The following is a 115,343-nucleotide window of genomic DNA, read 5'->3' as shown; positions in this document are numbered from 1 at the left end:
ATCGCCTGATAAATTAGCTGATTTGATTTTTTATAAAACGCATCGGAGTGTAAAATATCAATAATATCATCTACTCCTTTCTTATCAATCAGCATAGCCCCTAAAACAGCCTCCTCTAAATCAATAGCTTGCGGTGGAATTTTACCTTTTTCCAAGTTAATTACAGAAGTTCTTTTGGTGCTAATGGATTGTACGGATTGTAAATTTTTCACTCGATGATATTTTTTTTTTAATATTTTTTAAAGGATTTTCAACTAAAGCAAATGTAAATTTTAATAGCCAATATGAGCTATTTTTTCGATTTTATTTTTCACAATTGTTGTTAATAAGTGGCTAAAATGTTAACAACTAATTTTTTAAATTTTCAAACGAATAAAATTGTTAAATTTGATTTATGAAGCATCAAAAAATCTTTAAAATTTTGACCTTAATTTTGATTATGCAATGGGCATTTATCAAATTAATTTCTCAATTTCCTACTATTATTGAAAATTATTATTCAAATGGTATTTATCCAATCATCGCTTTTTTATTTAGATTCCTTTTTGGATGGATTCCCTTTTCAATAGGTGATTTGTTTTATGTTGGAATGGTTATTGTTTTAGGATATTGGCTATTTCAATATGTTAAACAAGAGGGTGTTACCTTAAAAAATACCCTTTACAAATTTGGAGCATTTGCATCTGTATTGTTTTTCCTATTTCATTTAAATTGGGGTTTAAATTATCAGCGATTAAGACTTTTTGATACCCTTCAATTAGAAAATAACACCTACACACAAGATGATTTATTACTTTTTACAAATGAACTTATTGTAAAAACGAATGAGCTTCATTTAAAAATAACCAAGGCTGATGATGTTGTTGAAAATCAATTATCCAAACAACAAATTAGAGAAAAAGCACAAAATAGTTATATCTCATTAGCTCAAAAATTTCCTCAATTTACATTTAAAACAGCTTCGGTAAAAAATTCCATTTTTAGCTTGCCACTCACGTACATGGGATTTGCAGGTTATTTAAACCCGTTTACCAATGAAGCTCAAGTTAATGGATTAATTCCTAAAAATAATTATCCTGCTACACTTTGCCATGAGCTTGCACATCAAGCTGGTATTGCATCTGAAAGCGAAGCTAGTTTTGTAGGTTATTTGGCTGCAACTAATTATAATGATCTTTATTATAATTATTCTGGCTACATAATGGCCTTAAATTATTGCTTATCTGAAATATTCAAAAATGATGAAGAAATTTTTAAACATACCATTACTAAACTTAATAGTGGTATTTTAAAAGATATGCAAAACAGTAGTGACTTTTGGCAATCTTACCAGAATTGGTCAGAAAAATATTTCAAAACTTTTTACGATTATTTTTTAAAATTTAATAAGCAAAAAGATGGAATGAAAGAATACAATAAAGTAGTTGCATTACTCATTAATTATCATAAAAAAGAAAAACTCAACTAAACTTCATTCGTTTTCAGGCAATAACTTCTTCATTTTTTATTATCTTAAATTTTTGTTAAAATTTCTCTAAATTTTATATAAGAAGTTTAGAAATTTAACTTTACCTAACTAACATAAACTTAACATCATGAAAAAAACTTTTAGTGTGGTTTTGTTGCTTTTATCCTGTATTACTTATGGTCAGGAATATTTTCCAGCAAATACAGAGGTTAAAGTATCTTCAAATAATATTGTTGCCTTTAAAAACGCCAAAATTTATATTACACCTACAACGGTGGTTAACAATGGTATTTTACTCATTGAAAATGGAAAAATTATTGCTTCTGGCACAATGGTAACTATTCCAAAAAATGCCGAAGTAATTGATGTCTCAGGTAAATCCATTTACCCATCTTTTATAGATATTTATTCAAACTTTGGAATGGAAAAACCTAAGAGAGAACCGCAAAATTTTAATAATGCACAATACGATGCAACAAGGTCTGGTTATTACTGGAACGATCATATACGTCCAGAAACCAAAGGATTAGACCATTTTAAATTTGATGATAAATTAGTTTCAGACTATTTAAAGGAAGGTTTTGGAACTGTAAATACACATTTTCAAGATGGGATAATTAGAGGGAATGGAGTTTTAATAGCTCTAAATCCTAATTCAAATGATTCTTATAGAATTATCGATACTAACTCTGCTCAATATTTATCCTTTCAAAAAAGTTCGCAATCTCGTCAAATGTATCCTAATTCATTAATGGGCGCTATGGCTCTAATAAGACAAACTTATTTAGATGCCGATTGGTACGCAAAAGGAATGACGAAAAACAAAGACTTAAGTTTAGAAGCACTCAATAAAAACAAAAATCTTCCTCAAATTTTTGAAGCTGGTTCTAAATTAAATGCATTAAGAGCTGATAAAGTTGGTGATGAATTTGCAGTGCAATATGTGATTGTTGGGGGTGGTGATGAATATGAAAATATTCGAGAAATTAAAAACACAAACGCAACTTTTATTTTACCTTTAAACTTCAGAAAGGCATATGACGTTAGTGATCCATTTTTAGCAGCTGATGTTGATTTGAGTGATTTAAAAAAATGGAATCAAGAGCCTTACAATCCTAAGGTTTTAAATGAAAATGGCGTCCCGTTTGTTTTTACAATGCACAGTTTAAAATCGGTTTCAGAATTTTCTAAAAATTTACAAAAAGCAATTGAAGTTGGTTTAAACAAAACTGCTGCTTTAGAAGCTTTAACAACTGTACCAGCAGCTATTTTAGGGAAATCTCACCTTATTGGCAGTTTAAAAAATGGATCTTATGCCAATTTTTTAATTACTTCTGGAGACTTGTTCGATAAAAATACAATTATTTATGAAAACTGGGTTCAAGGTAAAAAAAATAGCATAAACTCAATGGATATTAAGGATTTAACAGGTTCTTATGATTTAAAATTTAACAATTCTCAATTAAATTTAACCATAACAGGTAAAGCTGATAAACAAACTGCAACCTTGAAAAAGGGAGAAGCAAAAGTAGCATCTAAATTTTCTTTTAAAGACAATTGGATTTATTTACAAGTAAAAAGTGAAATTGATTCTACTAAATATGTACAACTTTCGTCAAGGGTCCAAGCCAATTCATCGGATTTATCGGGTAATGGAATTGATGAAAAAGGAAATACTTTTAACTGGGAAGCTAAAAAATCTGAAAATGATAAAGAAAAAATAACAAAAGAAAAACCAGACAAAAGCCAAGTTGTAGAATCATTTATTCCAGTAACTTTTCCAAATGTAGCTTTCGGTTTTAATGAAAAACCAAAACAAACTGAACTTTTAATAAAAAATGCTACAGTTTGGACAGGTGAAAATCAGGGAATCTTAAAAAATACCGACATTTTAATAAAAAGTGGAAAAATTGTTCAAATCGGGTCAAATATAAACGGTGGTAAAGCAACAATTATAGACGGTACTGGCAAGCATTTAACCGCAGGAATTATTGATGAACATACCCATATTGGAACAGATGCCGTTAACGAAGCAGGACATAATTCTACCGCTGAAGTGAGTATTGAAGATGTTATAAATCCTGACGATATTAAAATTTATAGAAATTTGGCTGGAGGTGTAACATCTGCACAAATTTTACATGGATCAGCCAATCCAATTGGAGGTCGTTCAGCAATTATTAAAATGAAATGGGGTGAAAATGCAACAAACCTTATATATACCAATACTCCTAAGTTTATAAAATTTGCCTTGGGAGAAAATGTAAAACAATCGAGAAGCACCAATGGCACTCGTTTTCCACAAACTAGAATGGGTGTTGAACAACTTTTTATTGATTATTTCCAAAGAGCAAAAGAATACGATGTTTTAAAGAAAAGTGGAAAACCATTTAGAAAAGATATTGAATTAGATATTTTGGCCGAAATTATTAATGGTGAACGTTATATTTCTTGTCATTCTTATGTTCAAAGTGAAATCAATATGTTAATGAAAGTTGCTGAACAATTCAATTTTAAGATCAACACTTTTACACATATTTTAGAAGGCTACAAGGTTGCCGATAAAATGAAAGAACATGGAGTGGGAGCATCTACATTTGCAGATTGGTGGGCGTACAAATTTGAAGTAGTTGATGCTATTCCTCAAAATCCTTCTATATTACACAATGTAGGTGTAACAGTTGCAATTAATTCAGACGATGCAGAAATGGGAAGAAGATTAAACCAAGAAGCCGCAAAATCAATTAAATATGGAAATGTAAGCGAAATTGATGCTTTAAATTTTGTAACCATAAATCCTGCTAAATTACTTCATATAGATCATAGGGTTGGAAGTATCAAAGTTGGAAAAGATGCTGACGTTGTTCTTTGGAGCGACCATCCATTATCTGTTTATGCAAAAGCTGAAAAAACAATTATTGAAGGCGTAATCTATTTTGATATGGAAAAAGATTTAGAACTCAGAACCCAAGTTAAAGAAGAACGCAACAATTTAATTAATTTAATGTTGAATGAAAAAAGTAACGGAGGTGAAACACAGTCGGTTAGAAAAAAACCAGAACAAGATTTCCATTGTGATACCGTATTGCATTACTAAAATTTTAAAAATACAGAAATGAAAAATAAATTTATATTCAAAATAGTTTGTTTCCTATTTATTGGAAACACCATTCTAGCTCAACAAACACCAGCACCTAAGCAATCAACAGATTATAGTATTGAAGGTGCCACCGCTCATATTGGAAATGGTACCATTATAGAAAATTCCTTAATTATGTTTTCAAATGGAAAAATTCAATTTGTTGGAAAAGCTGAAATGAAAATAGCCAGAATAGGAACTGTGATTGATGGTAAAAATCTTCATGTTTATCCAGGTTTTATTGTTGCAAATTCAACATTAGGATTAGGAGAAATAGATGCTGTAAAAGCAACAATAGATGATGAAGAAACTGGAACTATGTTGCCTCATATAAGAAGTTTAATTGCCTATAATGCAGAATCTAAAGTGGTTGAGAGTATGCGACCAAATGGGGTTTTAATGGGGCAAATCACACCTCAAGGTGGTGTAATTTCTGGTACTTCATCTATTGTCCAATTTGATGCGTGGAATTGGGAAGATGCTGCAATAAAAGCAGATGCTGGAATTCATTTAAATTGGCCAAAAAGTTTAACCAGAGGTAGATGGTGGATGGGCGAAGATGCCGGAGCTAAGCCTAATAAAGAATATTCAAATGAAGTTGAAAAATTGAAAACTTATTTATTAGATGGACAACGATATTTAGCAAGTTCAAAAAATCCAAAAAACCTACCTTTCGAGGCTTTAAATGGATTATTTAATGGCTCTAAAAAATTATTTATTGCCGCTGAAAAAGCTAAAGAAATTACAGATGCCATTGCTTTTTGTAATGAATTAGGAATAAAAAATATAGTTTTAGTTTTTAGCAATGAAGCTTATAAAGTAGCAAATTTGATTAAAGAAAATAATATTGCTGTTATAGTTGATAAATCACATAGAACACCCGACCATAACGACGATGATTTTGATTTACCCTATAGAAATGCCCAATTACTAGTTGAAAAAGGAATTACAGTTTGTATTGGAGATACAGGAAGAATGAGTGCGAGAAATTTACCTTTTTATGCAGGTACTTATGCTGCGTATGGTTTAGGTAAAAATGAAGCACTTAAATTAATTACCTTAAATGCAGCCAAAATTTTGGGTATTGATGATATTGTTGGTTCATTAGAGGTCGGTAAACTTGCTACATTATTTATATCTGAAGGTGATGCCCTAGATATGAGAACAAATAAATTAACTCATGCTTTTATTGAAGGTAGAAAAATTAGTCTTGAAACCCACCAAACCGAATTATCAGACAGATATTCGAAAAAATATGGTATTAAATAATTAAAAAACTCCGAAAATTAATTCGGAGTTTTTTTTGTTCAATACTTTCAAATTAAAAAGTTACATCCTAATTATTAGTATCTTCGCACCATATTGTAGCATGTATGTATAAAAAAATTGAAAGCACACATAATTCACTTATCAAAGAGCTATTTCAGCTTAAAGAGAAGTCCAGAAATCGAAAAAAAACGAATACTTTTATGATAGAAGGTGTTCGTGAAATAACTTTGGCAATTCAAGGTAATTATATATTTCAAACACTATTAGTTGATTTTTCATTAGCTGATAAACAGATTTTTGAACAACTATTAAGTGCTATTTCAGTTGAAATTGAAATTATTGAAATTTCAAATACAGTTTATCAAAAATTAGCTCATCGGGATACAACAGAAGGTGTTTTAGTAATAGCTAATTCAAAAAAATTAGAACTCGAAGCTATTTCTTTTGAAACTAAAACACCGCTAATTTTAGTGGCAGAAGCACCTGAAAAACCAGGAAATATTGGAGCATTATTAAGAACAGCGGATGCCGCAGGGGTGGATGCAGTGCTAATTGCAAATCCAAAAACAGATATGTATAATCCCAATATTATTCGTTCAAGTATTGGATGTATTTTTACAAACCAAATAGCTACTGGAAGCACTGATGAAATAATTTCATTCTTAAAAAAAAATACCATTGAAATATACGGCGCTGCTTTAACAGCTTCAAATGTTTACAGCACTATTGATTTTAATAAAGCAAGTGCCATTGTAGTTGGAACTGAAGATGTTGGACTGTCAACTACTTGGTTAGAAAATTCAACTACAAATATTATTATTCCAATGCATGGTAAAATTGATTCGATGAATGTTTCAGTTAGCGCAGCAATTATTCTCTTTGAAGCGGTTAGGCAACGTTCCATTTAATTAAATTCAAATTAATAGTATGACTTCAACCCTACTTTTTTATATCCTTATTTTTATATTAATTGCAAATTTTTTATGGGATTCTTTTGTAAATGCACTTAATGCAAAACATTTTAATGACATAATTCCTTCTGAATTAAATGGAATTTATAATGATGAAGAATATTCAAAATCTCAAAAGTATAAACTTGTTAATTATAAATTTTCATTAATTACAAGCTTATTTTCAATAACAATTACATTACTGTTTTTTTTGTTTGATGGCTTTGCATTTGTCGATGAAATTGCCAAAAATAGTACTTCAAATACTATTTTAGTTACTTTAATATTTTTTGGAATTATTTTATTTGGAAGTAATTTACTATCACTGCCATTTTCTTATTATAAAACTTTTGTAATTGAAGAACAATTTGGCTTTAATAAAACAACCCTTAAAACCTTTATTTTCGATAAATTGAAAGGATGGATAATAATGATCGTAGTTGGAGGTGGGCTTTTAGCTTTAATTACCGTTTTTTATGAAAAAACAGCTCATTTATTTTGGCTTTATGCATGGGCTTTAATCACAATTATAAGTTTATTTATTACTTTTTTTTATTCGAGATTTATCGTTCCAATATTTAATAAACAAACTGTTTTAGAAGAAGGTGAATTAAAAGTTGCCATTGAATCTTTTGCTGTTAAAACTGGTTTCAAACTAAACAATGTGTATGTTATTGACGGCTCTAAACGATCGACAAAGGCAAATGCCTACTTTTCTGGTTTTGGATCTCAAAAACGAATTACCTTATATGATACGCTTATAAAAGATTTAGAAACAGATGAAGTTGTTGCTGTTTTGGCACATGAAATTGGTCATTATAAAGAAAAACATGTTATTTATAATCTAGTATTATCTACCATTTCAATGGGTTTTACATTATTTATATTATCCCTATTGGTTGGAAGTTCAATGCTTTCAGAAGCACTCGGAGTTGCTTCAACAAGTTTTCATATTGGTTTAATTGCATTTTCAATATTATACAGTCCTATTTCTGAAATAACAGGTTTATTTATGAATTCGTTATCTCGAAAATTTGAATATGAAGCAGATAATTTTGCTAAAAACAATTTTGGAGCAGAACCACTAATTACATCTTTAAAAAAATTATCAAAAAATAGTTTGAGTAATTTAACACCACATCCGTTTTATGTGAAAATGAATTATTCGCACCCTACTCTTTTTCAACGTATAAAAAATTTAAAAAAATAGGTTACAAATAGTGCTAAATTCAATTAAAATATTATTTTTAGGACATGGCATATAATTTAACAATAGAAGAAGAAAGTAAAGAAATTGCAAGGCAATACAAGGCCTTGCTTAAAGGTGCCTATCAAACATTTACAACTGAAAACAAAAAAGAAATTCGTAAAGCTTTTGAACTTGCCGTTGAAGCTCACCAAAAACAACGCAGGAAAACTGGCGAACCTTATATTTACCACCCAATTGCGGTGGCAAAAATTGTTGCTTACGAAATAGGGTTAGATGCCACATCTATTACTGCAGCCTTATTGCATGATGTTGTTGAAGATTCGGACTATACGTTAGATGACATTGAAAAAATGTTTGGAAAAAATGTAATGACCATTGTAAACGGCTTAACTAAAATTTCTCATTTAAAAAAAGAACCAACCGCTTCGGTTCAAGCGGAAAATTTTAGAAAAATGCTACTCACATTAAATGATGATGTGCGCGTTATTCTAATTAAAATTGCAGACAGGCTGCATAATATGCAAACAATGGACGCCATGCCATTGGATAAGCAACTTAAAATTGCCTCTGAAACATTATATATTTATGCACCATTAGCACATAGATTGGGCTTATATAACATAAAAACTGAATTAGAAAATTTAGGCTTAAAATATACAGAACCAGAGACTTATAAAGAAATTTTTGATCAAATTACCCAAAGTAAAGAGGAACAAAATAAATATATTGAGGCGTTTTCCAATACTATTAAAGAATCTTTAGACCGAGAAGGGTTTGAATATATTATTAAAGGAAGAAGAAAATCTATTTATTCTATTAGAAAAAAAATGTTATCCCAAGGGGTTTCTTATGAAGAAATCTACGATAAATTCGCCATAAGAATAATCTACAATTCCGATTTAAAGAATGAAAAATTTGATGCTTGGAAAATATACTCTATTGTAACAGATCATTTTATTCCTAACCCAATTAGGCTAAGAGATTGGATAAGCCAACCGAAATCTACTGGATATGAATCTCTACATATTACAGTAATGGGACCTTTAGGAAAATGGGTAGAAGTGCAAATACGATCTGAACGAATGAACGAAATCGCCGAGAAAGGATATGCCGCACACTACAAATATAAAAATCACCTTGAGAAAGAAAATGGTTTAGACGATTGGTTGAACAAAATAAAAGAGACCTTAGAAGCCTCCGATAGTAGTGCTGTTGACTTTGTAGAAAACTTTAAATTAAATTTATATGCTAAAGAAATTTATGTTTTCACTCCAAACGGTGACCTAAAAGCCCTACCCAAAAATGCTACAGCCTTAGATTTTGCGTTTGCTATTCACACAGAAGTTGGAATGAATTGCAGAGGAGCTAAAATTAATGGAAAATTAAAACCAATTAGCCAAGAATTATTTAGTGGTGACCAAGTAGAAATTATTACTTCCAAAAGCCAAAAGCCAAATATTGGTTGGTTAGATTTCGTAGTTACTGCTAGAGCAAGAACTAGAATAAAAAACGTTCTGAAAGAAGATCAAAAAAGAATTGCAGAAGAGGGAAAAGAAATTCTTATTAGGAAATTACGGCATTTAAAAATTAATTTAGATGAAAAGGTTGTAAATGAATTAGTAGTGTTTTTTAAACTTAAAACTAGTTTAGACTTATTTTATAGGTTTGGGGTAGGCTCAATTGAAAATGCTCAGTTAAAAAGTTATGTATCATCTAGGTCTAACGCTTTTATGAACTTTTTTAAAAGTAGGATAAAAAGAAGCAACACATCACAAAGCAATGTAGACAAAGATGAAGTACATGATAATTATGATTCACTCGTTTTTGGAAAGGATGAAGAGCAATTAGACTATAAAATGTCGCCATGTTGTAATCCTATTCCTGGCGATAAAGTTTTTGGTTTTGTGACTATAAATGAGGGAATAAAGATTCATAAAAAAGATTGTCCGAATGCTATTAGTCTGCAAGCTAATTATGCTTATAGAATTATGACTGCTAAATGGATAGACTCTACAAAACAGGAATTTAATGCAATTTTGAAATTATATGGTTCAGACCATGTTGGTATGGTTAATGAAATTACCCAAATAATTTCAAAAAATATGGGTGTAAATATTTTAAGCTTAAATATTTCAGGGCAAGATGGCATTTTTGAGGGAAAAATAATGGTGAGCGTTAAAAATAAATCGCAACTTCAAAAATTAAGTGAAAGCATTAAAAAAATTGAAGGAATTGAAACTGTAGAGCGAATTTATAAGCATTAATTATCCACATTTAAAGTTGATAAGTATAATAAACTTAGGGTTCATATTAAAAAATTAGAATTAACTTTGTGAATTAGTTTTACACTCAAATAGGTATTGATATGAGTAATGAAAATCAAAAAATTGTAAAAACAGTTTTTGTTAATTTCCTAGAATCAAACAATCATAGAAAAACGCCGGAGCGATTTGCAATCTTACAGGAAATCTATGATATGGAAGTTCATTTTGACATTGAATCTTTATACATTCAAATGAAAAACAAGAATTATCGTGTATCTAGAGCTACTTTATACAATACTATTGAATTACTTTTAGAATCTGGTTTAGTAAGAAAACACCAATTTGGTCAAAATCAAGCACATTACGAAAAATCGTTTTTTGACAAACAGCACGATCATATTATTTTGACCGATACAGGAGAAGTAATTGAGTTTTGCGATCCTAGAATTCAAATTATTAAAAAAACAATTGAAGATACGTTTCAAATAGAAATTCAGCATCATTCACTGTATTTTTATGGAACAAAAAAAATAAAAAATAATTAAATATAGTTCAAAACAAATGGCTGTAAATTTATTACTTGGATTACAATGGGGAGATGAAGGTAAAGGGAAAATAGTTGATGTGTTAACTGCAAATTACGATATAATTGCTCGATTTCAAGGAGGACCTAATGCTGGACATACTCTAATTTTTGATGGGAGAAAACATGTTTTACATACCATTCCTTCTGGAATTTTTCATGAAAATGCCATAAATATTGTTGGAAATGGGGTTGTAATTGATCCAGTTATCTTCAGAAAAGAATTGGAAAACTTAAAAGAATATAACCTAGATTTTAAATCTAAATTATTAATTTCCAGAAAGGCACATCTTATATTACCTACTCATAGATTGCTTGATGCTGCCAGTGAAACTGCAAAAGGAAAAGCAAAAATTGGTTCAACATTAAAAGGAATTGGACCAACCTACATGGACAAAACAGGTAGAAATGGAATGAGGGTTGGTGATTTAGAAATGAGCGATTGGAAAGAAAAATATCAAGCATTGACTGAAAAACATTTAAAAATGCTCGCTTTCTTTGAAGTTGATATTCAGTTTAATTTAAAAGAATTGGAACTAGAATTTTGTGCAGCGGTTGATGTATTAAAATCACTCACATTTATTGATAGTGAAGAATATTTAAATACGGCTATAAAAAATAATAAAACCATTTTAGCAGAAGGTGCTCAAGGCTCGTTGTTAGACATAGATTTTGGAACATATCCATTTGTAACTTCTTCAAATACAACTGCAGCAGGTGCTTGTACTGGATTAGGAATTGCACCAAATAAAATTGGTGAGGTATTTGGTATTTTTAAGGCATATACTACTAGAGTTGGTTCTGGCCCCTTCCCTACTGAACTTTTTGATGAAAATGGGGAAACTATGTCAAGAGTTGGTCACGAATTTGGTGCAACAACAGGAAGACCTAGACGTTGTGGATGGCTAGATCTAGTTGCCTTAAAATATGCTGTTCAGGTTAATGGAGTAACACAATTAATGATGATGAAAGGTGATGTTCTTTCAGGATTTAAAACACTAAAAGCATGTACATCGTACAACTATAAAGGTAAAGAAATTACGCACTTTCCTTTTAATATTGAAGAGCACAATGTTCAACCAAATTATACTGAATTTAAAGGATGGGCGAGCGATTTAACAACTATGACAGATGTGAAAAAATTACCAATTGAACTTTTAGAATATGTAAAGTTCATTGAAAATTATGTTGAAGTTCCAGTAAAAATAATTTCCGTTGGTCCAGATAGAAAACAAACCATTTTAGTATAATTCAAAGTAATAAATTCTTTTTATTTAAACCAGATTACCATGGTTATTTAATGATGCAACAAACTTTTAAAAAAATATTATTCATTACAATTGTGTTAACTTGTTTCAACGGGATAGCTCAAACAAAAAAAATTAATATTCTTCAAGCCGATAATACATATGTTGATCCTAAATTTCCAGGAGCTACTATTTCCATCGGTAATGTTTTTGTAGAACATGATGGTGCAACTTTACGCTGTGATAAGGCATATATTTATCAAGAGTTGAAATTAGTAAAGGCTTTAGGAAATGTTATTTTAAATCAAGGAGATACAGTAATTCAATATAGTAAATATTCAGATTATAATGGATTTACTAAAATTGCTACTTCTTGGGGAAATGTAGTGTTAAAAGACGAGATAATGGAATTAAAAACCGATACTCTTCGTTTTGACAGAGAAAATCAACATTTATTTTATAAAAGTGGAGGAACTATTAAAGATACCACGAATGTTCTAAAAAGTAAAATTGGAAATTATTATTTAAGAGAAGATAAATTTCAAGCTTTTACAAATGTTGACGTTTCCAATAAATCAAGTAAATTAATTTCCAATCATTTAGATTATTATACCAATACAGGAATTGCAGAATTATTTGGACCTTCAACTATTACAAACGCTAAAAATTCTATCTATACAGAAAAAGGAAAGCATAATACAAAAACCAACATTTCTCATTTTCTAAAAAATTCAAAAATTTATTATGATGACAGAACTATTTCTGGTGATAGTTTGTTTTACAACAGAAATAAGGATTTTGCCACTGCAACAGGCAATATCAAAGTAATTGATACTGTTAATAAAACCACTATAAAAGGGGGCTATGCCGAATATTACAAATTAAAGGATTCTATTTTTATAATAAATAGAGCCGTTGCTATTTCTCAAGTTGAAAATGATTCAATATACATTCATGGCGATAAATTACTGATTACAGGAAAAGTTGAAGACCGAACATTTAAAGCATTCAAAAATGTAAAATATTTTAAATCAGATTTACAAGGAAAATGCGATTCATTAGTTTCATTTGAAAAAATTGGGTTGACTAAGTTCATTAAAGATCCTATTATGTGGGCACAAGGAAATCAGATTACTGGAGATGTTATTCATTTAATTTCTAATACTCAAAAAGAAACACTCGATTCTTTAAAAATATTGAATAATGCTTTCATGATTCAAAAAGATTCCGCTGGTTTTAGTCAGTTAAAGGGTAAAAATATGTTTGGAAAATTCGAGGATAATAAGCTTATTTCTTTACATGTAGTATCCAACAGTGAGGTGCTCTTTTATATCCGAGATGAAGTTCAAAATCTAATTGGAATTTCTCAAATGAGAAGCAGTAATAACATTTTTATTCGCTTCGAAAATAATGAAATTAGTACCATTGATTATAATAAAAAACCTGAAGGAAAAACCTATCCTCCGTCTAAAATAAAAGAAAATGACAAACTCCTGAAAGGTTTTATTTGGAGAGAAAGTGAACGCCCTATAAATAAAGATGCTATTTTTATCCATGATAAAGTTGTAATTGATCCAAAAGAAAAAACACCTGTTAACATTAAAAATTGAAAATAGATTTTTTAAAATACCAAGCTCAAACATCACCACATCCTTTAGCAATTGAAATTTCACACGCAAATGGATGTTATATATTTGATATAAAAGGAAAAAAATATTTAGATTTTGTTGCCGGAGTTTCTGCCAACACCTTAGGTCATAACAACATAGCTGTAAATAATGCTATTAAAAATCAAATTGATAGGTATACCCATGTAATGGTTTATGGTGAATTTATCCAAGAACCTCAATTGAAATTAACCAAATTATTGGCTCAATTTTATCCCGATAAATTAAACTGTACATACCTTACAAATTCTGGTACTGAAGCTACTGAAGGTGCATTAAAACTTGCAAAACGATTTACTGGAAAACCCAATATTATAGCTGCAAAAAATGCTTATCATGGCAATACACAAGGTTCAATGAGTGTTTGTGGAGCAGAAAAACAAAATAGTGCATTTAGACCATTAATTCCTGGAATTAAATTTATTGAGTTTAACAATACCGATGATTTAGTATATATAACTACTGAAACTGCTGGGGTTATTTTAGAAACTATTCAAGGTGGTGCAGGTTTTATTGAACCTCAAAATAACTATCTTAAAAAAGTTAAAAATCGTTGCGATGAAGTTGGTGCGTTATTAATTTTAGACGAAATACAAACTGGAGTTGGAAGAACTGGTACTTTTTTTGGATTTGAAAATTACAATGTTGTACCAGATATTGTTGTTTCTGGAAAAGGATTAGGGGGTGGAATGCCAATTGGAGCATTTATTTCTTCTACAGAAATTATGAGTTGCTTAAAAGAAAATCCAAAATTGGGCCATATCACAACTTTTGGTGGTCACCCAGTAATTGCTGCAGCAGGAGTAGCTACAATTCAGACCTTACTTAACTTAAATTTAATGGCAACCATCCCATTAAAAGAAAAACTAATTAGAGATTCATTACAGCATTCTTTAATTAAAGAAATTCGAGGCAAAGGTTTAATGCTTGCTATAATAGTAGATTCAGGTGAATTGGCATCCAATATTATTCTAAGATGTTTGGAAAAAGGCCTACTATTATATTGGTTGTTATTCGAAGAAAAAGCGGTAAGAATTTCTCCACCACTAACCATAACAAAAGATGAAATTTTAGAAGGTTGTAATATTATTATTGAATCTTTAAATGAAATACTTCCAGAAATTCAATTAAATTCTTAACTAAGTAATAAGATTAATTCTTGAGCTTTTAAAACGTTCATTGTTATAAATGAACAGAATAATATTAGACTTATTGCTGTTTTCATTTTCTCTGTTTTTAATTTATAAATTTAACCAATATGTGAGTTTTAAGTTAATTGACCTAAATCTTGGTTCAAAAGTTTCCGTAAAATAATTGTCATTATAAACCAAAAATAAATCAGATAAAGGCGCAAAACGCCATTGTAATCTTGAATTAATTCCAAGGTTATCCCTTTGGTTACTATATTGTACAATTGTTGTCCAAAATAATTTTTTATTGAATGTAATATCAATTCTTGGTGTTACTAACCATAAATCTGTGCTTGGGTGTGGTGCAGGCAATCGAATACCATCATAATTAACATTGAGACTAAATTGTGCCCAAGGTTGAACTCTATAAGCCAATGTACCTCCAACTGAATATATATTACCATTAAAAAATTCGCCTAATGTTGTACCAAAAGAATAGGTGAACAAACCTGTATTATTTGATGTATAGACAGTATTGATTTGATTAAAAGTATAACCCTCATCACCTGAAAGTGGAATACCTCCTTCTGTTTGAGTCGGGTCAAAATTATTTGTAAGATATATGTTTTGATTGCTTAAGTGCGTAGTTAAGTTGGCTTGGTTTTTAAAGTCTATCACCCAGCTCGCACGAAATAAATGATCTGTTAGCTTATGCTTTAATGTAGGTCGCCAATAATTAATTAACAGTAATTGCGCACTATATCTGTTAATAAAATTTCTGTTTTTAGGAAAGAAAAATCGCTGAATAGAATTGCCTACCTTAAAAATATCGCTTCGAGGCACAAAGCCTAAATCGGCTTCAAAATCATTATCTACATACACCCAATCTGATATTAACAACCACTTATTTTTATTATATTGTCCAACGGCTTGTGCCGAAAAGTTACCTTTTGTATCATCTGGTTGCAGTGATTTATGAGTATAAAACCTACCTGTCCATACATTATCTGATGAAGCTAAATTATAGTCTATACCAATCACTCGATTATATTTTTCATTGTCATCAACAAAATCATAATCACCAACGGTTTGTCTGTTTACAATAAATGCACCAATGTTAGAACGACTAGCAACTTTCCTATGCAAAGCAAACATCATATTGTTATTAGATGGAATTTCATTGGCTTCATCTGCTGCTGTTTGAATATTTAAAAATCCTAATCGCCAATTTTGATTGAGTTTACCGCTTAATCTCGCACCTCCAATAATATCGTTTTGTATTAAATTACCAGTCTTATCTCTAGCTAATCCAATTCTTCGGGAAAAAAAAGGACGTGCTTCACTAAATAAGTTTCCAAAAGAATCGAATAAATCACTATTATCTATGAAGAACTGACGTTTTTCTGGTAATCGCAGTTCAAAACGAGTGAGGTTTGTAAAAATATCATCAACTTCAACATTACTGAAATCTGGATTGACTGTGAGGTCGAGGGTCATACCATTTCCAATAGCTACTTTAACATCTCCACCAAATTTTAAATCATTATCGGAGTTATCAGTAACAAAATCCTTTTTTGAAAGTGCATTGATATAAGGAATTACAGCAATAGGTGTTCTTGATTTGACAAGTGGCTTTTCAAAGACCAATTCTCCCATAAAGGCGAGGCTGGATAATAGTTGCTGTTGAGGAACTTTCACCCAAGTGGATTGTTCATTGGTTTGAATATTCCAACGATAACATCTCATGCGCCATTTAGTAGCGCCTTCCTTAAATTTTAGTGAAGTTAAAGGAATGGCAATTTCAACAATATAAAAATCATCGTATTGAATACTTTCTGCCTGCCATTTAACATCCCAGTTATTGTTAAAATTAGAACCTCCTTCAGAAACTAATCCTTCCCTTTGCACGCCATAAGGTGTGACTCCAAAAAAGAAAGCATTGGTACCATCGTTAAACGTGTCAAAAAGCAAAGAGACATTGTCGTTTGTAAGCGCATTAAAATCTCTCTTTAAAGAAGAAACCACATAATCCTTATTTGGAGCCATTGCTTTAATTCCCACATAAAGAGTTGTTTCGTTATACAAGATTTTAAAACTTGTATCATGTGCAGCTTTTATAGTATCATTAGGGAAATATTGAGCAAAGTTTTCGCCTGTATCAGCGGTTTTCCAAATATCTTCAAATAATCCATCTATTTCAATTGTTGAATTAATATATTTTGCTGTAATATTTTTTGATATATTTTGTGCCAAAACACAATTATACAAGAAAAGTAGAATTACTATTAACCCCATTTTTCTTATTCCTATTCTGCACTTAATTCTGAATTGATTCAATACCATATTTCAAAATTACAAAATCAATATCATCTGTGTTATACCAAGATTACAGAATTGCATACCATTTTTACTGATTTAAGCTATGTTATTTGATTAATAGTATAACAATACCTTATCTTTAATAAAAATTAAGTTGGATTATGGATAATTTTTTGAACATCAATTCAGTTGCAGATTATTGTAGTATTAGAAATCAAGAGGTACTGCATCCCTTGGTTAGTTTAATCGATTTTGAAAACGTTAATGAAGAAGGATATGTAAACAAAAAACATGATGGTTTTCACTTTAAGTGTTATGCTATCTTTTTAAAAGATGCCAAAGGATGTAAAATAAAGTATGGAGGTAAACCATATGACTATGACGATGGCACGCTTGTTTTTATTAGCCCTAATCAAACTATAGAATATGGCGGTTACAAACCTGACTTCGTGCCAAAAGGATATGCATTATTGTTTCATCCTGACTTGTTATTGGGGACTGATTTGGCAAGAAAAATGAATCAGTATTGTTTTTTCTCTTATTCCACAAATGAAGCTTTGCACCTTTCAACCAAGGAGCGTAAAGTTATATTGAGTGTTTTTGATAAAATTCAATTCGAATTGGAGCAAAATTTAGATAAGCATAGTAAAAAGTTGATTGTGGCCAACATAGAACTGTTTTTGGATTATTGTTTGCGTTTCTATGACAGACAGTTTCTCACACGTGAGTTTGTGAATCAAAGTTCTTTGGAAAAATTCGACATGCTTTTAAGCGATTATTTTGCTTCAGACAAGCCACAAAAACATGGATTGCCAACTGTTGGCTATTTTGCTGACCATTTGCATTTATCTTCTAATTATTTTGGAGATTTAGTAAAAAAAGAAACAGGGATTTCTGCTCAAGAGTATATACAAACAAAGCTTGTTCAAGTAGCTAAGGAAAAAGTTTTGAACTTGATAAGTCAGTAAGTGAAATTGCTTATGAACTAGGATTCAAATACCCACAGCATTTTAGTAGATTATTCAAACAAAAAGTTGGTTTTTCACCTAAAGATTTTCGTTCGTCCATTAACTAATATTGAAAGTAATTCATTTCACACCCATTATGCTTCCCTCCTACAGAGTCTCATAAAAAGTGTTTACTCGCTACTCCTTTATTTTTTAAATAAGAGTTCGTGAACCTCATTCCTCGGTTTCATTAACATTGCAAAAGAAACTTTTTAGTATAAAACTTTTCAATAAACTATAGTATTGCCATGCGATAGCTGGCTCAATCGCTAAAAAGGTCTACTAGTCCTTTTCTAGACGCTCTGCCCTTCTTTTAACCAAATGGAGTTTACGGTATTCGCAAACTCCTATTTATAAAATAACAAGGAAGTGAGCAAAGCAAAGTAACCCTTCGGCCAAAAGCTCAGGACGGGCCCCACGCTAACACTATAATACAAATAAATAGTAATTACTGTATAGCTGTTTTTCAGGCTATTTACACATAATTGTAGATATAGTGCCTTTAGGTCTATTTCGTATGTATTTATGTTAATAATTTGCCAGCCTTTTGAGTATCATTTTATACTAAAATAAATATAATTAATTATAAAATAGCTCTTTACATGTGTTATTTTTTTAAAATTCATTATGATATATGGTCTATTTTTTGTACTTTGTAATGGCTCTCTAATAATTTCAAAATATACCAAACAGGTAGTTTTGAGCTTAGTTATTATAAATGGGTTCTCTTTTGTATACTTTTTTAAAACAGATTAACGTAGAACCTATTGCCTTACGTTCAATTAAAATAATTAAAAAATCAAGTTATCATGAATCCTTTGATGTTATTTAGCGCTATTATTGTGCTATTCTTTTTCGCCGGTATTCGAATTATATACGAATATAAAAGAGCTCTTAAATTTAGATTTGGAAAATACATTGAAACCCTTAAACCTGGTTTTAGGTGGATTATTCCAATAATAGATTCTATACAAATTGTTGATATTCGCGTTATCACTATCAATATTGTTTCACAAGAAGTCATGACGGAAGATAATGTGCCTTGTAGCATTGATGGCGTTGTATTCTTTAAAATAAATAACCCTGAAAAAGCTGTTTTAGAAGTTGAAGAATACAAATTTGCAATTACACAATTGGCTCAGGCTGCTTTACGAGATGTTTGTGGAAAAGTAGAATTGGACACCATACTCTCTAAACGTGAAGAAATGGGCAAAAACATAAAAAATATTGTAGAGCAACAAACCCGTGAATGGGGCATTGAAATTAACGATGTAAAAATTAAAGACATTCAACTCCCAGAAAACATGAAACGAATGATGGCAAATCAAGCGGAAGCAGAGCGCTCTAGAAGATCCCGTATTATCTTGGCATTGGCTGAAGAACAGGCAGCTGGAAAACTATTAGAAGCTGGTAAATTAATAGATCAATCCCCCTCTGCTATAAAATTACGCTTATATCAAACCTTATCTAATATTGCGGCTGAAAACAACTCAACTATCATATTCCCGTTCCCTGAAGAAGTCTTGCATCGTAAAACACTATCAGGAGATAACAAAACTAAATTATTCGAATAAACTACAAAGTTGTGTTCTTTTTAGTTAGAAATGAAACTATAGTATTTGCAATTGAATTATTCTTAAGCTAATAAATTTATTTTAAGTAGAAAAAGGAGCATAAAGCTCCTTTTTTTAATTTGTTGAAATAATAGTATTAATTACGTTTTTTTTGATATAACCAATTGATATACACAAGGAATAACTACTAGATTTAAAACAGTTGCCGTTAGCAAGCCGCCTAAAATAACTACGGCCATTGGGCTTTGAATTTCACTACCCGGTTCGTCACCTTTTAAGGCCAACGGAATTAATGCTAAACCTGTTGTAAAAGCTGTCATTAAAATTGGATTTAATCTGTCTAAAGCACCTTTTTTAATGAGCTCATACCCATTAAATCCTTCTTTTCGTAAATCCTCATATCTAGATACTAGTAATATCCCATTTCGTGTTGCAATACCAAATAAGCTAATAAAACCAATTGTTGCAGCAATACTAATAATTCCAGAAGTAAAGTATACAATTAAAATTCCACCAATTAATGCCAATGGTAAATTTATAAGTACTACAAAAGCCAACTTTATATCATTAAACTCGTAATATAGCAAAAGAAATATAATACAAATTGCTACAACAGCGGTTACTAAAAGTAATTGAGATGCTTTTGCTTCGCTTTCAAATTGCCCATCATATTGCACTCTATACCCTTCTGGAAGTTTCACATTAGTAGCTATAACGTCCTTAATTTCTTTAACCGCACCTCGTAAATCTCTACCTTGAACATTAGCTGCAACCACTATTTTTCGTTGAACATCTTCACGATTAATAGAATTTGGACTACTCACCGATTGAATGATTGCCAATTCTCCTAATATGGTTTGCCCGCCATTAGGAAGACTTATTAAGGTATTACCAATGTTTTCAATATTATTTCTAAATGGTTTTTCGTAGCGTACTACCAAATCAAAATATTGTTGACCTTCATAAATTTCACCTGCTTCTTCCCCCGCAAAAGCAATATCAACTTGCTCCATTAAATCGCTAACAGTCATTCCGTAAGCACTTAAAATTTGTCGCTTTGGTTTAATTCGTATTTGAGGAACTTCAATTTGTTGATCCACAGCAACATCTGCCAATCCTTCAATGTTTCTAATGTTATCCTCTACACTTTTCCCAACTTCAAATAGTTCTTGTAAATCTGAACCAAATATTTTAATGGCAATATTTGCTCTTGTTCCAGACAACATATGGTCTATACGGTGTGCAATGGGTTGACCTAAGGTAATATTTACACCTGGTGCAATACTCAATTTAGTACGTACTTCCTCAAAAAATTCTTCTTTGGTTTTATTTGTAAGTACAAAAGGAATATCCATTTCGGATGCATTAACACCTTGTGCATGTTCATCAAGCTCTGCTCTACCTTGTCTTCTTGTAACAACTTCAACTTCTGGTAAGTCTAATAAAATTTGCTCAATCAATTTTCCGGTTTTATTGCTTTCTTCTAACGACATTCCCGGAGGACCAACAACACTAAGTACCAACGAACCTTCATTAAATTCAGGTAAAAAACTTCTTCCTAATTGACTTAAGACCACTATACTAATAATAAAAGCTATGATTGTTGTTCCAATTACGGTTTTCGGTACTTTTAGGGATCGTTGTAAAATAGTACCATATTGTTTTTGCAACCAACGCTCTACACGTGTACCCTCTACCCTTTTGTTTAAACGTTTTTCGTTACCTAATAAATACGAACATAAAATAGGTGTTACGGTAACTGCTACAATTAATGAAGTTAAAACCGATGTTACAAATGCAATTCCTAAAGGCTGTAACAAACGTCCTTCCATTCCACCCAAAAAGAACAAAGGAATAAATGAAACTATAATAATTAACGTTGCAATTATTATAGAACTTCGTATTTCTAAAGAAGCATCTCTAACAACTGTTAAGGTTGTTTGCCTTTCGCTAATTGGTTTTTTAACATTTTCACGAAGTCGCTTATAAACGTTTTCTACATCAATAATAGCATCATCCACTAAAGCCCCAATAGCAATTGCCATACCTCCTAAACTCATTGTATTAATAGTATATCCCAACCATTTTAATATGATGATTGAAACCAATAACGATAAAGGAATTGCCAATAATGAAATAACAGTTGTTCTCCAATTCATTAAGAAAATGAATAAAACAACAAGCACAAAAAAGGCTCCTTCCAACAAGGTTTGATTCAAATTACTTATGGAAGCCTCAATAAAATCAGATTGTCTAAAAATATGGTTTTTAATATTCACCCCTTGAGGCAAGGTTTTTTGTAAATCTGCGATAGCTTCATCCAAACGTTGAGTTAACTCCAACGTATTTACATCGGGTTGTTTTGAGATTGTTAAAATAATCGCGGGGGTTCCATTTAACGATCCATCGCCTATTTTATCAGCGGCTCCTATTTGTACCGTTGCAACATCTTTTATTTTTATGGTTTGTCCGTTTACTTGCTTTAAAACCGCTTCCTGTAAATCTTCCAAAGCATAGGCTCTACCACTTCCTTTTATAATATATTCGTTACCATATTGATTTATAATTCCGCCAGGAACATTGATATTGGCTTCTTTTACGTGTTTAACTAATTCTTGAAGGCTTACATTGTAATGTTTCATCTTTTCAGGATTGGCCAACACTTGATATTGTTTATAATCACCTCCAATAACAACTACGTTTGCAATCCCTCCAATAGCTTTAATTCGAGGTCTAATTGTCCAATCGGATAATGTTCTTAGTTCCATTGCCGATAAACTATCTGAAGTAACACCCAATAACATAATTTCTCCCATTATAGAAGATATAGGCGCCATTGTTGGCGCTGTTATTCCATCTGGTAAGTTTTCACGAACCATTGGAATACGTTCATTTACAATTTGTCGGGCACGGTAAATATCTGTACCCCAATCAAATTCTACCCAAACTATTGAAATTCCTGCAGCTGAAGAAGAACGAATTCTTCTTACATTGGGCGAGCCATTTAATGCAGTTTCTAATTGATAGGTCACTAATTTTTCTACTTCTTCAGATTCCATTCCATGTGCTTCTGTAAGAATGGTTACCGTTGGTGCCGTAAGGTCTGGAAACACATCTACATTCATTGTTCGGGCATAATAAATACCCAGCACACTTAATGCAACAGCAATCAATAAAATGAATAATCTGTTTTGAAGTGAAATTGATAATATTTTGTTTAACATTTTCTTCTTTTTTAATGTGCGTGACCGTGAGCAGGTGTAGTACCAGACATTGAAGCCATTTTAACCTGATAGGCTCCTTTTGTAACTACCACTTCTCCAACTTTTAATCCTGTTTCAATTTCTACATTTTCACCATTACGCTTGCCAATTTTTACAGGTCGTCTTTCAAAACTTTCTCCTGAAAGTTGAACAATAACAGAGTAGCTTCCGTAGTCTTCTAACAAAGCATTAACAGGTATTAATACTTTTTGGTTGGCATTACCCCAAGCAATTTGAACCTGAGTAATACTTCCTTCGGGCAAATCAACCGCTTCATTTACTTGTGCATATAAGGAGATTAATGGTTTATTACTTTTAACTTCCTTACCTATTGAAAGTATGGAACCTCCAGTAGACGCTATATTAACCCACTGATTATCTTTATCTTGAAACCAAATACCGTGTACATTCTCCATTGTTAAACCGTAAGCTGGTGCAACTTGAGATTGTAATACTCTTGATTTTTGGGTTCCTACGGTAACCAAAGTAATACCTTGTTCAACATAATTGCCATTTGCAACATTTATGGAGGTAATAAAACCATTAAAAGGAGCTCTCACTTGCTTGTTTCCTCCTGAAAATCCTTGTGATAACGTTTGATAATTGGACTTTGCAATAGTATAATTCCTTTCTACTTTTTCAAATTCAGATTTCGGAATAATTTTAGATTCGTATAATTCTTTTTTACGATTATATTCGGACTTTGCCTGTTCAAAATTGGTTTTCGCATTAGCAATTTCTGTATTTAGGTTATTTGAAGACAATCCTTTACTGCTTAAATTCATTAATAACTGTCCTTGTTTAACTTCCATACCTTCAGTAAGGTTTGTTATTGCAAAATCTACAACACCATTACCCTGTGCAACCAATGTTTTTACCGACCCTGGTGATGGCATCCAAACGCCCGAAGTAGTAATAACATCATAAATTTTTCCAGAAACTACTGGAGTTGTCTGAAATTCAATTTTCCAAGCTTGTTCTTTTAAAAATGATATACCTCCTTCGTCAGTGGCATCACCTAAAGCACTAATAGCAGCTTCTATGGTTGGATAAACAATAATGTCATGAACAATTATTTTATCACTAAATATTGGGGTAGTAATCTCAAAAACCAATTGATAATTACCTGCTTCTATAGGTTGTATTGTTGGAGAAAATATACCAGGAGAAGAAGGAAATTCTACTGTATTGCGAAGTCCTTTATTGCCTTTAATTAAACTCACAGTTACAGAACCTTCTTTTACAGGTTGATGCCCTTCTAATACTGTAAAATGAGCTGCAAAACGACTTGAATTACCTACAACTAATACTGGAAATTCAACAAACAGTTCTATTTTGTCGGTCCAAAGCGTCATATCTTTTCGCGGAATTAACTCGTTTTGCAGTTCGGTTTTTATATTTTCTTTACCGTTACAAGACAACAGCAACATTGCAAATAATAGATATATATATTTCATAATAATAATTTATTTCTTTAATCCAACAATGTGATACTTACCTTTAGTCGATAAAGTAATTGTAATGTCCTTCTCACTTTCATTCTTCCAATACCAACCATGAGATCCTTTATATGGTATTGTTACTTTACCTTTTGCGAAATCTGAATTTCCAATAGCATAACTTTCAAAATATCCTTCTTGATAGTCTTGTTTAGCTTCTGGATCACCGTGAAAATCATAATGTAAAGGAGCATCAGCCTTCCATTCATAGGTTAGTTTATCATATTGATTAATCTTAAATTTGTACTCAATTGCTTTATTCGCTTTAACGATTATTGTTGCAACATTGCTTTGTTCGTTTGATGCACTATTTTCCTCCTTGTTTTCTGAAGCTCCATTCACATTAAACTCCTCTTGTTCAATAACCTTATCTTGAATGTTATTAGCATCTTTATTTTGTTCAAGTTCGTTTGCCGCTTCTGCCTTTGCTTTTTTATCATCACAAGAGGTAAATGAAACTATTGAACCTATAGCTAGTGCGAATATTATTTTTGAAATTTTACTCATGGTTAAATATTTGTTTTGGTATTCGTGAATCTTCGATTTCATAATTGTATGTTTTAAAATTTATAATTGATGTCTTAGTAATTGTGCTTGAAGCATTTGTAATTCTTTTTCTAGTTGCAACATTTTATCTAATGCATTTCGGTAAAACTGAAGTTCTACATAGTAATCCATAAACGAATACTCGCCTAACATATATGCTTTAAAAAGTAATTTCTCACTTTCTAAATTACGCATCGTTTTTTGATACTCCTTGTATTTAGAGTACATCAATTGATAGCGAATAAATATTTCCTGAAATTGCATGTAAAGCGATGTTGTAAGTACTTGTGTATTAGATTGCTGATATTCATAGTTCGCTTGCGCAGCTTTTACTTTATTTTTACTATTCCATAATGGAATAGTAAGTCCGCCATAAAAACCTGAATAATTGTCTCCATTTACACCCTGATAGTTGTAACCAAGTGCCAGATTTGGAAGTACCTTGTTTTTCTCCAATGTCACTTTTTGCAATGAAGCCCTTTCATTAGCATGTAATTCTAGTAATGTAGGGTCGCTAGTTATTTTTTCTTGCCAAAGAATTTCTATACTTGTTATTTCTATTGAAGTTATAGTTTCTGAAAGTTCATCAAGAGGTTTTCCTCCATTTAAGTTGTTAAGTTTCGAGAGTAGGATTTGGATATCATTTTCAACCTTATCAACAACAAACTGCTCTTGAATCCAAGCAATTTTGGCTTTATTCAAATCTAAAATACCAACTTGTTCTTTATTAAAAAGCTCTTGAATTTGGTCGAAAACCTGCTTACTTAGAATTCTCCTTTCGGTTTCAATAATTTTTTGTTTTTTCAAGAATGAAAGTTCTATAAGAAACACCTTTGCATTCAATAGCACTTCTTGTCTCTTTTTTGCATAGACCGTTTGGATTTCCATCAATTTTAAATCGTTCCATTTACTACGAGCAACATATACCGTAGGAAACTCAAAAGATTGTGATATTTGATATTCTATATAAGCATCTTTTGTATGATCGCCATAGTGCAAATAATACCCAGAAAGTTCTGGATTAGGTAAATTATTTACGCTCTTGTTTTCGAGTTCTTGACTTTCAACAAAGGATTGATACCCTTTCAACTCTGTATTGTTCTGTTCTATTTGATAAAGCAATTCCTCTAGATTTTTAGTTTGAGAGAAACCACTTATAAATGACAGGCATCCGCAAATTGCGAATACTATTAGTTTATTCATTTTTTATGATTTTTAGGTTTAATCTAAATTTATAAAAAGGATTACTGCCGAAGAGGTAAGTATTCCTAAACGATTAACCTAAAGTTGGTGGTCCTCGTGAATCGAGTGATAAAAGATATGGGTTAAAATAATTGTTAGGAGGTTGATAAATTTTGAGATTAACAATATCTCTAAAATAATCATAAATAACAATATTTTTTAAAAAAACAGATTGGAAAACCTTGTTTTCAACAATAGTTTGCTTTAAATTTTCTTTTTGTCTGACAATAATTTCATTAGAAAAAATTGAATGAACATGCACCTCTATAAAGAAATCAAATAAATCGTTTTTAGAGTTTTCTTTATTAGGACTTTCGTGATGATGGGTATCGTGGTTTTGTTTATCAACTTGAAAAGTAGCTTTATGAATGTGCTCAGCTTCGTGATGATGATGCAAATGAGGAACAACTTGATGCAGTAAAAATATACTGAAAATGCTCAAAAAAAACAGTGCTTTTATGTGATTGTGCTTTTGCATTGAGGACAAATATAATATTAATTTTATAAATGGAAGAACTAATTCATTCCACACAAATTTACTAACACACTCTTATTTGTTTTAAAAAATCGCAAGGCTTTGCTTTCACTTCCCTCCTTTCGTCAGTTGTTATAATAAGTGTCTGTTTTTTTTTAAAATTTAACATTTAAAAATTTAAATAGAGTTTAAAATAACTGTAAATTTATTTATGTAATTTATAGAATATAAGATCATTAAATAGCGTTATTTAAACTTAAAAATGCAATACTTTTTAAATTATATTTTTAAAATTGGATAACCATTTTACCAATTCTTTTTCCAAGTTCTTGTAGTTGATGTCCTTTCTTAAGATTCTCAACTGTAAAACCTTTTAGCGTTGTTGTTAGAGTTTATTTTATATTTCCAAAATCTAATAAATAGGCTAATAATTTAATATAGTGTACTGTCTATCCATATGCACCTTCAGAAATAATGAGTAATTTACATCTTTCTATACAAGTATAATAGCAAAAATTTTAAAAGAACTAGAGATATACTAAATTTCATTTGAAGTCTTTTCATGTTTAATGTATATTTGAATTCAACTAAATCAATATTTTTATTAAAATGAAAAAATACGTTCCTTCTGTTATTCTTCTATTAATTGTATTTACAACTTTTTCACAAGAAGCAAATCAGTTTTTTAAACCACTTAAATATCGAAGCATTGGACCATTTAGAGGTGGAAGATCCGTTACCGCAAGTGGTGTTATTGGTGATCCTCTCACCTATTATATGGGAACCACCGGTGGTGGACTATGGAAAACAAATGATGCTGGCCAACGTTGGGAAAACATTTCTGATGGATTCTTTAAAACAGGATCTGTTGGAGCGGTTTCGGTTTCTGAATCAAATCCAAATATCATTTATTGCGGAATGGGTGAACATGCAATACGAGGAGTTATGACATCTTATGGAGATGGAGTGTACAAATCTACAGATGCTGGAAAAACTTGGGTGAATATTGGTTTAGAAAAAACACAACAAATTTCAAGGATTGTAATTCATCCTTCGAATCCTGATATTGTTTTTGTAGCTGCTCAAGGAGCTTATTCAAGTCCAACAAAAGAACGAGGTATTTATAAATCAATTGATGGTGGGAAAAATTGGAAAAATGTACTCTTTGTAAATGATTTAACTGGAGGTGTAGAATTATCAATGGACATGAATTTTCCGGAAATAATTTATGCTGCTATGTGGGAGCATCAGCGCACTCCTTGGAAAATTATTAGCGGTGGTGAAGGTAGCGGACTGTATAAATCTACAAATGGAGGTGATACATGGGAAAAAATTCATGAAGGTCTTCCTAAAGAAAAAGGTAAAATGGCCATTGCCGTTAGTCGTTCAAACTCTAATAAAGTATATGCTTTAATTGAAAGTGATAGTGAAAAAGATTTAGGAGGTTTATTTTTTTCTAATGATAGTGGTAAAAATTGGAATAGAGTAAGTGACGACAATCGTTTAACACAACGAGCATGGTATTACACTGAAGTTTTTGTTGACCCAACAAATGAAAATGTCGTTTATGTTTTAAGCGCACCCGCATTAAGATCAATTGATGGTGGAAAAAATTGGGAACTTATTGAAGGGCAACATGGTGATTATCATGATTTATGGATAAACCCAAATAATGCTAATAATATGATATTAGCTGATGATGGTGGTGCAGTTGTTTCATTTGATTATGCTAAAACTTGGTCTAAACAATCCAACATGCCAACTGCTCAATTTTATCGTGTTATTGCCGATAATCTATTTCCATATAATTTATATGGAGGTCAACAAGATAATTCTTCAGTTAAAATTGCAAGTTTATCAACTGGAAGAAGAAGCATTACTGAGCAAGACTGGACTCCTGCTGCTGGTGGAGAAAGTGCATTTTTAGCTTTTAATCCTGATGATCCAAGATATGTTGTCGGAGGAAGTTATTTAGGAACTATTGAAGTACTTGATATGAAATCTAAAATTGGCACCTCTATAATGGCTGCTCCTATCCAATACTTAGGTAGAGAAGCTCGAAATATGAAATACCTCTTTAACTGGAATGCTCCAATAGTTCGTTCTAAACATGAATCTGAAACCTATTACCATGGTGCCCAATTAGTTTTAAAAACAAAAGATATGGGAATTACTTGGGAAGAAATTTCTCAAGACTTAACTAGAAATATCGATGAAAAACAAGGTGATGGTGGTGGTCCATATACTAATGAGGCTGTTGGTGCAGAAAATTATGGTACCTTAAGTTATATCATAGAATCACCTCAAGAAAAAGGTGTTATATGGACTGGAAGTGATGATGGATTTGTATATCTAACTAAAAATGGAGGTGCAAATTGGATAAATGTTACTCCTAAAGGATTACAAGAATGTCTTATTAATGCGATCGAAGTTTCTCCTCACGATCCTGCAACAGCATATATTGCTACAACTAGATATAAGTTTAATGATAAAACTCCTAGTATCTATAAAACAATAAATTATGGTGAAACTTGGAAAAATATTAGTGTTGGAATACCTTATGGTGCCTATACTAGAGTTGTACGAGAAGATACTAAAAGAAAAAACTTATTGTATGCGGGTACTGAAACTGGAATTTACATTTCTTGGAATGGAGGATCAACTTGGGAATCATTTCAACTGAATTTACCTATTACACCTATTAACGATTTAATGGTTCATAAAGGAAATTTATTAATTGCAACTTCTGGGAGATCGTTTTGGATTTTAGATGACCTAGGTCTCTTAGCGCAATATAAAAAAGAAATCGATAAGGTAAATTTGTATACTCCAGAAAAATCTATTTATGGTAGCTGGAAAAGTCCTCTAAATTCTAATAATCCCAGCTTTAATGGTTCAAATGCTTTTGAAGGTGTCAATCCTGCAAATGGTGTTGTAATTTACTATGAGCTTCCAAAATTATCTGAAACAGATACTATTTCCTTAGAAATAAGAAATAGTGCAGGTAATTTAATTAGATCAATAAGTTCAATTAAAGATCCTAATTACAAAGAATATGATGGTGGCCCATCTCCAGCTCCAACACTTTCAAAAAATGAGGGACTAAATAGATTTGTTTGGGACATGCGTTATCCAATAATGCCTGGAATTCCTTATGCTTATATGGAAGCAAGCTTCAAAGGTCATATGACACCTCCTGGAACCTATACTATTAACTTAAAAGTTGGGAATACTGTTAAAAGTACTAAGGGTATTATTGAAGAAAACCCTAATTATGTAGTAGATTCTATTAACTATACTATTTATGATAATTTCATGAGTTCAATGGAAGAATCTCTAACAGAGATGCATGAAAAAGTGAATAAATTAAAAACAGTTCAAGAGCAACTCAAAAACCTGATTAGTAATCTAAAACTAAAAGATGAAAACCAAAATATAGTAAAACAAGGAAATGAACTTATAACTAAATTAACTGTTTGGGATGAAAAAATGATTCAACGAAAATCTAAAGCATATGACGATGTGGAAAATTTTAAAAATAAATTTACTGCAGAATATATATACTTAATCAATCAAACCGAAAATTTAATTTCAAGAGTGAATCAATCATCTAAAGATCGAAAAATTGAACTGGACAAACAATGGGAAATATTAAAAGGAGAAGCAACTTTTTTTAGCACGATTGCAATTCCTGAATTTAATAAGAAACTTTGGGAAGCTGGTATTGGAGCTATTCAATATAACTAATATGCTAAAACCTTAGAAATAAACGTTCTTGATATTCAAATTATCTTATTTTTTTTTTAGGATTCAAGAACGTTCTATTACTAAATATCCTTATTAAATGGCTGTTTTAATACCGTTTATTCATTGTTTTCTTTGTTAATGCTTTTTTGCATCAAAAAATAATTGCATTATTAGTTTCATCCTTGAATTCCTTAAAAGGATGATTACTCCATATCTTAATACTTTTCATATTAAACCAAAATACTCGCTATTTTGAAAATCAAGTTAATTAGTCAATCCTTAAAAAGCTTTATTTAGCCAAAATATTTTATAAATCATCAATTTAATTAAAGAATAAAGTTTTTGAAAAAATTGGCAATAAGATAATTTCCACTTGTTCATCATCCTTTTGAAGTTATAAGCAGCTGCGGCAAGGATAATATTGATGTTATCACCCACAATTCCTTTGTAGAAGTTTCTTCCTAATCGATGGTCTGTTTTAAGATGTCCGATTACGGGTTCTATTGCGGCTTTTTTTGGAGCTTTTCCAACGAGTCTTTCTGTTTGTTCCAATGCTGGTTCCAAGGTATGGCCATCAAACTCATTTCTAAAACCCATTGCTCCAACAATCACACCTGTATTTTGGGTGTAAACAAAAGATGCTTTATTGCCAAATTCAAATTTTTTGTGTTCTTTCCCTTTAGAGATGCACTGTGTTTCAGGTTCGTACAGTGAATAAATTTTGTTTTTACTTGTTCGTTTTTGAGCTAGAACCCGTTTAAATAATTCAACATCTGCAAGATAAATGGAGTCGGGTTTTAGATTTCTCTCTAATTCGCGAACCAATTTCAAAATCAACAGGCCAACCAGTAAGCGAATTGGCTTTGCGTGACGTTCGTTATTCTCACAATAAAGAGAACTAAATTCTTTTTCAAATAGTTGCCAATCAACCCTATTAGACAAAATATAAAGGGGATGCTTTTGGTTTAAAGTATCTTCTAAAGTGAAAAAAAAACTAAATTGATTCTCTATTTTTGACTTGGCTAACATAAATTTAAATTGCAAGGTTTACGTCATAAAAATACGAAATCTTGCAGTTTTAAATAAAAAAATATTAAATTAAACCCGTTGGGTGCAATTATTAAAAACGTCTGTTCGAGTGTTTTTTGTGCAGTAAAACGAAACAAAAAATGTATCGAGAACCGTTTTTAACAATCCTTTTTCTGTTCTCGATACAATTTTCTATCGAAAATCACTCGAAGTGACGAAAAATCATCGTTAAAAATTAATTGCACCCAGCGGGTTAAATTAATTTATTATATATCAGCTTGTTAAATGGTTTTTATGGGTCGACTAGTTAAAAAATTGTTAATTTAGTATTATGTTATACATAATAGCGTAACAATTTAAAGTTACATCCGTCATTTAGGTAAATAACCAATAATAAAAAAATACTTATCATGAAAACTTTAAATCAAAACTTATCAGAAATACAAAGTAAAAAAATTCACATCATTACCTTTTTAAATACAAAAAGACTACAATGGGACAGATTCAGAAGATATAGATTATTCATATCATAATCCTCATAATTTAGAAGAAACCTCAAATCTCTATTTCAGGTTTTTTTCTTTTAGAAGTTCATCAATAATTGTTCTCACTTTTTTACTACTCCAATCAGCAGAACCTGTTTTTGAAATTATAATTTGTCCATTTTTATCAATTAAATAACTTGCAGGAATACTGTTTGTTTTGGTGAAATTCTCAGGAGGTGTGCTATTTGAATCATACACAGGTAAATCATAACCATTTTCGAAAAAGTACTTTTCAACTGTTGCTTTATTTTCATTTGTTACAAAAATAAAAACTATTTTATTTTTGTAATCATTATACAATTTTTGAATCATTGGCATTTCTGCTCTACAAGGAGGGCACCAAGTAGCCCAAAAATTAACAAATATCACCTTTCCTTTAAAAGTTTCAAAATCAATATCTCCAGTATTTGTCCCTTTTAAATTCCAATTATAACTAGATAATTGTTCTCTATTTTCTTCTTTAGAAACTGATGGTGAAAATGCTATTTGTCGCATTACCCATTCTCTAGAAGTAGGAACTAATAATATTGCTAAGGCAATTACAAATACAATATTTGATACATTTTTTTTTGTGAAATATTTTCTCATAATTCAATAAATGACATTATAAAAAAATGCCTTTGATTCTCAAAGGCATTTCAATTATATAAAAAGTTATTATCCTAAAACTTCAGCAACCTTTGCTCCTATTTTTGCAGGAGAATCAACAACAAAAATTCCGTTTTCTCTTAAAATTTCCATTTTTGCCTGTGCGGTATCATCAGCTCCACCTACAATAGCTCCAGCATGTCCCATAGTTCTTCCTTTCGGTGCAGTTTGACCAGCAATAAAACCAATTACTGGTTTTCTATTCCCTGTTGACTTAATCCATCGAGCTGCTTCAGCTTCTAATTGACCTCCAATTTCCCCAATCATTACTATACAATCAGTTTCATCATCATTCATTAATAATTCAACAGCTTCTTTTGTAGTAGTACCAATTATTGGGTCTCCGCCAATTCCAATAGCAGTAGAAACCCCATATCCTTTTTTAACCACTTGATCTGCAGCTTCATAGGTTAAAGTGCCAGATTTAGATACAATTCCAACACGACCTTTTTTAAAAATGAAACCTGGCATAATACCAACTTTTGCTTCTTCTGGAGTTATAACACCTGGGCAATTTGGACCAACTAATCTACACTCTTTTGTTGCTATGTATGCTTTTACTTTTACCATATCTGCAACTGGAATTCCTTCAGTAATACAAATAATTACTTTTATTCCTGCGTCAGCAGCTTCCATAATGGCGTCAGCAGCAAAAGCTGGAGGAACAAAAATAATAGACGTATCGGCACCAACGGTATCCACAGAATCTTTCACTGTATTAAAAACAGGCTTATTCAAATGAAATTGTCCCCCTTTACCGGGTGTAACACCTCCAACTACATTGGTTCCGTATTCTATCATTTGGGTTGCATGAAAAGTTCCCTCACTTCCGGTAAAACCCTGTACTATTATTTTTGAATTTTTGTTTACTAAAACACTCATTTATATAAATTTTAATGATGATTATGACTACAATTTTATTTTATCCAATCTCATGAAAAGAAAAAATTATTCTTTTTTATCCTTAATTAATCGCTTTATTTCTGCTATTTCTTTCAATTTTTTTCTTGATTCTTCTATGGGTGTTCCAAAATAGGTTTTATTACCAGCAATTGATTTTGTAACACCTGTTTGTCCAAGTATAATTGCTCCTTTACCAATTGTAATACCGCTATTTGTACCAACTTGTCCCCATATAGTTACTTCATCTTCAATTATTACACATCCAGCTACACCGGTTTGCGCTGCAATTAAACATCTTTCCCCTATTACTGTATCATGGCCAATTTGAACCTGATTATCTATTTTAGTTCCATTTTTAATGGTTGTTAATCCCGTAACTCCCCTATCAATGGTGCAAAGGGCACCAATATCTACATTGTCTTCAATTAAAATTCCACCACCTGAAATTAATTTATCATACCCTTCTGGTCTTTTTTTATAATAAAAAGCATCTGCACCTAAAACACTTCCTGCATGAATGATAACATTATTACCAATGATACTACCATCATAAATACTTACATTAGAATGAATTACACAATTATCTCCAATTTTTACATTGTTTCCAATAAAAACATTTGGTTGAATAATTGTATTTAGTCCAATTATAGACGTTGTAGAAATTGAAGTTGAAGATGATAAAAAGGGCACAAAATGTTTTGTTAATTTATTAAAATCATTAAAAGGATCTTCTGAAATTAACAAAGCCTTGCCTTTTGGACAATCCACCTTTTTATTAATTAAAACCACCGATGCTTTAGAAAGTAGTGCTTTATCGTAATATTTAGGATGATCAACAAAAACAATATCTCCCTCTTCAACCACATGAATTTCATTTAAGCCTTTTATTTGAAAATCGGGTGATCCAATAAATTCAATATTTAAAAAAGCAGCAATTTCTTTTAAACTATGTAACCTTGGAAAATTCATAATTACTCCTTTACACGTTCTAAATAAGAACCTTTTGCCGTATCAACTTTAATTTTATCTCCTTCATTTATAAACAAGGGAACATTAATTATTGCACCAGTTTCAACAGTCGCAGGTTTAGTAGCATTAGTTGCTGTATTCCCTTTTACACCTTGTTCTGTATGTATAATTTCGAGAACAACGCTTAAAGGCATATCTACAGACAGTGGCAAATTATCTTCAGTATTAATTTGAACAGTAACAACCTCTCCTTCTTTTAATAAGTCTGGCGCATCCAAAATATCTCTGTGCAATGTAATTTGTTGATAATCTTCCGTATTCATAAAATGATACATATCTCCTTCAGGATACAAGTACTGAAATTTATGAGTTTCAACTCGGATATCTTCTATTTTTCTTCCAGCAGGAAAGGTGTTATCTAAAACTTTTCCAGAAGATAAACTTTTTAATTTTGTTCTAACAAATGCCGGACCTTTACCCGGTTTTACGTGTAAAAATTCTATAACTTTAAAAATATCATTATTGTATTTTATGCATAATCCATTTCGAATATCTGATGTTGTTGCCATTTAATTTGGTTTTAAGCCTAAGCTCTTATTTTTAAATTGTTTTAATGTTTATAATATTATTAAATTTATTTTAACTGCCACTATATCCTTTCATGATACCCCGTTGCGAGTTTTTTATAAAAAGAATTATTTGATCTCTTTCATTCGTAGCTTCCATTTCTGCTTCTATTTTTTCTAAAGCCTGTGTAGTATTATAATTTTTTTGATATAAAATTCTATATATATTTTGCACTTCTCTAATAGTTTCCGTTGCAAAACCTCTTCTTCTTAAACCAATGGAATTAATTCCTATATAAGATAATGGTTCTTTTCCAGCTTTAGTGTAAGGAGGTACATCTTTTCTAACCAAAGAGCCTCCAGAAACTAGCGCATGTTCTCCAATATGAATAAATTGATGCACAGCAACTAATCCGCTTAAAATAGCAAAATCTCCAATAGAAACGTGACCTGCAATTACAGATCCATTTGCCAAAATGCAATTATTACCAATAATACAATCGTGTGCAATATGTGAAGATGCCATAATCAAACAATTATCACCGATAACTGTTTTACCAAGCGCAGCAGTTCCTCTATTTACAGTAACACACTCTCTAATTGTAGTATTATCTCCAATAATAACTAGAGAATCTTCACCATCAAATTTTAAATCTTGTGGAATGGCTGAAATTACAGCTCCCGGAAAAATTCTACAGTTTTTACCAATTCTAGCCCCTTCCATGATGGTAACGTTAGAACCTATCCAAGTTCCAGACCCAATAATAACGTTATTGTGAATTGTAGTAAACGGTTCAACCACAACATTTGTTGCTATTTTTGAACCCGGATGAATATATGCTAAAGGTTGATTCATTATTCAGTTTTTTTTACTATTTGAGCCATTAACTCTGCTTCGACCACTAATTTATTATTTGCATATCCATAAGCTTGCATATGGCAAATTCCTCGTCTAATAGGCGTAATAAGTTCAGCTTTAAAAATAAGAGTATCACCAGGCAATACTTTCTGTTTGAACTTAACATTGTCCATTTTCATAAAAAAAGTTAAATAATTTTCGGGGTCTGGAACAGAACTTAATACTAATACCCCACCGCATTGAGCCATAGCTTCTACTTGTAAAACTCCTGGCATTACAGGTGCTCCTGGAAAATGTCCATTAAAATAAGATTCATTCATTGTAACATTTTTCATTCCAACCACGTGCCTATCAGATAGTTCTATAATTCTATCAATTAATAAAAATGGAGGTCTGTGAGGCAGAATACTCATTATTTTATGGATATCCATTAATGGTGGTAGCGATAAATCGTAATATGGTACGTTATTTCGTTTTTCTTGTCTTATTATTTTTTGAACTTTTTTAGCAAACATCGTATTTACTAAATGTCCTGGTTTATTTGCAATTACTTTCCCTTTAATTCTTACACCAATAAGTGCTAAATCGCCAATTACATCTAATAATTTATGTCGAGCAGCTTCGTTTGCCCATCTTAAGGTTAAATTATCTAAAATACCATTTGCCTTAACGGTTAGAGAATCTTTGTTAAATGCTTTTTTTAGTTTATTCATTGTTGCCTCAGAAATTTCTTTATCAACATAAACTATGGCGTTATTTAAATCTCCGCCTTGAATTAAATTATTATCCAGTAACATTTCAAGTTCATGTAAAAAACTAAATGTTCTAGCATCAGCTATTTCTGTTTTAAAATCGGATAATGAATCAAGTGTAGCATTTTGAGTACCTAAAACTTTGGTGCCAAAATCAACCATCGTTGTAATTTGGTAATTATCACATGGCATTAAAATAATTTCACTACCAGAATCCATGTCTTTATAAGTAATAATTTCTTTTACAACATATTCTTCTCTAATAGCAATTTGTTCAACAATACCAGCCTTTTCAAGTGCTTCCATGAAATGTTTTGAAGAACCATCCATAATTGGAGGTTCTGGTGCATTCATTTCAATAATTATATTGTCAATATCTGAAGCCACAATTGCAGCTAAAACATGTTCACAAGTATTTACGGTAACGCCTCTTTTTTCAAGATTTGTTCCTCTTTGTGTGTTAACCACGTATTCAGCACTTGCTTCAATAACAGGCTGACCTTCTAAATCAATTCTTACAAATGCAAAGCCATGATTTACAGGTGCTGGTTTCAAAGTCATATTAACTTTAATACCAGTATGCAAACCAACACCCGAAAGTGTTACTTCGTTCTTAATAGTTTTTTGATTATTGCTCATATTTCTGCTTTAATTCTATAATTTCCTTTTCCAATAAATTTAAAGTGGCTACAAGGTCGGGTAATTTTTTAAAGTAAACGTAACTTTTGTTGAAGTCGGCATATCCTATTGCAGGGGAACCTTGTATTATTTCATCATCTTTAATATTTCTACCTATTCCGGTTTGAGCTTGTACTTTCACATTATTACCAATAGTAATATGACCTACTATTCCTACTTGCCCACCAATCATACAATTTTCACCAATTTTAGTTGATCCTGCAATACCAGTTTGGGCAGCAATTACTGTGTTTTTACCAATTTCAACATTGTGTGCAACCTGAATTTGATTGTCTAATTTTACACCTTGTCTAATAATTGTTGATCCCATTGTTGCTCTATCTATGGTAGTAGTGGCACCTATATCTACATTATCTTCAATAATAACATTTCCTATTTGTGGAATTTTACTATAATTACCATCTTTATTGGGTGCAAAACCAAAGCCATCAGCCCCAATTACAGCTCCAGAATGAATAGTACAACTGTTTCCAATCATAGTTTCAGATGCAATATTTACGCCTGAATATATGATGGTACTATTTCCAATAATTACGTTTTCTCCTAGATATGAATTAGGATATATCTTAACATTATTTCCAACTTCAACATTATCTCCTATGTATGAAAATGCACCAATATAAACATTATCTCCTATTTTAGCTGTTTCACTTATAAAACATGGAGATTCAATCCCACTTTTATTATTTTTAGCATCATTATAAAAGGATAATAATTTAGAAAATGCTTCATAGGCATCGGCTACTTTTATAAGGGTTGTTGAAATGTGTTTTTCCGGAATAAAATCCTTATTCACAATAGTAACAGAAGCTTTTGTATCATAAATATATTGTGTGTATTTAGGATTTGAAAGAAAGGTTAAAGATCCTTTTTCTCCTTCTTCAATTTTTGAAAGTTTAAATACTTCTACATTGGCATCGCCTTCAATATCACCTTCTAAAATTGTTGCTATTTGTTGTGCTGTAAACTTCATGGACTGCAAAAGTAAAAAAAAACTTGAACTCTACCTATTTCTTAGGGTAGCATAAGTAATACTTATTTACAGGAGTTGCCAAGGCTTCAATATTTAAATTATCTGATGCTTTAGTAATATCTCTTGTAGTCTCATTTTTATATAAAATTTTAATATTATTTTTTGTTAAATCGTATGCTTGATTCATTATTTCACCATGATACATAAAGTAATCTAAGGATGCTTCATTAATTGATATTTTTTTCAAAACTTTCTTTTTAATTTTAAGAAGAATTTCTGCTGAAAATGGTTCGTTTTGAAGAACCACCTTAGGTAAATTTCTATTAATTAAGTTACTAGACAACGTTGATAAAATAAAATCATCATGTTCCATCCATTCTTTTATAGCTGACAAAACATCGTAATCGTCTAATTTTGAAAAAATTAGAAGCGCTTCATTTGAAAAATTATTTTCCGAACTATTTTCTTTCAAAAAATATGAAAAAGACTTACCAGCATGCAATTCCACTCCATTAGCAACTAATTCTTTTGCTCGTTCCACTATTTTCGTTAATAGTTTTTCGGCAACTAATCCTGTTTTATGTAAATATACCTGCCAATACATTAATCTTCTGGCAACTATAAACTTTTCTACCGAATAAATTCCCTTTTCTTCAATTACTAGTTGGTCATTTTTAACATGCAGCATCGTTATTAAACGTTCAGAACTTATATTTCCTTCGGTAACGCCAGTATAAAAACTATCTCTATTCAAATAATCTAACCTGTCCATATCTAATTGACTAGATATAAGTTGATTAAAAAACTTTCGATGGTATTTTCCTTTAAATATTTCTATGGCAAGTGAAAGTTTTCCTTTAAAATCGTTATTTAAGGCTTCCATAAACCTTAAAGAAATTTCTTCGTGAGTTTTTCCTTTAATAATACTATGTTCTAAGGCATGTGAAAACGGGCCATGACCAATATCATGCAACAAAATTGCAATACATAATGCTGTTTCTTCTTCATCTGAAATTACAATTCCTTTATATCTTAATATTCGAACAGCCTTTTGCATTAAATGCATACTTCCAATAGCATGATGAAATCTTGTGTGATGAGCACCTGGATATACCAAGTATGACAAGCCCATTTGTGAGATACGCCTCAATCTCTGAAAATAAGGATGATCTATCAAATCACAAATTAAAGCACTTGGAATAGTAATAAAACCGTAAATTGGATCGTTTAATATTTTAAGCTTGTTCGATGTATTTCCGTTCAAAACAATTAATTTAATTACTTACAAATATAGTAAATACTTATATGGCAAAAATAAACATTCTTTGGGTTGATGATGAAATTGATATTTTAAAACCTCATATTATTTTTTTAGAAAAAAAAGGGTATCAAGTTGATACGTGTAATAATGGTGCTGACGCAGTAGAACTTTGTGAAACTATAAGTTTTGATATTGTTTTTTTAGATGAGCATATGCCTGGATTAAGTGGTTTAGAAACGTTAAATAAAATTAAAAGTAATAAACCAAATGTTCCAGTTGTTATGATCACCAAAAGTGAAGAAGAATTCATTATGGAAGAAGCAATTGGCAACAAAATTGCCGATTATTTGATTAAGCCTGTTAACCCAAATCAAATATTATTAAGCCTGAAAAAAAATTTGGATCATACACGTTTAATATCTGAAAAAACAACTTCTAATTATCAACAAGAATTTAGAAATATTTCGATGGATTTGAATAATGTTAATTCATATGAAGAATGGATAGATGTTTATAAAAAATTGATTTATTGGGAATTAGAATTAGAGCATATTAACGAACCCGCAATGGTCGAAATATTAGAAAGTCAGAAAAAAGAGGCCAATTCTCTATTTTTTAAATTTATAAAAAACAATTATTCCGATTGGATAAACAATAATAATGCTCCTCTTTTATCAAATACCATTTTTAAAAATAGTATTCTACCCGAAATTGAAAAATCTAAAGGCACTTTTTTAGTTGTTATTGACAATTTAAGATATGATCAATTTAATATTTTAGAAAAAACGATTACCAAGTTTTATAAAAAACAAATTGAATATTCCTATTTTAGTATATTACCAACAGCAACTCAATATGCACGAAATGCGTTCTTTTCTGGTTTAATGCCATTAGAAATGGAACAAAAACTTCCCAAATATTGGAAAAATGATACTGACGAAGGTGGTAAAAATTTATTTGAAGAAGAGTTTCTGATGGAACATTTAAAACGACTTAAAAAATCGTTAAAAGTTGGATTTTTTAAAATTACAAATCTTAAAGCAGGTAAACAACTTGTTGAAAATTTTAATAGCATCAAAGAAAATGATCTTACTGTTTTAGTTTATAATTTTGTTGATATGCTTTCGCATGCTAAAACTGAAATGGAAGTAATTAAAGAATTGGCAAATGATGATAAGGCCTACAGATCTTTAACAAATAGTTGGTTTTTAAATTCACCGTTGCTTGAAATGATTCAAAAAGCCCAAACCTTGAGGTTAAAATTAATTATTACCACAGATCACGGAACTATTAATGCCAAAATTCCTAGTAAAGTTATTGGAGATAAAAATATTAGTTCGAATTTAAGATATAAAACTGGCAGAAGTTTAACTTATGAAGAAAAAGAAGTCTTTGCAGTTAAAAATCCGAAGGATATTCAATTACCTTCTATTGCTTTAAATAGTTCATTTATATTTGCCAAAGAAGATTATTTTTTCGCCTATCCTAATAATTACAATCATTTCGTTAATTATTATAAAGATACTTTTCAACATGGTGGAATTTCGTTAGAGGAAATGATTATACCTTGTGCTATATTTGTACCTAAATAAAACGAATGTGCGTAAATAGTAATTGCAAAATTAATGTGTATGGTTAAAAATTACTCGCTACAACAAATTGATCAAATTGCCAACGATATAATTCAACATTCCAATCATAAAATTTTATTGTTTTATGGTGAAATGGGAGCTGGTAAAACAACTTTAATTAAAGAAATAGTTAAACAACTTGGATCTATAGATAACGTATCTTCTCCAACATTTTCACTCGTAAATGAATACAGATCTGTTGAAAATAAAATCATTTTTCATTTCGATTTTTTTAGAATTGATAGTGAAAATGAAGCAATGGATATGGGAATTGAAGAATATTTTTACAGCAATAATTGGTGTTTAGTAGAATGGCCTAACAAAATTGAAAATTTACTACCTTTAGAGTCGGTAATAATTACAATTTCAATTATAAACCCTAATCTAAGAACCATAACACTGAAAAATAATGAGTAAACAAGCAACATCTCCATTTAGTTTTCACGAACTTATTCCTTTAGAAGAAAAGTTAGAAATTAAAAAACAAAAAGGTGAACTCCTTATTGGTATTCCAAAAGAAACACACTTTCAAGAAAAAAGAGTTTGTTTAACTCCTGATGCCGTTGGGGCACTTACTGCAAACGGGCATAAATTTGTGATTGAAACTGGCGCTGGTAATGCAGCAAACTTTTCCGATAATGAGTATGCCGAAGCTGGCGCAAAAATTTCAAATGATGTAAAGGAAGCATTTGGTTGTAATATTATTCTAAAAGTTGAACCACCCTCGTTGCAAGAAATTGAATACATTAACCCACAAAGTATTTTGTTTTCAGCCTTACAACTCAAAACTCAAACAAAAAAATATTTTGAAGCACTGGCAAGTAAAAGAATAACTGCCATTGCATTCGATTTTATTCGTGATGAGCAAGGTGTATATACCATCGTTAAATCGTTGAGCGAAATTGCCGGAACGGCATCTATTTTAATTGCCTCAGAAATTATGGGAAATGATAACCAAGGAAATGGATTATTATTAGGAAATATTAGTGGTGTTCCACCAAGTGAAATAGTTATTATTGGTGCTGGCACTGTTGGTGAATTTGCTGCAAGGTCCGCCATAGGTTTAGGAGCTAACGTGAAGGTTTTTGATAATTCTATTACCAAATTACGTTGTATTCAACAAAATTTAGGCAGAGCCATTTATACCTCTACCATTCAACCAAAAACATTGCAAAAAGCGTTAATGCGCTGTGATGTTGCCATTGGAGCAATTAGAGGAAAATCTCGCTCACCCATTGTTGTATCTGAAGATATGGTAAGAAGTATGAAAGAAGGTGCTGTTATTGTAGATGTTAGTATCGATCGTGGAGGATGCTTCGAAACTTCTGAAGTAACTACTCACAAAAAACCAACTTTTATAAAACACGGAGTTATTCATTATGGCGTCCCTAATATTCCATCTAGGTATGCAAGAACTGCCTCAGTTTCAATTAGTAATATATTTACACCCTATCTTTTAAATATTGCGGAAGAAGGGGGTTTTGAAAATGCAGCTCGTAATGATAGAAGTTTACAAAAAGGAATGTACTTTTACCATGGAATTTTAACCAATAAAACAGTGGCAGACTGGTTTAATCTACCTTTTAGAGATATTAATTTATTATTTTTGTAAAATGACATTTAAACAAAGATTGCCTTATTTCTTAGGAGGGTTAACCATTGGAATTATTGTTGTTGTGTTTTTTTTAGGAAAAAAGGAGACAACGTTTGATTATGGACCAAACGCACGCGTTTTAAAAAATATTAGCACAAAAAAACTGAATATTAATGCTTTTATTCTTGAAGAATTAAGTTCCCATAAGTTAGATACAAGTACCATTTACCAAATTCTAAAAAATGGAGATGTTGATTTAGGAAATAAAATTAAGAATGATTCCTGTATAAGTTATACCATTGAAGGGGAAAAAGAACTTCAGCACATTACAATTAAGGTAAATAACTGTCCGAAAAACGCATTTGTTGAAAAAATCCATTTTAAATAAATAAATTCAGTGTTGCAAATATTTTTAATTTACCAATACTACTTATAAATTTCTTAACCAATTGCAATTGGTTTTATTCCTTTTAAACAAACTTTTATCGTCCATCCTATTTTTTATGATTCTTCATAAATAAATTTTACCTTTAGTAAAAATAATTAAAATGCAACATATCGTAGTTCTTTCTGGTGCTGGAATAAGTGCGGAAAGCGGTATAAAAACATTTAGAGATGCAGATGGATTGTGGGAAGGACATGATGTGATGGAAGTGGCATCGCCATTAGGATGGCACAAAAATAAAGAATTAGTCCTCAATTTTTATAATAAAAGACGTGCTCAATTATTAAATGTTTTACCAAATGAAGCCCATATTTCATTGGCTAAACTTGAGAAATATTATAATGTTACTGTAATTACACAAAACGTTGATGATCTTCATGAAAGAGCTGGAAGTACAAACATACTTCATTTGCATGGCGAACTTTTAAAAGTAAGAAGTACTGTCTATCCAGAATTAATTTATGAATGGAAATCAGATTTAAAATTAGGTGATTTATGTAAAAAAAACGAGCAGTTAAGACCTCATATCGTATGGTTTGGTGAAGAGGTACCATTGCTCGAGAAAGCAATAGAAATAACTACAAAAGCTGATATACTTATAATTGTAGGAACTTCTATGCAAGTATACCCAGCTGCAAATTTAATTCATTATGTCAAAAAAGGAATTCCAATTTATTTTGTAGATCCAAAGCCAGCAATTAAATCATCTGCTTTTTTGAATTTAACCGTAATTTCTAAAAAAGCTACTGAAGGTTTGGTATTATTAACTAAGGAATTAATTTTGAAATCTCTTTAAATAATTCTCCCTCAGTTATCTCACCCCCCATTTCAATTAACTTAAATAATTCTAAATTTCTATCTCCATTATATTTTTTAGAAGCAGAATAATATAAAAAAGAATCATCTAAAGGATTTTCTAAAAACCATTTGAAATCATTCTCGTTCAATAAATTAAATGATTCATTGGAGCATTTAACATAAATTCTTTTAATTTCATCAATATCACCATAAAATAGATTTATGTCTTTTTCAGAAACATGCTCAATATAACCAACTTTTGATAACACATCTTCCCAAACTAAATCACTAAAAATAGCTAATTCTTCTTGTGCAATTTCTGGTTTTGATTTATTTATTTCCAACCACTCTTTTCGATCAATTTGTTGCGTAGCCAAAAAAATGGAAAACTCATCTGTTAAAGCTTCTAATTGCTCTTTTGTTAATTGTCGGTATTTCATTGCATTTGATATTGGTGTTAATCCTACATAGGCAAAAACCTATATTATTATTTGATAGATTCTAACTCTTGCAGAAACAATAAAAAAAAACCGCCCAATTGGGCGGTTCAAATATAAATATTTATTTTTTTAGAAAATGTATCTCAATCCAAATTGAACTTGCCATCTAGATAATAAACTTGAATCAATTACATACGATTGAATTAAATTTTGATCAAAAGAATACGTTGGATTTCCAGCGCCATCAACAGTTACACCAATTGGCTGTATTGCTTGTGGTTGCTCTACTAACCCCCAATGAGAATATAATAAATTTCCTAAATTCAGAATATCGGCGCTAAATTGAATAGCATTGTCTTTAGAAACTTTTAATTCTTGAATAAATTTCACATCCCATTTTCCTCTCCACGGTGAAACTGCTCCATATCTTTCAGCATACGAACCTCTAATTTCACTTAAATAATCATCTTGTGCAATAAATCTTTCCAATGCCGTTTTTTGAGTAGCTTGTTGCCCTGCATTTCCTGAAAACTGCATTGAACCAATTTCAGTTGCTGTTGGAACGTAAATTAAATCATTTATACCAGAGCCATCTCCATTAATATCTCCACCATAAATATAATTGAATCGTCCACCTTGTGCATATTCAAAAAATGTAGAAAGTGAAGTTTCCCATTTATCATCTGATCCATACTTCCAAGTTTTAGATGCAACACCAATAATTCTGTGAGTATCTCCATATTTAGAATATCCTAATTTTCCAGCATTTGCATCACCAACTATAGCATTATTCGCAAAGGCCCCACTCGTTATTTCATCTTCTACTGAATTTACATCTTTAGCGTTTAAATAGTTATACGCCAACATAGTATACAAGTTGTTATCAAAAGTTTTTTGTGCTTTTAAAGTAGCATTCCAAACTCTACCTTTATCTGAATTTGTAAAAACATATGGACCTGCTCCTAACCCAAAACCACCAATAGCACCACCATAATCTGCTGAAGTATAAATAGGTCTGTTATCCACACCTTTTAAAGTCCCTGATGGTGGCAATAAGGCCCAATTTTGTACTTGAGGTCCATTTATATCTTTAGTATAGGACACATCTGTTGTTAAAATCAAATCATTTTCAAATTGCTTATCTACACCAATATTTGTTCTCCATACTGTTGGAAACTTATAATCAGGATCCACAGCTTGTAAGAAAAATACATCCGGTGCCGCTATCTGATTTCCTAACCAAACAAAAGGAAAACGACCTGTAAAAATCCCAGAGCCACCTCTCAATTGTAGTGTTTTATCTCCATTAACGTCATAATTAAATCCAACTCGTGGAGATATTATCCAATTATTACTTGGCATTTGAGTATTATCAATTAAAACAGTTTCTCCATTATTTGGGTTCACATAAGGAATATCTGACAAAACAAATGCTCTATCTATAACCTCTTGTGCTTTTTTAGAAGAATCAAAAAATAAGGGTTTATCAAAACGGAATCCATACGTTAATTTAAAATTGTCACTTATATTCCATTCGTCTTGAGCATAAATAGCCATTTGTCCAACATTAGTTTCTGCTAAAGCCCACGCTCCTGGAGTTCCATCTGGAACTTCATTATTAGCATCAAAACTAGCCTGAGCATTGGAAATAGCACCCACATAATTATTGGCATTAAAACTATTAAAATCAATACTTCCAAATAAATCAAATCCATAACTAGTTAAATTAAATGAATTGTCAAATTGAAATTTTTCGAATGAAAATCCTATAGTATAATTATGATTTCCTTGAGTTATATTTAGGTTATTATTAAATTGAAATACTTTTTGGTCTAATTTATTATGAACAGAAAAAGGTTCATGTCCTACAATAATATAAGGCGATCCATTTTTATATATATTAATTGAAGGTGCTGGTGACGAAAATGGATTTCTAAAATCGTCAAAATGAGTATACCCAATTTGGAATTTATTAGAAACATTATCTGCAAATTTCGAGTTTAACTCTAATAATCCTGATTTTAATTTGTTATTAATTTCATATCCAGAATTTTCAAATTGTAATGTTTGAGAACTCGGTCCTCTAAAACCAATAGCAGTTGGATGCGCAGGCTTTTCTTTCGATGCCTCTAAAAAATTATACGTAAAAGCTAAACGATTGTTTTCATTTACGTTCCAATCCAATTTAACAATTCCTTTTTTACTTTTAGAATCATGAGTAAATCCTTCGAATTCACCTGGCTCATAGCCAATACTTCTTAATCCTGATTGAACTGCTAAAAGATCAGATCTTGTTACACGAGATTCGTTAATTGCTCCAGAGCCAGTATTAGGTAACCAAGTTTGACCTAAATCTGTTCTTTCATCTTTTTCAAAGTTTGCAAATATGAATAATTTATCTTTTACAATTGGAGCACCTACGCTAAAACCATATTGTGTTTGCTCTAATTTAGGAACAAAAATATTTTGTCCATTAATTTTACTTCCTGTCAAATCTTGATTTCTAAAATAACCATAAACGGTACCAGCAACTTTATTAGTACCACTTTTTGTAACTGCATTTATTGAAGCACCAGTAAAACCAGATAAAGTAACATCATAAGGTGCTGAAGAAACACTAATTTGCTCAATAGCATCTAAAGAAACTGGCTGAGCATCTGTTTGACCACCTGGAGTAGCAGCATCTAATCCAAACGGATTATTAAATATAGATCCATCCAAAGTAAAACTATTAAACTGATCATTTCTACCACCAAATGAACCATTTGATGACGATGGATCTAACCTCGTAAAATCTGAAGCAGAACGTGAAATAGTAGGAAGTTTTGTTAACTCTCTACTTCCTACACTAGTTTCGGCACCAGTTCTTTCATTATTAAAAGTAGCACTTTTACTCCCTGAAATAACGACTTCACTTAATTGTTGACTGTCGGCTTCTAATTTAATATCTACATCATAGGCTTTCCCTAAATCTAGATATACATTAGTAAACTCTACAGTTTTGAACCCTACAAAACTTACTGTAATGGTATAAGGTCCACCAACTCTAAGGTTTAGTATTGAAAACCTACCACTATCTGTGGTAACAGTTCCCGCTACTGTTCCTGTTGGAATATGTTTTGCTACAACGTTAGCTCCAAATAATCCAACCGAGGCGTCATCTAACACAACTCCTTGAATTCTGGATGATGTAACTTGCGAATAACCTGTAACAACCACAATTACAGCTAAAAGCAATGAAAAGAATAATTTGTTTTTCATAATATAAAGTTAAAATTTGAATATGTTAATTTAATGTAAAAATAAAAAAAAAGCCCATTAAAAAATGGGCTTTTGGCATTGTTTATCAACTTAAAATTGTTAATTACTTTTGTTCAGCTATAACATCAATTTGCATTTCAACAACCACATCTCTATGTAATCTAACTGTAGTGTTATATTTACCTATTCTCTTAATATTACCACCTTCAACTTTAATGAATTTTTTATCAATTTCATGACCAGCAGCGGCAAAAGCTTCTGCAACATTTGAGTTATTGATAGATCCAAATATTTTTGAACTATCTGCAGTTTTAGCAGTAATCTTAATTTCTAATGCTTTTAATGCATCCGCAATTTTAGTTGCTTCTTTTATTAGTTTTTCTTCTTTAAAAGCTCTTTGCTTTAAAGTTTCAGCTAACATTTTTTTAGCAGAACTTGTTGCTAAAATTGCATATCCGTGAGGGATTAAAAAATTACGTCCATATCCGTTTTTTACAGTTACAGTGTCATCTTTAAAACCTAATGTTTCAACGTCTTGTTTTAGTATAATTTCCATGATTCCTCTTCTTTTATTTTAACATATCAGCAACGTACGGCATTAAAGCTAAATGACGTGCTCTTTTGATAGCTACAGACACTTTACGTTGATATTTTAATGATGTTCCTGTTAAACGACGTGGTAAAATTTTACCCTGTTCATTCACTAAATATAATAAGAAATCTGCATCTTTATAATCAATATATTTGATACCATTCTTTTTAAAACGACAGTATTTTTTTATTTGTTTAGTGTCAATATCTAAAGGAGTAAGGTAACGTACCTCTCCTTGTTTTCCGCTTTTTGCTTGTTGTTCTATAGACATAACTCTTATTTTTTAGGTGCTTTAGCGTTGTTTCTTTCTCTTCTTTTTTCAGCCCAAGCTACAGCATGTTTATCTAACGCAACGGTTAAATAACGCATAATACTATCATCTCTTCTAAATTCAAGTTCGAATGGTGTAATTGCTTGTCCATCTACTTTGTATTCAAATAAGTGATAAAATCCACTTTTTTTGTTTTGAATGGTGTATGCTAATTTTTTTAGCCCCCAATCTTCTTTTGATATCATTTCGGCACCTTTAGAAACAAGATAGTCCTCAAACTTCTTTACTGTTTCCTTTATCTGAGTATCAGATAAAACGGGATTCAAAATGAAAACAGTTTCGTAATGATTCATAATTAATAATTTAAGTTTTTACTTTTAAGGGTGCAAATATACAATTATTATTAAATTCACCAACCATTTTATAAAAGTTAATTTTTATAAATAATAAGTAAGGTAACGTTGATATTGTGAATTAATTCTTGAATCATTAACCTTAATAATTTGCTTTAAATTATTAGGCCAAATAGGCAATTAACATACCCAACAAAATAGTTCCAAATTTTAATACATTAAACTTATGATCTTTTGAACTCTCAAATAAAATAATTGTAGAAATATGCAGGAATATACCTACAATAATTGCGGTAATTTCATTTTTATATGCCGCTATACCTTCCATATATACGCCAACTAGTTTACCTAAGGGCGACATTAATGAAAACAAAATTAAAAAAGCAATGGCATTCTTTTTTGATATGTTTGAATTCACAAAAAAAGTACCTAAAATAATTGCTATTGGTATATTATGAATTACAATTGCCCATAATAATTGCTCATGGTTATGTGAATGTGCTAAAGGAATCCCTTCCAGAAAAGCATGAATACTTAAACTTACAAAAAGTGCCCAAGGAAAATGGATTTCGTCCCTCACATGGATATGTCCATGCTCTGCTCCTTCAGAGAAAAAGTCTAAGATCAGCTGTAACAAAAGGCCGATTAAAATAAATAAACCAGCGTTTTTACTCTCAGAATTATAAACTTCAGGAAGTAAATGTAAAATAGTAATTGAAAGTAAATAAGCTCCACTAAAAGAAAGCAATAATTGAACAATTTTATTGTTTGGTTTTAGGCCATAAACAATAATAATCCCAATTAAAACAGAAAAAATAAGCGCTAAATAAGTCATTCTAAAACTAAAATTAATCGTTTAGAGGTATGCTCGTCAAAATTATCTAATTGATAATTTCCAAAAGTATGCTTTATTTTAAAACCTACCGTTTGCAAATATCCTTTAATTTTTGGAAGATCTAATATTTTTACCTTCTCAAAATAAGTATGATCATCTCCTTCAGCTTCAAACACAATTTTTTTAATTATAAAACCATTTTCAACATACTTAGTAATATTAAATGTAATACCATCAATTATCAATGTTTCATTTGGTACCAAATATTTAACAACGTACAAGGCATTCATAAAATCAATGACAGCAATTCCATCTTTTTCTAAGCTATTTTTTATATTTTTTAAAACCGTTATATCTTCTGAATCTTCTTCAAAGAAACCAAAACTGGTAAATAAATTTAAGACTGTATTGTATTTTTCGGGAAATGGATTTCGCATATCATGTTCAATAAATCGAAGCCTTTCATTTTCCTTTTTTTTTGCTTTTTGAATACTATTGGTTGAAAGATCTGCGCCAACCACATTAAAACCCAACGAATTTAAAAAAATGGCATGCCTCCCTTTACCACACGCCAAATCTAAGATAACCTCCTCTTTTTTCAATTTTAAAAAAGAAATCAGGTTCCGCATAAAAATGTCCGCCTCTTTATCGTCTCTGTGTTTATATAAAATGTGGTAATACTTGGAATTAAACCAAGAAATAAACCAATTTATGTTTTTTGTCATAATTATAAATTCAAAGCAAAAATAGTAATTGTATATGAATATGAATTAATAAACGCACTGTTTATTCACATTTGAATATAAAATATTCAAAAAAAATAAGAACATTTTTTCCATACAAACCCATATTTTAAAAAGCGACAATTTAAACATTCCTTCTAATCTTTTCAACCTTAAAATTTTAAAATGTATTTTTGCACCATATTTATAAACGATGAATGAAAATTATAAAATGGTGGCTACCACCATGTTTGGATTTGAGGATTTATTAGCAAAAGAATTGGAAGATTTAGGTGCAACCTATATAGAAAAAGGTGTGAGAAACGTATCCTTTGTAGGTGATAAAGGATTTATGTATAAAGCAAATATTGCGCTTAGAACTGCAATCAGAATTCTTAAGCCTATAAACCGATTCAAAGTTTTTGACGAAGATGACTTATATAAAAAATTACAGCGCATCAATTGGGAAACATATATGAAAGTAGACAGTACTTTCGCTATTGGAGCAGTAGTTAATTCTAAAAATTTTACAACAAATTCTCACTATATTTCATTAAAATCTAAAGATGCAATTGCCGATTACTTTAGACATAAATATCATGCAAGACCCAATGTTGATGTCAAACATCCTGATATTAAAATTCATGTTCATATCCAAAACGATTTATGTTCAGTTTCTATAGATAGCTCTGGAGATTCTTTACACAAAAGAGGGTATAGAAGTAGTACCAATATTGCACCAATTAATGAAGTATTGGCCGCTGGTTTAGTGTTACTATCTGGGTACAACGGAGATTGTAATTTTATTGATCCAATGTGTGGGTCTGGAACAATACTAATTGAGGCAGCAATGATTGCTAACAACATACCTCCAAATATTAACAGAAAGGAATTTGGCTTTGAAAAATGGGAAGATTATGATGAATCTTTGTTTTTTGCCGTTCAAGATTCCCTTTTGAAAAAAATGAGAAATTGCCATTTTAAAATTATGGGGTTCGATAAAGCTCCTTCGGCGGTTAGAAAAGCCATAGAAAATGTTGAAAATGCCAATTTAACAGAATTTATTGGAATTCATCACGTTAACTTTTTCAACTCGGTAAAAGAAGTTTTTGGAAAAACTATTATTTTGTTCAATCCACCTTATGGAGAACGTTTAAATATTGACGTTGCAGAATTTTATAAAAGTATCGGTGATACGTTGAAAAATGGATATTCTGATTCTACGGTATGGTTTATCACTTCCGATTTTGAAGCTTTAAAGCACGTTGGACTAAAAACTTCCAAAAAAATTGCCTTAAAAAACGGTGATTTAGATTGTAAATTTGTTCGTTATGACATGTATGAAGGTAGTAAAAAAATAAAAAAAGATACCTCAGAAGAAGAAGAATAAAACTCTATTTTAACGTGTTAATTTAAAAAAGTCCATTAAAAAAAATAAGAAGCGAAATAAAAAAATTAATTCGCTACTTTACTTATGAATTTTATACGCATCAAACGCAATTCTTCTTCATCAAAATCACCTTTAAATTCATCTAATGCATCTTGAATTCTATCACTGTCAGATTCCATAAAATATTGAAATATTTTTTCTTGCTGCTCTTCATCCAATAAATTATCTATACAATAATCAATATTCAATTTAGTACCACTATAAACAATACGTTGCATTTCATCAATTAACTCACTAAATCCCAACCCTTTTGATTTAGCAATATCAACCAGTGGAATTTTACGATCTGTATTTTGAATAATATAAAGTTTAAGTGCTGAATTTACACCCGTGCTTTTAACTACAAAATCTTCCGCTCTAATAATATCATTTTCTTCAACATATTTCGCTATTAAATCTACAAACGGTTTTCCAAATTTGGAAGCTTTTCCTTCGCCAACTCCATAAATATTTTTAAGCTCTTCTAAATTAATTGGGTATTTATTTGCCATATCTTCCAAAGATGTTTCTTGAAAAACAGCATATGGAGGAACCCCATTCTTTTTAGCAACAGATTTTTGTAAATCTTTCAATAATTTTATTAATATATCATCAATCGCTCCAGCACCACCCTTATCATTTGCAATTAATGAACCGTCGTCCCCTGCATCATAAATATGATCTTCAGTCATAAAAAATGATTCTGGATTTTTTAAATATTCTAATCCACTTGGTGTTAATACAATAACTCCATACTGTTCAATATCCTTTTTAATATATCCACTAACCAAAACCTGTCTAATTAATGCTGTCCAATATTTACTATCATGGCTTTTTCCTAAACCAAAATAAGCCTGTTCGTCTGTTTTATGAGATTTCAACAACGCATTAACCTTACCAACCAAGGTTTTAACTAAATCTTTTGCCTTATATTTTTGATTAGTAAGCTTTACAACCTCTAATAATTTCTTTACTTCATCTTTCGCCTCTACTTTTTTCTTTGGGTTCCGAACATTATCATCCATAGAAGCGCCTAGTCCATTTATACCATCAAACTCCTCACCAAAATAGTGCAATAAATATTTTCGGCGAGACATTGAAGTTTCGGCATAACCAATAACTTCTTGTAATAATGAATTCCCAATTTCTTGTTCGGCAATAGGTTTTCCAGATAAAAATTTCTCTAATTTCTCAATATCTTTGTATGAATAATATGCCAAACAATATCCTTCTCCTCCATCTCTACCAGCTCTACCGGTTTCTTGATAATAACTTTCTAAACTTTTAGGAATATCGTGGTGTATTACAAATCGAACATCTGGTTTGTCTATTCCCATTCCAAATGCAATAGTTGCAACAACAACATCTACATCTTCCATTAAAAACATATCTTGATGTTTTGCTCTAGTTTTTGCGTCTAAACCTGCATGGTACGGTACTGCCTTTATCCCATTTACCTGAAGTACTTGAGCTATTTCTTCAACTTTTTTACGGCTCAAACAATAAATGATACCAGATTTGTTAGCATATTGACGAACAAACCGTATTATATCTCCATTAACATTGGCAGTTTTATTACGGACATCATAAAATAGATTTGGTCTATTAAAAGATGCTTTAAAAGAATTTGCATCTGTAATTCCCAAGGATTTTAATATATCTTCTTCAACTTTTTCAGTTGCAGTGGCTGTTAACCCTATTATAGGCACATCGTCTATTTTCTGAATAATCGCCTTTAAATTTCTATACTCAGGTCTAAAATCGTGTCCCCATTCAGAAATACAATGTGCTTCATCTATAGCAACAAAAGAAATTTTTTGATTTTGTAAAAAATCAACATAATCTTCCTTAATTAAAGATTCTGGAGCAACATAAAGCAATTTAGTAACTCCGCGTTCTATATCTGCTTTCACTAAATTTACTTCTGTTTTATTAAGAGATGAGTTTAAAACATGAGCAATTCCATATTCCGCAGAGATTCCTCTAATCGCGTCTACTTGGTTTTTCATTAACGCAATAAGTGGAGAAACAACAATTGCCGTACCTTCTTGAACTAAAGCAGGCAACTGATAACAGAGTGATTTTCCTCCTCCAGTAGGCATAATTACAAAAGTATTATGTTTTTCAATAATACTTTTTATAACTTCTTCTTGTAATCCTTTAAATTTATCAAAACCAAAGTGCTTTTTCAGAGCAGCGTGCAGATCAATAGTTTTATTATCCATTTTTCTTATTAAATTGTTCCCTTAAATTAATCAAAGCATCATACCAATTAACTTGTAAGTTACAACTATTTATAATATTTAATTTTAATTTTTAACCAGTTTGCTTTCTATGTTATTAAATAATAATATTTTTGTTAGCTATTAAAGATAAAACATTTTTTTAATTCAAAAAAAACTTTTCTTTTGAAAAATAAAAATACCATAAACGAAAATGCCAAGCAAACCATATTAGCTGAAAGCAACGCGATTGCGAATTTAGTTAATTTTTTAAATGAAGATTTTGAAAATGCTGTAAATTTTATATTAAATTCAAAAGGAAGGGTTATTGTTACTGGAATTGGCAAAAGTGCCAATATTGCTGCCAAAATAGTTGCAACATTTAACTCTACCGGAACCCCTGCCATTTTTATGCATGCCGCAGATGCTATTCATGGAGATCTTGGAATTATTCAAAATAATGATGTCGTAATTTGTATTTCAAAAAGTGGGAATACACCTGAAATAAAAGTTTTATTACCTCTCATAAAAAATTATGGAAATAAAATTATTGCGATAACTGGTAATATTGAATCATTTTTAGGCACAAATGCAGATTTTACACTAAACTCTTACGTCGAAAAAGAAGCAGATCCTAATAACTTAGCACCTACAACAAGCACAACCGCGCAATTAGTTATGGGAGATGCTTTAGCTATTTGCTTGTTAAAATTAAATAACTTTTCTAGCAAAGATTTTGCAAAATATCATCCTGGTGGAGCATTAGGTAAAAAATTGTATTTAAGGGTTAGTGATTTAATTGTAAAAAATGAATTGCCTGCAGTATCACCTTCAACCTCCATTAAAGAAGTTATTATCGAAATTTCTGAAAAAAGGTTGGGATCGACTGCAGTTATAGATAACAATAAAATTATTGGAATTATTACTGATGGCGATGTAAGGCGAATGCTTAAAAATAACGATGATTTTTCGATGCTTACGGCAAAAGATATTATGAGTAAAAACCCAAAAACTATTGCGATAGATGCCATGGCTATTGAAGCATTCGATGCGATGGAAAATAACAATATAACCCAAATATTGGTTGAATACAATTCAAAATATGCAGGTGTTGTACATTTACACGATTTACTAAAAGAAGGAATTTTTTAAAATGACAAAAAAATTAAAAGATAAAAATGACATGTCCTTTTTGGATCATATCGAAGAATTGCGTTGGCATTTAGTACGTTCAACTATTGCTGTTTTTTCATTTGGAATAATTGCGTTTTTAATGAAGGATTTTATATTTAACACCATCCTTTTTGCGCCTAAAGACCCAAATTTTATAACGTATCGGCTTTTCTGCAAAGCATCAATTTTTTTTGGTACTGAAGGATTATGCATAGACGAAATACCTTTTACATTGCAAAGTTTGGACATGTCTGAACAATTTAGTGTGCATATTTGGGCGTCCATTACCTTTGGTTTTATAATTGCCTTTCCATATATTATATATGAAGTTTGGAAATTTATAAGTCCGGGGCTTTATTTAAAAGAGAAAAGCGGGGCAAAAGCGTTCATTATAATATCTTCATTTCTATTTTTTATAGGCGTATTATTTGGTTATTACGTAATTACTCCTTTATCTGTTAATTTTTTAGGGAATTATTCTATTAGTGAAACTGTAGAAACTAATATTCAAATAGGATCATATATTTCACTTGTTAAAACCTCCATTTTGGCGGCTGGATTAATTTTTGAATTGCCTATTATTATTTATTTTTTAACTAAAATGGGATTGGTAACTCCTCAATTTTTAAAAACCTATAGAAAACATGCATTGGTTATTGTTTTAATCGTTTCTGCCATAATAACACCGCCAGATGTAATAAGTCAAGTAATTGTTGCAATACCTATATTAGTTTTATATGAAATAAGTATTATTATTTCTAAAATTGTGATTAAACGTCAACTTAAAAAAGAAAAACAAAATGCCTAACCAAGTAGAAGAATTTAACTTGTATCGAAAAAAAATGAATGAAAAAATTTTGAACGATGACAATAAAGTTATCAAACGAATTTTTAATTTGGATACAAATGCTTATATGGCAGGTCATTTAGATGTTAAAACTAAAGAATTATTAGGTTTAGTGGCTTCCGCAGTGCTTCGATGTGACGATTGCGTTAAATACCATTTAGAAACTTGTTTTAAACTTGGTGTTACCAAACATGAAGTCATGGAATCGCTTTCAATTGCAACTTTAGTTGGTGGTACCATTGTAATTCCGCACTTAAGACGAGCCTATGAATTTTGGGAAGAGTTGGAAATAGGCAATAGACAATAGGCAATAGTGAATAGTGAATAGTGAATAGTGAATAAAACAATGAAAGAAGATAGAAAAGAAAAAGGAGAATTATGAAGAATAATTATAAATTATTTTATGAACTTTCAAACTTTTAACTTTTAACTTTTAAACAAATAAGCATCAATGATATTAAGAGCTGAAAATATTAAGAAGAAATACGGTAACAGATATGTTGTAAACGGCATTTCATTAGAAGTAGAGCAAGGTCAAATTGTTGGTTTATTAGGGCCAAATGGAGCTGGTAAGACTACTTCATTTTATATGATTGTAGGAATGATTAAACCTAATGCAGGTGAAATTTATTTAGACAACACACCAATTACAAAATTTCCGATGTACAAAAGAGCACAAGAAGGTGTTGGCTATTTAGCACAGGAAGCTTCGGTTTTTAGAAAATTATCTGTTGAGGATAATATTTTATCTGTGTTACAATTCACAAATCTTTCTGTTAATGATCAAAAAAGAAAATTAGAATCGCTTATTGATGAATTTGGTTTGGGGCATGTGCGTAAAAATAGAGGGGATTTATTATCGGGTGGTGAACGAAGACGAACTGAAATTGCACGAGCTTTAGCGTCTGACCCTAAATTTATTTTGTTGGATGAGCCTTTTGCAGGGGTCGACCCTATTGCTGTGGAAGATATTCAAAGTATTGTGGCACATTTAAAAGATCGAAATATCGGTATTTTAATAACGGATCATAACGTTCAAGAAACATTGGCAATTACAGATAAGACCTACCTCATGTTCGAAGGTGGAATTTTAAAAGAAGGAACACCTGAAGAACTAGCTGCTGATGAGACTGTTAGACGTGTTTATTTAGGAAAGGACTTCGAACTTAAAAAAAAGAAATTTTAATTTATTTTTCGAAAGAAAGTGCGCTTAAATGAAATACAAAAAATAAAATTTTTAATCATTAATTTCTTTTTTAGCTACCATAGAAATCAATACATACAATACTATAATAAATGGTATTGCAATAAACTGTAACACAGCTAATAACAACATAGTAACTCCTATAAAAATAAACTTCACTTTATTATTTTTCCAACTATAATCTTTAAATTTTAAAGAAAATAAAGGAATTTCAGCATTCATTAAAAAGCACAATAACAAAGTCAACCCAATTAAGAACCATAAATTTCCTATTAAATCAATGGCAATTTGATTGTTGGTATATGCTATTATTAAGGGTAATGACAAAACCACCATCGCAGAAGCGGGTGTAGGAAGGCCTATAAATGATGATGTTTGTCGTTCATCGATATTAAATTTTGCTAACCGGTATGCTGCAGCTATAGCAATTAAAAATCCTATGGATGCTACTGCATAATTACTAGTTAAAATTGTACTTAAAGAGATTTGTTCCACAGCATCATTACTACTACTCCAATTTGCTGAGCTAGATGATCTAAGCATTAATTGAAACATTACAAATCCAGGCACCACACCACTCGTAACAACATCAGCCAACGAATCTAATTGTTTTCCTAATTCTCCTTGAACTTTTAAAATTCGAGCTGCAAAACCATCAAAAAAATCAAAAAATATACCAATAAAAACAAAAAAAGCAGCGAGTACAAGTTGGTCTTTAACGGCAAAAAAAACAGCTATAATACCAGAAAATAAATTTAATAATGTAAGTATGTTTGGAATATGTGATTTAATTTTCATCTTTTATATTTTCCGTAAATTTAAAAAAATGTTTTCGTTAGTTTTGCATTTAGTTTTTTTATTTATTTTAAAATGCCACAACTACATTCAACATATAAACCATCTCTCCTATTTAGGTCAGCTCACATAAATACCGTTCATAAAACACTCTTTTATAATACAACTATTATTTATCAGCGAAAACGAATTTTTACTCCTGATAACGATTTTTTAGATTTGGACTTTTCATTCGTCAATTCTGAAACCTTAGTTATTGTACTTCACGGTTTAGAGGGCAGTTCACAATCTAAGTATCTACTATCAACAGTTCGTTTTTTAAATGACCAAAAAATAGACTGTTTGGCAGTTAATTTTAGGGGTTGTAGCGGTGAAGATAATCGACATTTATATTCGTATCACAGTGGAAAATCAGATGATTTAAATGTGATTTTAGATTATATCTTAAACCATTATACCTACAAAAATATTATTTTTGTTGGCTTTAGCATGGGTGGAAATATTCTGTTAAAATTTTTAGGTGAAGGAAACCAGTTGAATTCAAGCATAAAAGGTGGAATTTCCATTTCAGTACCAACCGATTTAGCAGGCTCTTCACACGAATTATCAAAAATTCATAACATTTTATATTTTAAACGATTTATGGTTAGGTTGAAGATAAAACTAGTTAAAAAAATTACTGATTTTCCACAAAACAATTTGAATGTAAATTATATTAAAAAAGCAAAAACATTCCTTGAATTTGACGATGCTGTTACCGCACCACTAAACGGATTTTTAAATGCTGAAGACTATTATACCAAAAGTAGTAGCAAACAATATATTAGGGCTATTCGAAAACCAACCCTATTAATTAATGCCCAAGATGATACTTTTTTATCTAAAAGTTGTTTCCCATTTGCTGAAGCCTCGAATCATCCATTTTTTTATTTTGAAGCGCCAAAATATGGTGGTCACGTTGGTTTCAATTCATCTTTTATAAAAACTAAAAACGTATGGCTCGAAAATCGTATTTTAGCATTTATAAATCAGATTTTATAAATTAATCATTCAGATTTTAAATGCATAACATCAGTTTAAGAACAGCTACTTTATTGGATATCCCCATTTTATATGAGTTTGAACAAGGTATTATTACTGCCGAACGCCCTTTTGACCCTACCTTAAAATCGGGACGTATCAATTATTACGATATTAAGGATATGATACAATCTAATGATACAGAAGTAGTTGTAGCTTTATTTGAGAATGAAATTATAGGATCTGGATACCTTCAAATTAGGCAACCAAAATCATATTTTAACTTCGATAATTATGGATATATTGGTTTTATATTTGTAAAACCAAATTTTAGAGGAAATGCCGTTAGTCAAAAAATAATAGATACCTTATTAATTTGGGGGCAAACTAAAAATGTACGTGAATTTCGATTACAAGTATATAACGACAATCTTTCAGCCATAAAATCGTATGAAAAATGTGGCTTTAAAAAACATATGATTGAAATGAGAATGGAACTAAAAATAAATGAAGATTCTAAAAAATTATAAAAAAAATGAAACGTAAAATAATTCTATTGTCTGCCATTTTTAGTTTAGGTGTTTTTTTTGGAAATGCACAACTTAGATTATCAACAGATGCAACAATTAGTGTTGTAACCTGTGGACCTGGATCTGAATTGTACAGTACTTTTGGGCATAGCGCATTCAGAGTGTACGACCCTATTTTACAATTAGATAAAGTTTATAATTACGGTACATTTAATTTTAATGCGCCTAATTTTTACTTAAATTTTGTTAAAGGAAAATTAATTTATCAATTATCAACTTCTCGTTTCAATTCTTTTTTAGAATCATACCACCGCGAAAATAGATGGGTAACTGTGCAAGAATTAAATTTAGATAATACTGATGTTCAGTTACTTTATGATTTTTTAGAAATAAATGCGCTACCACAAAACAGAGATTATAAATATGATTTCTTTTACGATAATTGTTCAACAAAATTAGAAGAAGTTTTAAAAATTGTATTAAAAGATAAAGTAGCTTTTAGTAATTCACATATTAATACTACAAAAACTCATCGCGATTTAATTGCCGACTATACCACCACAAATAAGTGGTCGAAATTTGGAATTGATTTAGCCTTGGGATCAGTAATCGATAGAAAAGCTACAAAAGATAATTATAAATTTTTACCAGATTATTTAATGGCCGGTTTTGGCAATGCAACTGTATTAATTGAAAACAATCAACAACCTTTAGTCAAAAATACTGTTGAAATATTAAAACAGAGACCTTTTGAGTCAAAAACATCGTTGGCAACTCCTTTTAATTTGTTTTTTGTTTTATGCTTACTTGTTACTTTCAAAACCTATAAAAATATTAAAAACAACAAAAGATCTAAATGGTTAGATTTCTCATTGTTTTTTGTTACTGGAATTATTGGTATTGTAGTACTCCTTTTATGGTTTGCTACCAACCACACTGCAACCTATAAAAATTTTAACTTTTTATGGGCTTTTGCTCCAAATGTAGTGGTTGCATTTTATATGCTAAAAACAAAATTACCAACCTGGCTAATAGCTTATAATAAACTGTTATTAATACTATTAGCATTATTATTTCTATTGTGGGTTATAGAAATTCAGGTGTTTAACATCGCTCTTTTACCTATAATAGCCTTATTAATAATTCGTTATGGCTATTTAATTTTAAATCAAAAAAAATTACAACTTTAAATCTATTTGATTAATAACTTTAGCTTCCAATGCAACTGTTTTTGAATAAATATCATTTGCTTTTGCTAAAATGGTTTCTGCAAATTGGCGATCTTTAATATCTTTAGCGTTAATTCTAACATTAAAATAAGCACCTAAAACAGCCGTTCTAGCACATAATACCCCAACTCCTGAATCTGATAAAGAACTTTGCATTCCATCTTTTAACATGGCCTCCATTACTTCCATTGAATTATATGCTGTTTCCATTATTTTCAACGGAATTTCCGTAGCATATTTGGTTGCAATTTCCACCGCTTCTTTTCTAGCTTCAATTTCTTCATTGTTCCCTTTTGGTAATCTAAACGCATCAATAATTTTATTAAAAGCATTGGTGTCTTCATCTACCAAATACAATAACATGTTTTTATATGCTTGTCCTTTTTCGGCCCAATTCGAATAAAATTCCCATCGATCATCCCATCCCACTTTATGAGCTGATAAATTTGCTACCATGGTTCCTAATGAAACTCCCAAAGCCCCAACATACGCTGCAATAGAACCGCCACCTGGAGCCATCGACTCACCAGCAGTTTCTTCCGCAAATTCTGAAACTGACAAATCGACCAGTTTTTTGGTATCAGCAGCCAACATATATTCAATTATTTTTTCTTGAGGGTTAAACGGTTTTAAATCATCCAAACCAAGCGATTTTACTGCAATTTTAATTTTTTCAGTTTCTGAAATGCCCAAAGATCGCTGTTGCTTCTTTAAAAAATAATCTCCAGCATCTAACATTGCTTTAAGCGGAATTAATCCAATTAATTCTGAACCAGTAATTCTCATTCCACGTTCAATGGCAGCTTTTTCTGTTTCATCAAAAGCAATATGAACTGGTGTAATGCTAATATTGGTTAAATTATAAGAGATTTGAGCAATTCCATATTCTTCAATGTACCAACCAATTCCTTTAACGGCTTTTAATTTGCCAGGAATTCTGACAGGCTCACCGTTTTCATCTAGTACTTTTTTCCCAGAAAGCGCATTATTCTCATATAAAACCCTTCCTGCTTCTCTAATATCAAAGGCAATAGCGTTTGCTCTTCTGGTCGAAGTTGTATTTAAATTAATATTATAGGCCACTAAAAAATCTCGTGCTGAAATTGCAATTGCACCCGTTTTTGCTACTTTATCAGTATAACTTGTAGCACCAAAATCTGGTTTCCAAGCAGGATTACTCAATTTCTCTTTCAAACCTTCATACTCACCCGCCCTGCAATTTGCTAAATTTATTCGTTTTTCTTCTGTTGCCGCTTTTTCATAATAATACCCTGGTATTCCAAGTTCTCTTCCTACTCTTTCGCCTAACAAATGGGCGTATTTGGCGGTTTCTTCCAAAGTAATTCCTGAAATAGGAACAAGCGGACAAACATCTGTAGCACCAAATCTTGGATGTTCACCGGTATGTTTGCTCATATCAATTAATTCAGATGCCTTTTTAATTAGCAAAAAAGCTGCTTCAATAACCTTTGAAGGCTCTCCTACAAAAGTTATAACAGTTCTATTAGTAGCTTTTCCAGGATCTATATCTAACAATTTCACCCCTTCAACCGTCTCAACAACACTTGCAATGGCTTTAATTTTAGCTTCATCTCGCCCTTCACTTATATTAGGGACACACTCTATTAGTTGTTTATTCATGTTCATTTAATTTTAAAACCCCAAATTTAGGCAGATAAATCCAATTTTATCTATTTCATATAAAATAAATATTGCATTAAGCACTAGTTTTTAGTAATATATTTTACATTTGTTATTGAGGAAAACACTTCAACTATGAAAAAAGTTTTAATAACAGGAATGGCAGGATTTATTGGGTACCATTTAGCCAAATTACTTGCCAAAGAAGGTTATGAAGTGGTTGGATTGGATAATATAAACGATTATTATGATGTTGGATTAAAATATGCTCGTTTGGCGGATTTAGGATTTAAAAATGAATTTGAATACAATCAACTTATTGAATTAGAAAATATTTCATTTATAAAACTAGATCTAATCGACTTAACTCAATTAAAAGAGCTTTTTAAAAATAAACAGTTCGATTATGTTGTAAATTTAGCTGCTCAAGCTGGAGTTCGCTATTCTATTGAAAATCCACATACCTATGTGGATAGCAATATTACTGGTTTTTTAAATATTTTGGAATGTTGTAGAACCTATCCCGTTGAACATTTGGTTTTTGCCTCGTCGAGCTCGGTTTATGGATTGAGCGAAGATATTCCATTTAAAGAAGACAGTTGTACCGATCACCCATTGGCAATGTATGCTGCAAGTAAAAAAGCCAATGAAATGATGGCTCATTCTTATGCGAATCTTTTTAAAATTCCAAGTACTGGCTTGCGATTTTTTACCGTTTACGGACCTTGGGGCAGACCCGATATGGCACTGCATTTATTTACAAAAGCGATTGTGGAAGATAAGGAATTCGATGTTTTTAACAATGGAGAAATGAGTCGTGATTTTACCTATGTTGGTGATATTGTCGAAAGTATAAAAAGATTGCTACCACTAGCTCCAATAGAAAATAATCCAGCGTTTAATGCTAAAAAACCGAGTCCGTCTAAAAGTGCTGCATGTTATCAATTATTTAATATTGGCAATAATAATCCCATAGCTTTAATGGATTTTGTACACGCCATTGAACATGAAATAGGTAAAAAAGGTAAAATTATTTTTAAACCTATGCAACCAGGAGATGTGCAAGCTACGTATGCCAATGTTGAAAGTTTATTTGAATACATCAATTTCAAACCACAAACAAACATAAAAGATGGTATTAAAGCCTTTGTAAAAAACTATTTAGAATTAAACAACTAAAACAATCATAACAAAAAATAAATTAACGCAACCTTTATATGAAACTCAAAACGATACCCTACTTTTTAAGTGCTGTTTTTCTTTTTATGTCGATAAATTCCTTCGCACAAGAAAAAGATAAAACTCGCTGGACTCCAGAAGATATTATTAATACAGAGACCATGAAATCGGTATCAATTTCACCTGATGGCACTAAAGTAGTTTGGACGAAAACCAAAGCGGTTAAAGAAAAAGATAAATTTGTTTCAGATATTTATTTAACCCTATTAAATGTTACAGATAAAAAAGGGTTTAAAACCATTCAATTAACCAATGCCGAAGAAAATGATTTTAGTCCTGTTTTCTCAAAGGATGGCGAATTTATTTACTTTTTATCATCTAGAGATAAAGGTAAAAAACTTTGGAAATTAAGCGTTTATGGCGGTGAAGCTCAAGAAGTACATGAATTTAAAAATGGTATTTCAACTATTCAATGGAAAAACAAAAATGCCTTTCTTTTTAGTGCCAATGAAGGTGAAACGTTAAGAGATAAAACTTTTAAAGAAGCCAAGGATGATGTTGAAGTAATTGAAGATACCATTTACTGGAAACCTAAAAGAATCTTTGAATTTGATATAGAAAGTAAATCAATTAAAAGAATTACAAACAACACAAAACCTGTTGGAAGTTTTGCAGTTTCACCAAACGGAACATGGCTGATTTATAGTATGGACAGAAGTACTTCTTTTGATGCGGATGCCACAAAAGATCCTTTTTATTATTTACAAAATTTAGAGACTGGTGCAAGTAAACAAATTTTAACAGATTTAAAGCAACCGTCAGATTCGTTTAAATTTACACCAGATGGATTAGGCTTTTATTTTAAATCTACATTTTCATCCAATCCTGAATGGAACGGTGAAGGCGTTGAAGAATTATACTTTTATTCTTTGGAAAAAAATACTCATCAGAAAATAAATTTGCAATGGGACTTAGGTATTGGAAGAGGTTTTGAATTGCTTGGAAACGATGTTCTGGTTACATTGGCGAATAAAGCTTATTACAAACTTTCCTTGTATAAAAAATCGAAAAATGGTTGGGATAAAACGGATTTAAATTTAGGAGAAAAAAATAATTCAACTACCATTTTATCGACTTCAGAAAACGGGTTGAAAGTAGTCTATCAACATTCAAATTCGGCAAAATTACCTAAATTTTATATTTCAAATGTTCAAAAAGGAAAATTTACCTCGGAAAAGGAACTTATAACATTAAATGAAAATTTAGCTAAAAAACCGCTCACCAATTATGAAGTTTTTGTTTGGAAGGGATACAAAAATGAAGAAGTAACAGGTATTTTATACTATCCAGAAAATTATGAAAAAGGTAAAAAATATCCATTAATTTTATCAATTCACGGAGGGCCAGCGGGTGCTGATACTGATACTTGGGCTGAGCGCTGGAGTACTTATCCAAATATTTTAGCACAACGTGGCGCTTTTGTATTGCAGCCAAATTATCACGGGTCTTCAAACCATGGATTAGCTTTTGTTGAAAGCATTAAGGGCAATTATTACGAACCAGAAATGGACGACATTATGAAAGCCATTTCTGTTTTAGAAGAAAAAGGAATGATTGACGTTGACAAATTAGGAACTATGGGGTGGTCAAATGGAGCTATACTAACAACCATGTTAACAGTAAAATATCCAGATATGTTCAAATTTGCTGCTGCTGGGGCTGGAGATGTCAACTGGACTTCAGATTATGGAACTTGTAGTTTTGGTGTTAGTTTTGACCAAATTTATTTTGGAGGTGCACCTTGGGACGATATGAACGGTACGTTTTACAATGAAAATTATATTTTAAAGTCTCCCCTATTTGAAATTGAAAAAATAAAAACGCCAACTATTATTTTCCATGGTAGCGAAGATAGAGCAGTTCCTAGAGATCAAGGTTGGGAATACTATAGAGGATTACAACAAGTTGGTAAAACACCAGTTCGTTTTCTTTGGTTTCCTGGTCAGCCTCATGGGTTGGGAAAAATAAGTCATCAATTAAGAAAAATGAATGAAGAATTGGACTGGATTGATACCTATTTATTTGAAAAACCTTCTAAAGAAAATGTGACATTTAAAAAGGATAGTCCCTTGGCACAATTGCTTGAAATAGATAAAGTGGCTATTGATGAGCAAGGGAATTTTGGATTGCTATTTCAGGGAAAACTAATTCCAGAAACGGTTTTAACCAAAAAAGATTCTATTTCAATTGGTAGGTTTGAAATTACCAATGCGCAGTATAAATCATTTAAACCAGATTTTCAATTCAATGCAGGTTTAGATAATTATCCAGTTATAACAAGTAAAGAAAACGCTATCAATTATGTAACTTGGTTAAGTACTTTAACTAAAAAAACGTACAGATTGCCTACTGCCAAAGAAGCTGAAAAATTACACAAAAAAGCCCATAAGGCTGCGGCAAAAGAAAACACATTAAATTATTGGTCTGGTTTTGATTTAACCATGGATGAAGTTCCTTTGTTTTTGCAAAAATTAAAAGAAACACAAACCTTATTATTTAAAAAAGTTGGTAAATCTGCTAAGACAACTATTGGTGATGCCGATATATACGATTTGGGAGGAAATGTTGCCGAATATTTTGAAAACGGTATTTATGGTTATAGTGCGTATGATTTTTACGACCCTTCCAACGATAAAATGATTGAAAGTAAGCATGTTGGAATTAGAATCATTAAAGAATAGAAAATAGAAAATAGAAGAAAGAAGAAAGAAAAAACAACATTTATAAAAAATGAATTTTGAAATTTTAGGGTCTTTTTTAGTTGCGTCCATGATACTTACTGTGATGCCTGGACCAGATATTGTGTATGTGCTGGCTCAAAGTATTACAAATGGTAAAAAATACGGTATTGCTACTGCTGCGGGTTTAGCCTCTGGCATTATAATACACACCACCCTAGTTGCTTTTGGAGTATCAGCAATTATTCAGCAATCGCCACAATTATTTTGGTCAATAAAATTATTTGGAGCTATATATTTATTGTATTTGGCATTTTTAACATTTAAAAGCACTTCAGAAATAAAATTGGATGCAAAAGTTACTAAAAAGGATTTTTTTAATTTATATAAACAAGGATTTATAATGAATGTGCTAAATCCGAAAGTGTCTATCTTCTTTTTAGCTTTTTTTCCTGGCTTTTTATACCATTCAACTCAGAATACGGTTATCCAATTTTACGTTTTAGGGTTGATTTTTATGATCCAAGCTTTTGTCATATTTTCATTGGTGGCACTGCTTTCTGGAAAATTTTCGATGTACTTAAAAACAAATCCAACATTCAATACCAACTTAAAATGGTTTAAAATTTTAGTTTTTATTGGAATTGCTATCTTTATAGTTCTAACTTAAGATATGCCGACTAAAACTAACAAACAGGTTAAAATAATAGAATGTCCTCGAGATGCTATGCAAGGTATTACCAGTCATTTTATTCCAACTATTTCAAAAGCACAGTATATAAATGCTTTGTTAAGAGTTGGCTTTGATACCATTGATTTTGGCAGTTTTGTTTCTCCAAAAGCAATTCCTCAGATGAGAGATACTGCTGCAGTTTTAAATTTATTGGACATGTCAAAAACCTCAAGTAATCTATTGGCAATTGTTGCAAATACTAGAGGTGCAGAAGATGCGTCACAATTTGAAGAAATCGATTATTTAGGGTATCCTTTTTCTATTTCAGAAAATTTTCAAATGAGAAATACGGGCAAAACCATAACCGAATCTGTAGTAGTTTTAGACCAAATCTTGAAAATTGCCATAAAAAGCAATAAAGAAGTTGTCGCCTATTTATCAATGGGTTTTGGAAATCCGTATGGTGATCCTTGGAATGTTGAAATAGTTGCTAATTATACCGAATTGTTGGCGAAAATGGGGGTCAACATTATTTCATTGTCAGATACCGTTGGTAACTCTACTCCTTCAAATATTTCCTATTTATTTAAACATTTAATCATTGAACATCCTTCCATTGAATTTGGGGCACATCTTCACACTACTCCTGCTAGTTGGTTCGAAAAAGTGGATGCAGCATACAAAGGTGGTTGTAAACGTTTTGATGGTGCCATAAAAGGTTATGGCGGATGCCCTATGGCAAAAGACGATTTAACTGGTAATATGCCTACTGAAAAACTGCTCTCCTATTTTAATCAACAAAAAGCAAGTACTAACATTGGGGCTATGAGTTTTGAAAGTGCCTACAACGAAGCGCTTAAAATATTTTCATAAAAATCGTAATTCTCTGTATTTAAACATCTTGTATTTTATTGCCTTTTTACAAATATGATATATGTCAGCTTATTTAAAATTATTCTAAATAAGGCTTTTTTATTTTAATTTTCTCTTTTACATTTGCGCTATTATTTATATTAAGTCTAAATAAGAATAACGTAAATCAAATTTAAAATGAGAACTATAAAATTAACAATTGCCACAGTACTAGTAACATTTATAGGGTTCGCCCAAGAAAATACTACTATAAATACCCCTTCAGAAAATGCAGGTCAACGCCTAATAGGTTTATCTTTACCACAAAAATTGTCTATTGGCGGATATGCACAAATCGACTATAATGAGCCTGATGGTTCTAAAGTTGGTAAATTAGATGTTCATCGATTGGTCCTCCTTTTGGGCTATAAATTCAACGATAAAGTTAGCTTCGTTACTGAAATTGAATATGAACATGTGATAGAATTATATGTTGAACAAGCATATATAAATTACAAGGCTGCCGATAATATTAATGTAATGGCAGGTTTAATGTTAGTTCCAATGGGTATTATTAATGAATACCACGAACCAACCACTTTTTATGGAGTTGAACGACCAAATGTAGATAATTACATCGTTCCAACAACTTGGAGAGAAATTGGTGTTGGGGTTTCTGGAAATATCAACAGTGCATCATTAAAATACCAAGCATATATTTTCAACGGATTTAAATCATATGCAGGTGGTGTTGGAATATTAAGAGGTACCGATGGATTGCGTAAAGGGCGTCAAAAAGGAGCTGATGCCATAGCAAGTGCTGCAAATTTTTCAGCTAAAATAGATTATTATGGTATTCCTGGCCTTAGAGTTGGTTTATCGGGATATTTTGGTGATACTCAAACCGACAATACTGCTATTGAAGCTTCTACCGTTGGTGTTTCTATGATTGGTTTAGATGCAAGATACAAATACAACAATTTAGAATTAAGAAGTCAATATATTCATACCAATTTAAATAATACTGAAGACTACAATACGCTAACTGGTAAAGACTTAGGTTCTGAAATGACTGGTTTCTATGCGGAAGCTGCCTATAATTTCAATTTAAAAGGGGAAGAGAAATTGACTCCTTTTGTACGCTATGAAAAACACAATACCCACGCTTCTACTGCTGGTACATTGGTGCCTAATAAAGCATTTGATAGAGATGAAGTTTTAGTTGGTTTAAGCTATAAAGTTGCAAATGGTGCTGCTTTTAAAGTAGATTATCAATTTATGAATAATGCAGTTTTAGGAAGCGATACTGCGAAACAATTTAACGCTGGAGTAGCCATCTGGTTTTAATTTAATTTGAATAATGGCTCCCTACTATTTATTTTTGGGGAGCTTATTATTTTTTAACTATTTTTACCATTATGATTTTAAAATTTAAAAAATTATTTGTTTTTACGGGAATACTTCTTTTATGTATGGGTTTTACCCTCAATAAAATTGATGCACTTGTAGAAAAAGAAATTAAAGCAACCTTTAAAATCAACTCTTATACAAAAGAAGTAATTATAATACCTTTTACAATAAACGAAACACTTCCATTAAAAATGAAAGATGGTGATTTAATGAAAATTACCACGCCAAATCTCAAAGGATACTATTATATTGGACATGGTTTTGGAAAAGCAGCTTATTTCGATTTTATAATTATTTTAGACGAAAATTTAATTGTTTCGAAGGTCAAAGTACTAATCTATAGAGAAGAACATGGGGGAGAAATTGGAAGTAACCGTTGGCTGAAGCAGTTCATTGGAAAAACAACTGAAAACCCATTGATTTATCAAAAAGATATCGCTGCCATTTCTGGAGCTACCATTTCTGCTAAATCACTTACCAATGAAGTGAATAAATTTTTAAAAACCATACAAATATTACATCAAAAACAACTAATCTAATGCAAATTCACGGACTTATACATCAATTTCCAAGAGAAATTAAATTGCTTATTTTAACATTCATAGGCGTATTAAGCATTGGTTTTTATGGTGGGATAAGCTTTGTGAATACCACTACCACTATGCATCCAAATGAGGTAGAAACACATTATTTAGGCAATGAATCTGATGAAAATGCGGAAATAATGAAATTTAAGAAAAGTAAAAATGAAATTCTTACTATTGTTCATAATCATATTTTATCATTGTCGGTTATCTTTTTTATGTTGGCACTTATGTTGGCCACTACGTCCCTCCCACTAGGATTGAAATATTTTTTAATGTTAGAACCTTTTCTATCGGTTCTTTTTACTTTTGGCGGCATTTATTTTCTATGGCTAGGAATAACTTGGATGAAATACCTGATTATTTTTTCAGGCATTTTAATGACATTTACTTTTGTAGTATCAACTTTATCAATTTGTTACCAGCTGCTATTCATTAAAAAATAAATTTTTCTTTCATTTAATATAAATAGTGTAAATTTGCCTGCAATTACTTTTTAAGTTTATTGCAATATGATTTCAAACACTTCAAAATTCGTAGGTGAAGGATTAACTTACGACGACGTACTACTAATTCCAGCATTTTCAGAAGTATTACCACGTGAGGTAAGTATTCAAGCTAAATTTTCAAAAAATATAACCTTAAATGTTCCTATTGTTTCAGCAGCTATGGACACTGTTACTGAATCGGATATGGCCATTGCTATGGCTCGTGAAGGTGGAATTGGCGTGTTGCATAAAAATATGACCATTGAAAAGCAAGCTGCTGAAGTTAAAAAAGTGAAACGTTCAGAGTCGGGTATGATTTTAGAACCCATCACTGTTACTAAAGATGCAACGGTATTAACCGTTAAAACCTTAATGCGAGAGTATGGTATTGGAGGGATTCCTGTAATTGATGAAAATGGAAAGTTAATTGGCATCATCACCAATAGAGATTTACGTTTTGAAGGAGATAATACCCGTAAAATTTCCGAAGTAATGACTTCAACCAATTTGATTACCGTTGCCGTTGGCACTTCGCTAAAACAAGCCGAAATTATTTTACAACAAAATAAAATTGAAAAATTACCTGTAGTAGATGCTACCAATAAATTGGTGGGCCTTATTACCTATAGAGATATTATAAAAGTGCTCGAAAACCCAAATGCCAACAAAGATCAATATGGTCGTTTACGTGTAGCTGCTGCTATTGGAGTAACTATTGATGCTTTTGAACGGGCAGAAACTTTAATAAAGGCGGGTGTTGATGCATTGATAATTGATACTGCACACGGACATACTAAGGGCGTGGTTACTGTGTTAAAACAAATAAAAGCCACCTATCCAAATACTGATATTGTTGTTGGAAATATTGCCACTGGTGAAGCTGCCAAATATTTAGTTGAAGCAGGAGCCGATGCTGTTAAAGTTGGTATTGGTCCCGGTTCAATTTGTACTACTAGGGTGATTGCTGGTGTTGGATTTCCACAACTTTCTGCCATTATAGATGTTGCCAATGCTATAAAAGGTTCTGGAGTTCCTGTAATTGCAGATGGTGGAATTAGATATACCGGTGATATTCCAAAAGCAATTGCTGCTGGTGCAGACTGTGTTATGTTAGGTTCTTTATTGGCAGGAACCAAAGAATCGCCTGGTGAAACTATTATTTTTGAAGGACGAAAATTTAAGTCGTATCGAGGTATGGGTTCTATTGAAGCCATGGAACATGGGTCAAAGGATCGATATTTTCAAGATGTTGAAGATGATATCAAAAAGTTAGTGCCAGAAGGTATTGTAGGTAGAGTTCCTTATAAAGGAGAATTAAATGAAACTATGATTCAATTTATTGGTGGTTTAAGAGCTGGTATGGGCTATTGTGGTGCCAAAGATATTGAAGCGCAAAAACAAGCCAGATTTGTTAAAATTACGGCTGCTGGAATACGTGAAAGTCATCCTCATAATGTTACAATAACTAAAGAATCACCCAATTATTCGAGGTAACTATTGGATTCCTATTTTATAATCAGATGTATCCGATAAAGTCCTTCACATTAAATAAACAGATTGCTTCTCTAAGTTTGTAATAACATATTGTTCGTCATTACGAGGAGTATGCGACGAAGTAATCTGCTTCTTTAATTAACAGATTGCTTCACTGTGTTCGCAATGACGTTCAAGAATAATCAGATTGCTTTATTATTCGCAATGACATTATAACCGTCATTACGAGGAGTACGCGACGAAGTAATCTGCTTCTTTAATTAACAGATTGCTTCACTGTGTTCGCAATGACGTTCAAGAATAATCAGATTGCTTTATTATTCGCAATAACATTATAACCGTCATTACGAAGAGTATGCGACGAAGTAATCTGCTTCTTTAATTAACAGATTGCTTCACTGTGTTCGCAATAACGTTCAAGAATAATCAGATTGCTTTATTATTCGCAATGACATTATAACCGTCATTACGAGGAGTGTACGACGAAGTAATCTCACCAATAAATCAAGAGTTTGCCACATTTTACTGAAAAAGTAAAATTATCAGTGACGAAAAATCAAAAAACATAATGATTACCTGTTGGGTGCAATTAATTGAATGGAGTAAAAATTAAATTTATTTTTAAAATTAGTGTCAATATAAAATATACACTTCGACAAGCTAGTGTGACAAACGGATAAATTAGGTGCCTCTAAAAAATAGTATGGTACTAATTGTTTTAATTATTATTTTTAAATCGAGCAACATATTTCGTTCTTTTATATAATACAAGTCGTACATCAATTTTATTTTTTGATCTTCCATTGTTGCTGCATAAGGATGCATCACTTGTGCCCAACCTGTTAAACCTGGTTTTACTACATGTCTAATGCCATAAAAAGGCAACTCTTTTTCTAAACGTGCTACATATTCTGGACGTTCTGGTCGAGGGCCTATTAAACTCATATCTCCTTTTAAAACATTGATAAATTGTGGCACTTCATCCAACCTAGATTTTCGTAATAACCTACCAAAGGTTGTAATTCTAGTATCATTTTTTTTTGCCCAAACCACTCCATTTTTTTCAGCGTTCACAATCATAGATCTAAATTTCACGATCCTAAATAGCTCTCCTTTGCTACCCACCCTCATTTGGGTATAAAATAAAGGTCCTTTATTAGCGATAAAATTTCCTATAAAAACTATAGGAATAAATACCATAAAAAATATAACGCCAATTAATGAAAACAAGATATCGCTTAATCTCCCAAAAGTTAAGTATAAGTTGTTCTGATGGCTTTTACTAAATGAAAAATAGTTATAAAAATCAGCTGTTAATTTTCCTTCTGAAATTTTATTAGTTTCCTCTTCAATAAAAGAATCTAATGATTTAATAACCACTCCCTTTTTAAACAATTCAATCAACTGATTATTAATTTCTTTGGAAATAAAATTTGGATTGGAAGAAGCAACAATTATTTCATTTACATAATTTTTATTAATCGCATGTTTCAAGTCTACTTGGTTACTTTTAATAAACCTATAACTATGATTTAATTTAACCTCTTTATCTGAAACAACAACAACAATTTTATTTGCCTCCTTATTTTGAATGCTTTGTATAACCCCCAATAGATGGTCAGCTTCCACAATTACCAAAATATTTTTTAAAAATCGAGGAGCATAAATAAATTGAATATAAATCCATCTATTTAAAATTAATGGAATGATTAAAGCACCAATAAAAATTAAAATTTGCAACCTATTTTGTGGAAGTATCGGTGAAAAAAACGGTGTAAACACATAAAATAAAACCGTAAAAAAAAGAGTCATTACTGCACTTCGAAATGTCAAATATTTATCACTAGCAACTTTTAGATTGTACAACTCAAAAATTTCTCCGAAAAATAAAAAATAAAAAATTAATAAAAATCCCCATATAAAACTCTGTGAATTTTGAAAATCGAAGTAATCAAATTTAAAAAAATAAGCACTTAAAAATAACCCAAGTAACATTAAGGCACTATCCAATACTCGCAAATATAATTTGCGTTCTGATATAGAAAAATGGAAATAGGACTGGGGCATTTAAAATAATTTTAAATAATTAGTACTTAAATATTCAAAGTTATGGTATTTTTTAACATAAGTATAACCTCTTTCCCCTAATTCTTGCAACTCCTTGCTATTCATTTTAAGTAGCTCAAAAATACCTTCAACAATAGCTTTAGGATTCTCTGGCTTAACCTGAATACTACAATCTGCAAGCTCAGCCGGACTCTTTATTCGATTAGACGATTCTAAAATAGGCTTACCCGCTAACATATAATCAAAATATTTATTCGAGGATACACCATAATCAAATAGTGGTGTATTATTTCTACCAATAAAACAACAATTAAATAATTGCAACACCTGTTGAACTTGGTTTTTAGATATTTTATCAATAAATGTAATGTTGTTATTGTGTTTTGTTGCTTGTAGAAATTGTTTTTTTAAATAACCATCACCAACAAATACAAAATGAATATTTTGATTGTTTTTTAATAAAATAGAGGCTTCAATTAAGTATTCCAACGCATTGGCCATTCCCATAGTCCCTGAGTATCCTATAATAAATTTATCAGTTGGTATTTGTGCCACAATTTCTTTTGAGATTTCTTCTTTAACTAATAACGATGCGTCAATTCCATTAGAAATCCAATGAGATTTAGAGGTGTCTCCAGATATTTTATCAATATAATTAAAAGCATTAGGTAACAATGAAACAATGGAATCTGCCTTTCTATAGCCTATTTTTTCTAACCAAGACATCCCCAAAATTATAGGATGAAACTTCGAATATCCAGATAGATGGATTGGTGTTAACGGCCACAAATCACGAATCTCAAAAATCAGTTTAGAGGTCTTATACTTCCATTTCAAAAAAATACCAGGTAAAATTTGAAATATCGGCATCGAAGAAACAATAATAACACTTGGCTTTCCTATTAATTTACTGCTGAGAAAAAATAACTTAAATGCAAAAACAAGCATACTCCATAATTTAAAAATACTCGCACCATCGTACATAGGAATTTTTACCCAACAAAATGAAATTCCATCTTCAACATTTTCAACAGTAAATGTTTTCTTTGAAATCTTTGGTTGATTTAAAAATAAATGATTGTAGGATCCAGAAATTATTTTCACCTCATAGCCTTTTTGAATCCAATATTTTGAAAAAAAATAATGGCGTTCTCCCCAACCTGAATCGGGCTTTCCTGCCGTTTGATTTAAAACCCAAATTATTTTTTTATTCATGTTTTAAATGAGAGATTACCGCTTTGTATTTGCCGTTCTTTGTTTTTTCAATGGATTCCACATAGGTAAATTTTATTTCCATTTCACCTAATTGACTTTTAATTCTATCTGCCATTATTTTTTCTGAAATGTGTTTATAGTTAGCATTTATAACCAATTTTATCTCAATATATTGCAAGGTATGTTGAATAACTTGACTCATGAGTAAATCTGGAATCCCAACAAAAACACCGTGAAAACGAACCATTTGGCTACCATTAATTCCTCTAATTACATCCTCCTCTCTACCTTCAATTTCCAATATTTTAAGCATTTGGTTGTCTCCTGTTTTAGGTTGGTCGACTGCTAAAGTTACTTTATCACCTATTCTGTATCTAATTAAAGGCTGATCGAAATTCAATAAACCAGTGGCAATTACATTTCCTGATTCTCCACAGTTTACTGGTATATTATCATCATTCAATACTTCCATAATCCCAGAGTCGGGGCTAAATAATAATTCTCCGAATTTATTTTCTGATATTAATCCACAAGCTTCTACCCCACTATACCCATCAAATGCCTTACAATTAAATACACGTTCAATACTAATTCTCATTGCCTCAGTCAATTTTTCACTCGAGGTTAATACTGCCATTAATGGAGGAGCTTTTAACTGTTTTTTTTCAATACAAAGCGCCAACAGGTAAATACTGGTTGCATAACCCACTAAATAGGTAGCATTAGAAGTAATCAATCCCAACACATAATCCTCAACATTCACTTCTGAAATATGATAAGCAGAAAAATAAGTTTGCGATTCTGCCCTGTTAAAACGATAATAGGGCGGATTTGAATTAGCTTTTGGTACCACACGCCTTCCTCCTATCGTGGCTCTTGGCATTTTATACGTAACGTCTGCCCAATTCCTGACTCTTGCTTCATATAAGGCACTCCACGTTTGATGAAATTCTCTGCTAAAATACAGTTCTGTTGGAGTACCTGTACTTCCACTACTGCTATAAAAAGTTCCCTTTTTCCTTTTTAGTGAAAGCAAAGTTGAAGTTCCAAATTTTCGTAAATCCTCTTTTTCTAAAAAAGGAAGTTTTTGTAAATCTTCTAACTCAAAAGTTTCAAAATCATGTATTGTAAAACCGTGCTTTTTATAAAGTGCTTTATAAAAAGGGACTGTTGTAAAAGCATGTACCAATAATTTTCGAAGCGCTGTAGTCTGATAATTGGTCCATTCTACTGCCGTAAAATTTTCTCTTTCTTTAAACTCAATTAACTTTTTACCAAAAAAACCACCAAACCTTCTATTTCTCCAGTAATACCCATATAAGGTAATAAGGATATTTTGAAAAAAAACAGGACTGTTGGTGTAAATTTGGGTTAACATTTTTATTTCTTATTTCAGTAAATCAAGCCATTGCCTTTTCACATGATTCATATCAAATTCTGTTGCTTTCTTCCGCGCATTTCCTGAAAGAAATGTTGCTTTTTCAGGATTATGTATAAGGTCTTTTATGGCATTTGCCATCGCACGTTCATCATTTACAGGAACTAAAATTCCATCTATGCCGTCTTCAATAAGATATGGCAATCCTCCTGCATTGGTAGAAACAATTGGAAAACCCAAAGCCATTGCCTCTAAAATACTCACAGGCATATTATCTACATTGGTGGTGTTTATAAAAATATCATATTTTTTTGAAAGTAAATGCCATTGATCATTTGGTAAAACACCTGTAAATGAAACACTATTTAATACATTTAATTGTTGAGCCATTAATTTAGCTTCACTTAAAGAACCATCTTTATCGGGGCCCACCATACATAATTCAATAGCTTCAAAAGTATTTTTAAGTAGTGACAACACTTTAATTGCCAATACTGGATTGTATGTTTGATCAAAAGCCCTCACCCATAAAATTTTTGGTTTTACTTCATCTCTTAATTTAAAATCATACTTTTCAATGGGTATGCTATTCGGAATATAATCTGATTCAAAACCCCTTTCTTTAAAGGCATATTGCATATATTTAGAAGGAGCAATATTTTTATAAGAATGTTGGAATAGCAATGCTGATAATTTTGGAAAAGCAGCTAATCGATACGGCAAATTTCCACCACGTAAAATTGGAATGTATTTTAGCGAACAAAGTCTAGCCAATTGAGATGTAGCAACGGCATAATAAAAATTGGAAGTGCTAAATGTATCAATTAATACATAATCAATACTATTTCTCATTTTAAAAACAGACCATAACATGGCTAAAAACCTGAGATACTTATTTGGTTTTGACGACGATTTAGTTATTTCATAGCCTTCAAGGTGTAACATTTCGCTCAACGTTGCCATACTAGAGGTATACTTACTTTTTGAACTTAAATTAGTACCTATGTACAGAATCTTCTTCTTCTTCATCATTTGTTATTATAACTAAACTTAATCCGTAAATAAATGCTGGAAATGCAACACGCATCGCCGAATGATTGATGGTTAAAAACCAGAAAACAAAAAAAGCACTTAAAAAAGCCCTTGCTAAATATGGTTGCCCAAGAATATGTTTTATTGGAATGCTTATTAAAATAAGTAACGCAATAAGGCCAAGCATCCCATGTTCCCCTAAAAGCCTACTCAATTCATTATGAGAGGCTACTTCTACATTTATTTCATCCATTCTGTAAAACTTACCGCCACCAATGCCTATTCCAAAAAAAGGATTTTCTAAAAAGGATTTAAACTCACTCCCAATAATCGTTAATCTCCCTGCCGTTGCATCTTGTTTTTCTACCCCTAATGCATTTTTATTGGTGTACCGGTTTACCAACATCCCATCTGTTGCATTTGTTGCAGAAATAAACATAATTATTCCAAAAACCAGTGCCAATCCTGTAAATTTTAAAAAGTTTTGAATTTTATTTTCTTGTGACATAAAATAAAAAAACAAGAATGCCAACCCAGCAATCAGTGCTGTGATCATACCTCCTCGAGAAAATGTTACCAAACCTCTAAAAATCAAGTAGCCCATTATAAGTACATCAACGATCATCCAAGAGAAAATCCGTCTTTTAAAAACAAGATAGACCATAAAAATAAATGCACCAACCCCTAATATGGTTGCAACTTGGTTTGGACCATATCCACCGGAAGCAGTTCTATTCGAAACCCCACCAAATTCAATATCACTAATACTGGGCGTTTTAAAATACAACAAACTCACCATTGAAATGATAGGCAATGCCATAAAAAAGAGTATGGAGAGCATGGTGGAAATCGGTATTTTCCGTTTATAAAAATAAATGGCAGAAACTCCTAGCAACACAGGACCACTCAAATTAAATGCAATCGCCGTTCGAACTGACTCTTCATAAGGGAGGTTAACAAATGAAATTCCAATTAATAACAATAAAATATAAAACAAATAACTCACTGAAATGTGATGATTCTTTTTTTCAATTACTAAACCTATAATTAAAAATAGCAGTACCGAATATTTGGGTAACTCATAAAAATACAAGCCTTTCGACATTCTGAAAAACACTTCTGCTCCAACTACATAGGCACTCCATAATATCGCTTCATTATGTTGGTTTTTAGATTTAATAATAACAACGATTCCAACTATTAAAATGGCTGCCGAAATTACTTTCATAAAAAGTCCAGTAAGTAGCAATGCACCTAAAAATAGGTGAAATAAGGCTAATAGTAGGTTATTATTTTTTGTTTTATACAACTGCAAGGTATATGACTTGTTTTAGATGTTGTTTTAAATTCAAATTTACTAAAATTGATAGTACTTGCACCATATCTACCAATTTCTTATTCCTCAAACTACAACATTACACAGCGTATAGCGAGCTTACTACTATAAAAATAACGATAATACTGCTATTATAATTGAAATGTTACCATTTATATTAACTTTTCAAGAAGTCTATCTCGTAAAACAGTCTTATCATTTAATTAAGTATTTCTCTTTTAATCCTTTCAAGATAATAGGCATAGGTAAATTTTTTAGCAATTTTATAATTTATATTGATGTATGATTGAAACGTATCGTTTGACATTTCTAAACTTTCTGCTATAATTAGTTTAATGTTTTCAGCTGTAATTGGGTTGATTAAAAATCCGTTATACTCATTTCTAATATATTGATTGATGCAAGAAACTTCCGACACAATTGGAACACAACCATAATTCATGGCTTCTCCAATTACTTTTGGAAATCCCTCACTTTGCGAAGGCAACATGATAAAATGACATTTTATATAAATTTTAATAATTTCATCCTTGGTCAAATATCCATAAAAATGAACAGGAATTTTTAGTTGCTTTGCTTCTAACTCTAATTGTTCTTTTAGTTGTCCATCTCCAACAATGTGCATCCCTCCAATAGTTGTATGATCTAAACTCAAAAATGCTTTTACCAAATACTGAATCCCCTTATTTTCTGTTAAACTTCCAACAAAACAATACTGGTAGTTATTACCTAATTGTTTTTTTTCTATCACCTTCAATCCTTCAATTCGTTCCTGTTCACTTAAACAAGGATTTTCAAAAGCCAAAATATGTTGCTTTTCATGAGGCCATTGTCCGTTTACTGTCACTTTAATTTTTGAAGAAATTATATGTTGAAGCCACCATTTTTGAAATTTATTTCCCAAAGATAAATTAGTTGCAACCCAATTTCCAGCATATTTTATCCAATATTGCTTACGATTGCAAAATTTTAAATAAGGTAAAACATACAGTCCCATTCCGGTAGGTGCTCTGAATTGGATGAAATCAACATTTTTACTATACGTATAAATTTGCCATAAATTAAAAGGTGCTCTTAATAGTATGGTTAGTTTCTTTAGAAAGGAACCTCCCGACGGTTTTAAAGGTTTGTAAATAACACCTGTTTCATAAGCAATAGCACTATTGGGAGCAGGTTCAGCATGTAAGGGTGCTACGTGAATTATCTCATCAAAAATAGTTGTAAGTGCATTTATTTCTTTGATGGTGGGGCCCCAACCTACCACAATTCCATCACTTTTTATATAATGCGCTGTATGTGAAATAACTAATAATTTCATCTGTTTCTATAAATAATTTACCATGCTAGCTATCGATATTACTTGTATCCAACTGTTTAATTTATTTTGTTTTATTTAAATGTACTAATTTCAATAATTAATTAGCTTTAAATATTGGTGAATAATCTTTTCCCATTTAAATTGATTGGACCATTTCATTGCATTGTTTTTATAATTAGATAAATCATTCCAAATCAGTTGTACTGCTTTACAAAATTCTTCACTATTTTCTGCAGTAACAAGAAGTCCAGAATTTTCATGCAAAATGGCATCTTCAATACCACAATTTCGTGATCCTATGGCAGGCAATCCCAATGCATTTGCTTCTAAAATTGCAATACCAAACCCCTCTACATCACCAGTAGAAGTGCTATTACTTAACATAATGAATAGATCACTTTTTTGCAACAACTCATACTTTTTTTGCTCCGTAACTATTCCATGAAACGTAATGTTTTTCAATACACCTAAACTCAATGCTTTGTGTTCAAAGGCTTCCTGTTCTGAAGGAATACCAACAATGTGATAATGAATATCTGAATATATTATAGAGAGTTGAGGTAAGGCTTTTATCACATTTAATTGCCCTTTTCGCTCACTCACATTCCCAACTGTAATTAATGTTGGGTCATTTTTTTTTATAATTGGCATTGAATGGAATTCTTTAGTTTCATTGTTCACTTCAAATCCATTGGGTATTACATGAATATTTTTTAAATCTAAAAAAGCCACCAACGCTTTTGTGAAATTTGAAACGGCTACCACAGTATCAAAATATCGCAATGCTTTATTCGTTATTTTCCTATAAACTCCTGTTAAATTCACTTCACTCCCATGAATAATTGCCAGTTTTATTTTTTTATTTTTTAAAGGATAGAAACCAACTAACCATAATGGGAATTTACCCGAAGCAATTACTTTTGAATAATTTTTTATGATGCGATTATAAACTAGGATACGCATTAAATAGGTACATAAACTAATGCGAAACCTTTTAGTTCTATATACCTTAAATGGAAGCGTTAAATCAAATTGTTTTTCTATGAATCCATCTTTTGAACGTTCATCCGTTAAAACTCCAACCTCATACCCATGGAGTTGTAACTGAGTTGCTAAATTAAACGCATGGTTTCCAATGCCCCCAGGTTGTGGTGGAAATTCAGAGGTTACAATCAATATTTTTTTAGAGTTCATCAATGATGGGGCCTTGATTTAATTTTACACTTGCCAATTTCCAAGACCTTATTACTTGAAATATAATTAGTGGAAATATAAGTATTGAAATACCAACACCCAAAAATACCATTTTTTTATTTCTTTTGAATTGATAAGGGATCATTGAAGGTGGTACAGATTTCAATAATTCTAAAATTGTTAATTTAGTTCCAAAATACATCCTGTAATAATATAAAACACTTGGAATAGGCCTTGGTTTTAACCAATTTGTTGTTCTATACGCATCCCAACTACCTAATTCTCTTAAACCACCAGTATTGGCTTTTACATCAATACAACTAGCATACGGATTAGAAATGCTTTTAAGGCCTGCTAAATAACATCGTAAACCAAACGCGCCATCTCCCATTCTTCCTTTTTCAAATTGCCGGTCAAATAATCCAACTTTCTTAAAAACATCCTTGTATAACACGGCATTACCCGTTGCGAACTGTTTGGCTATTGCAAAATAGGAGCGCTCTTTCGGAATACATTTCCCTTCAGGATAAAAAACACCTGCAGAAATATCGGCTTTAAAAAAATCCAAACACTTTATATGTTCTGTTAACCAATCATGTGAAATTCGCACATCATCCTCAGACAAGGCAATAATGCTTCCTGTTGCATGCTTTATAGCTGTATTTCTTGCCAACCACAGGGCCTTCTCCTCTTGTCGAATCAGTTGAATATCCAACTTAAATTGTTTATAAAAATCTGCATTAAAATTATCAGATTGATCTACTATAATAATTTCAAAATTAGTATAATCTTGAAGTTCAAAATCTTGTAATACTTTTTTTAGAAATTCATACCTATTTAATGTGGGTATAATTACTGATATTTTAGGTAAACTTTTAAGTAGTTCCGACTCAAAAGTAAGCCATTCCTTATCTTCAAATAGACCATATAAGGCTTTTTTTCTTTTTACATTGCTGGATTTCAAAAAGGCTCTAAATTCTGTTATTGGATTTTTAAAACTTAAAATCCGTATCAATAAACAATAACTAGCCCAGATTGGATTAAAGTACTTCCTTACAAATCGATACTCATCCTGTAAAGGTAATTTCTCAACATTAGCAATGGTTTGCAAATCTCCAATGTAGCCATATTGGATTGCTTGCCAAGACATATCATACTCCTTTGCCTTTTTACAACTATAACCTTCGTCACGCTGAAATTGAACGATACTATTTTCGGGAAATTCCCCAAACATGGGAAAACAACTACTATTATCATATTTAAACAATATAAAATAATTAGTTGGCTGAATATATTTTAAAAATCTAAATAGCATTGACTTTGTTTCTTAATTTGGGATGCAGAAAATATTTGATGGCATTTCGGTATTAGTACTATATTCATCTAAATTCATATTTAGAATTTTATAATTTCTAGTTATAAAAAAATTAATTATACGATTATCATTATTTGCTTCAACAATAAAAATAGGTTTGAATTTAATTATTGTATCTATACATCCATTTAAAATTTCAAATTCTAAACCATCAACATCGATTTTTATTAAATCACAACGATTTATCAATTTACTTTCTAAATAACTATCAATCGTTCGCATCTCTATTTCAACACTTTCTTTTGAAATATTTGTTTTTTGAGTGTTTGAAGTCGTATTATTAATAAATAATTGAATTTTTTTATTTTCCGATCCTATTGCAAAATTTTCATTTATTATAATATTCTTTAAATCATTTGCTTCTATTGATTTATTGAAAGTTTTGAAAACATTACTATTAGATTCAAAAGAAAGTACAAGCCCATTGTTTTTACAAATAGAATTTGACCAAACTAAACTTAAATATCCAAAATTTGAACCAATATCTATCACTGTACAATCATCATTCACTTGATTATTTCTGTTTATTAATGTAATCGAATTTCTTAATATAGTATTTTCAATTCCACCTTTATAGGCTTTTGCAGCAGTTTTAATAGAAGCAAAAAAAATAAAACGCACCCAATAATTCAAATAACTTCTATTAATTTCCACTTCAGCTTCTTTATAAATACCCTTTTTTCTTAAAATAGCATCCCTAAGGAATTTTAAACTTTTGGCCTTGCCAATTCTATGAATTAATTTCTTTGGTAAAATATTATATAGACTTACTATTTTATTTTTCATTATTTTATACGTTATTGCTCTTTTTAATTTATTGCAAATATCAATCTTTCATTTTCTATTTTTTATCTTCATAAAAAAAAATGTGCAATTCGTTTGATTTAACTTTTTTATAAATATATTATATAATTAAACAACACTTTAAATGATAATTATATGTTCCACGTAAAAATATGCAATAAAATAAGCATCTAATTTATTTCTTACATAAATAAATTTTTTCGCCATTCTCAAAACCAAATTTATTGATCTCTTCATCCGTGAATTCTTTTGTATAGTCAACTTCTTCAACACCAAATCCAACGTTAATCAATCTTTTAACATAATCCTTCCCATACGTTCTTACATGATCAAATTGCCCAAAAGCATTTTCTCTTTCTTTTGGAGTTGTAATAGTTAGATCTTCATATGTAAATTCTAAATTGTAATCAATAGGTACTTGTAAAATAGCCACCCCTCCTTTTTTTAAGACTTTATAAAGTTGTTTCATCGCTCTTATATCATCAATTACATGTTCCAAAACATGATTACAAATTATAAAATCAAAACTATCATTATCAAATGGAATATTTGTTATGTCGACTTTCTGAATGATAACATTTTGTGAAAATTTAAATCTCTCTGGAACTAAATCACAAGGATAATAATCTATGTTAGTTCTTTCTGAAAAAACATTATAAAATGCTTTTTCTGGTGCAAAATGAAGTAGCTTTAGCTGTTTTTCTGTAAATATGTCTGTGTTATTTTCTAAAAATAAATAGACCAATCTATGACGTTCTAACGAGTTACATTTAAAACATCTTGCATTTTCTCTTTCTGGAATTCCTACAGGTCCAAAAATTGTGTATTTTGATTTACAAATGGGACAATATACTTTATCACCTTGATAAGATTTCACAAAGTTTGAGATTGCCACATATTTCCTAAATTGCCAATATTTTTCAATTACTACATTAGGGACATTTTTTTTTAAATACTTTTTTATATTCTTACCTTTTGTTCCCATGTTATATTGTTATTGATTATATGGATTAAGAATTACATTTTTAATTTTTTTTACTTTATTTTTTATCATATCAACAAAATATATATTAAATAAAATAATTTTAAAAATAGTATAATTATAAAACAAAACACGCATTGAATTTATCTTAAGTTGTTGTGCATTTAGTTTTTGTTTTGCAAAAGAAATAAGCTTCTCTTTGTTTAATTTTATAAACAATGTACCCAGCATTGAATGAATTTCTTTATAAGCTATTTCTGAATATATTCCCTTTCTATGTAAATGAAATCTATAAAGCTTTATATAAAAAATATACATTTCTAATACTTTTGAAGCTACTATTACAGCATCAAAATTATTTTCAAGCAAAAGTCTGTTTATTTTATAATCTCTTAAGATGCTGAAATAATTTTTAAAACCAAATGACTTGGTGATTGCTTGCTCATTATCCTGTCTATAATAAAATGTGCTTTTGCAAAATGCAATCTTATTACTTTTAAGAAAAAGTTTTCTAACCATATATTCATCACTGTCAAAACTATCTTCCGGGAATTTTTCATTCTCAAAAAGTTTTGACTTCCAAAGAGCAAATCCATGTATTCTCCATTTTAAACTTAAAAGTACTGCCTCTTTATTTGATAAAATAAGTACTCTGTTTCCATTCACACCAAATCTTCCTAAATTGTTTGGTTTACCTTCACTATAAAACACCATATCTGGAAGCACACAATCAGCATCTGTTTCTATTTGTCTTTGAAGCATCTTTTCCAAATTATCTTCTGACATTAAATCATCTTGGGACATATAAGTTATATTTCTCCCATTAAGCTTTGGTAATACAAAATTCCAAGATTTTGGAACGGTGCCTCCATTGGGTTTCTGATACAACCTAATTCTAGCATCTTTATCTGCAATTTCTTTTATTATTTTAAAACTATCATCAGTAGAAGAATCATCAACACATACCAATTCAAAATTTTTAAATGTTTGATTCAAAACTGATTTTATTGACTCTTCTAAATATCTTCTGCCATTAAAAACAGGCATAAATATTGAGATATCAATTGGTTTAGTAATCATATTTTATTTATTAGTGTAAAGTTTTATGCATTTTAAATACACAACTCTAAAACATTAAATATTTAGCTTCTTATTTCGGATTGATCTTTTTAAATATCTTACATAACGTTTCCGAAATTTAAATTTACTCTTAATTAATATATAACTCAGTTATCATATTTGATCCAAAATTATTTCTAAATTCCTTATATTATATTTAAACAATGATACTTATAAAATACCTCTCAAACTGATTAGTAAGTCAAGATTTTTATTTTAAATCCAATTGATCTAATAAATACGAATCTATCTCATCCAGAATTTGGGTATCACCATTGAATTTTCTTGCAAACAAATGGTCCTTTTTTGCTTTTAAATCTTCCAAATCAGAACTATTGAAGGTTACTGGTAACGGTCTGTTTTTGGCTGACCAATCCACAAAAGTTATGGTATCTTTTATAGCATTTTCATCGAAATAATTAGAAATAATACTTTGGAAAAATATTTCATCTGGAATATGAGTAAATTTATGATATTCTAAATAAAATTTATTTTTTTCTACAAAGCCATCTATATATTTTATGGTTTCAATTGGAAAAGCCCACCACTGGTTACCGCCATACGCTTTCATCGATTCTGGAAATTTTCTAATAAAAAAAATATTAAATGCATGCCTTCTTTCTTTTGAGATTAGCACTTTAGCCAAGGATTTAAGATTTGGAATGGAAAAAAATTCTTTATTATATATATCAACAATAGAAGTTCTAGTCCGCATCGTATCTATTAAATGAAAAGTGTATTTATGCACTCTATAAAAAACAGATTTTTCTTTCCACACTTCCTCTATTGGTTTAGATCTAATAAAATTCTTTCCATAGTTTTTTAAAAAAAATTCAAAAATATATTTATTTGATTTAATTGGATAATCTTGTCCACTCATTAAAACAGTATATCCATCTCTACCATCTGAGATTATCTTACTTATTGATAATAAAGTTGCTTCAACTTGACTTATATCTCCCCAAATAACATTTACTCTATCCTCATTAAAAAAATACACATTTTCAAAATGATTAACCTCTTTTAAAAATGGTTCTATTTGAGATTTTTTATCAATATGTATATAAAAGAAAGTATTTTTAACATTAAGAGCATTAACTAATCTACCAACTTGTGTTGGGTTTTGGTGCGCCAATATGATATAATTAATATTCATTATCTGTGGTAATTTTTTTTAATTTTAAATGTTATGCTTTTTATTTAACAAAATAAATTACTTTTTAATATTCTTACACAAGTTGTTTTAAATACTTTAAAATAAGCCATCTAAAAAATAGAAGATAAATTAAAACCCTATAAAACAACTCATTTCAATTTTAATTATAAAATTTCACAAATTGTTCAATTTGTTGTTCTATTGTAAATTTGTCCATAATACGTTTTTTCGCTCTTAAAGAAAACCCCTCTTTTACTTCTTTTGGTAATGTATTTACTTTTAAAATTAGTTCAGCTAATTTTTTATAATTTCCTCGAGGAAATATCCACCCTGTCTCTTCATTTATCACGTTTTCTGGTAAGGCACCTCCATCACTAACAACACATAATAATCCCATGGCTTGCGCTTCTAAAACGGCATTACAAAAACCTTCATTTAAACTTGGCTGAATATAAATAGTTGCTGTTTTTAATACTTCCAAACTTTGAGAATGAGATAATTTACCATGAAATATTAGTTGGTTTCCCAATTCTAACTGAAGGGACTGAAATTTATAACGTTCAATTTCAATTTGATTTCCATCTCCAATAATGTGGTATTCAAAATCTATATTTTTATCTTTTAATAATTTCATGGCATGAATACCAATATCCAATCCTTTTATCCAATTCAATCTCGAAATAGAAACAATATTAATTTTACTTGATGAATTCACTTCTAATTTAGGCAAGTCATTTATATTAACAGCTGGTGTAATTATTTCAATGACAATATCCTTATCCATTCCTAATGTATAGGCTTTATCAATTAGAAACTGAGAAATACTATGCACCTTGTCTACATTTTTCCATAGTAATTTATAGCAATCTTTATGCTTTAATGGATATACATTAATATCATATCCTCTAAAACTAACCCCCATTTTTGCATTGATACTTTTTGCAACATGTTCTTTCCCGAGTGCTAATGTTGCAAAACCAAAGTGAATCCAATCTAAATTCTGAGTTAAAAGGTGGGTATTTAAATACATTTTTTTTATAATTTCAAAAAAGCTAACATTATCCTTTTTTTCCAATTTAATAAACCTAAGACTATTCTTTGGATGGCAACTAAGTCTGAAAAAAGCATAAATGAAATTTATTAAAAATAAAGTAGGATTTCCTTTATGAATATCAAATGATTTTCTAACCTCACACAAATTAAAATGCTTTTCTCTTTTATTCACAAATAAAATAACTTTATGCCCTGTTTGTTGTAGTCCCTTTATTTTTGAAATAAAAAAAGTTTCTGAATATCCAGGAGTAGCATTTAAAACAAGTCCAATTATTTGATTTGATTTTTTATAATTCATGATATAGTTCAATCATTTGATCACACATTTGCTCTAAATTATGATTTTTATTAATGTACTCTTTACCATTTATTGCCATTTTTTCAATTGACTTATTGTCCATTTTTAATATTTCCTCAATCACAAATGCCATGTTTTCCGGATTTCTATTTTCAAATAGCCACCCATTTTCATGGGGTGTAATAACTTCTTTCATTCCCCCACAATTACTACTTAACACAGGCAAACCAACTGCCATTGCTTCTAAAACAACATTTGCCAAACCTTCAGAAACACTTGGTAACAATAATAAATCTGAGCTTATCATCTTATTTAAAACTTCAATATGAGATAATTCAGAAACTATTGTTACATTTTTCTGCAATTCCAATTCTTCAATCAAGTAAATAATTTCCTCGTTTTCTCCATTTGCAATAATAGTATAATGGACATTTATGTTTTTCAATAGTAATTCTTTGACAGCATATAATGCATAATTGTACCCTTTAATCCAATTGAACCTGCCTATTGATAGCACTTCAAGAATACCACTATTATCATATATTTCTTTAAGTGGAATATTTTTTAAATCAACTCCAGAATAGATTATTCTACTTTTTTTTGCGTCAATACCTAACTTAGATAAATTACTTAGTATGTCTTTAGAAACAGCATGAATTGCATCAACTTTTGGAAAATTTCGAATATAGAGTTCTTTTAAATCAGCATCAATATAGGGGCTCACATTCAACAATCTTCCACGCAAACTAATAACTGTTTTAAACAAATGTTCTTCTAATATTTCCTCAAATAAAATAATGTGTGATGCCCATTGTATATGAACAATGTCTGCTTTAATAAAAATTAATTTAGACCAGATTAGAAATTGTTTTATTCTAATCCTTACACTTTTTTCAGATTTAAACAACAACTTAATAAACTTAAAAAAAAGTTGTGGTTTGCTAAAAAAAAGTCGCCATCCATTAAAAATTAAATGAATCATCATTAAATAAAAATTATTGGAATCTGTTGAAATAAGAACCAGCTTTTTCTTCTTTTTTCTAAAAAAATAATTTGCTGTTCCTGCTAAGAATACACTATGTTCTTTTTCACCTAATTTATTTGCCAACAAATTAACAAAATGAGGTGGTTCTAAATTTCCATTGTATATTATAATGTTCATAAACTATATAAATCGTTCTATAAAACGATTAAAATCAGTAGTCATTACCTCATTGGAATGATGCTCTTTAGCATATAAAATTGCATTCTTAGATAACTTATTTAACACGCTTCTATTTAAATTTAAATACTTGATTTTTTCGTATAAACTTTTAACTACGTCGGTATTATCAATTAAAAAACCGATTTCATTGTTTTCAAGGGTTTCAATATTACCACCAATATTTGTAGCAATAACTGGCTTTCCAACTGACAAACATTCTATTAAAAACATTGAATTTCCTTCTCTATATTTTGAAAGCAAGATTCCAATATCAATGGAAGCATAAAAATTAAATAAATTTTCATAAGTTACCCAACCAAAAAAATGAACTTGTTCTTTAAGGTGTTTATCAATAAAAGACATTACTTTATTAAAATATTCAAAATCTGGTGTTCTTTCATTATTAATATCACCAGCGATATATAAATGTACAGTTTCTCCATCATTTTTTAATAATAGCATTGCTTCCAATATTTCTAGTAAAGACTTTTCATTACTAAATCTCCCTGCATACCCTATAATTAGTGCTTTACTTTCTATATTAAATTTTACTTTATAGTCACTTTTTATTTTTTCTTCTAAATTATTGTATGAATCTTTTGGGAGCATTACTGCATTATATACAGATGCTGTTGGCAAACTATCTGCGCTATCAAATTCTTTAAACTCTTTAATTGCCAATTGAGTGTTTGCCATGAATCCGTCTGAATTTTCAATAATATATTTTATTTTTTTTTGTCCAAGCCTTCCACCTATATCTGTACTTAAATAGAAAAAAATATGTTTGATATCTGGAAAGGCTTTTTGAAGAATCTTATACAATTCAAAATGCATGAATGTTACAATAATATCGGGTTTAACTTTACCTATTATTTTTTTTATCCCGTAATAATAGATAATTCTGTCAGCCTGTGTAAAACCAAAGATTCTTTTTTTTATTCTGTAAGGTAATTTATTAAGAAAGTACTCATAAATGGAATTTTTAGCACTTGGAAGTGGGTGCAAATATTTAGTTCTATCAAACTTAAGTGATTCTAAAGAAACATCATATTTACTTAATACATAGTACTTATAATTTTCCCCTTCATTTTCTGCAAAAGCAGTTATAGTTCTAGCATTTCCAGGACTTGAACTAATAGCTGGAATTGTATGACGTGAACCAGATGCTAAAACTATTTTTTTTTGTTTCATGTGTAATCAATTCATAAAACTGCTTTTTATCAAAGCTGTTTTAAAATTTTTATGGTATGCAATGTAAGTATGCTTTTCTAAAAAACTTTTATACGCTCCTTTAACTAATTTTTCATATAAATTTTTATCAGTACTTAGTCTAATCATTTCTAAACCCAATTCATCAATATACGGATAGGTTTTAATTAAAACTCCATTTGTATTATCAACAACAATCTCTGAAATACCGCCCGAATCGGTTGCAATTATTGGTTTTCCAAATGAAAGTGCCTCAATAATGGTTAATGGCATTCCTTCTTCGTAAACTCTTTTATCAGTGGGGCATACTACAACATCCATTTTACTTAAATAACTCATCAACAACTCTTTATTTAAAAAACCCGTAAAAATAACATTTAGGTTATGCATTTTTACAAAATCTAAACATTCCTGAAAGTAAGGTGATATTTTGTCATGTATTCCTTTTGTTCCAGCCCCACCCATAATATATAAACAACTATTTTTATTAACCTGAGATACCGTTAAAAATGATTTTAATAAATTTAGAACCCCTTTTTCAATACATATTCTTCCAGTAAAAGCAAATTTAAATTCGCTAGAATTTAGTTTATTTTCAATGTTTGCAATCCCATTACTTATTTTTTCATTTTTAATAATTGCATTATTAATTTTAAAATACTTTGAAGCATCTAATTTTGTGTTAAAAGTTGTGTTTGTCTTGTTAAACGCAATTTTATTAACTCCAAAAATAGCCGTAACATTCTTTATCAATGACTGCCACTGTAACTCAGTTAATTTTGAATGTAATGATGTTCCATGATGATAATATATAATTTTCTTTTTGGGAAATACCATTTTAATCATTTGCACCAAACCAACCCCCACATGTACTATTATCTTGTTGTAATCTTTAAAAAACAGCCACCTGCATACCGAAATATAATATAATAGTTGTTCGTTATTTCCTGTAATAAATTTTTCCCTTCGTTCCTCATACGAATACTTAATCTTCAATAAAACAAGTAAAAACTTGTCAATCAAATTTGGTTTACAATGGAAAAATAGGTTGTTATCAAAATTTGTGTCCTTTTTCAATGCATCGTTATAATTTGATAGTACTTTATACGTATTTTCATCACTTGAAATTACCGTTTCGTAAATCACTTTTGCAGGCGCAGCACCTTCAGGAGAAGGAACTGAATTTAATGAACCATACACAATTAAAATTTTCTTACTACTACCCAAACTTTAGTTTAATTATTAACAATATTTTCTATATTCGGCCCTCATTAATCACTTGTTTTATTAGATATTTAAAGGTTAAATGCCGTTTCTCAAATATCTTAAAAATAAATAAATATAGCATTATCCGAGGGTAGAAATTTAAATACCATTTATAGTTACCAGTGCAAAATTTAATTTTCAGAATTAAGCTTTTATAAAAAGAAATTTCTTCATTATTTATATACTTTAATTGATTGATAAAAAATGAAATAAAATAATTTTTTATTTCTTTATTTAATAAATCTTTCTCTTTTAAACTATTAAAAACTAGTACCCTTGAGTTTAATCTGGTTTCTTGTCTATTATTATTTGTTAATACTCCTATCCTTTTTGCATGAACTCTATTAAAAACTAATATTTTATTAATAACTACAAATTTTGGAAGATAGGTAAGCAATCGAACATGAAATTCCAAATCCTGAGAACTAGTTAAGGATGTATTGAACAAATATTTAGATTCTAAAAAAGATTTTTTCCATAAAGGCGCATTGGTACTCCATGCCAACCTAAAGGTTATAAAATCGGTTAAAGGGTCGTATTTAGGTGTAAACGTTTTGTTCCAATAGTGTTTTAAGTTTAATACATTATGTTCAAAAAACTGTGTTTGACAAACTACCAAATCACTATTATTCTTCTCAGCTCCTAAAATTTGTTTTTCAAGTTTATTTGCCACCATAATATCATCAGAATCAAACCAGTTAATATATGCTCCTTTACTCAATTGAAACCCATAATTTCTACAACTACAAGCACCTTTTGAAATAGTATCTGGTCTTTTTACTTGAATAAAACGTCCATCTTTTTCACAAAATTTTGCAACAATTTTCCAACTATTATCTGTTGAATGGTCATCCACTATAATACATTCCCAATTAGTATACGTTTGTGCCATTACAGAATCCAGAGTTTCAGCAATTAAGTGTTCTCTGTTATAATTAGGTATAATTATTGAAATTAATGCGTTTTGATTCAATCTTTATAATTTAATTTTTATTAATTTTTTCTCGTTTTGATGTATGTTCTAACAATCTTTTTATAATATGAAATATCCACTACCCTATGCTTTAAAATCATTCTAGCCATCTTCTTAAACGCAGAAAAATACTGCTTTCTTTTAATCAACGTAAATTCAGTAACTTCTTTCCAAGACTTCGCCCAGAGATGCACCATATATGTTTCTGGAACAATATATTTATAAAAATTAGGACCTTCATGAATACTATTTGGGTAAGGATAAAAATAGACTTTAGGATAAATTACAATATCTGGAAAAGAGACTTTATTTAAAAAGTTGCCAGTGTAATAATACTGTTCACGAAACACTTTTGTAGTAATTACTGGTATTGCTATATTTTCCAACTTATAATGAGCGGGAATCAGCAGTTCATTATATTGTTTTAAAATATCACCAATTAATGGATGTCCTTTCGAGACTCCAATAATTCCACAACTAATGGTGGTTTCGGATTCTGATCCAAAAAAACATTCATGAGTTAGCAATTCATCAATACTTTTAACAGCAAACATGTCTGTATCCAAATAGATGCCTCCATAATCATACAATGCTTTTAAGCGAACATAATCTGAAACAAACGCCCACAATTCTTTTTTATAAGCGTCTTTTACAAATGGCAATTCCATTGGCGAATTGCTTTCATCCCATCTAACAAATTCATAGCCTCTTAAATGTTCTTCCCATGACGAAATACATTTTTCTATTAATTCGGGGTAAGGTTGTTTTCCAAACCAACAGTAATGAATTTTTTTTGGTATGCTCATTCTAATTTGTTTATCATTTAATGTAATGAATTCCTTTTTTCATTGTAATTTGTCTACTCTTATAAATTGATTTAAATATTGGAGTTATACTTTTAAATTGCTTGTAATACCCTTTTAAATACTTAAAATTAAGAAACAACATACTTTTTATTATCAATTTAAGGTACTTTCTTTTTTGCTGAGAACAAGTAACTTTTGATAAATTAACATTAATATTTGCATGATTCACTTTTAATTGCTTTTCGTATTTATCAAAATAAGAGTTAGAAAATAATTGAATAGGTTTTTTTATCCTTGCCTCTCTATCATGCCTAATTTTTATATTAGGTGCTATTCCAATTTTAAACCCATGATAAAACATACGCTGACAAAAATTATGGTCTTCACCATAATGATAAAATATTGGGTCAAACCCACCAATTTCTTTAACTACTTTAATTGGCATAAACCAAGCTGCTCCATTTACCATTGGAACACTATAAATTTGAGAGAATTGTTTAGTAACAGCATCCTTTTGATATTGTTCATTTTTACTCGCACAAAACGAAAAATAGGTATCTAATTCCTCTCCTTTTCCTTTTAAATGCAACGGACTTATAATTCCATAGTCTACGTTTTCATTTGCAACTAGAACTAGTTGTTCAACAATATTTTTTTCTACATAAACATCTTGATTTATTAAAAAAACAAACTCAGCTCCATTATTCAAGGCATACGTTAATCCAATATTATTTGCTTTTCCAAATCCTAAATTTTTTGCTTGTTTTAATAAAATAACTTCAGGAAAATTCTTTTCAATAAATGCTACAGTGCCATCTGTAGAACAATTATCAACAATAATAACTTGCGATTGATTTTCAATTGATTTGATACATTTATCAAGCCATTGCATCCCATTGTAGGTTACTATTATTGTATAAACTTGCTCTTTTTTCAATTATGTTATTTTAAAATTAAATAATTGTTTAAAAATTGGGGCAATTCCCAACTTATAAAACAATTGATATTTATTTTTAACGAATTTAAAATTAGTTTTCCTTGCCCAATGTTTAAAAACCTTAGGAAATGATATATATATCTTAAATAAATTTTTATCTATGCTATTTGTTTTATTATAAAAAGGTTTCATTAATGTATAAATTTCTAAACCATTCATTATAGTGTTTTCTTCATTTGAAAGTAAGCCTTCATTTAGAATTCGTTTAACTTGCTTTAATTGAAATTTTATTACAGCATCTAGCTGTTCTCCTTCTCTATCATAAAATTTTGCAATTACTTTTGCTCTTTCATAAAAAAAAGTCCCCCCAAATTTAAACTGTTTAGACAATGAGGTATCTAGCACCCTATATTTGGCTAAAACTTCATTCATAAATTTTACAGAAAACCTTGAACTTATTAATAGACACATATAAAAATCTTCTTGTTGTAAACTTTCGTCATACGTACCAACAACATCAAAAACTTTTCTTCTTAATAAAACAGTAGGGGAATGAATTATAATTTGATAACCCATATACTTGGATAAAATAGCCGAAAATACTTCTTCTGGAAAAATAAAATTATCGTTAAAATAAGCCTCTGAAACAACCGTTCCATTTTTATCAATGGTAGAAAAATTTGAACAAATTAGCATTACATCTTCCTTTTGCTGTTCAAAAAATGTTACTTGTTTTTCAATTTTATGTGGCTCCATAACATCGTCACAAGCAATACTTTGGTAATATTTCCCAGTACTTATTACAAGCCCTTCATTTAAATTTTTGCATAATCCTAGATTCTTGGGCCTACTAATAAACTGACAATCCACCTTATTATCTTGAATCCACTTTTCAATTTTAGCTACGGAATTGTCTTGCGAACAATCATCAATAATTATTAATTGAATATTAGAATATGTTTGATGTAAAATACTATCTAAAGTTTCTTTTAAATATTTTTCGTGATTATAACATACTGCAACAATAGATACCAAAGGTTCATCAACTTTCATATTCATTAATTATTTTGCATATATAGGTCATTTCTTCAATCGACAAAACGGGGCTCATAGGAAGGCTTAACACTTCTTCACTCAATTGTTCTGCAATTGGAAAAGAATTATTTTTCCATTCTGAATAAGCTTCTTGTTTATGAATTGGTTTAGGATAATGAATCGCTGTTTCTATTCCATTACGCTCCAAATAAGATTTTAAAAGATCTCTATGTTTACATCGCACTACAAATAAATGAAATACATGATTCTCTGAAAAATCCCAGTAAGGCAATTGAACTTCTTTATTATTAATGTTCTTTAAATAGTAGGTAGCTATACCTCTTCTTTTAGTATTGTCTTCATCCAGTCTTTTTAATTTTATCCTCAAAAATGCGGCCTGAACTTCATCTAGCCTACTGTTTAACGCTTTATATTCATGGTTATATTTTATTTTAGAACCATAATTTCTCAATGATTTAATGCAAGTTGCTAATTCTTTATCAGCGGTTAAAACTGCACCTCCATCACCCATAGCACCTAAGTTTTTTGCTGGATAAAAACTAAAACCTGCAGCATCTGCCAAACTCCCAGCTCTTTTATTTTTATAAATAGCTCCATGGGCTTGTGCAGCATCTTCTATAATCAATAAATTATACCTCTTTGCAATTTCATAAATAGCTTCCATATCGCAAACATATCCGTATAAATGCACTGCCATGATAGCCTTAGTTTTAGCTGTAATTCCAGCTTCAATCTTACTGCTATCTATATTAAAAGTACCTATTTCTGGTTCAATTAAAACAGGCTTTAAATTACAAGCACTGACCGCTAATACGCTTGCTATAAAGGTATTGGAAGGAACTAGTATTTCATCACCTTCTTTTAATTTTCCTAACGCTATGTATCCCTTAAAAATTAAACTTAAAGCATCTAACCCGTTTCCAACACCAACGCAATAAGAAGTTCCACAATACTTGGCAAATTCATATTCAAATTTTTCAAGCTCATTCCCCATAATGTAACTTCCAGATGCTAACACCCTTTTAAATGCAGCATCTAAATCCTCCGAGTCACGAAGATTCATTTTAAGTAAATCTAAAAATTTTATCATTGATATTGGGCTCTTTTAGATTTAATATGCAGTGCTGTATATTCATTTATTATGGTTACTATTTCTGGTGACTCTGGAAACTCATCATTTAAAACATACGCTTCAATCTCCTTTTTAAAAGTATCAAATCCATATTTTTTAATAGCATACTGATTAACCCTCAATTTTTTATTTTGAATATAAATAGAAAATGGTTTTACGTTTTTTGTTACTGGGCTCCCCATAGAAATAAGCGCATAGTGTCCAATAACAGTATATTGATGAATGGTTGCTCCTAAACCCAAAGTTGCTCCTTTTAAAATAGTTGTTAACCCTGCCAAAACACACATGGGAGTGATAACTACATCATCCTGTAAAATAGCATCGTGAGGTATATGAACACTTTGCATTAAATGAACATTGTTACCAATTTTAGTAATAGCTGAATAGCAAGGTTTTTGAATGGCTGTAAATTCTCGGATTATATTATTATTTCCAATTTCGATTTTTGCCTGAGATGAATCATATCTCGGGTTTCTGGTATCTTGGCCAGGTGTTCCAATTACGGTATGAGGACCAATAATATTATTATCTCCTATTTTTGTAGGTCCATAAATTATGGTGTAAGGTAATATTTTATTTCCTACGCCTAACTCAACACCTTCTCCAATTATACAAGTTGCATCAATTTGGTTCATAATTATAATTTTATAAGTGCTTCACCATCTAAAACCAAATCTTCTATGGTATCATTTTTATAAATAATGGTTTGTAATTTAAACAATGATTTATTTTCAATAATATTAATAATACTTACCCTTGCTGTAATTTTGTCGTTCCAATAAACAGGTTTTAAAAATTTTAAATGTTGTTCTAAATAAATAGCCCCTGGTCCTGGTATCTTAGTAGCAATTAACTCGCTAAACATTGATGCATACAACATTCCATGAACAATTCTTTTTCCAAAAAAAGCTTTTGAAGCAAAATCTTCGTCTAAATGCAACGGATTAAAATCATTGGATAATTCCGCAAATTGTTGCACATTTTCACCAGTAAACACTCTAGTTACCTCTCTAAAATCACCTATTTTAAATTGAACTTTCATTTTATAAATTTACTAAAATCTCTAATATAATCGTCTTCTTTAAAAATATCTGAAGCAATACAGACCAATACCGCATTGTGTGAAAATTTTAAATCTCTCCAATACCCTTCAGGCACAAATAAGCCTGCAGATGGATTGTCTAATTTATAAACATATTCCTTTCCATATTTATCCTTTAAAACAATTTCTATACTACCTGAAACGGCTACCAATACCTGCTGTAATTTTTTATGTGCATGTGCTCCTCTATGCACGTGATCTGGCGTGTAATAAGTCCAATAAACCCGCTTAATTTCAAATGGAATCGTATCTTGTATTTCAGCCACAGAAATATAACCTAAAGAAGAATCTCCTATTTTTTTAAATTCAATTAGTGTTGGTTTAGTACCTTCTTTTTTCATTTTTATAAATCTTTTACACTTTTATTTCTTAGTAGTCTTAATTGTATCTTTAAAAATAGTGAATTAATTTTTTTAGAAAAAAACGAATTCTCCAACTCCTTAAGCATTTTAAACCTATTTATTTCAAAATAGGGTACATCACTAAACAATTTTTTATAGTCTTCTAAATACAACGGAAAATGTTTTTCCAAACAATAAGTTCTTTCCTTTTTAATAAGCTCTTGATTTTTAGGGTCATGAGACATTCCATTAGTATCCATTACAGAAATAATAAAATTTAAATACTCATACGTGCAATTATATTTACATATGGCACAACTAAATAATTCCCAATCAGAATTAACTTTTAAATCTTCATTATAATAAAAAACGTTATCAAATACTGTTCGTTTTATAAATGTAGCTTGGTGTGGCAATGATTTTATATAAAAAAAACTGAAGGAAAGTTTTGAAGGAAAGCTTTTATGCTTTTTGCTACCACTTAATACAATATCACCATAATAAAAATCATATTCCTTATCCAACCGACCTACTACTTTAGCTAGAACATCTGAGTTGTATAATACATCTCCACTATTTAAAAAAAGCAAATAAGATCCGTTAGCTTTATAAATCCCTTTGTTCATTGCATTATAAACTCCACTATCAGGCTCAATAACCGCATAATCAATAGAACTCTTATAATTAGAAATAACTTCTTCACTTCCGTCCTTAGAACCACCATCAATAACAATATACTCAAACTCTTTATATGTTTGATTAACAACACTGGCTATAGTTTTTTTTAACCCCTCAATATTGTTGTAGTTAATGGTTATTATGGATAATTTAGTCATTGATGCTTTTTAATCTAAAAGTTTATCTTATTTTTTTATATGTTTAAACCAAAATTCCTTATTTCCTTTATAGTGCGTGTCATTTCTAAACCAAGCATGACATGCAAATGGAAGACGTTTTAAAATATTTAATAAAAACTCAGGTTCTCTATCCCAAGAAAACCCTAAGGCTTCTTCAACTGATGGCGTTTTCAATTTATTATATCTTAAACTTAACTCCATAAAATAATTATCTTCATTTAAGTTATAGGTCATCGCATGGTAACTGCAATTATTTTTATATCCTATTAAATTCATAGGTAACAAAAATAAACTCTTTAAAAAACTAAATATGCTTAATTCTTTTAATTTTTTCTTCTCATTTAACAATTGATTCCAATTTTTTAAACGTTTTTTAGATGCCAATAATTCAACAATTGGTTTTATTTTTCTTAAAGATAAACCACCATTCCCTGGATGCCATAATTGTGCACCCAAATATGGATTTCCAAGATAATTATCATACCAAACTCCTCCAATATAATCAAAATTTTTCTCTGCCCAAACTAATAATTCATCTTTAAAAACGTAACAATCTGTTTGATAAATAAGCATGAATTTGTGTTTTTTAAATGCCTTATAAAAATCGAAACTTAACATTAATTTATTGTATCCTGCAATGCCTTTAAAATAGTTTTCCTCAAAAAATATAAAATTCTTAATCTCGGGAAATTTATTTTTGTGAAAATCTACATTTAAGTTTTTTGGTCCAATAAAATAAATTGAATAATCAGAAAGAATTTCAACACATTGCCTAACAGATTGTATTTCTAAATCATTTAAATCTGTTTTATATATTGGTATAATTACACAAATATCCTTTTTTATCATATGGCACAATTTAGAAAAAAAAAGTTTTTCTTTCTATGAAAATTAAAAAGTCTTGCCTAACATCTATAATTTTAAAAATCATTTGATTCATTTTAAAAATAAATATTTCAATTTATAGATAAATATTTTTAAAAGATCTTTGAAACTTTTTAACCGAGCTACTTTGCTGTTTATCATATTCGATTTAAAAATACTATTGTGATTTTCTAATATAATAATAAAATTGCTTAACGCTATTTTTTTTAATCCTTCATCTTTCAAATAGGATAAAAGGCAACCGTAAGTAATTAAGGCACTCTCATACATTTCAAGTTTTGTTTTTGAAGAAAAGATACCCACTCCTGTTCTATAAACACACATTCTGTCTTCCAATCGTTTAATATATCCTTTTTCACTAACCATAATATGCAAAAAATAATCACCAACAACACTCTTAGAAAATTCAAATGGAAACTCTTTAATAACATTTCTAAAAACAACAGAAGGGGTATGCATAAAATTTCCATGAAGAATTAAGTCTCTCTGTGATACTTTTTCACTTTTTATACGGGAGTATGTTTTTTCAGTAGCATCTCCCTCCATAAAAGTATTGCCTTGCAATATTTTAACTTTATGAAAACAAATAGTATAATCTGGGTTAGCCTCCAAAAAATCTACTTGCTTTTGCAATTTTAAGGGGTCTATCCAATAATCATCTCCTTCGCAAAGTGCTATATATTTACCTTGACATTGTTGCATTGCCCATATAAAATTGGGCATCATTCCTTTATTTTTAGTGTGATTGGTGTATTTAATCCAAGAAGCATTGCGATGCTGTTGTATTATATCTTGTATAATATTATTAGTATTGTCTGTTGAACAATCATTAGCTACAATCAATTCTATCTCAAAATTACATTCTTGCATCAAAACCCCTTCCATAGCTTCACGAATGTAATTTTCATGATTGTAGGTTATCATAACAACAGAAATTAAAGGTTTTTTTACCATATTTTTTTAAACTAATTTAAGAGTAGATATTATTATTAATCTTTGATTAGCTTATTTCTGTAATAATTTATACATTCTATAGGATATGATAAATATTTCATTTCATTAATTACTAAATCAATATTATACCAAACAGATTTCATTTCAATTATTTTCAAATCTGTGTCGTAAATCAAATAGTTCGACTCATTTATATATTTTCTATTTTGTCCAACACTACCTGCATTGTATAATACAAAATTATTATTCTTATATTCAAATTGATGATGTGAATGCCCAATTATATAATTATTATCAAGAAGAATTTGAGTGTCTGGATAAATATAATTATCTCTAATTGTGTGTTTACAAATAAATTTATCTAATATAGTTTCTGCCAAAAATGATTCAATACTCTCTTTTCTTTGGAAATTAGAAAAAGTTATATTGAAAAATTTTTGAACTAATGAATTTGTTCCTCGGTAAAAACCTTCAATAAAAGCTTCTTCATGATTTCCTTTAATTACCCTTGAATTTGGTAATGACATTGCTAAATCTACACATTCATTACTCCAAGGCCCATAATTTACTAGATCTCCTAAACAAATATATCCATCAACATTTTTTTCGAGAGTAATCATTTTTTCAAATGCAGGAAGATTGCCGTGAACATCGCTATAAATTAAAATTTTCATTTAGTTTATTATAAAAATTTAATACCTCATCCTCTATATCAAAACCGATTTCTCCAATATTTAGAATGTCTTTTTTTGAGAAATTAGCTAATACAGACGATGGATTATAAACTATATCATTAATAATTAACTTGTCGTTTTTATTTTTTAAAATCTCAACAATTCTTCTAAAACTAATTGGTTTCCCTGATACAATATTAATTTTTTTTTCAAAATTTTGTACTTTAGACAACTTATATAAATACTGGCATAAAATTTTAATTGGTATAATATCTCTTAATGCAGAACCTTCATTATAAATATTAATTTCGTTATTTTTAAAAGAATCATAAATCAATTTAGATATACCATCTCGCTTCTCATTTCCATAAAAAATAGTTGAAAACCTAACATTTGTTAACCTTTCTAATGGGTGTTTCAAACAATATATCTCAGATATAAATTTAGAAAAAGCGTATTCTGTCATTTTATCAGCCTGCAAATATTCATCATTGTTTAATAATATACTCATTGAACTAATATTTATAAATTTTATTAATGGTTTAACCTTGTAAATTAAATCAATAATTCTTTTTGTCAACATAAAATTACCATCAATATAGGATCTAAAACTTTTAGCATTTATAATTGCAGCGTTATGAATTATTACATCTGCTTTCATAATATATGACGTTAAATCCTTGTCATTTAGATTGCGGGCTGAAATAATTTCACAAGGGAAAATTTCTGAAAAAGATTCTGCAATAGCTCCACTACCAGTAAAAAGTATCATAATTTTACTAATTTTTCCAAATTACTTAAAAAATTATTTTCATTCATTTTTTGAATCTCATCATTTTCTACAACTAACTCTTTCCAATATCTTAAAATAGTATGCTCTTTAATTTTAAACTTAGGCTCTATATCTTTTAACAAATAATCGGCAATCATTTTAGGTTCATTAAACCCAGAAAGTGTTCTGGCAGCTGTAGTTCCTGAGCATCTAGCATTTATTTCAAAAACATAAGGTATACTGTTTTTAATTCTCAATTGAACATTACATGCTCCAAATGGTTTAATGGTATCAACAACAAGTCTTACTTCTTTTTCAATGACTTCATTTTTTTCAGAAAAACATTTATGAGTATCACCATCTCTCAATATCCGCCTCATTATGATTACACCTTTACAATAACCATCTAAATTAATTGTACCACATGTATATTCATTCCCCTCAATATATTCCATAACAATGTAATTTGATATGAATTTCCCAATTTTTTCAAGAGTATCTTGCCATTCTAAACTATTTTTTATTTTAAAAACATTTTTAGAACGAGCGCCCCCTACCTTTTGTTTTAAAATTAATGGAAAATCCTTTTCAATAGGATTAAATCCTTTTGCCAAAGTAGTAAATGGTACATTAACACCAGCTGTAATTAGTGTTTCATATGTTTGTAACTTATCATCTGCCATAATTATGACTTCTGGCTTACTAACTACAATCGTTGTTCCAATTGCTTTGAAAGTAACGGTATTTAAAGCTAGAATCATTAACTCCGCATCTAAACCTGGGAATAATAATGCTACTTTTTCTTTTTTACAGATTTCCAATAATTTAACTATGTAGTTGTTATCATTAGCATAAGGAATTACATATGCAGTTTTTGAAGCATATAAACCCACTCCCAATAATTCGCTATCTAAAGCTATTAAATTATAATCTGTTTCTGCAAGAGATTTTAAAATACTCTGACCTACACCACCACCAACACCTGTAACTGCTATATTATACATATTACTCTAATTTAATTCAAAATATAATAATAAAAATTATTAAGTCCAATATCAATGTTTTCCTTTCTTGATAAGATTTTTTTAAATATTTAGATTAAACTACAAATAAATTCTAACTCTTTTAATTTCAAACCAAAATATAAAGGTAAACATAATATACAAGAACTTATATGTTCTGAAATAGGCATAGATCTTCCTTTTAAGTATGGTAATTGATTGAGTGATGGATAAAAATATCTTCTAGGTATAATTTGATGTTTATTTAATTCTTTCTCAACTATTAACAATTGATTTTCACTTTCAAAAATAACTGGGTAGTAACTATTATTCCAAATAGTTCCTTCTCTAAGTTGTATTTTTCGAACTTTAGTAAAGTCAATATTTTTATCATAAAAATCAACTACTTTTTTTCTTTCTGTAAAAATAGTTTTCATATAAGGCAATACCGCCAATCCCATAGCACCCTGTAACTCACTCATTTTTGCATTGATACCCAAACCTTGAAATTCCAACGCTCCTTTATGCCCAAAATTATGATGATAGAATAATGTATCGTTTAATATTGCGGAACTAGAAAATAACGCACCGCCTTCACCTGTATGAAATACTTTGGTGGCATGAAAACTGCAAGTGCTGATATCACCATAGTTAAAAATAGACTGCCCTTTGTAAGTTACTCCAAAACAATGGGCGGCGTCATAAATTACTTTTAGATGGTGCTTTTTCGCAATAATTTCAATAGCTTCCACATTGCAAGGATTTCCAAAAACGTGGGTGGCTAAAATAGCTGAGGTTTTAGTCGTAATAGCAGCTTCAATTTTGGTTTCATCAATTGTTAAATATTCTGGATGAATATCAACAAAAACTGGTGTACATCCTTCCCATACAATACTTGATGTACTCGCTACATAAGAAAATGGCGTTGTAATAATTTCGCCGGTTAATTTTAATGCCTTTATGGCAATTTGCAAAGGCAATGTGCCATTGGTAGTTGCAATTATATGTTCTACCCCTAAATAATTTTTTAGTTTATCTTCCAATTCCTGTACCAAAACACCCCTGTTCGTCAGCCAGTTTTTATCCCAAGCACGCTTAAGAATAGCGTTGTATTCGGCTTGTGGTGGTAAAAATGTTTTAGTTACGTTAATCATATTCTAATTATTTGAGAGTCAATATATCCGCCCTTTTTTACAAATACCAATTCAACCAACCACAATACTTTTATATGTATAGATCTGTTTAAATCTGTGATTTCAAATAAACGATAACCATTTTCGTCCATAAAATTAATCACTTTCAAAAAACTATTGTCAAATATTTTATTAACAACGCCTGCTTCAATCATAAATATTTCAGTTTTTCCAAAAAAATTGGTGGCTCCTTTCAACACTTCAATATCTAAACCTTCTGCATCAATTTTAATAATATCTGGTAAAGGTAATTCGCTGTCAGCAAGCAATTTATTTAAAGTGACTACAGGAATCTCAATTTGTTTAAACCCAGCTTCTTTTGCTTCCTCTTGGGTATATCTAAAAGAACAACTATCATCTCTGTCAACAATAGTAAATTGAAATGAACCTTCTTTTGCTCCAGCACCAACTGGGTAAAACTGAACTTTTGGATTGTTATCTAAAATATCTTGAAATGAGGCCATCAGCCATTTTTGTGGTTCTAATAATGTGTAATGTGCTTCTGGAAAATATTTTAAAGTTTCTCTTGTCCAAGTTCCATGATTGGCACCAATATCAACAATATGTTTTGGGTAAAAACCCATATATAATATATTGGTAAAGAAATTATACAATAGGTAATTTTTATCCAATTCAATAGCTTTTACTTTATTGGTCTTTTTTACATAACCAATTTTTGTAATGATGGGCCCTAGCAGTTTAATAAGTATTCTTTTAATTAACTTTTTCATTTCTATTCAATTATCCAATTAAAGACAGGCTTAATAAAACCAGGCTCTCTACCCAACCATGAGCCAATTTCCCTTTCTCCATGTTGTACATTAAACATCATTATATCTTTTTCAACAAATAAAGTTGTTTTTGAATTTTCAATCACATAAAAAGACAAATAGTATGTTCCAATATTTAAAAACCCTTTTGGTAAAATACATTTTAATTTATTGACGCCATGTTTTAATTTTAAATTATTCCCTGAATGAGAAAATGTGAACAACACATCTCCATTTTCATTATTTAAAACATAAGTAATATGCAATTTTTTGTTCGTTTCTTTTAAAGTAAATATCGTGTTAATTTCAATGGTTGTATTTTCATCTAAAACAAAATCTGAAACTTTTCCAACCGGATTAATACTAATTTCATGCAAGTTAAAATCATCTTTATCATATTCTGTAGAAAAAACCTTAATATTCTTATATTCAGAATCCCCAACTAAATAATATTCAACGGCGGCATCAACACCTCCATCAAATACGATTTCTCCATTCTCCAATACCATTGCTCGGGTGCATAAACTTTTTACTGCTGCCATATTATGGCTAACAAACAACACGGTACGTCCTTCACCTTGAGAAATCTCTTGCATTTTGCCAATTGCTTTTTTCTGGAATTCGGCATCGCCTACCGCCAATACTTCGTCAATAATAAGTATGTCGGGTTCTAAAAAAGCCGCTACGGCAAAAGCCAAGCGTACCGTCATGCCACTACTGTATCTTTTTACTGGTGTGTCTATATAGCGTTCACAGCCTGAGAATTCGACTATTTCATCATATTTAGCGGCAATCTCCTTTTTGGTCATTCCCAAAATAGCACCATTTAAAAAAATGTTTTCTCGGCCAGTCATTTCTCCATGAAATCCTGTACCTACTTCCAACAAAGACGCAATACGACCTCTAGATTTAATACTTCCAGTAGTTGGGCTCGTGATTTTTGACAATATTTTTAACAAGGTAGATTTTCCTGCGCCATTTTTTCCTATAATACCCAGTACTTCCCCTTGTTTTACTTCAAAATTAATGTTTTGCAACGCCCACACGTAATCAGATTTTCCCTTAGTGCTTCGATCATTAACATCGCCTACTCTTAAAAACGGATCTTCTTTTCCTCTAAGATTATACCACCAACGTTTTAAATCGTCTTGCAAGGTTCCAGTACCTACCAATCCAAGCCGGTATTGTTTACTAAGGTTTTCTATTTTTAAAATGGTTTTGTTCAATTGTTTTTATTTATTTTGTAAAATTTATAATCAACACCTAAATTCTTCTTGGTTCAAGACCGATAATAGTAATTCTATTTACTATTCACTTTCAAATACAACCATATTAACTCATAAATTTTTTAAGATACACTTCTTTAATTCCATCTACTAATTCTATTCTATGTTTCCAGCCTAAATTATGTATTAGAGAAACATCTAATAATTTACGTGGTGTTCCATCAGGTTTTTCATTATTCCAATAAATTGAACCTTGAAAACCAACAATATCTTTAATTAACATGGCTAGTTCTTTAATAGAAATATCATTTCCTGTTCCAATATTTAGTGCAATATTTCCTTTATAATTTTGCATTAAAAAATAACAAGCGTCTGCTAAATCGTTTACATGTAAAAACTCTCGTTTTGGAGTGCCAGAGCCCCAAACCTCTACGTTTTTTAAATTATTTATTTTAGCATGGTGAAATTTTTGTAATAATGCTGGCAATACATGTGCGTTATTTAAATCATATGTGTCATTAGATCCGTATAAATTGGTTGGCATTACAGAAATAAAATTACTTCCATATTGCTTATTGTAATTCTCACATAATTTAACGCCCGCTATTTTAGCAATTGCATAGGGTTCATTTGTGTATTCTAACAATCCTGTCAATAAATCTGATTCCTTTATGGGTTGCTCAGCAAACTTTGGGTAAATACAAGAAGATGCTAAAAATAATAATTTTTTTACATTGTGTACATAACTTTGATGTATGACATTGCTTTGAATCATTAAATTTTCATATAAAAACTGTGCTCTGTATGTATTGTTTGCCTGTATACCACCAACTTTGGCGGCTGCTAAAAAAACAAACTCAGGTTTTTCATTCTTAAAAAATGAAATAACTTGTTGCTGGTTTGTTAAATCTAACTCTTCAGAAGATTTATGTATTAAATTAATAAAACCCTCATTCTTCAGTTTTCTCATAATAGCAGACCCTACCATTCCAAGATGCCCAGCAATATATATTTTTGAATCTTTTTGCATTTAGTATTATTCAAACATATTTAAAGTTTCAAAACCTCCATTTTTTAAAAACGCTTCTTTTTTAAAGAGATTAATATCATATTCCATCATTTCGTGAACCAATCCTTGCAATGTATATTTTGGCTCCCAATTTAATTTTTGCCTACATTTTGTAGCATCACCAATTAATAAATCAACCTCTGTTGGACGAAAATACATTGGATCTATTTTAACCACTTCTTTACCAATAGCTAATTGATAATTTTTATTAGTACACTTGGTAACTATTCCTATTTCGTGCTTCTCTTTTCCTTCAAAAGTGAGTTCAATTCCTACTTCATTAAACGCAAGCTTTACAAAGTCACGTACCGATGTTGTTACTCCTGTTGCTATCACAAAATCCTCTGGTTGCTCTTGTTGTAACATAAGCCACATAGCTTCCACATAATCTTTGGCATGTCCCCAATCCCTTTTTGCATTTAAGTTTCCTAAATAGACAGTATCTTGCAGCCCTAAAGCAATTCGGCTTACAGCACGTGTAATTTTACGTGTAACGAAGGTTTCGCCTCGTAAAGGAGATTCATGATTAAATAGAATACCATTACATGCAAACATGTTATAAGCCTCACGGTAATTAACAATAATCCAGTAAGCATACAACTTTGCAATAGCATATGGAGAACGTGGATAAAAAGGTGTTTCTTCATTTTGAGGGAATTCCTTTGCTTGTCCATATAATTCAGAAGTAGATGCCTGATATATTTTTGTTTTTTTTGTAAGACCTAATAAGCGAATTGATTCTAATAGTCGTAGCGTCCCTAATCCATCAACATTGGCAGTATATTCTGGAGTATCAAAACTTACTTTTACATGAGACATGGCGCCCAAATTATAAATTTCATCAGGTTGTATTTCTTGAATAATCCGCGTTAAGTTTAGTGCATCTGTTAAATCACCATAATGCAATTTAAATTTGACATTTTTTTCATGAGGATCTTTATATAAATGGTCAACACGTTCGGTATTAAATTGAGAACTCCGCCTTTTTATGCCATGTACTTCATAGCCTTTTTTAAGCAAAAAATCAGCTAAATAAGCTCCGTCTTGTCCTGTAATTCCAGTAATTAATGCTTTTTTCATAATTTAAAATCCCAATTTACAACTTATTACTTCTTAAACCGTATCAATAAAATTCTTCTCCGTTTTATTAAAAATAATGATTCCGAAAAATAGCACAATAATTGTAACTATCACAGTATATAAAAGTCCATTTATTGAAAATGAGCCATCACTTAACAACATATAGCGTGCAGATTCTATCACGTACGCCATCGGATTGTATTCTACCAACCACGCAAATTTAGGTAGTTTTTCACGCATTAATGCTAGCGGATACATAACTGCCGAGATGTACATTAACAATTGCACGCCAAAATTGAGCAAGTATTTTAAATCTCGATATTTTGTCACCATCGATGAAATTAGCATTCCTAAGCCTAAACCCATCAACCCCATTAAAAGGATTAAAATTGGAAATAATAAAGTATATCTATTAAGGCTTATAGCAGCTCCATTTGCATAGTAGTAACCATAAAAACTTATGAATATAGTGAGTTGTATCCCAAATTGAATTAAGTTGGTAATTACTGATGATAGGGGCATTATCATCCTCGGGAAATACACTTTGCTAAAAATTCCCGCATTTCCTGCAAATGTATCTGAAGTTGACTGCAAACAGTTTTTAAAATAATTCCAAGTGGTTATTCCTGCTAAATTAAATAAAAATGGTGGTACACTTCCTGTATCTATATTAGCTACTTTATTAAATATCAGGGTAAATGTAAGCGCTGTAAATATGGGTTGTATTAAATACCATAAAGGGCCTAGAATGGTTTGTTTGTAAACCGTAATCACATTTCTTTTTACAAACAGCATTAATAAATCTCGGTACTGCCAAACTTCTTTAAAGTTAAAACTTAACAATTTATTTTTTGGAGTTATTTCAAATAACCATTCATCTTTATGTTTGATTGTCTTATTCATAGGTAGGGCTTATAATCAGCAATGTATGGAGTTTGATTATATTTTATCACCATTTTTTTTAACTAATGGTAAATATATGATTTTGCAAAGGAAGTTCAAATAGATTCGATTGTTTTTTAATTGTTATGTGTTATTGTCATTTAAAAAATAAATCTTATCCAAAAATTATGTACATTTGTTTCTATAAAACAAAAAACTCTAAGTGCTTTCGCACTCAGAGTTTTAAACCAAATTTGCCTGAGAATCAGCTTTTAAGCGGCCTGATCTTGGGCTTTTTTGTACACCAATGTTTTTAGCATACTGCGTAAGCTAAATCCCGGTCTAAAATTAATGCGTGCTTTTTTAACAGAAGTGGCACTAACTTCCTCTACATTTACACTCCCTTCTGAGCGTATACTTACTTGGAAATTCCCAAGTTCTCCCAAACGAATAATTCGTCCTTTTTTTAATTCGCGAATGATATTGCCTTCTAAAGCAATTAACACCGCGTAACAGTCTGCTTTGCTAACAGTACACTGTGTCGCAATAATTTCAGCCAAATCATTTAAATCTACACTGCCATCGGCTACTGCTTGAGCATAGAATTTTACCGGAGCGTTCATGTCTCTCGGATTTCTTTTTTGAACAGTTTTGATTTTTACTGCCATTAATTGTTAAAATTTAATTAAAAAAAAATTCCTGTTTTATACGTAAAACATTAGGTCAAATTTACGCTAAATTGCATGTTATAAAAAAAACATTTATTAACAATCAAAATCTTAAACAACTTACTATCATTAATTTGACTATCAAAAAGTATAAAATGACTATAACAAAAATTTGATATTCATTAAAGCTACAGCAGCTTGTTGTAATTTGATGAAAAACGCATTGTTAATAACTAAATTATCATAAAAATTTTAGCAACTTTAAGTTGTCCATTTTATAAGCATACAGTACCATTCATAAAATATCAAAAGCTTTAAACAAAAACAACAAAAGCTTTTTTTAAAAAGACTTGAGCTAATTTTAAGGAGCTCTTAATTTCTACTTTACGTAGTTTTATTTGGTAATGAATTATAGTTAAGTTTATATTTGGGAAGTGATGTGTAATGAAATTACTTACTTAAAAGAACACACCCCTAACCCCTCTCAAGAGGGGAATTAAAAACTCTTTTAAATAATTGGGTAGAAACGCAGTGAAATGAAGCAGGCTGATTGTTGGAATAAGTGGTAGCTTATTTGCTATAAGTATCTATAAATATCAAAATGACACACCCCTAACCCCTACTTCGCCTCCGCTCAGCACAGGTCTCAAGAGGGGAATAAATTGAAGTGGCGGATTACTTTGTTGCTAGCGCCTTCTCGCAACAACGTATTTTTTACACTATTTACATAAAATACTAACCTTTTGCCCAATTTCTATTGCCTTTTGGCTTTTGCCTAATGCCTATTTAAAAATTTTACGACATTAAAAAACTGCGCAAATCCAGGGTGGCAATTCCTTCATAAGTATTTCCCGTAAAGGCATCCATCGTAATAACCGTTTTGGGATAATTATCGGAAATATTTTTCAAATTGCCAAACTCCCGTTCCATTGTTTTTGGTTCGTTGATGGTTAAAGCCACCTGTATGTATTGTTTTTCGCCATCCTTTTCTCCAATAAAATCAATTTCTGTTGCACCCATCATCCCTACCTGTACTTTAAAACCTTTAAACAGCAAATGATTGTATACTGCATTTTCCATAATTTTGCCTCTGTCTTCCAAACGATAACCTAAAAGCCCGTGGCGGATGCCCAGATTTTCAAAATAATATTTTTCGCCAATTTCAAAAACGCGTTTCCCAATAAGATCATATCGCGCCACTTTATGCACTAAAAAAGCATTTACCAAGTGTTGTATATAGGTTTGAACCTGATTGGGTGCCATATTAATACGTTGCGATTTTAAAAAATCACTTATTTTTTTCGCGGAAAAAATGCTTCCTATATTCCCTGCCAAAAATAACACCAATTTCTCTAAAAAAGGCACATTGCGCACAGAATATCTATTGATAATGTCACGGTACACAATGGTGCTGTATATATTTTTTAAATATTCGAAAACGATGGCATCTTCTAAGGGCAAATGTTTTAAATAAGGAAGTCCGCCGTATTTAAGGTATTTGTCTAAACTGGAGGAACTGTCGGTTAGCGCATGAAAATCTAAAAACTCGTTATAGGAAAGGCTATACACCACAATTTCAATATACCTGCCGCTTAAATAGCCTGCAATATCACCCGATAACAGGTTTGCATTGCTGCCCGTACAATACAAATCAAGATCTTCATACAACAATAACGACCGCAAGGCGGCTTCAAATTGAAGAATATCCTGAATCTCATCTATAAAAACATAGGTTTTGCTGCTTTTTGATTTATTTGCCAACACATACTCCTGTAAATCGGTTGCTGTTTGTATAAAAGAAAAATCCAAATCTTCTTTATTTATGTACAGTATCGCAACGTTTTTATCCTGTTCCCGCAAAAGTGCCATCAACTGAAAAAGCAAATAGCTCTTTCCAACCCTGCGCTGGCCAGTAAATACCTTAATGATATTTTTACCCATAAAAGGTGCTACCCGATCTATATAGTGGGTTCTTTTTTGTAAATCTTTTGGTAATTTGAATATCATTTATTACAGATACGTTTATAACTTTTAGCAAATATAGTAATTATTATAAATACAATTATAACTTTTTTTATTTTTTCGTCATTGCCGAACTTGATTCGGTATGGCAATATGTCCCTTATTTTTTTTTCGTCATTGCGAAAGAGGTACGATTGAAGCAATCTCATGACAATATGCAGATTGCTTCATTACATTTGCAATAACGGTTCTTAGATTTCAGTTTTACACACCCCTAACCCCTCTCAAGAGGGGAATAAATTGAATTGGCAGATTACTTTGTTGCTATAAGCTTCTATAAATATCAAAATGACACACCCCTAACCCCTCTCAAGAGGGAATACTTTACTATGGAAGTAATCTGCTTCTTTAATATTTTTTTTGGTTGATAACCTTTTGAATTAAACGCGTAGTTTCGTTTAAAACACCATAAGTACTTGCATATTTTGTCCAATCAAAAATCACATTTTGAACACTTTCCAATATTACATTAAAATTCTTTACACTAAACTCATCCGCTAGTTTCAGTAATTGTTTTTTGCCTGGATTGCTGCTTTCTCCTGCAACCATAGTGCTGTGCATACCGTGTGAAGTGTGTGAAAAAGTTAAGTCATAGGCTGGAGCAAACTTCCAATTTCCAACGGCATCCATGATAAATGCAACATTTTTACTATGGTCATCTCTATTGTGCGCATATACATTAAAAATTGCCAGCCTCAAAATTTTCTCATAAGCCTTCGTATGTTTTTCGAGTCTAAAAGCTGCATCCATTAAATGTCCGTAATCTAAATTGCTATATCTAAAATTATCATGCAACAATCCACTCGCAGAATGCACATGAATTCGTTTGCCTTTTTCCCTATCAAATCGTTTGGTCCCAAAATAGTGTTTGCCCGATTTCCCACTAAAAAGTTTACATGGGTTCATTTCAATACCAGCATCTAATGCCATTTTATAATAAGCATATTCTATATTAGCTATATCTATAGGATCTATGGCTGCTGGAAATTTAATAATCCAATGTTCAAAACCATCTGGTAACGTTTCTGAACCGTGAATTAAATGATCTGTTAGGGGGTTATAACCCACAAAAATCTTTGGTCTTGCACCACCTGATGAGCCTCCTAAATTAAAAAGTTCTTCCAATACCTCACTACTTGTTCCAGCAAGAACTTCTTTCATATTAGTGGCTATCGTATCCAGTACTATGTCATTTACATATTTAAATTCAGGTACAATTGAGGGTTTGTAAATTAAAGCTCCCATCCCTTTAGCACCAACATAAGCTAACCTATCTAATGGTGTTATTTGACTAAGTGCAACTCCTCTTGAAATTAAAGTTCTATCTAATAGCAATTGTCCCCATCCATCTGGCAATGAATCATTAAAAACACCAAATAAACCATTAAAAGGTGCTGTTTCTGCTGAAAGTATTGAATTGGAAAGCTTCATTTTAAATGGGGATATTTCTAATTCTTTAGCTATAAAACTAGAGGTGAATTTAAAATATATCTTTTTTTTATCTTGTACTAGTTCCCCTAATTCAATCTCATTACCGTCTAAACTTATAGATACTTCTAATCTTTTTATACCTATCATAATTACCGTGTCTTGTTACTAAATAATTTTTCAATAGAATTTGTAGTGCTACTAACATTTAAAATCAATTCAAAATCAGCTAACCTCCCTAATAGGTGTATTAATTTTAATAATGATTCCAATGAAATTTGTCCGGACCTTTCAAATCGCTTTATACTACCCAATGAAACCCCTGATCGTTCTGCCAATTCCGATTGAGTCATGGCAGCTTCTTTTCTTAAAACTCGATGCTTTTGTGAGATTTCTTTCAACACATCAGAAGGTAATTTAGAAATACTGTATTTTCCCATTTTAGCTATTATATTAACTATAAGAACAAATATAAGTCTTTTTGGCTAAAATATTAACCTTTATGTAATTATTTATAAAAGAATTATAAGAAAATATAAATCTTAGAAAGAAAACATTTTCAGCCAAGTATTATCGATAAAAGATGCCCAGTTCAGTTGGGAATGACACTTCGACTGCGCTCAGTGCAGGCTCATTAATTTTATTTGTCATTGCGAAGTTTTGAAAAAAACTGTGGCAATCTGATTCTTGTAGTGGCAGATTACTTCGTTGCTATAAGCTTCTATAAATTCTAAATAAAACAACACACCCCTAACCCCTCTCAAGAGGGGAATAAATTGAAGCGACAGATTACTTCGTTGCTATAAGCTTCTATAAATATCAAAATGACACACACCTAACCCCTCTCAAGAGGGGAATAAAAAAATATCCACTGGAAACGTAGTGCAACAATCTGTATGTTATAGTGACAAATTATAATCGTTTCAATTGATCACCATTAGGTTTAACAATGATTAACTCCCCTCTTGAGAGGGGAATGAAAACAATATCCACTGGAAACGTAGTACAACGATCTGTATGTTATAGTGACAAATTATAATCGTTTCAATTGATCACCATTAGGTTTAACAATGATTAACTCCCCTCTTGAGAGGGGTTAGGGGTGTGTTTTTCAAATTCATTTACATAATCTTCAAGGGCTCGAAGTACATTTTCCATATCAGACAATACTTGTTCATCACTAAATCGTAGCACAGTTATTCCTAGTTCATTCATTCTTTTTACTTTCACGCTATCTTTATAAAATACTTCTATAA

The 115,343-nt window shown here is 30.5% G+C and carries 102 protein-coding genes (1 of these 102 running past the window's edge); 35 read left to right on the top strand and 67 right to left on the bottom strand.

All coding sequences use genetic code 11. The annotated features are described in order from the left end of the window. On the bottom strand, positions 1-212 hold the 5' portion of the coding sequence (dnaB, locus tag Q8S45_RS04815) for a replicative DNA helicase (protein WP_305601745.1). The gene continues 1,309 nt to the left of window position 1, outside the view; 212 of the gene's 1,521 nt are visible here — the first part of the coding sequence; its start codon is at positions 210-212; its stop codon lies off the left edge, out of view. A gap of 182 nt (positions 213-394) precedes the next feature. Here dnaB and Q8S45_RS04810 point away from each other — a divergent pair, with 182 nt between their 5' ends. From Q8S45_RS04810 to Q8S45_RS04765, 10 genes are all read left to right on the top strand, one after another. Next, the gene (locus Q8S45_RS04810; protein ID WP_305601743.1) at positions 395-1,468 is read left to right on the top strand and encodes a DUF3810 domain-containing protein; all 1,074 of its coding nucleotides are present in this window, start codon (positions 395-397) and stop codon (positions 1,466-1,468) included. Between the two features lie 127 nt (positions 1,469-1,595). After that, positions 1,596-4,565, top strand: a complete 2,970-nt coding sequence (locus Q8S45_RS04805) for an amidohydrolase family protein (protein ID WP_305601741.1) — start codon at positions 1,596-1,598, stop codon at positions 4,563-4,565. 18 nt (positions 4,566-4,583) lie between these two features. Next, the gene (locus Q8S45_RS04800) at positions 4,584-5,876 is read left to right on the top strand and encodes an amidohydrolase family protein (protein WP_305601739.1); all 1,293 of its coding nucleotides are present in this window, start codon (positions 4,584-4,586) and stop codon (positions 5,874-5,876) included. Between the two features lie 104 nt (positions 5,877-5,980). Then, positions 5,981-6,784 (top strand): RNA methyltransferase, encoded by an 804-nt coding sequence (locus tag Q8S45_RS04795; RefSeq protein ID WP_305601737.1) that lies wholly within the window; start codon positions 5,981-5,983, stop codon positions 6,782-6,784. Positions 6,785-6,803: 19 nt separating this feature from the next. After that, on the top strand, positions 6,804-8,036 hold the full coding sequence (locus tag Q8S45_RS04790) for a M48 family metallopeptidase (RefSeq protein ID WP_305601735.1): 1,233 nt from the start codon (positions 6,804-6,806) through the stop codon (positions 8,034-8,036). A gap of 44 nt (positions 8,037-8,080) precedes the next feature. Next, positions 8,081-10,300 carry a bifunctional (p)ppGpp synthetase/guanosine-3',5'-bis(diphosphate) 3'-pyrophosphohydrolase gene (locus Q8S45_RS04785; protein ID WP_305601733.1) on the top strand — a complete coding sequence of 740 codons (2,220 nt, stop codon included), beginning with the start codon at positions 8,081-8,083 and terminating at the stop codon, positions 10,298-10,300. Positions 10,301-10,401: 101 nt separating this feature from the next. Continuing rightward, positions 10,402-10,845 (top strand): Fur family transcriptional regulator, encoded by a 444-nt coding sequence (locus tag Q8S45_RS04780; RefSeq protein WP_305601731.1) that lies wholly within the window; start codon positions 10,402-10,404, stop codon positions 10,843-10,845. Between the two features lie 16 nt (positions 10,846-10,861). Then, positions 10,862-12,133 (top strand): adenylosuccinate synthase, encoded by a 1,272-nt coding sequence (locus Q8S45_RS04775; RefSeq protein ID WP_305601729.1) that lies wholly within the window; start codon positions 10,862-10,864, stop codon positions 12,131-12,133. A gap of 50 nt (positions 12,134-12,183) precedes the next feature. Next, the gene (locus tag Q8S45_RS04770) at positions 12,184-13,740 is read left to right on the top strand and encodes an OstA-like protein (RefSeq protein WP_305601727.1); all 1,557 of its coding nucleotides are present in this window, start codon (positions 12,184-12,186) and stop codon (positions 13,738-13,740) included. After that, positions 13,737-14,936 (top strand): aspartate aminotransferase family protein, encoded by a 1,200-nt coding sequence (locus Q8S45_RS04765; protein WP_305601725.1) that lies wholly within the window; start codon positions 13,737-13,739, stop codon positions 14,934-14,936. The genes Q8S45_RS04770 and Q8S45_RS04765 overlap by 4 nt, the downstream gene beginning before the upstream one ends. A 102-nt stretch (positions 14,937-15,038) precedes the next feature. On the opposite strand, the gene Q8S45_RS04760 is transcribed toward Q8S45_RS04765, so the two are convergent. Beyond that, the gene (locus Q8S45_RS04760) at positions 15,039-17,222 is read right to left on the bottom strand and encodes a carbohydrate binding family 9 domain-containing protein (RefSeq protein ID WP_305601723.1); all 2,184 of its coding nucleotides are present in this window, start codon (positions 17,220-17,222) and stop codon (positions 15,039-15,041) included. Positions 17,223-17,407: 185 nt separating this feature from the next. Between Q8S45_RS04760 and Q8S45_RS04755 the strand changes: the two genes are divergently transcribed. From Q8S45_RS04755 to Q8S45_RS04750, 3 genes are all read left to right on the top strand, one after another. After that, positions 17,408-18,214 carry a helix-turn-helix domain-containing protein gene (locus tag Q8S45_RS04755; protein WP_371132981.1) on the top strand — a complete coding sequence of 269 codons (807 nt, stop codon included), beginning with the start codon at positions 17,408-17,410 and terminating at the stop codon, positions 18,212-18,214. A gap of 5 nt (positions 18,215-18,219) precedes the next feature. Next, the gene (locus Q8S45_RS13965) at positions 18,220-18,321 is read left to right on the top strand and encodes an AraC family transcriptional regulator (RefSeq protein ID WP_371132982.1); all 102 of its coding nucleotides are present in this window, start codon (positions 18,220-18,222) and stop codon (positions 18,319-18,321) included. 753 nt (positions 18,322-19,074) lie between these two features. After that, entirely contained in the window at positions 19,075-19,827 is a 753-nt protein-coding gene (locus Q8S45_RS04750; RefSeq protein ID WP_305601771.1) for a slipin family protein, read from the top strand. 140 nt (positions 19,828-19,967) lie between these two features. Here Q8S45_RS04750 and Q8S45_RS04745 read toward each other — a convergent pair whose 3' ends face one another. The 5 genes from Q8S45_RS04745 to Q8S45_RS04725 form a co-directional block, all read right to left on the bottom strand. Then, entirely contained in the window at positions 19,968-23,051 is a 3,084-nt protein-coding gene (locus tag Q8S45_RS04745) for an efflux RND transporter permease subunit (RefSeq protein ID WP_305601721.1), read from the bottom strand. Between the two features lie 11 nt (positions 23,052-23,062). Further along, positions 23,063-24,547: an efflux RND transporter periplasmic adaptor subunit gene (locus Q8S45_RS04740; protein WP_305601719.1), complete on the bottom strand. Its 1,485-nt coding sequence runs from the start codon at positions 24,545-24,547 to the stop codon at positions 23,063-23,065. 9 nt (positions 24,548-24,556) lie between these two features. Beyond that, positions 24,557-25,138: a hypothetical protein gene (locus tag Q8S45_RS04735; protein WP_305601717.1), complete on the bottom strand. Its 582-nt coding sequence runs from the start codon at positions 25,136-25,138 to the stop codon at positions 24,557-24,559. An 18-nt stretch (positions 25,139-25,156) separates the two neighbouring features. Continuing rightward, positions 25,157-26,338 carry a TolC family protein gene (locus tag Q8S45_RS04730; protein WP_305601715.1) on the bottom strand — a complete coding sequence of 394 codons (1,182 nt, stop codon included), beginning with the start codon at positions 26,336-26,338 and terminating at the stop codon, positions 25,157-25,159. 73 nt (positions 26,339-26,411) lie between these two features. After that, on the bottom strand, positions 26,412-26,819 hold the full coding sequence (locus tag Q8S45_RS04725) for a hypothetical protein (protein ID WP_305601713.1): 408 nt from the start codon (positions 26,817-26,819) through the stop codon (positions 26,412-26,414). 642 nt (positions 26,820-27,461) lie between these two features. On the opposite strand from Q8S45_RS04725, the gene Q8S45_RS04720 reads away from it, so the two are divergent. Beyond that, on the top strand, positions 27,462-30,599 hold the full coding sequence (locus Q8S45_RS04720; RefSeq protein WP_305601711.1) for a glycosyl hydrolase: 3,138 nt from the start codon (positions 27,462-27,464) through the stop codon (positions 30,597-30,599). A gap of 279 nt (positions 30,600-30,878) precedes the next feature. Here Q8S45_RS04720 and Q8S45_RS04715 read toward each other — a convergent pair whose 3' ends face one another. The 9 genes from Q8S45_RS04715 to Q8S45_RS04675 all read right to left on the bottom strand — a co-directional run bounded on the left by Q8S45_RS04715 (position 30,879) and on the right by Q8S45_RS04675 (position 39,806). Then, positions 30,879-31,628, bottom strand: a complete 750-nt coding sequence (locus Q8S45_RS04715; RefSeq protein ID WP_305601709.1) for a hypothetical protein — start codon at positions 31,626-31,628, stop codon at positions 30,879-30,881. Between the two features lie 563 nt (positions 31,629-32,191). Continuing rightward, positions 32,192-32,761 carry a TlpA disulfide reductase family protein gene (locus Q8S45_RS04710; protein ID WP_305601707.1) on the bottom strand — a complete coding sequence of 190 codons (570 nt, stop codon included), beginning with the start codon at positions 32,759-32,761 and terminating at the stop codon, positions 32,192-32,194. A gap of 69 nt (positions 32,762-32,830) precedes the next feature. Then, the gene (sucD, locus tag Q8S45_RS04705) at positions 32,831-33,703 is read right to left on the bottom strand and encodes a succinate--CoA ligase subunit alpha (protein ID WP_305601705.1); all 873 of its coding nucleotides are present in this window, start codon (positions 33,701-33,703) and stop codon (positions 32,831-32,833) included. 66 nt (positions 33,704-33,769) lie between these two features. Further along, the gene (locus Q8S45_RS04700) at positions 33,770-34,693 is read right to left on the bottom strand and encodes a UDP-3-O-(3-hydroxymyristoyl)glucosamine N-acyltransferase (protein WP_305601703.1); all 924 of its coding nucleotides are present in this window, start codon (positions 34,691-34,693) and stop codon (positions 33,770-33,772) included. Between the two features lie 2 nt (positions 34,694-34,695). Next, complete coding sequence (gene efp / locus Q8S45_RS04695) at positions 34,696-35,262, bottom strand: elongation factor P (protein ID WP_305601701.1); 567 nt, start codon at positions 35,260-35,262, stop codon at positions 34,696-34,698. 70 nt (positions 35,263-35,332) lie between these two features. After that, on the bottom strand, positions 35,333-36,115 hold the full coding sequence (lpxA, locus tag Q8S45_RS04690) for an acyl-ACP--UDP-N-acetylglucosamine O-acyltransferase (RefSeq protein ID WP_305601699.1): 783 nt from the start codon (positions 36,113-36,115) through the stop codon (positions 35,333-35,335). After that, positions 36,115-37,509, bottom strand: coding sequence for a bifunctional UDP-3-O-[3-hydroxymyristoyl] N-acetylglucosamine deacetylase/3-hydroxyacyl-ACP dehydratase (locus tag Q8S45_RS04685; protein WP_305601697.1), 1,395 nt, complete (start codon positions 37,507-37,509; stop codon positions 36,115-36,117). Before Q8S45_RS04685 ends, lpxA begins: the two co-directional genes overlap by 1 nt. Beyond that, positions 37,499-38,542, bottom strand: coding sequence for a UDP-3-O-(3-hydroxymyristoyl)glucosamine N-acyltransferase (lpxD, locus tag Q8S45_RS04680; protein WP_305601695.1), 1,044 nt, complete (start codon positions 38,540-38,542; stop codon positions 37,499-37,501). The genes Q8S45_RS04685 and lpxD overlap by 11 nt, the downstream gene beginning before the upstream one ends. A gap of 34 nt (positions 38,543-38,576) precedes the next feature. After that, entirely contained in the window at positions 38,577-39,806 is a 1,230-nt protein-coding gene (locus Q8S45_RS04675; protein WP_305601693.1) for an HD domain-containing protein, read from the bottom strand. A gap of 41 nt (positions 39,807-39,847) precedes the next feature. Between Q8S45_RS04675 and Q8S45_RS04670 the strand changes: the two genes are divergently transcribed. From Q8S45_RS04670 to Q8S45_RS04650, 5 genes are all read left to right on the top strand, one after another. Then, entirely contained in the window at positions 39,848-41,395 is a 1,548-nt protein-coding gene (locus Q8S45_RS04670; protein ID WP_305601691.1) for a bifunctional response regulator/alkaline phosphatase family protein, read from the top strand. A gap of 39 nt (positions 41,396-41,434) precedes the next feature. Next, entirely contained in the window at positions 41,435-41,851 is a 417-nt protein-coding gene (tsaE, locus tag Q8S45_RS04665) for a tRNA (adenosine(37)-N6)-threonylcarbamoyltransferase complex ATPase subunit type 1 TsaE (RefSeq protein WP_305601689.1), read from the top strand. Further along, a complete protein-coding gene (locus Q8S45_RS04660) occupies positions 41,844-43,046 on the top strand; it encodes an alanine dehydrogenase (protein WP_305601687.1) in 1,203 nt (400 codons plus the stop codon). Before tsaE ends, Q8S45_RS04660 begins: the two co-directional genes overlap by 8 nt. Before the next feature lies 1 nt (position 43,047). Then, positions 43,048-43,416, top strand: a complete 369-nt coding sequence (locus Q8S45_RS04655) for a hypothetical protein (RefSeq protein ID WP_305601685.1) — start codon at positions 43,048-43,050, stop codon at positions 43,414-43,416. Positions 43,417-43,576: 160 nt separating this feature from the next. Next, a complete protein-coding gene (locus tag Q8S45_RS04650) occupies positions 43,577-44,269 on the top strand; it encodes an NAD-dependent deacylase (protein WP_305601684.1) in 693 nt (230 codons plus the stop codon). Here Q8S45_RS04650 and Q8S45_RS04645 read toward each other — a convergent pair. The 7 genes from Q8S45_RS04645 to Q8S45_RS04615 form a co-directional block, all read right to left on the bottom strand. Beyond that, positions 44,241-44,711 carry a DUF6495 family protein gene (locus Q8S45_RS04645; protein WP_305601682.1) on the bottom strand — a complete coding sequence of 157 codons (471 nt, stop codon included), beginning with the start codon at positions 44,709-44,711 and terminating at the stop codon, positions 44,241-44,243. The genes Q8S45_RS04650 and Q8S45_RS04645 overlap by 29 nt on opposite strands. Positions 44,712-44,840: 129 nt before the next feature. Beyond that, positions 44,841-47,972, bottom strand: coding sequence for a carboxypeptidase regulatory-like domain-containing protein (locus tag Q8S45_RS04640; RefSeq protein WP_305601680.1), 3,132 nt, complete (start codon positions 47,970-47,972; stop codon positions 44,841-44,843). Between the two features lie 103 nt (positions 47,973-48,075). Beyond that, positions 48,076-48,528, bottom strand: a complete 453-nt coding sequence (rplI, locus tag Q8S45_RS04635; RefSeq protein ID WP_305601678.1) for a 50S ribosomal protein L9 — start codon at positions 48,526-48,528, stop codon at positions 48,076-48,078. A 13-nt stretch (positions 48,529-48,541) separates the two neighbouring features. Further along, a complete protein-coding gene (rpsR, locus tag Q8S45_RS04630; RefSeq protein WP_305601676.1) occupies positions 48,542-48,835 on the bottom strand; it encodes a 30S ribosomal protein S18 in 294 nt (97 codons plus the stop codon). Between the two features lie 5 nt (positions 48,836-48,840). Continuing rightward, positions 48,841-49,188 carry a 30S ribosomal protein S6 gene (rpsF, locus tag Q8S45_RS04625; RefSeq protein ID WP_305601674.1) on the bottom strand — a complete coding sequence of 116 codons (348 nt, stop codon included), beginning with the start codon at positions 49,186-49,188 and terminating at the stop codon, positions 48,841-48,843. A 163-nt stretch (positions 49,189-49,351) separates the two neighbouring features. Then, positions 49,352-50,023: a ZIP family metal transporter gene (locus tag Q8S45_RS04620; protein ID WP_305601672.1), complete on the bottom strand. Its 672-nt coding sequence runs from the start codon at positions 50,021-50,023 to the stop codon at positions 49,352-49,354. After that, the gene (locus tag Q8S45_RS04615; RefSeq protein ID WP_305601670.1) at positions 50,020-50,748 is read right to left on the bottom strand and encodes a bifunctional 2-polyprenyl-6-hydroxyphenol methylase/3-demethylubiquinol 3-O-methyltransferase UbiG; all 729 of its coding nucleotides are present in this window, start codon (positions 50,746-50,748) and stop codon (positions 50,020-50,022) included. Before Q8S45_RS04615 ends, Q8S45_RS04620 begins: the two co-directional genes overlap by 4 nt. Before the next feature lie 211 nt (positions 50,749-50,959). On the opposite strand from Q8S45_RS04615, the gene Q8S45_RS04610 reads away from it, so the two are divergent. After that, entirely contained in the window at positions 50,960-52,135 is a 1,176-nt protein-coding gene (locus tag Q8S45_RS04610) for a class I SAM-dependent RNA methyltransferase (protein ID WP_305601668.1), read from the top strand. A 65-nt stretch (positions 52,136-52,200) separates the two neighbouring features. On the opposite strand, the gene Q8S45_RS04605 is transcribed toward Q8S45_RS04610, so the two are convergent. After that, complete coding sequence (locus Q8S45_RS04605) at positions 52,201-54,399, bottom strand: RecQ family ATP-dependent DNA helicase (protein WP_305601666.1); 2,199 nt, start codon at positions 54,397-54,399, stop codon at positions 52,201-52,203. Between the two features lie 183 nt (positions 54,400-54,582). Between Q8S45_RS04605 and Q8S45_RS04600 the strand changes: the two genes are divergently transcribed. The 4 genes from Q8S45_RS04600 (at position 54,583) to lptB (ending at position 57,602) form a co-directional block, all read left to right on the top strand. Beyond that, on the top strand, positions 54,583-55,548 hold the full coding sequence (locus tag Q8S45_RS04600; protein WP_305601664.1) for an SIS domain-containing protein: 966 nt from the start codon (positions 54,583-54,585) through the stop codon (positions 55,546-55,548). A 1-nt stretch (position 55,549) separates the two neighbouring features. Next, positions 55,550-56,377: a twin-arginine translocase subunit TatC gene (gene tatC, locus Q8S45_RS04595; RefSeq protein ID WP_305601662.1), complete on the top strand. Its 828-nt coding sequence runs from the start codon at positions 55,550-55,552 to the stop codon at positions 56,375-56,377. Next, positions 56,370-56,723, top strand: coding sequence for a carboxymuconolactone decarboxylase family protein (locus Q8S45_RS04590; protein ID WP_305601660.1), 354 nt, complete (start codon positions 56,370-56,372; stop codon positions 56,721-56,723). The genes tatC and Q8S45_RS04590 overlap by 8 nt, the downstream gene beginning before the upstream one ends. Before the next feature lie 144 nt (positions 56,724-56,867). Beyond that, the gene (gene lptB, locus Q8S45_RS04585; RefSeq protein WP_305601658.1) at positions 56,868-57,602 is read left to right on the top strand and encodes an LPS export ABC transporter ATP-binding protein; all 735 of its coding nucleotides are present in this window, start codon (positions 56,868-56,870) and stop codon (positions 57,600-57,602) included. Between the two features lie 51 nt (positions 57,603-57,653). Here the strand turns inward: lptB and Q8S45_RS04580 are convergent, their stop codons facing one another. Further along, entirely contained in the window at positions 57,654-58,418 is a 765-nt protein-coding gene (locus Q8S45_RS04580) for a phosphatidylcholine/phosphatidylserine synthase (RefSeq protein ID WP_305601657.1), read from the bottom strand. 72 nt (positions 58,419-58,490) lie between these two features. Between Q8S45_RS04580 and Q8S45_RS04575 the strand changes: the two genes are divergently transcribed. Genes Q8S45_RS04575 through Q8S45_RS04565 form a run of 3 tightly spaced genes read left to right on the top strand, consistent with a single transcriptional unit; the run spans position 58,491 to position 61,155 of the window. After that, positions 58,491-59,456 (top strand): YheT family hydrolase, encoded by a 966-nt coding sequence (locus Q8S45_RS04575; protein ID WP_305601656.1) that lies wholly within the window; start codon positions 58,491-58,493, stop codon positions 59,454-59,456. A 20-nt stretch (positions 59,457-59,476) separates the two neighbouring features. Next, positions 59,477-59,965 (top strand): GNAT family N-acetyltransferase, encoded by a 489-nt coding sequence (locus Q8S45_RS04570; protein ID WP_305601655.1) that lies wholly within the window; start codon positions 59,477-59,479, stop codon positions 59,963-59,965. 5 nt (positions 59,966-59,970) lie between these two features. Continuing rightward, positions 59,971-61,155, top strand: a complete 1,185-nt coding sequence (locus Q8S45_RS04565) for a DUF4105 domain-containing protein (protein ID WP_305601653.1) — start codon at positions 59,971-59,973, stop codon at positions 61,153-61,155. Here the strand turns inward: Q8S45_RS04565 and ftcD are convergent. Next, on the bottom strand, positions 61,144-62,835 hold the full coding sequence (ftcD, locus tag Q8S45_RS04560) for a glutamate formimidoyltransferase (protein WP_305601651.1): 1,692 nt from the start codon (positions 62,833-62,835) through the stop codon (positions 61,144-61,146). The genes Q8S45_RS04565 and ftcD overlap by 12 nt on opposite strands. Positions 62,836-62,970: 135 nt before the next feature. On the opposite strand from ftcD, the gene Q8S45_RS04555 reads away from it, so the two are divergent. The 8 genes from Q8S45_RS04555 to guaB all read left to right on the top strand — a co-directional run bounded on the left by Q8S45_RS04555 (position 62,971) and on the right by guaB (position 72,253). Then, on the top strand, positions 62,971-64,014 hold the full coding sequence (locus Q8S45_RS04555) for an NAD-dependent epimerase/dehydratase family protein (RefSeq protein WP_305601649.1): 1,044 nt from the start codon (positions 62,971-62,973) through the stop codon (positions 64,012-64,014). 38 nt (positions 64,015-64,052) lie between these two features. After that, a complete protein-coding gene (locus Q8S45_RS04550; protein ID WP_305601647.1) occupies positions 64,053-66,755 on the top strand; it encodes a prolyl oligopeptidase family serine peptidase in 2,703 nt (900 codons plus the stop codon). A gap of 49 nt (positions 66,756-66,804) precedes the next feature. Next, positions 66,805-67,422 (top strand): LysE family translocator, encoded by a 618-nt coding sequence (locus Q8S45_RS04545; protein ID WP_305601644.1) that lies wholly within the window; start codon positions 66,805-66,807, stop codon positions 67,420-67,422. A 3-nt stretch (positions 67,423-67,425) separates the two neighbouring features. Beyond that, positions 67,426-68,298 (top strand): hydroxymethylglutaryl-CoA lyase, encoded by an 873-nt coding sequence (locus Q8S45_RS04540; RefSeq protein ID WP_305601642.1) that lies wholly within the window; start codon positions 67,426-67,428, stop codon positions 68,296-68,298. Positions 68,299-68,475: 177 nt separating this feature from the next. After that, entirely contained in the window at positions 68,476-69,624 is a 1,149-nt protein-coding gene (locus tag Q8S45_RS04535; protein WP_305601640.1) for a hypothetical protein, read from the top strand. 71 nt (positions 69,625-69,695) lie between these two features. Then, entirely contained in the window at positions 69,696-70,226 is a 531-nt protein-coding gene (locus Q8S45_RS04530) for an FMN-binding protein (protein WP_305601638.1), read from the top strand. Next, positions 70,226-70,717: a hypothetical protein gene (locus Q8S45_RS04525; RefSeq protein ID WP_305601636.1), complete on the top strand. Its 492-nt coding sequence runs from the start codon at positions 70,226-70,228 to the stop codon at positions 70,715-70,717. The genes Q8S45_RS04530 and Q8S45_RS04525 overlap by 1 nt, the downstream gene beginning before the upstream one ends. Before the next feature lie 66 nt (positions 70,718-70,783). After that, positions 70,784-72,253, top strand: coding sequence for an IMP dehydrogenase (guaB, locus tag Q8S45_RS04520; RefSeq protein ID WP_305601634.1), 1,470 nt, complete (start codon positions 70,784-70,786; stop codon positions 72,251-72,253). 681 nt (positions 72,254-72,934) lie between these two features. On the opposite strand, the gene Q8S45_RS04515 is transcribed toward guaB, so the two are convergent. The 41 genes from Q8S45_RS04515 to Q8S45_RS04315 all read right to left on the bottom strand — a co-directional run. Continuing rightward, entirely contained in the window at positions 72,935-74,320 is a 1,386-nt protein-coding gene (locus Q8S45_RS04515; protein ID WP_305601632.1) for an exopolysaccharide biosynthesis polyprenyl glycosylphosphotransferase, read from the bottom strand. Next, entirely contained in the window at positions 74,321-75,535 is a 1,215-nt protein-coding gene (locus Q8S45_RS04510; RefSeq protein ID WP_305601630.1) for a glycosyltransferase family 4 protein, read from the bottom strand. It abuts the gene before it with no gap. After that, complete coding sequence (locus tag Q8S45_RS04505) at positions 75,528-76,913, bottom strand: phenylacetate--CoA ligase family protein (RefSeq protein WP_305601628.1); 1,386 nt, start codon at positions 76,911-76,913, stop codon at positions 75,528-75,530. Before Q8S45_RS04505 ends, Q8S45_RS04510 begins: the two co-directional genes overlap by 8 nt. A 9-nt stretch (positions 76,914-76,922) precedes the next feature. Then, complete coding sequence (locus Q8S45_RS04500) at positions 76,923-77,942, bottom strand: glycosyltransferase family 4 protein (RefSeq protein WP_305601626.1); 1,020 nt, start codon at positions 77,940-77,942, stop codon at positions 76,923-76,925. Beyond that, the gene (locus Q8S45_RS04495; protein ID WP_305601624.1) at positions 77,908-79,173 is read right to left on the bottom strand and encodes an O-antigen ligase family protein; all 1,266 of its coding nucleotides are present in this window, start codon (positions 79,171-79,173) and stop codon (positions 77,908-77,910) included. The genes Q8S45_RS04500 and Q8S45_RS04495 overlap by 35 nt, the downstream gene beginning before the upstream one ends. A gap of 307 nt (positions 79,174-79,480) precedes the next feature. Then, positions 79,481-80,599: a glycosyltransferase gene (locus Q8S45_RS04490; protein ID WP_305601622.1), complete on the bottom strand. Its 1,119-nt coding sequence runs from the start codon at positions 80,597-80,599 to the stop codon at positions 79,481-79,483. Between the two features lie 90 nt (positions 80,600-80,689). Next, positions 80,690-81,793 (bottom strand): glycosyltransferase family 4 protein, encoded by a 1,104-nt coding sequence (locus tag Q8S45_RS04485; protein ID WP_305601620.1) that lies wholly within the window; start codon positions 81,791-81,793, stop codon positions 80,690-80,692. Continuing rightward, complete coding sequence (locus Q8S45_RS04480) at positions 81,783-83,108, bottom strand: glycosyltransferase family 2 protein (protein WP_305601618.1); 1,326 nt, start codon at positions 83,106-83,108, stop codon at positions 81,783-81,785. The genes Q8S45_RS04485 and Q8S45_RS04480 overlap by 11 nt, the downstream gene beginning before the upstream one ends. A gap of 12 nt (positions 83,109-83,120) precedes the next feature. Beyond that, entirely contained in the window at positions 83,121-83,954 is an 834-nt protein-coding gene (locus tag Q8S45_RS04475; RefSeq protein ID WP_305601616.1) for an FkbM family methyltransferase, read from the bottom strand. Between the two features lie 193 nt (positions 83,955-84,147). Beyond that, positions 84,148-84,957: a bifunctional 2-polyprenyl-6-hydroxyphenol methylase/3-demethylubiquinol 3-O-methyltransferase UbiG gene (locus Q8S45_RS04470; RefSeq protein WP_305601614.1), complete on the bottom strand. Its 810-nt coding sequence runs from the start codon at positions 84,955-84,957 to the stop codon at positions 84,148-84,150. Between the two features lie 9 nt (positions 84,958-84,966). Next, entirely contained in the window at positions 84,967-86,034 is a 1,068-nt protein-coding gene (locus tag Q8S45_RS04465; RefSeq protein ID WP_305601612.1) for a glycosyltransferase family 2 protein, read from the bottom strand. Positions 86,035-86,284: 250 nt separating this feature from the next. Then, positions 86,285-87,229: a beta-1,6-N-acetylglucosaminyltransferase gene (locus Q8S45_RS04460; RefSeq protein WP_305601610.1), complete on the bottom strand. Its 945-nt coding sequence runs from the start codon at positions 87,227-87,229 to the stop codon at positions 86,285-86,287. Positions 87,230-87,389: 160 nt separating this feature from the next. Continuing rightward, entirely contained in the window at positions 87,390-88,580 is a 1,191-nt protein-coding gene (locus tag Q8S45_RS04455; RefSeq protein WP_305601608.1) for a glycosyltransferase family 4 protein, read from the bottom strand. Further along, positions 88,570-89,742, bottom strand: coding sequence for a glycosyltransferase family 4 protein (locus tag Q8S45_RS04450; protein ID WP_305601606.1), 1,173 nt, complete (start codon positions 89,740-89,742; stop codon positions 88,570-88,572). Before Q8S45_RS04450 ends, Q8S45_RS04455 begins: the two co-directional genes overlap by 11 nt. A gap of 3 nt (positions 89,743-89,745) precedes the next feature. After that, positions 89,746-90,975 carry a glycosyltransferase family 4 protein gene (locus Q8S45_RS04445; RefSeq protein ID WP_305601604.1) on the bottom strand — a complete coding sequence of 410 codons (1,230 nt, stop codon included), beginning with the start codon at positions 90,973-90,975 and terminating at the stop codon, positions 89,746-89,748. A 6-nt stretch (positions 90,976-90,981) separates the two neighbouring features. Next, on the bottom strand, positions 90,982-92,220 hold the full coding sequence (locus Q8S45_RS04440; RefSeq protein ID WP_305601602.1) for a glycosyltransferase family 4 protein: 1,239 nt from the start codon (positions 92,218-92,220) through the stop codon (positions 90,982-90,984). Positions 92,221-92,248: 28 nt separating this feature from the next. Beyond that, positions 92,249-93,232: a glycosyltransferase family 2 protein gene (locus tag Q8S45_RS04435; RefSeq protein WP_305601600.1), complete on the bottom strand. Its 984-nt coding sequence runs from the start codon at positions 93,230-93,232 to the stop codon at positions 92,249-92,251. Between the two features lie 20 nt (positions 93,233-93,252). Next, positions 93,253-94,038 (bottom strand): glycosyltransferase family 32 protein, encoded by a 786-nt coding sequence (locus Q8S45_RS04430; protein ID WP_305601598.1) that lies wholly within the window; start codon positions 94,036-94,038, stop codon positions 93,253-93,255. Positions 94,039-94,051: 13 nt separating this feature from the next. Then, positions 94,052-94,975: a glycosyltransferase family 2 protein gene (locus Q8S45_RS04425; RefSeq protein ID WP_305601596.1), complete on the bottom strand. Its 924-nt coding sequence runs from the start codon at positions 94,973-94,975 to the stop codon at positions 94,052-94,054. Beyond that, positions 94,976-96,034, bottom strand: a complete 1,059-nt coding sequence (locus Q8S45_RS04420) for a glycosyltransferase (RefSeq protein ID WP_305601594.1) — start codon at positions 96,032-96,034, stop codon at positions 94,976-94,978. Further along, on the bottom strand, positions 96,018-97,094 hold the full coding sequence (locus Q8S45_RS04415; RefSeq protein WP_371132980.1) for a DegT/DnrJ/EryC1/StrS family aminotransferase: 1,077 nt from the start codon (positions 97,092-97,094) through the stop codon (positions 96,018-96,020). Before Q8S45_RS04415 ends, Q8S45_RS04420 begins: the two co-directional genes overlap by 17 nt. Positions 97,095-97,117: 23 nt before the next feature. Then, positions 97,118-97,798, bottom strand: coding sequence for a hypothetical protein (locus Q8S45_RS04410; RefSeq protein WP_305601590.1), 681 nt, complete (start codon positions 97,796-97,798; stop codon positions 97,118-97,120). Between the two features lie 2 nt (positions 97,799-97,800). Then, positions 97,801-98,205, bottom strand: a complete 405-nt coding sequence (locus Q8S45_RS04405; RefSeq protein WP_305601588.1) for a MaoC family dehydratase — start codon at positions 98,203-98,205, stop codon at positions 97,801-97,803. After that, positions 98,202-98,606 carry an FdtA/QdtA family cupin domain-containing protein gene (locus tag Q8S45_RS04400; RefSeq protein WP_305601586.1) on the bottom strand — a complete coding sequence of 135 codons (405 nt, stop codon included), beginning with the start codon at positions 98,604-98,606 and terminating at the stop codon, positions 98,202-98,204. The genes Q8S45_RS04405 and Q8S45_RS04400 overlap by 4 nt, the downstream gene beginning before the upstream one ends. A gap of 2 nt (positions 98,607-98,608) precedes the next feature. Beyond that, positions 98,609-99,442 (bottom strand): glycosyltransferase family 2 protein, encoded by an 834-nt coding sequence (locus Q8S45_RS04395; protein WP_305601584.1) that lies wholly within the window; start codon positions 99,440-99,442, stop codon positions 98,609-98,611. A gap of 27 nt (positions 99,443-99,469) precedes the next feature. Beyond that, entirely contained in the window at positions 99,470-100,312 is an 843-nt protein-coding gene (locus Q8S45_RS04390; RefSeq protein WP_305601582.1) for a DUF5672 family protein, read from the bottom strand. An 87-nt stretch (positions 100,313-100,399) separates the two neighbouring features. Beyond that, positions 100,400-101,302, bottom strand: a complete 903-nt coding sequence (locus Q8S45_RS04385; RefSeq protein WP_305601580.1) for a glycosyltransferase family 2 protein — start codon at positions 101,300-101,302, stop codon at positions 100,400-100,402. A 35-nt stretch (positions 101,303-101,337) separates the two neighbouring features. Further along, positions 101,338-101,976, bottom strand: coding sequence for a metallophosphoesterase (locus Q8S45_RS04380; RefSeq protein ID WP_305601578.1), 639 nt, complete (start codon positions 101,974-101,976; stop codon positions 101,338-101,340). Beyond that, complete coding sequence (locus Q8S45_RS04375) at positions 101,957-102,748, bottom strand: NAD(P)-dependent oxidoreductase (RefSeq protein WP_305601576.1); 792 nt, start codon at positions 102,746-102,748, stop codon at positions 101,957-101,959. Before Q8S45_RS04375 ends, Q8S45_RS04380 begins: the two co-directional genes overlap by 20 nt. Next, positions 102,745-103,752, bottom strand: a complete 1,008-nt coding sequence (locus tag Q8S45_RS04370) for an ATP-grasp domain-containing protein (protein ID WP_305601574.1) — start codon at positions 103,750-103,752, stop codon at positions 102,745-102,747. The genes Q8S45_RS04375 and Q8S45_RS04370 overlap by 4 nt, the downstream gene beginning before the upstream one ends. Before the next feature lie 89 nt (positions 103,753-103,841). Then, complete coding sequence (locus tag Q8S45_RS04365; protein ID WP_305601569.1) at positions 103,842-104,903, bottom strand: DegT/DnrJ/EryC1/StrS aminotransferase family protein; 1,062 nt, start codon at positions 104,901-104,903, stop codon at positions 103,842-103,844. Further along, positions 104,900-105,673 carry an FkbM family methyltransferase gene (locus tag Q8S45_RS04360; RefSeq protein ID WP_305601567.1) on the bottom strand — a complete coding sequence of 258 codons (774 nt, stop codon included), beginning with the start codon at positions 105,671-105,673 and terminating at the stop codon, positions 104,900-104,902. The genes Q8S45_RS04365 and Q8S45_RS04360 overlap by 4 nt, the downstream gene beginning before the upstream one ends. 2 nt (positions 105,674-105,675) lie before the next feature. After that, positions 105,676-106,938, bottom strand: a complete 1,263-nt coding sequence (locus Q8S45_RS04355; protein ID WP_305601565.1) for an ABC transporter ATP-binding protein — start codon at positions 106,936-106,938, stop codon at positions 105,676-105,678. A 106-nt stretch (positions 106,939-107,044) separates the two neighbouring features. After that, complete coding sequence (locus Q8S45_RS04350) at positions 107,045-107,968, bottom strand: GDP-L-fucose synthase (protein WP_305601563.1); 924 nt, start codon at positions 107,966-107,968, stop codon at positions 107,045-107,047. A 6-nt stretch (positions 107,969-107,974) separates the two neighbouring features. Beyond that, a complete protein-coding gene (gene gmd, locus Q8S45_RS04345; protein ID WP_305601561.1) occupies positions 107,975-109,087 on the bottom strand; it encodes a GDP-mannose 4,6-dehydratase in 1,113 nt (370 codons plus the stop codon). A 33-nt stretch (positions 109,088-109,120) separates the two neighbouring features. Beyond that, positions 109,121-109,990, bottom strand: coding sequence for an ABC transporter permease (locus tag Q8S45_RS04340; RefSeq protein WP_305601559.1), 870 nt, complete (start codon positions 109,988-109,990; stop codon positions 109,121-109,123). Positions 109,991-110,241: 251 nt separating this feature from the next. After that, positions 110,242-110,637 carry an HU family DNA-binding protein gene (locus tag Q8S45_RS04335; RefSeq protein ID WP_305601557.1) on the bottom strand — a complete coding sequence of 132 codons (396 nt, stop codon included), beginning with the start codon at positions 110,635-110,637 and terminating at the stop codon, positions 110,242-110,244. Positions 110,638-111,432: 795 nt separating this feature from the next. After that, positions 111,433-112,644, bottom strand: a complete 1,212-nt coding sequence (locus Q8S45_RS04330) for an ATP-binding protein (protein WP_305601554.1) — start codon at positions 112,642-112,644, stop codon at positions 111,433-111,435. 363 nt (positions 112,645-113,007) lie between these two features. After that, positions 113,008-114,237 (bottom strand): type II toxin-antitoxin system HipA family toxin, encoded by a 1,230-nt coding sequence (locus tag Q8S45_RS04325; RefSeq protein ID WP_305601552.1) that lies wholly within the window; start codon positions 114,235-114,237, stop codon positions 113,008-113,010. Between the two features lie 2 nt (positions 114,238-114,239). Next, the gene (locus Q8S45_RS04320; protein WP_305601550.1) at positions 114,240-114,527 is read right to left on the bottom strand and encodes a helix-turn-helix domain-containing protein; all 288 of its coding nucleotides are present in this window, start codon (positions 114,525-114,527) and stop codon (positions 114,240-114,242) included. 634 nt (positions 114,528-115,161) lie between these two features. Next, positions 115,162-115,343 (bottom strand): DUF559 domain-containing protein (locus Q8S45_RS04315; protein ID WP_305601548.1); only part of this gene is annotated, 182 nt, incomplete at its 5' end.

Origin of the sequence: Lutibacter sp., from assembly GCF_030692605.1 — a bacterium.
GTDB lineage: Bacteria > Bacteroidota > Bacteroidia > Flavobacteriales > Flavobacteriaceae > Lutibacter.
This window is presented reverse-complemented; position numbering and strand designations above follow the sequence as displayed.

Bases quoted from the DNA above. Each gene is read 5' to 3' on its own strand.
- Q8S45_RS04810 (WP_305601743.1), top strand. From the start codon at position 395: ATGAAGCATCAAAAAATCTTTAAAATTTTGACCTTAATTTTGATTATG.
- Q8S45_RS04805 (WP_305601741.1), top strand. From the start codon at position 1,596: ATGAAAAAAACTTTTAGTGTGGTTTTGTTGCTTTTATCCTGTATTACT.
- Q8S45_RS04800 (WP_305601739.1), top strand. From the start codon at position 4,584: ATGAAAAATAAATTTATATTCAAAATAGTTTGTTTCCTATTTATTGGA.
- Q8S45_RS04795 (WP_305601737.1), top strand. From the start codon at position 5,981: ATGTATAAAAAAATTGAAAGCACACATAATTCACTTATCAAAGAGCTA.
- Q8S45_RS04790 (WP_305601735.1), top strand. From the start codon at position 6,804: ATGACTTCAACCCTACTTTTTTATATCCTTATTTTTATATTAATTGCA.
- Q8S45_RS04785 (WP_305601733.1), top strand. From the start codon at position 8,081: ATGGCATATAATTTAACAATAGAAGAAGAAAGTAAAGAAATTGCAAGG.
- Q8S45_RS04780 (WP_305601731.1), top strand. From the start codon at position 10,402: ATGAGTAATGAAAATCAAAAAATTGTAAAAACAGTTTTTGTTAATTTC.
- Q8S45_RS04775 (WP_305601729.1), top strand. From the start codon at position 10,862: ATGGCTGTAAATTTATTACTTGGATTACAATGGGGAGATGAAGGTAAA.
- Q8S45_RS04770 (WP_305601727.1), top strand. From the start codon at position 12,184: ATGATGCAACAAACTTTTAAAAAAATATTATTCATTACAATTGTGTTA.
- Q8S45_RS04760 (WP_305601723.1), bottom strand. From the start codon at position 17,222: ATGGGGTTAATAGTAATTCTACTTTTCTTGTATAATTGTGTTTTGGCA.
- Q8S45_RS04755 (WP_371132981.1), top strand. From the start codon at position 17,408: ATGGATAATTTTTTGAACATCAATTCAGTTGCAGATTATTGTAGTATT.
- Q8S45_RS04750 (WP_305601771.1), top strand. From the start codon at position 19,075: ATGTTATTTAGCGCTATTATTGTGCTATTCTTTTTCGCCGGTATTCGA.
- Q8S45_RS04745 (WP_305601721.1), bottom strand. From the start codon at position 23,051: ATGTTAAACAAAATATTATCAATTTCACTTCAAAACAGATTATTCATT.
- Q8S45_RS04740 (WP_305601719.1), bottom strand. From the start codon at position 24,547: ATGAAATATATATATCTATTATTTGCAATGTTGCTGTTGTCTTGTAAC.
- Q8S45_RS04735 (WP_305601717.1), bottom strand. From the start codon at position 25,138: ATGAAATCGAAGATTCACGAATACCAAAACAAATATTTAACCATGAGT.
- Q8S45_RS04730 (WP_305601715.1), bottom strand. From the start codon at position 26,338: ATGAATAAACTAATAGTATTCGCAATTTGCGGATGCCTGTCATTTATA.
- Q8S45_RS04720 (WP_305601711.1), top strand. From the start codon at position 27,462: ATGAAAAAATACGTTCCTTCTGTTATTCTTCTATTAATTGTATTTACA.
- Q8S45_RS04715 (WP_305601709.1), bottom strand. From the start codon at position 31,628: ATGTTAGCCAAGTCAAAAATAGAGAATCAATTTAGTTTTTTTTTCACT.
- Q8S45_RS04710 (WP_305601707.1), bottom strand. From the start codon at position 32,761: ATGAGAAAATATTTCACAAAAAAAAATGTATCAAATATTGTATTTGTA.
- sucD (WP_305601705.1), bottom strand. From the start codon at position 33,703: ATGAGTGTTTTAGTAAACAAAAATTCAAAAATAATAGTACAGGGTTTT.
- Q8S45_RS04700 (WP_305601703.1), bottom strand. From the start codon at position 34,693: ATGAATTTTCCAAGGTTACATAGTTTAAAAGAAATTGCTGCTTTTTTA.
- efp (WP_305601701.1), bottom strand. From the start codon at position 35,262: ATGGCAACAACATCAGATATTCGAAATGGATTATGCATAAAATACAAT.
- lpxA (WP_305601699.1), bottom strand. From the start codon at position 36,115: ATGAATCAACCTTTAGCATATATTCATCCGGGTTCAAAAATAGCAACA.
- Q8S45_RS04685 (WP_305601697.1), bottom strand. From the start codon at position 37,509: ATGAGCAATAATCAAAAAACTATTAAGAACGAAGTAACACTTTCGGGT.
- lpxD (WP_305601695.1), bottom strand. From the start codon at position 38,542: ATGAAGTTTACAGCACAACAAATAGCAACAATTTTAGAAGGTGATATT.
- Q8S45_RS04670 (WP_305601691.1), top strand. From the start codon at position 39,848: ATGGCAAAAATAAACATTCTTTGGGTTGATGATGAAATTGATATTTTA.
- tsaE (WP_305601689.1), top strand. From the start codon at position 41,435: ATGGTTAAAAATTACTCGCTACAACAAATTGATCAAATTGCCAACGAT.
- Q8S45_RS04660 (WP_305601687.1), top strand. From the start codon at position 41,844: ATGAGTAAACAAGCAACATCTCCATTTAGTTTTCACGAACTTATTCCT.
- Q8S45_RS04655 (WP_305601685.1), top strand. From the start codon at position 43,048: ATGACATTTAAACAAAGATTGCCTTATTTCTTAGGAGGGTTAACCATT.
- Q8S45_RS04650 (WP_305601684.1), top strand. From the start codon at position 43,577: ATGCAACATATCGTAGTTCTTTCTGGTGCTGGAATAAGTGCGGAAAGC.
- Q8S45_RS04645 (WP_305601682.1), bottom strand. From the start codon at position 44,711: ATGAAATACCGACAATTAACAAAAGAGCAATTAGAAGCTTTAACAGAT.
- Q8S45_RS04640 (WP_305601680.1), bottom strand. From the start codon at position 47,972: ATGAAAAACAAATTATTCTTTTCATTGCTTTTAGCTGTAATTGTGGTT.
- rplI (WP_305601678.1), bottom strand. From the start codon at position 48,528: ATGGAAATTATACTAAAACAAGACGTTGAAACATTAGGTTTTAAAGAT.
- rpsR (WP_305601676.1), bottom strand. From the start codon at position 48,835: ATGTCTATAGAACAACAAGCAAAAAGCGGAAAACAAGGAGAGGTACGT.
- rpsF (WP_305601674.1), bottom strand. From the start codon at position 49,188: ATGAATCATTACGAAACTGTTTTCATTTTGAATCCCGTTTTATCTGAT.
- Q8S45_RS04620 (WP_305601672.1), bottom strand. From the start codon at position 50,023: ATGACTTATTTAGCGCTTATTTTTTCTGTTTTAATTGGGATTATTATT.
- Q8S45_RS04615 (WP_305601670.1), bottom strand. From the start codon at position 50,748: ATGACAAAAAACATAAATTGGTTTATTTCTTGGTTTAATTCCAAGTAT.
- Q8S45_RS04610 (WP_305601668.1), top strand. From the start codon at position 50,960: ATGAATGAAAATTATAAAATGGTGGCTACCACCATGTTTGGATTTGAG.
- Q8S45_RS04605 (WP_305601666.1), bottom strand. From the start codon at position 54,399: ATGGATAATAAAACTATTGATCTGCACGCTGCTCTGAAAAAGCACTTT.
- tatC (WP_305601662.1), top strand. From the start codon at position 55,550: ATGACAAAAAAATTAAAAGATAAAAATGACATGTCCTTTTTGGATCAT.
- Q8S45_RS04590 (WP_305601660.1), top strand. From the start codon at position 56,370: ATGCCTAACCAAGTAGAAGAATTTAACTTGTATCGAAAAAAAATGAAT.
- lptB (WP_305601658.1), top strand. From the start codon at position 56,868: ATGATATTAAGAGCTGAAAATATTAAGAAGAAATACGGTAACAGATAT.
- Q8S45_RS04580 (WP_305601657.1), bottom strand. From the start codon at position 58,418: ATGAAAATTAAATCACATATTCCAAACATACTTACATTATTAAATTTA.
- Q8S45_RS04575 (WP_305601656.1), top strand. From the start codon at position 58,491: ATGCCACAACTACATTCAACATATAAACCATCTCTCCTATTTAGGTCA.
- Q8S45_RS04570 (WP_305601655.1), top strand. From the start codon at position 59,477: ATGCATAACATCAGTTTAAGAACAGCTACTTTATTGGATATCCCCATT.
- Q8S45_RS04565 (WP_305601653.1), top strand. From the start codon at position 59,971: ATGAAACGTAAAATAATTCTATTGTCTGCCATTTTTAGTTTAGGTGTT.
- ftcD (WP_305601651.1), bottom strand. From the start codon at position 62,835: ATGAATAAACAACTAATAGAGTGTGTCCCTAATATAAGTGAAGGGCGA.
- Q8S45_RS04555 (WP_305601649.1), top strand. From the start codon at position 62,971: ATGAAAAAAGTTTTAATAACAGGAATGGCAGGATTTATTGGGTACCAT.
- Q8S45_RS04550 (WP_305601647.1), top strand. From the start codon at position 64,053: ATGAAACTCAAAACGATACCCTACTTTTTAAGTGCTGTTTTTCTTTTT.
- Q8S45_RS04545 (WP_305601644.1), top strand. From the start codon at position 66,805: ATGAATTTTGAAATTTTAGGGTCTTTTTTAGTTGCGTCCATGATACTT.
- Q8S45_RS04540 (WP_305601642.1), top strand. From the start codon at position 67,426: ATGCCGACTAAAACTAACAAACAGGTTAAAATAATAGAATGTCCTCGA.
- Q8S45_RS04535 (WP_305601640.1), top strand. From the start codon at position 68,476: ATGAGAACTATAAAATTAACAATTGCCACAGTACTAGTAACATTTATA.
- Q8S45_RS04530 (WP_305601638.1), top strand. From the start codon at position 69,696: ATGATTTTAAAATTTAAAAAATTATTTGTTTTTACGGGAATACTTCTT.
- Q8S45_RS04525 (WP_305601636.1), top strand. From the start codon at position 70,226: ATGCAAATTCACGGACTTATACATCAATTTCCAAGAGAAATTAAATTG.
- guaB (WP_305601634.1), top strand. From the start codon at position 70,784: ATGATTTCAAACACTTCAAAATTCGTAGGTGAAGGATTAACTTACGAC.
- Q8S45_RS04515 (WP_305601632.1), bottom strand. From the start codon at position 74,320: ATGCCCCAGTCCTATTTCCATTTTTCTATATCAGAACGCAAATTATAT.
- Q8S45_RS04510 (WP_305601630.1), bottom strand. From the start codon at position 75,535: ATGAATAAAAAAATAATTTGGGTTTTAAATCAAACGGCAGGAAAGCCC.
- Q8S45_RS04505 (WP_305601628.1), bottom strand. From the start codon at position 76,913: ATGTTAACCCAAATTTACACCAACAGTCCTGTTTTTTTTCAAAATATC.
- Q8S45_RS04500 (WP_305601626.1), bottom strand. From the start codon at position 77,942: ATGAAGAAGAAGAAGATTCTGTACATAGGTACTAATTTAAGTTCAAAA.
- Q8S45_RS04495 (WP_305601624.1), bottom strand. From the start codon at position 79,173: ATGAAAGTAATTTCGGCAGCCATTTTAATAGTTGGAATCGTTGTTATT.
- Q8S45_RS04490 (WP_305601622.1), bottom strand. From the start codon at position 80,599: ATGAAATTATTAGTTATTTCACATACAGCGCATTATATAAAAAGTGAT.
- Q8S45_RS04485 (WP_305601620.1), bottom strand. From the start codon at position 81,793: ATGAACTCTAAAAAAATATTGATTGTAACCTCTGAATTTCCACCACAA.
- Q8S45_RS04480 (WP_305601618.1), bottom strand. From the start codon at position 83,108: ATGCTATTTAGATTTTTAAAATATATTCAGCCAACTAATTATTTTATA.
- Q8S45_RS04475 (WP_305601616.1), bottom strand. From the start codon at position 83,954: ATGAAAAATAAAATAGTAAGTCTATATAATATTTTACCAAAGAAATTA.
- Q8S45_RS04470 (WP_305601614.1), bottom strand. From the start codon at position 84,957: ATGGGAACAAAAGGTAAGAATATAAAAAAGTATTTAAAAAAAAATGTC.
- Q8S45_RS04465 (WP_305601612.1), bottom strand. From the start codon at position 86,034: ATGATTACTAAACCAATTGATATCTCAATATTTATGCCTGTTTTTAAT.
- Q8S45_RS04460 (WP_305601610.1), bottom strand. From the start codon at position 87,229: ATGAATATTAATTATATCATATTGGCGCACCAAAACCCAACACAAGTT.
- Q8S45_RS04455 (WP_305601608.1), bottom strand. From the start codon at position 88,580: ATGAATTATAAAAAATCAAATCAAATAATTGGACTTGTTTTAAATGCT.
- Q8S45_RS04450 (WP_305601606.1), bottom strand. From the start codon at position 89,742: ATGAACATTATAATATACAATGGAAATTTAGAACCACCTCATTTTGTT.
- Q8S45_RS04445 (WP_305601604.1), bottom strand. From the start codon at position 90,975: ATGAAACAAAAAAAAATAGTTTTAGCATCTGGTTCACGTCATACAATT.
- Q8S45_RS04430 (WP_305601598.1), bottom strand. From the start codon at position 94,038: ATGAGCATACCAAAAAAAATTCATTACTGTTGGTTTGGAAAACAACCT.
- Q8S45_RS04420 (WP_305601594.1), bottom strand. From the start codon at position 96,034: ATGAATATGAAAGTTGATGAACCTTTGGTATCTATTGTTGCAGTATGT.
- Q8S45_RS04415 (WP_371132980.1), bottom strand. From the start codon at position 97,094: ATGAATCTTCGTGACTCGGAGGATTTAGATGCTGCATTTAAAAGGGTG.
- Q8S45_RS04410 (WP_305601590.1), bottom strand. From the start codon at position 97,798: ATGAACCAAATTGATGCAACTTGTATAATTGGAGAAGGTGTTGAGTTA.
- Q8S45_RS04405 (WP_305601588.1), bottom strand. From the start codon at position 98,205: ATGAAAGTTCAATTTAAAATAGGTGATTTTAGAGAGGTAACTAGAGTG.
- Q8S45_RS04400 (WP_305601586.1), bottom strand. From the start codon at position 98,606: ATGAAAAAAGAAGGTACTAAACCAACACTAATTGAATTTAAAAAAATA.
- Q8S45_RS04395 (WP_305601584.1), bottom strand. From the start codon at position 99,442: ATGACTAAATTATCCATAATAACCATTAACTACAACAATATTGAGGGG.
- Q8S45_RS04390 (WP_305601582.1), bottom strand. From the start codon at position 100,312: ATGATAAAAAAGGATATTTGTGTAATTATACCAATATATAAAACAGAT.
- Q8S45_RS04385 (WP_305601580.1), bottom strand. From the start codon at position 101,302: ATGGTAAAAAAACCTTTAATTTCTGTTGTTATGATAACCTACAATCAT.
- Q8S45_RS04380 (WP_305601578.1), bottom strand. From the start codon at position 101,976: ATGAAAATTTTAATTTATAGCGATGTTCACGGCAATCTTCCTGCATTT.
- Q8S45_RS04375 (WP_305601576.1), bottom strand. From the start codon at position 102,748: ATGATACTTTTTACTGGTAGTGGAGCTATTGCAGAATCTTTTTCAGAA.
- Q8S45_RS04370 (WP_305601574.1), bottom strand. From the start codon at position 103,752: ATGTATAATATAGCAGTTACAGGTGTTGGTGGTGGTGTAGGTCAGAGT.
- Q8S45_RS04365 (WP_305601569.1), bottom strand. From the start codon at position 104,903: ATGATTAACGTAACTAAAACATTTTTACCACCACAAGCCGAATACAAC.
- Q8S45_RS04360 (WP_305601567.1), bottom strand. From the start codon at position 105,673: ATGAAAAAGTTAATTAAAAGAATACTTATTAAACTGCTAGGGCCCATC.
- Q8S45_RS04350 (WP_305601563.1), bottom strand. From the start codon at position 107,968: ATGCAAAAAGATTCAAAAATATATATTGCTGGGCATCTTGGAATGGTA.
- gmd (WP_305601561.1), bottom strand. From the start codon at position 109,087: ATGAAAAAAGCATTAATTACTGGAATTACAGGACAAGACGGAGCTTAT.
- Q8S45_RS04340 (WP_305601559.1), bottom strand. From the start codon at position 109,990: ATGAATAAGACAATCAAACATAAAGATGAATGGTTATTTGAAATAACT.
- Q8S45_RS04335 (WP_305601557.1), bottom strand. From the start codon at position 110,637: ATGGCAGTAAAAATCAAAACTGTTCAAAAAAGAAATCCGAGAGACATG.
- Q8S45_RS04330 (WP_305601554.1), bottom strand. From the start codon at position 112,644: ATGATATTCAAATTACCAAAAGATTTACAAAAAAGAACCCACTATATA.
- Q8S45_RS04325 (WP_305601552.1), bottom strand. From the start codon at position 114,237: ATGATAGGTATAAAAAGATTAGAAGTATCTATAAGTTTAGACGGTAAT.
- Q8S45_RS04320 (WP_305601550.1), bottom strand. From the start codon at position 114,527: ATGGGAAAATACAGTATTTCTAAATTACCTTCTGATGTGTTGAAAGAA.